Consider the following 115,343-nt stretch of genomic DNA (forward strand, 5'->3'; position numbering starts at 1 on the left):
GCGGCGGTATGCTTTTTTTTTGTCTAATTTGCTTGTTTCCATACTTTGTATGGTTACTATAAAAATCAGAATTTGGAAGGTGGAAAAATGTGATGAAATGTTATGGTTTTCGAAATGTAAATGAGATGACTCTAGATAGTGGATAAAGAAGCCTTCATCAAACGAGAACGAGAAGGGAGAGGTTACATTGTTTTCAGTATTACTAAAGTTAAGATGGTTTTTTAGGGAGCATTGGAAAAGGTATAGTATCGCAATTGGGGTACTTTTAATTGTAAACGTGATAGAGGTAATTCCTCCGAAAGTATTAGGAATTACAATTGATAACATTAAAACAGGAGCCTTAACGAACGAGGCGATTATGCAATATATTTTTATTTTACTTGGGGTAACGATTGGTGGGTATGTGCTTACTTTCATTTGGCAGCACCAACTATTTGGCGGTGCGTTCGTACTTGAGAAAACGATGCGTTCAAAATTTATGGGGCATTTACTTAAGATGACACCGACGTTTTATCAAAAAAATCGTACTGGCGATTTAATGGCGAGAGCGACAAATGATTTAAAAGCAATCTCCATGACAGCAGGTTTTGGTATATTAACGCTCGTTGATTCTAGTCTATATATGCTTACAATCGTTTGTATGATGGGCTTTTCAATTAGTTGGCAACTAACATTTGCTGCGCTTATACCGCTTCCGATTATGGCGTATGCGATGAATAGATACGGAAAGAAATTACATGAACGATTTACAGTCGCACAAGATGCGTTCGGAGATATGAACGATAAAGTGCTTGAATCAATTGCGGGTGTACGCGTTATTCGTGCGTACGTACAGGAGAACGCTGATCAAGAAAGGTTTCATCATTTAGGAGATGACGTATACGAGAAAAATATGAGAGTAGCAAGAATCGATGCATTATTCCAGCCAACTGTGAAAATGCTCGTCGGTCTTAGTTATTTAATTGGTTTAGTGTACGGTGCATATCTCGTATTCCAATCAAAAGTGACACTTGGCGAGCTCGTTTCGTTTAACGTCTATTTAGGGATGATGATTTGGCCGATGTTTGCAATTGGTGAATTGATTAATGTTATGCAAAGAGGAAATGCTTCGCTCGATCGTGTAAATGAAACGTTAGCTTATGAACCAGATGTAAAGAATCCGAAAAATCCAAAGGTTGTACAAGAGCCAGATTACATTCAGTTTGATAACGTTACTTTTTCATATCCTTCATCAATTGAAACAAATTTAAAAAATGTTTCGTTCTCATTAAAACAAGGAGACACACTTGGAGTTGTTGGGAAAACAGGAAGCGGGAAAACGACGCTCGTTCGTCAGCTTCTTCGTCAATATCCACTTGGGGAAGGGGATATTGCGGTTTCTGATGTGAAGCTAGATAAAATTACGAATGATAACGTACTTGGCTGGATTGGGTATGTACCTCAGGAGCACATTTTGTTTTCAAAAACAGCGAAGGAAAATATTTTATTTGGAAATAGAGAAGCGACTGAAGAAGAACTTGAAAAAGCGATTGAAATAGCTGCGTTTAAAAAGGATTTAGAGTTTTTACCAGAAGGTTTAGAAACGCTTGTTGGAGAGAAAGGTGTTTCTTTATCCGGTGGGCAAAAGCAAAGGATTTCTATTGCGAGGGCTGTTATTCAAAATCCAGAAATTTTAATTTTGGACGATTCTTTATCAGCTGTTGATGCTCGCACAGAAGCAGCAATTATTGAAAATATACGAACAGAAAGAAGCGGGAAGACGACGATTATAACGACGCATCGTTTATCAGCGGTGCAGCATGCTGATTGGATTCTCGTTATGGATAACGGTGAAGTTATTGAAGAAGGTTCGCATGAAGCGCTCGTTCGAAATGGGGGCTGGTATGCTGAGCAGTTCGACAGACAACAAGGTGAAAGTGAAAGTGAAAGTGAAAGTGAAAGTGAAAGTGAAAGTGCGGATAGTGGGGTGAAAATATGAGTGTTTCAAAACGGTTATTTCAATATGCGATGAAAGTTAAAGGGCCGATTTTTGCAGCGATGGCGATGCTATTTGTTTTCGTCATTGCAGAACTCGCGGGTCCTTTCGTAGCAAAAACGATGATTGATGAGCATATCGTTGGAATAGAGAGACCTTGGTATGAAACAGAGAAGAGTGAGGATGCTGTTTCATATAATGGAGCCTTTTATAAGCGAAGTGATCGCTTTGGGGAAGGTGAGCAAAAAGGGAAAGAGGTCCGAGTGATTCAAGTTGGTTTTCAGTACTATTTTGTACCGAATAAAATAACGCTTGAAGGAACGCGTTCTGTTAAGGGTGATATGCTTACAGTACAAAGTGGTAAGGCAGTGCAAGTGTATAAAGTGAAAGCCTTAACGAAAGAAGAAGTATTTGCGTTTTATAAACCAGAAATAAACCGACTATTACTACTCGGTGGTGGATATTTCGCTTTATTAGTAGTCGTATCATTATTTGCATACGGAAAGCAATTCTTCTTACAGAAGGCAGCAAACAAAATTATTCAAATTATGAGGGAAGACGTCTTTTCCCATATTCAAACGTTGCCAATTCGTTATTTTGACCATTTACCAGCAGGGAAAATTGTATCGCGTGTAACGAATGATACAGAAGCGATTCGTGATTTATATGTAACAGTGCTTGCGACATTCGTCTCTAGTATCATCTATATTATCGGGATTTTCGCTGCGCTATTTTTACTTGATGTAAAACTGGCGGTGCTATGTTTACTTATCATCCCAATTTTAATTGTTTGGGCGATTATGTATAGAAAGTATGCGTCTGTATACAATCATAAAATGCGTTCGCGTTTATCGGATATTAACGGAACAGTGAATGAATCGATTCAAGGGATGCCAATTATTCAAGCATTTCGTCAAGAGCGTGAAACGAAGAAGGAATTTGAGGAACTCAATGGCGATTATTTTAAATATCAAAATAAAATTTTAAATTTAAATGCAGCAACTTCGCATAATTTAGTGTCTGTATTAAGAAACATCGCTTTTACAGGTGTAATTTGGTATTTCGGTGGTGCTTCATTAAGCGCTTCGGGCATCGTTTCACTTGGGATACTTTATGCTTTCGTCGATTATTTAACGAGGTTATTCTCGCCAATTACGAACATGGTGAACCAACTTGCTAACTTAGAGCAATCGCGTGTTGCATCAGAGCGTGTCTTTGAATTGCTAGAGGAAAAGGGAGAGGCAGTAGAAGAAGAACGTATGCCTCGCTTAACCGGAAATGTGAAATTCGATAATGTTTCGTTTTCTTACAATGGAAAAGATGAAGTGTTAAAAAATATTTCTTTTGAAGCGAAACAAGGGGAGACAGTGGCACTTGTCGGCCATACTGGATCAGGAAAAAGTTCAATTATGAATGTGCTCTTTCAATTTTATGAATTTCAAAAAGGGAAGCTTACGATTGATGGTCACGATGTAACAAAGATGCCGAAACAAGCAACACGTGAACATATGGGAATTGTATTACAAGATCCGTTTTTATTTAGTGGGACAGTGGCATCCAATGTAAGCTTAGAAAATGAAGGGATTTCAAAAGATCGCATCGTAAAGGCGTTACGTGATGTTGGTGCTGAAAGGTTTGCAAACAACATAGATGAAAAAATTACGGAGAAAGGAAGTACACTTTCAACCGGAGAACGTCAGCTTATATCGTTTGCTAGGGCACTTGCTTTTGATCCTGCTATTTTAATTTTAGATGAAGCGACTTCTAGCATTGATACAGAAACAGAAGCGATGATTCAACAAGCGCTAGAAGTTGTGAAAAAAGGACGAACGACGTTTATTATCGCTCATCGTCTGTCAACAATTAAAAGTGCTGATCAAATTATTGTGCTTGATAGAGGAACGATTTTGGAAAAAGGTTCCCATGATGAATTAATGAAAAAGCGTGGGCGCTATTACGATATGTACAAAACGCAAATGGAAGGAAACCAGAGCGCTTAATTTTTAGAAGAACTTGCGATTTTCGCAAGTTCTTTTTTGATTGGATTGTCCGCTCAGAAGTTAATATATTTCACCGACAGAAAAACTTATAAATAAGTAAGTATTGTTTTACCTTTTTCTTTATAAATGCTATATTAAAAAATGTTACTTATTTTTTGTATGTAGCAGTATTTTTCCGTTTTGTTTGATTATGAAGAAAAAGGATAAACTAAATAAGAACATTTTTATTGAAAAATTGTTCGAAATTGCATACAATCAATATAGTTTTTAAATTCCTATCAGAATACTTGGAGGACTACCATCATGAAAAAATTATTTTCAGTGCTTGCAGTAACTACATTAGCGATTGGGATTGTAGCGGGCTGCGGCAAAGAAGAGAAAAAAGATACAGCTAGTCAAGATGCGTTACAGAAGATAAAACAAAGCGGTGAGCTTGTAATTGGTACAGAAGGTACATATCCACCATTTACGTTCCACGATTCAAAGGATAAATTAACTGGATTTGACGTTGAATTAGCAGAAGAAGTTGCAAAACGTTTAGGTGTAAAACCTGTATTTAAAGAAACACAATGGGATAGCTTACTTGCAGGAATAGATGCAAAACGTTTCGATATGGTTGCGAACGAAGTTGGTATTCGTGAAGATCGCCAAAAGAAATATGACTTCTCTAGTCCATATATTTCTTCTTCAGCAGCATTAGTTATTGCGAAAGATAAAGATAAACCTGCTACATTTGCTGATGTAAAAGGATTAAAAGGAGCACAATCTTTAACAAGTAACTACGCAGATATTGCTAAGAAAAATGGTGCGGAAATCACAGGTGTAGAAGGATTTAGCCAAGCAGCAGAATTATTAAGTTCTGGCCGCGTTGATTTCACAATCAATGATAAATTATCAGTGTTAAACTATTTAGAAACGAAAAAAGATGCAAAAATTAAAATTGTAGATACAGAAAAAGAAGCGTCACAAAGTGGATTCTTATTCCGTAAAGGTAGCGACAAACTTGTACAAGAAGTAAATAAAGCGTTAGAAGATATGAAAAAAGATGGTACGTACGATAAAATAACGAAAAAATGGTTCGGTGAAAATGTTTCTAAGTAGTGCATTGATGTCAGATCGATTGTCTACTTGGATAGATATTATGCAGACTTCCTTCGCGCCTATGCTGAAGGAAGCTGTCTTTACGACAATTCCGTTAACGCTTATTACATTTATTATCGGTATTATACTTGCGACGTTAACAGCGCTCGCGCGTATTTCAGGTAGTCGTATTTTACAATGGATTGCTCGTATCTATGTATCTATCATTCGCGGAACGCCACTTCTTGTACAGTTATTTATTATTTTCTATGGCCTTCCAACTCTTAATATTGAGGTTGAGCCATATACAGCAGCAATTGTTGGTTTTTCATTAAATGTCGGTGCATATGCATCTGAAATTATTCGTGCTTCTATTCTTTCTATTCCGAAAGGACAGTGGGAAGCAGCTTATACAATTGGGATGACATATCCGCAAGCATTAAAACGTGTTATTTTACCGCAAGCAACGCGTGTATCTATTCCGCCGCTTTCGAATACATTTATTAGCTTATTGAAGGATACGTCATTAGCGTCGTTAATTTTAGTAACAGAAATGTTCCGAAAAGCGCAGGAAATCGCGGCAATGAACTATGAGTTTTTAATTGTTTATTTCGAAGCAGGTCTAATTTATTGGGTAATTTGCTTCTTATTATCTATCGTGCAACAAATATTAGAAAAACGTTCAGAACGTTATACTCTAAAATAACCCTTTCATAAAAGGAGTTTTTGTTTTTATGATTTCAATTCAACATTTACAAAAAAGTTTCGGAGATAATACCGTACTAAAACATATAGACTTATCAGTTGAGAAGGGCGAAGTTGTTGTTATTATCGGGCCATCTGGATCTGGTAAAACGACATTCTTGCGTTGCCTCAATGTGCTAGAAACGCCGAACGCTGGTAGCATTCGCATCGGTAATAAAGAGCTCGATTTCTCTAAAAAAGTATCGAAGAAAGATATTGTAAATCTTCGTACGCAAACAGGTATGGTATTCCAGCACCATAATCTATTCCCGCATTTAACAGCAATTCACAATGTAATGGAAGGGCTCGTTACAGTGAAAAAGATGGGGAAAGAAGAAGCGAAGAAAAAAGCGAACTACTTCCTTGAAAAAGTTGGTCTTGCGGATAAAGTGGATTTATATCCGTTCCAATTATCAGGCGGACAACAACAGCGCGTCGGGATCGCTCGTGCGCTTGCGATGGAGCCGGAAGTATTACTATTTGATGAGCCAACGTCAGCTCTTGATCCTGAACTAGTTCAAGAAGTTTTAAAGGTTATGAAAGAACTTGCTAAAGAAGGAATGACGATGGTCATTGTAACGCATGAAATGCGCTTTGCTCATCAAATTGCGAACCGTGTTATTTTCATGGATGGCGGTGTCGTTGTCGAACAAGGTACACCGGAAGATGTATTTACAAACCCAAAAGAAGAACGAACGAAGAAGTTTTTACAAATGTTGCAATAAATTAAGGAAGGTCTCAGGGCATATGCCCTGAGACCTTTTTGCCATATATATTTATTTTTGGAATCCGCCAAGACTTTGCTCAGCCATTGCAACTAAACGTTTTGTAATTTCTCCACCAACAGAACCGTTAGCGCGAGCCGTAGAATCTGCTCCTAATTGTACACCAAATTCTTGAGCGATTTCGTACTTCATTTGATCGATTGCTGCTGTTGCACCTGGTACTACTAATTGATTGTAAGAACTTTGGTTTGCCATAGGAATATATCCTCCTTAGAGTTATAAAAGTTTTTTTGGTTGGACTAGCTGGATTTGAACCAGATATTATCGCCCCGTTTGGCGCTAATCCATCGGTAATTAAGTTTGTACTCATAGTATGGATGTTACCTAGAAAGATATACAAAATAATAATTTGTAAATTTTGTAAAAAATATTTCATCATTTCGTAAATTATGAAATAAGAGTAATCGTTGTATTTTTAAGAAAGAAGGCTAAACTAAGAGCGAAATCATATGCGTTTTTTCTTTGTATAACCAGCTTGGCTTACTTAACCTATGATTTGTTAAAGTGAGAAAAATTCCAGCTTAGTAAAATGAAAATTAAATCGGTAGCAACTGCATAGTTCTGTTTTAACTCGGGATGGGGTAGAAAAAGGAACTAACCGCGTCTACGCAAGGCTAGATGCTCTTTTCAATCTAAAAAAAGAGGTTTTTTTTACAGGCTTTTAAACGACAACGTATGGAGGAATAACGATGGGAATTTGCCCGCTTTGCAACGCGCTAGAATCACAAACATATTCTTGTCAAAATTGCCAAGGAATACTCCAAGATTATGGGAAAGCTGTAGATTACATAGATGATTACAGTGCATATATGGATCAGGACTTATTAAGTGCGGTAGATGGTTTAACACATAATAATTCAAATGAGTACTGCAATCATATTTTTTATTGTGGAGTATGTAATGTGGAAACGGAAGTTGTAGTGAAGTTTGTATAAAGTGAAACTTTAATCAGTGGGGGTTTTGTTCATCCCCCACTGATTATCAGCCCGACTCTCACCTAACTTCCTCGCATTCTCCAAATTTTGAGGTGGGAGTCTTACTGTCCGCAAATAGCGGGATAAATAGAAAACTTCCACCTTATGAGTGAGGTGGAAGTTTTTGTATTTGTATTTTCGAGTTAATCATAGGGGACGGGATATTTCCGTTTTCAGGTGCAGTATTCGATTGGATTTGAGATGTTTTTTCTTTCGGACCGCACAAAGAATGTTCAGTTAAATAGATGGCATATTCATAAAATAATTGGCGCGTAAGTTCACTCTGCTCTTTTAACTTTTCATCTTGGAATACAGTTCGCCCCGGTTTAGAATTTGCTTCAAATAGCCACGGATTTTCCGCGGTGTCTAAACCAATGTCAAAACCAATTTCTCCAATGTTCCCGGTTACTTGTTGGTCGAGTGCATAACTGATTTGTAAGGCTGTTTGTTTTAGTTTATTTTCAATTTGAACTTGCTTTGTTGAATCAGGAAACAGTTCCTGAAGTAATTTCGTATCACCACCGCTATTTACATGAGTTGTTAAGCTACCTTTGCCGGCGATTTTCGCGACGATTGCACTGACGACCCAATTACCAAAATGATTTTTATTTGTATGAATGCGAAAATCGACGTGTTGCCCTTCGAAGCGGAGCAGTGAGATACCTTGTTGTACGATAAACTTTTTTAAATCATGTCCTCTTAACACATGGTTAAGAAGTGCTTCTAATGATTGATACTTTCTTAGTTTATTTTGTTCATTTTCACGATAACGACAATAGTAGCGATTATCAGTTTGAGAATAGCGTATTTGATGAATATTTCTTCCGAAGCTACCGTGTATGGGTTTCATATAAATATACTTATACGTACCGAGAAGTCGTTCTACTTGTTCAAAATGCTGAAATGCCTCTGTTTTTGGTAAGAATGGTTTAATCGAATCTTCTTTCATTAAAAGTTGGTGCACTTCCCATTTGTTGAAAAACCCTGGATTAAACCACGGAATCGCATAGTCGCTTTCTAATCTTTTCTTTGCTCTTACGATAGGTTTGTAATTTTCTGCTTGCCGATTTGGTAAACGGTCGTAAATGACATTTGGTAAAGGGACTTTGTTTTTTACCCATTTGCTTTCTTGAAAGAAGTACCCTTCAATGGTTTCCTCTTCCCAGTTTATATGTTGAATGCCAAAGACAAATACAAATGGTTGCAATGTGAATGGTGGTGTTAGTAACTCACTGAGAGAAGCAGAACGATTTCCTAAAGGAGAATTAGAATCATCGTTAAAGCCAGTTGTGAAAATCCCGATTAATGGACCGAAAACAATTGTTTGATTTTGTATGAAGGCATGGATTGTTGCTGAATGCGGTAGTAAAAGTTTAGCTGCAATTTGTTCTCCAATAATGATTTCTCGAGTGAATGAATAATGAATTTTAATATTCTCACATGTAATATAACGTAAGCCAAAGGACAGGGATGTAATTGGTGGTGTAATAGAAAAAACGTAAGGTAAAGTAATACTATTTGGATTCTCATCTGAGATACTTAATGTATATATGTGCTCTTTCAACGGGGGGTTCCTCCTTTCGTTATGGTGTAAATCGGCTAAACTTTAATGGACCATGAAAAATTTGTTCAGCCAGTTCGTCGTTGTACCTAGTATAAACTTCGTAAGACGGCATCGTATTGACGTACATAAGCCAAATGGCACCTTTTTGATCCATAATGGTAGAAAGCTCTAATTCAAATAATGACGAATAGGACTGATCGAGTGTTTTAAACACTTCACTTACAACATCATGTAAAGCATCTTTCAATAATTGAACGCCAGTTGGAGAAAGTAAATATTTAATTTTAGAAAACGGATGTAACTTAGAACGTTCTGTTGCTGAAAGTAAAAATTGTGCTGGGAAGGAAGATTTTTGTATAAATTGACCGAGAACGTTCCAAGTCTGTTCTTTATTTTTTTGCATAATGGTTCGAATATGAATCGGATATGATAGTTGATTTGGAGGTTGTAACATTGGATGAATCATATAACGGGATGAGTGTACGTTGGATTTGCACCATGATATAAATTCATCTGTTCGTTTGAATTGAGTAGAAGTATGCTGCTGTTCATTTACTGTATCGATATGAAATGTTTTATTTTTGTAAGTGGCCCGATATAAATTTTCATTGGAATGTATATTGATTGGTCTTATAATAATATCTCTTGTTTCTAGTAGTAATTTAAAAATTCCTTGTACTGTTCCTTTTTTTATTTTTGGTACGTAAGGGGAAAGACGTTTATTAGTAAAAAAAAGATTGTGCAAATCGCTTGGATTAATAAGTGTGTTGTTTAAAAAAGTAGTGGAAGAACGTTTGTGTAATGAATGAATAATCGCATTTGCTTGTTGGAATTCCTCATCCTCTTTGAAATGACAACGATCATATATATATGAAGGAATGGGAAAGGTTTGATTTATCCAATTTCCTGTATCTGTATCGTAAATAAGACCGGAAACAAGATCTGTCTTTGAATCAATGCTAAACGGTGTGAATTGGGCGACGACGTTATGATAGAGACGAGCGCGCTTAGCGATTTCGGTGTAATACGTTTGCTCGTGATGGAGCCCGGAAGTTAAAAGACCAAGAACCAACGAAATCACTCCTTTATTAATAAGATGTTTGCATAATAGGCGAAGCTATATATTGCAAATACGTTTTTATACCATTATACTTTTGTCCGTATGATGATATGCTATAGTTTTAGAGAAGTGAAAGGTTGATTGTGATGAATATATGGTTGAATATGCTAACAACGACAGGACTTGGGGCGATTATTGGAGGGTACACAAATCATTTAGCAATAAAAATGTTATTTCGTCCTCATCGTCCTATTTATATTGGGAAGTTTCAAGTTCCATTTACGCCAGGGTTAATTCCGAAGCGCCGCGATGAGCTTGCTGTTCAATTAGGGAAAATGGTTGTAGACCATTTGTTAACACCAGAAGGAATCGGAAAGAAATTAACAAATGAAGAGTTTCAAGCCAGTTTAATTCGCTGGGCACAAGTGGAAGTTGATAAAGTAATTACAAATGAACAGTCGTTACGGGATATGTTAGAAAAATGGAATTTAGAACATGTAGAAGAAGAGGCGACTCAAAAAATCGAACATATTATTACAGAAAAAATTCATGCATTTTTAGCAGAGTACTATACATATACATGGGAACAGGCTTTACCTCATTCTGTTCATGAAAAAATAGAGAATACGATTCCGAATGTAGCATCTTTTATTTTGAAAAGAGGAATTAGCTTTTTTGAAAGTGAAGAAGGAAAGGCACGCCTTTCAAAAATGATTGATGACTTTTTCGCTTCTCGCGGGACATTGCTTAATTTAGTCGGTATGTTTTTAGGGAATGTAAGTTTAGTGGATCGTGTGCAGCCGGAAGTAATTAAGTTTTTAGGACAAGATGGAACAGAGCGGCTTTTAACTGATGTACTGCAAAAAGAGTGGGAAAAGTTAAAAGGAAGAGACGTACAAGAATTAGAAACGTTTGTAGAGAAAGAAATGATCGTAAGCTCCATATTGTCAGCGGCTCAAGTAGAGGAAACAGTAAGTAGATTTTTAAATCAATCTGTGCAGAAAGTATGTGAACCAGTTCGAGAAACGGTTATTGAAAAAGTAGTTCCAAGCGCAGTAACGAAAGGCTTGAAGTGGGGAACAGAAAATGTAGAGAGCATATTGAAAAATCTACAGCTTGCGGAAATTGTCCAGCAAGAAGTGTCTACATTTTCTACAGAAAGACTAGAAGATCTTGTACTATCTATTACAAAAAATGAGTTGAAGATGATTACATATTTAGGGGCATTATTAGGAGGAACGATTGGATTTATTCAAGGCTTGTTGCTCCTGTTCCTTAAGTAATAAAAGTGAAATTTCTTCACATCTCTTGCATAGTTTGATATGGTAAGAAGAGGTGCGGATAAAAAGCACTTAAAAGGCAGTGCGAGCGAAAAGCGCTAGCCTTCTAAAGGAGGAAAAATAAAATGACAAAAAACATTCATGATGTTGCATATGAATTACAAAAAGCAATCGCTGAAAACGAAGACTTCCAAACATTAAAAGCAAGCTACGCAGCAGTACAAGGAGATGCAGCTTCAAAGAACTTATTTGAAGAGTTCCGTACAATGCAACTTGGCCTACAACAAAAAATGATGCAAGGTCAAGAAATCACTGAAGAAGATAACCAAAAAGCGCAAGAAGTTGTAGCTCGCATTCAACAAGATGCAAAAATTACAAAGTTAATGGAAACTGAGCAACGTTTAAATATCGTTATCACTGACGTTAACAAAATCATTATGCAACCACTTGAAGAATTATATAGCGCGCAACAAGCGTAATGATAGAAGACGCTCCTAGAATATAGGGGCGTCTTTTTTGTTTAGGAAATGGATGAATTGCATTTTGATAGTTCATCCACAAAAAAAGCCCATTCAAAACAGTCTTTTTTAGTGACTATTTTGAATGGGCTTATGATAGATTCTACAATTTTTGAATATTTTATCATTTGTTGAAATACTCAGTTCTAATATTTTTTTCTTTCAAAAACTTTTCAATCTCTTTTTGCTTTCTACCATTAACTTTCTCAAAGCGCTTTGTAAAAGAAAAATCGGCCTTGAATAAGTTACCATCTTGAGCGATTTTTTCTATTTCTTGATCTAGTTCTACTGAAAGAGCTGTAGACGATGAAATAAATTCATAGATTTCTTTTGAAGGCTTTTTGTAATCATCAGGTATAGTGTTGTTACTAATAAAATCATGGAAATTTGCATCATTTTGTTTTGCTAAATCTATTAGTTTTTTTAATTTCTCTCGGTCGGATTCAGTGACATTCTCGTCAGACATGGCTGATGAAAGGGGAACGGTGTTTTCAAATAACTCTCCGCTATAATCTAAATAATTTTTTATATTTTGTTTCATTTCGTCTTCATTAATATTTTCGTTCTTTTTTTGAGAGTTAAATATATTTTCTGGAATTTTAATAGTAACATCTTTAATAGATTGTACATCGTCTAATTTATCGGATTGTGTATTGTTCGTATCATTAGATTGTGCACTGTGTGAACAAGCTGATATAAATAAAAGAGTAAGCAGTATGAGTGGATATAAAGTATATTTCTTCATTTTAATCTCCTTTTTCATTCATTAATATCTTTGTAAAATGGCAAAATTCCACTTTAAATACTTTACTAAAATTGAGTATACATGTTTTATCATTTGGTAAGATATCACAGAAATTAGTAAACCGATGCAAAAAGCTATGAACATACTATATACATCTGAATAACTGATTTGATGAAATCCTTTAAAAAATCCTAATCCTAGTAATAAAATAGGTGAAATGATTAACAATGGTGTGGCAATTATAAGTGCTAGAAGAATCGGTAATAGAAAGAGTAATAAGAAAAAGGCGATAATGATAAATATAAAGTTTAAAACACTTAAGCTCATAACAGAAAATATTGCTGTTATAATATTTTTGAGGCTTCGTTTCTTGTCAGCGTTGCTTATTGCATATGTAACATTAAGTTCTTTAGCGATAGTTTTAGGGTTTCCTAGCTTTTTAGAAATTTCTTCTTCAGATTTTCCGTCCTGTTTACCGCTAATAAAATGAGTTTCGTACTCCGAGATAATATCTTTCTTTTCTAAATTAGGCATATTTCGTAGGGAGGACCTAAGTTGTTCTAAAAATTCACTTTTGTTCATTACAATCACTTTCCTTTATAAAATGATTAATCACATCTGGGAATCTTATCTGTTTTTGAGTAAATAGCATAACCTTTCTGCACCTTTTGAAGTGTATATATTTACGGGATATATACTAATCTAAATTTGTATTCCAATTATTGGGTATTCAATTATTTACAAATATACCACTTACTAGTGTTTTTTACAAGGTACTATAATATTGTTAATACCATGAATAGGTGAAAGTCTTTTTATATATTTCTAGAGGAGGATATCAGAATGGTATTTTAAGATAAATAAAAGATTGTAAGCGCATTCCTTAATAATTGTCAAAACACTGTCAAATTCATATAGTTGGAAAAATAATGCATTTGTACTATAATGATAAACAAGATATATTACACTATATTAATTAATGTGGTGAAGTATATAAAAATCTTTATTACACACATTATGAAATAAAGGGATGATTAGTTTGAGTATAGGTGTAAAAGCAAACGACGTGAAAACAAAAACAAGAGGAGCAGATCTTGTTGTTGATTGTTTAATTAAACAAGGTGTTACACATGTTTTCGGTATTCCAGGAGCGAAGATTGACTCTGTATTTGATGTACTGCAAGAAAGAGGACCAGAGCTAATTGTTTGTCGTCATGAACAAAACGCAGCATTTATGGCAGCTGCTATTGGTAGATTAACAGGGAAACCAGGCGTGTGTCTTGTAACTTCAGGACCAGGGACATCAAATTTAGCGACAGGTCTTGTTACTGCGAATGCGGAGAGTGATCCCGTTGTTGCTTTAGCTGGTGCAGTTCCGCGTACTGATCGCTTAAAACGTACGCATCAATCTATGGATAATGCTGCACTATTCGAACCAATCACAAAATATAGCGTAGAAGTAGAGCATCCTGATAATGTGCCAGAAGCACTGATAAATGCATTTCGAAGTGCTACTTCCACAAATCCAGGAGCAACTTTAGTAAGTCTTCCTCAAGACGTTATGACTGCGGAAACGACTGTAGAGTCTATCGGTGTGCTTTCTAAGCCACAGCTTGGAATCGCTCCCACACAGGATATTACATATGTAGTAGAAAAAATAAAAGCAGCGAAATTACCAGTAATTTTACTCGGTATGAGAGCGAGCACGAATGAAGTAACGAAAGCGGTTCGTGAATTAATTGCGGATACAGAGCTTCCTGTCGTTGAAACATATCAAGCAGCTGGAGCAATTTCACGTGAGTTAGAAGATCATTTCTTTGGCCGCGTTGGATTATTCCGTAACCAACCAGGTGATATTTTACTAGAAGAAGCGGATCTTGTTATTTCTATCGGTTATGACCCAATTGAGTATGATCCGAAATTCTGGAATAAACTTGGGGACAGAACGATTATTCATCTTGATGATCATCAAGCAGATATCGATCATGATTACCAACCAGAGCGTGAATTAATTGGTGATATCGCTTTAACTGTAAATAGCATTGCGAAAGAATTACCAAAACTTGTACTATCTACGAAATCAGAAGAAATTTTAGAACGATTGCGCGCGAAATTATCAGAACAAGCGGAAGTTCCAAATCGTGCTTCAGAAGGTGTTACTCATCCACTTCAAGTCATCCGTACACTGCGTTCTTTAATTGGTGACGATACAACGGTTACGTGTGACATCGGTTCCCATTCTATTTGGATGGCGAGATGTTTCCGTTCTTATGAACCACGTAGACTATTATTTAGTAACGGTATGCAAACGTTAGGTGTTGCACTACCTTGGGCAATTGCCGCTACTTTAGTTGAACCGGGCAAAAAAGTTGTTTCCGTGTCAGGTGATGGCGGTTTCTTATTCTCTTCAATGGAGTTAGAAACAGCGGTACGTTTAAACGCACCGGTTGTACATCTCGTTTGGAGAGACGGTACATATGATATGGTTGCGTTCCAACAAATGATGAAATATGGTAGAACATCAGCTACAGAGTTTGGCGATGTTGATCTTGTGAAATATGCAGAAAGTTTCGGTGCAATAGGTCTTCGTGTTAATACACCAGACGAATTAGAAGGTGTATTGAGAGAAGCGTTAGAAGCAGAAGGCCCTGTCATTGTTGATATTCCAATCGATTACCGTGACAACGTTAAGTTAAGTGAAAAACTATTACCAAATCAATTAAATTAAGATGGGCGTGAGTGAGATGAGTGTTGCACAAGTAATTGATATTGATGCGAAAAGAACGAAAACGAATAATGAAGTATATCAAACTTCAACGATGCTTGCGTTATTAGATGGTATATACGATGGTGTTATTAACTTTGAAGAATTGAAAGAGCGCGGGGATTTCGGCATCGGTACATTTGATCAATTAGATGGTGAAATGATCGCATTTGATAATGAATTTTATCATTTACGTTCAGACGGCTCCGCAGAAAAAGTAGAACCGGAAGAAACAACACCGTTTGCGACTGTAACATTTTTTGAAAAAGAAATGAGTTATACGGTAGAGCGTCCGATGAATCGTGAAGAAGTGGAAGCATTATTACATGAATTAATGCCAAGTAAAAACTTATTTTATGCAATTCGAATGGACGGTACGTTCCGTGAAGTAAGAACGAGAACCGTTCCAAGACAAGAAAAACCGTATACGCCGCTCGTTGAAGTGACGAAATCACAACCAATCTTTTCATTTAAAAATACAGATGGTACGCTAGCTGGATTTTGGACACCAGATTACGCGCAAGGTATTGGTGTAGCTGGTTTCCACTTACATTACATTGATGATGAAAGAAATGGGGGCGGACATGTTTTCGATTATGTTGTAGAAAACTGTACGATCCAAATTTGTCAAAAAGCTCATATGCATTTAGCACTTCCGGAAACAGCTGATTTTATGACTGCGGAATTATCGAGAGAAAATTTAGAGAGTGATATCGCGACTGCGGAAGGTGCGGAGTAAAGGGACCTCTGTTAAGTAGATAGTATTTAAACAGCACAATTAAACAACCTGAGTTCTATATTTATATGGACTCAGGTTGTTTAATTTCTTTTGGAATCTTTGTTGATTATAAAAGTATATATATTTGCGCAGGGCAGGTTTAACCTCATCGGCTTTACAGAAGAGAAGAGTATAAATGAAAACACTTTGATTTAAAATGGCTGAAGCAGTTTTCTATACAAGCATTATCCCAATCGCTTCTCTTTCGAGACATACTTGCTTTCATCTGATATTTTTTTAATTTATTTTAATGAAATTTCATGTTCTGGTTCCAAATGGATTATTATATGAGCACGTTCAAATTGTTTTATAATATTTTCTTCAATTCGATCACATAATCTATGTGCTGTTTCAATGTTGTAGTGAGATGAAACGACAAGGTGAAAATCTACGTATTCAGTTGGACCTGAACGTCTTGTGCGAAAATCATGAAATTCAATATATTCATCTTTATAAGATTCAATAATTTTTATGATTTTTTCTTCTTCTGCGGGTAATAAGCGTGCATCAACTAGTGGAGGGAAGGATTCTTTCATTAATTTGTAAGCTTCAAACATAATATAAACAGCTAAAATTATCCCAATAATCGGGTCTAGAAAATACCATTCAGTTAAGCTAACTAGAAATAAGCTAATTGCAACACCCAATGAAGTATAAACATCTGTGAGTAAATGTAGTGCATTAGATTTCATTGCAATAGAATTTGTTTTTTTAGCAGTTTTGTTAACAATTCGTGATACTACAAAATTGATGGATGCTCCTATCAACATCACGAATATTCCTAAAAATGGAAGTTCAATTGGTTCAGGATGTATTAATTTAAGAATACATTCATAAATGATCCAAAAGCCAGCTACAAAAATTAGTAATGTTTCAATAGTTCCAGAAATATTTTCTATTTTTCCATGTCCATAGGGGTGTATTTTATCAGCTGGTTTATTCGAAATTCGGACAGAAAAGAAAGCGATGATTGAAGCTAATAAATCTAATGAGGAATGAATAGCCTCGGAAAGAATGGCTACTGAACCAGTAAATATACCAACAACAACTTTTAAAACAACAACAAAAGAATTACTTAATACTGATAAAAAGGCTACTTTGGATGAATTCATTTTTATATGTTCCTCCTAGCTCTTATAATTTACCTTTTTTATGTTATCAGTTCAAAATACAGTGGGTCTATAGCAACCTTTTTGTAAAGGACAATGAAATTTGAAATCATTTCAATATGTTTCCCTTGGGCATAGTTGATTATTAATCAAAAAAATATGATTATTCATTAGTGAACAGATTAATGTGCTTTCTTTGTATTGTTTACTATAGGGGAGCCTATCATTTAATCTCCCTTTTTATTTTGAAACAAACGGATGCCCCTCATAATAAAACCGCCACGGATAATGTACAGCTTCTTCTGCATAATTGATGTTAATACGAGGTCCTGCCGTTATTTTATATTGTGATGATATATGTTCTTCTTCTGGAACGAGTTCAATATGTAACGTATCACTTTGAAGTGATACGCCGCGCTCTTCTAAAGTGATTCCGAGTGCGCGGCATAGTTTTCCAGGGCCATTTGTTAAGTTTTTGTACTGTGCTTTCGTAATGTCGATTTTGTTGTAGCGCGCTAGTGTCATGTCTTCGATTCCGTCTACAGGTTCAAGAGCACGAATGAGAACTCCTTGCGGGGTGCCGATTGGTGCTGTAATTACGTTAAAGCAATGATACATACCGTAAATTAAATATACGTAAGCATGTCCTGGTGCGCCGAACATTACTTCCGTTCGATTAGTCCGTCTGCCTCCGTAACTATGAGCGGCCTTATCATCTGGACCTTTGTATGCTTCTACTTCTACAATAATTCCGCTTCGCTTTATGTCGTCTACAATATGAACGAGTTTATGTCCGAGTAACTTCTTTGCGACCTCTAACGTATCGCCTTCATAAAAAGAAGGTGGTGCCTGCATTGTACTATCTCCTTTGCCAGTCGTATATGTATATAGTAAACCAAATTTACAGCAGTAATTCTAACTCGTTCTATTTACTACATTTATTTCATAAATTATGGATAGAGTACAACAGCGAAGAGGGGGAGTGCGACATGATTTATCGCTTACTAGCTCTTAATATAGATGGGACACTACTATACAACAACGGAAAAATTGCCAAAGGATTACGAGAGACAATTGAATTTGTGAAAAGAAAAGATGTATACGTTACATTGTTTACGAGTCGCAATTTTCAATCTGCTCATAAAATAGCGAAGGCGTTAAAATTAGATTCTATATTAGTTACACACGGTGGAGCTTTCGTTTCAGCATCGTTAGATAAACCGTTCGCTCAAAGGAGATTGTCTGAAGAGAAAACCTTTAATATCGTGCAAGTGTTAGAGCATTTTGATTGTAATGTTCGCATTTCTCATGAACGATATTCAATTGGGAATCGTGAGAGAAATACACCAAACTTAATTGCGCGTACTGTATTATCAAGCGCAGATCCGTTATTTTATCCGGTTCAATTTGTAGATTCGCTAGGTGATGCACTGCGTGATCATCCAGTAGCTGCACCAAAAATTGATATTGTTTTCCATACGAAAGGTGAAAGAGAAAGAGGGATGAATACGTTAAGAAAGGCATTTCAAGATGTAGAGTACGTCGAGTGTGATGAGAGACGTATAGAAATTCTCCCTCAAAATATATCAAAACTACGTGGTTTACAATTACTTGGGGAGCATTTAAATATTAACCTTAGTGAAATGGTTGCGATTGGAGATAGCATAGAAGACTTAGAGGTAATTGAAAATGTTGGGCTCGGGGTAGCAATGGGGAACGCTCCTGTAGAATTAAAGCAAGCGGCGGACTGGATTACACGTTCTAATACTGAGAACGGCGTAGAGTATATGATTAAAGAGCATTTTCGTAAGCAATTCCCGCTTCCTTTTTTAAAGAATCATAAACATACACCGAAACGATAAAAGGAAAACGTAGCTTTTGGGCTACGTTTTTTGCCGGTTTTATTTTAAAAATGAAAGCGTTCCACAAGATGAATTGTGTCTGAAATTCATACAATTAACTTGAATCATTTAGAAAATTGCTGTAAAGTGGATGATGTTGCCAAAATAGTTACACCACATGAAATATTCTTCAGATTAATTTTATTGGGCTCCCGTACGTAAAAACATTTCCGCATGATAGTTTAGTTCACGTATTATTTCAAAAATGAATTGTAGTAATTTTATTAATTAGTTGTAGAGTTTCTTTGTTTTATTTAAATGGATTATTTTAAGATAAGGTGAGTAAGACTTGGTACATATGAAATGTGCTTCTTTTTCTGGTTTTAGGAAGTTTAAAAGGGGGAATGAATTTCTTGAGGAAATCATTTAATCAAAAAGTAAAAAAAATAAGTAGTAGTTTTATAGTTGTATTACTAATATGTATGAATTTTTTAATCCATTTACCATTTAAAGCAGAGGCAGCTACAACAGAATTAAAAGGTTTAGGTGATGTATCTTATTACAACGCCATCATTTTTGGAAATCATAGTGCAACGAGTGCGGATATTGAGGGTGCAATGGCTATTCAAAAGAATATGAATGCATCAAGTTATACAGTCGTAGCGGCTGCAACTGGAGCGAACAACTTAGCTGGAGCAACATGGGTAGATGAAGGATATCCATCATTATTACTAGGTGGTCAATTTACGAAAGCGGGAACAGGACAAGTAATTATCCAAGATGGAACAGTGGCAATGACAAAAGATGGTGACCCAGAAGGAGTAATGAAATCATCATATGACCGCATCTCTTATAAAGAGCAAGCAGAGATTGATGCTAAGTTTAAAGAATTTAGAAAAGACGTTGATGGTGTAATTGGAGATGCGAGTCAATTACATACTGATAAACCAAAAGCAAATATGACCTTTGGGATCGGTGAAGATGTAAATAACCCTAATATTTACGTTTCTTCAGGCCAAAATGGAAAGAAAACATTTGATGTAAAAGACGTTTTTCTTCCGAATGTAGATAATAAAGACTTTATTGTTATTTATTCAGATGCAGAAGAAGTGAATTTTGGTGGCGGTGCAATTTTGTATGATACAACAGATAAGGGAGGGTTCACATTAGTTAATACATCTCAACCATATGACCCTAATTCCTTTTTTACTGAGTTAGCTAGTAAAGTCATTTGGGTGTTCCCTAATGCTACAAAGATAACAACTAAAGGTTATGGTGTAGTAGGTAGTGTGTTTGCGCCTAATGCTGTTGTAGAGACAAAAGGTGGTTCTATTAACGGACAAGCCTATGTTGGAGGATTACACCAAAGAGATGGATTTGAGGTTCATAACTTTAAATTTAATTGGCCAAAGTGGAATAAGCCAGTAGCTGAAAAAGGAAATTTACAAATTAAAAAGGTCGATGAAAACGATGAAAACATTGTTTTAAAAGATGCAAAATTTGATGTTATAGACAAAGATAATAATGTTGTGGCTACTGTTACAACGAATGAAAAGGGTATTGCTGAAGTCAAGGATTTACCACTTGGTGACTATTTTGTAAAAGAAATAAGTGCACCAGAAGGATATATAAAAGTTGATACACCAGTAAAAGTAACAATTGATAGTACAAACGTAATTGAAATTGTTATGAAGAATACGAAAAAAATAGAGAATGGCCAATTTAAATTATTGAAAAAAGATAGTGAATCTGGTCAACTTCTACCAGGTGCAAAATTTGATGTTATAGATAAAGATGGGAAAGTTGTCGAAACCATTATTACAGATGGTAAAGGTGAAGCTTTATCGAAACAACTTCCAGTTGGAACATATACATTAAAAGAAGTTGAAGCACCAAAAGGTTATGAACTATCATCTAGCTCAGTTCGTGTTGATGTAGAGGTTAATAAAGTAGTTACTGTAGATGTGTTGAATAAAAAGATCGTTGAAAAAGTAACAGGTCAATTTGAAATCGTAAAAGTAGATGCGAATGATAAAACGAAGCTATTATCGGACGCAGAGTTTGAAGTGTATAAAGATGGTGAAAAAATAGATACATTACGAACAGATAAAACAGGTAAAGTAATCTCTAAGAAATTAGAACCAGGAAAATACACATTAAAAGAAACGAAAGCACCACAAGGATATAAATTACTAAAAGAAGAAATTGAAGTCGTTGTGGAAGCAAACAAAGTAGTACAAGTACAAGTAGAAAATGCGAAAGAACTAGGAAGCTTACAAGTAATCAAAAAGGATGCAGAGAGTGGAAAAGTTCTAGAAGGCGCGGAATTCAGACTGAAAAACGAAACTGGTCAAGTAGTTGGAGAAGCGAAAACAACGAATAAAGATGGTGTTGTGACATTCGAAAACTTAGTGCCAGGTAAGTACACGTTAGAAGAAACGAAAGCGCCGGAAGGCTACAAAGCGGTAGAATTAAAAGTGGAAGTAAATGTTGTAGCAAATGAAGTAGCAAAACAGGAAGTAATGAATGAAAAAGTTCTGGGTCAATTTGAAATCGTAAAAGTAGATGCGAATGATAAAACGAAAGTATTATCAAATGCAGAATTTACTGTGTATAAAGATGGTAAAAAGGTAGCAGAGTTGAAAACTGATGAGAGTGGAAAAGCGATGTCACCGCAATTACCATTAGGTGAATACACAGTGAAAGAGACGAAAGCACCAGCGGGCTATAAACTTTCTAATAAAGAATGGAAAGTAACAATTCAAAATGAGAACGAAATATTAAAAATAGAGGCAGAAAACGAAAAAGTCTTAGGTTCTCTACAAATTATTAAGACGGATGATAAAGATCAAGCGAAACGTTTAGCAGGCGCAGAATTTACATTGAAAGATGCTAAAGGATATGTTGTAAAAGAAGGAATTACAACAGATGAGTCTGGAACTGTTAAAGTAGACGGACTAGTGCCAGGTGAATATACGTTAGAAGAAACAAAAGCACCAGAAGGTTATGAGTTAACAAAACAAGTAATTCATGTAACAGTAGACGGTGAAAAAGTTGTTGATGTAGAAGTAACGAATAGTAAGAGCCTTGGTCAATTTGAAATCATAAAAGTAGATGCGAACGATAAAACGAAGCTTTTATCAGACGCAGAGTTTGAAGTGTATAAAGATGGTAAGAAAGTAGAGACGTTACAAACAGATAAAACAGGTAAAGTCATCTCTAGAAAATTAGAACCAGGAAAATACACATTAAAAGAAACGAAAGCACCACAAGGATATAAGTTGTTAAAAGAAGAACTTGAAGTCGTTGTGGAAGCAAACAAAGTAGTTGAAGTACCGGTTGAAAATGCGAAAGAACTAGGAAGCTTACAAGTAATCAAAAAGGATGCAGAGAGTGGAAAAGTTCTAGAAGGCGCGGAATTCAGACTAAAAAACGAAACTGGTCAAGTAGTTGGAGAAGCGAAAACAACGAATAAAGATGGTGTTGTGACATTCGAAAACGTAGTGCCAGGTAAGTACACGTTAGAAGAAACGAAAGCGCCGGAAGGCTACAAAGCGGTAGAATTAAAAGTGGAAGTAAATGTTGTAGCAAATGAAGTAGTAAAACAAGAAGTATTGAATGAAAAAGTGAAAGAAAACGTTACGGGTCAATTTGAAATCATAAAAGTAGATGCAAACGATAAAACGAAGCTTTTATCAGACGCAGAATTTGAAGTGTATAAAGATGGTAAGAAAGTAGAGACGTTACAAACAGATAAAACAGGTAAAGTAATCTCTAAGAAATTAGAACCAGGAAAATACAAATTAAAAGAAACGAAAGCACCACAAGGATATACATTATTAAAAGAAGAAATTGAAATTGTTGTGGAAGCAAACAAAGTAGTACAAGTACAAGTAGAAAATGCAAAAGAACTAGGAAGCTTACAAGTAATAAAAAGGGATGCAGAGAGTGGAAAAGTTCTAGAAGGCGCGGAATTTAGACTGAAAAACGAAACTGGTCAAGTGGTTGGAGAGGCGAAGACAACAAATAAAGATGGTGTTGTGACATTCGAAAACGTAGTGCCAGGAAAGTACACGTTAGAAGAAACAAAAGCGCCAGAAGGCTACAAAGCGATAGAAGTTATAGTAGAAGTAAATGTTGTAGCAAATGAAGTAGTGAAGCAAGAAGTATTGAATGAAAAAGTGAAAGAAAAAATCACAGGTCAAGTAGAAATTACAAAGATAGATGCTAATGATACAGATAAAAAATTAGAAGGTGCAGTGTTTGAAATTCTGAAAGATGGAATGAAGATAGACACATTAATATCAGATAAAAATGGTAAAGCAACTTCGAAGAAACTGGAACCAGGAGATTACGTTTTAAAAGAAGTCCAGGCTCCAGAAGGATATAATTTATCCGATAAGGGAATTGAATTTACGATTTCTAATGAGAAAGTAGAAGTTATAAAGCTTCAAATTACCAATGAAAAAGAAACAGGCAAAGGTCCGGAAAAACCAGGTGAAGGAACAGAAAAACCAGGTGGGGAAACAGGAACACCAGGTGGAGAGACAGAAACACCAGGTGGAGAGACAGAAACACCAGGCGAAGGAACAGAAAAACCAGGTGAAGGAACAGAAAAGCCTAACTTACCAGAAAAAGAACAAGGAGGTTCTAATAATCAAAAACTTCCAGCTACAGGGCATAATACGAATTACCTTCCATTTATAGGTGTAATTCTTGTGCTATTAGGAATACGTTTAAGATTTATGATTAAAAATAGTTAATAGATTTATAAAAGGCATAAGAGAAAAGGTTATCTCTTATGCCTTTTTATTTTATATAGAAGAAATAAGGTGAAAAAAGCTCTTGAAGAAAGATGAAAAAAACGTAGCTAAAACGCTACGTTTTTTTTCGTGTTTAAGCTTCAATCACGTTAAGCATTCTGTTTATAAATGCAGCTGCGTGAGCACGTTGTGATGGTCCTTTTGGTACGAATTGATTAAATTCATTACCTTTTACAATTCCATATCCATACACTCTTTGTACTTCTTCTTTAGCGTAAATTAAGTTTTGGTCTACGAATGGTAGTTCAACTGGTTTTGCGAAAATACCAGCGTGTTTTAGAGAACGGTCAATCATAATAACAGCTTCTTCGCGTGTAATTGTAGTATTTGGATCAAAGGTATTATCACCACGTCCGCGGATTATGCCTGCGCTTGCTGCACGATTAATACCGTCTCTTAAAGATGGATGTACTTGTTCTAAGTCTGTGAAATTAGCATTTCCACTTGGTAATTGTAAAGCACGAGTAATTAATGTAGCAAATTCAGCACGCGTTACAAGACGTTCTGGGAAGTACTTGCCGTTCCCTTCTCCTTGCATAATGCCTCTAGCTGCTAATTGACGAATGTCTTGTTCATACCATCCACCTGTAATGTCATCAGTTACTGGATCTTTTCGGTTTTCCTTATAGTATGTTTCAGTTCCTTTTAAGAAAGCATCCCATTGTCCGCGTTGAATCATATACGCAGGGCAATTTTTTCCTGACCAAAATTGGTGTTTTTGGACCTTATCTAGAGAAATATTTAATTCGTTCATTAAATAAGCTGCCAATTTACGGGCATTTTCTACCGCTTTTTCATAGTTTCCATCTTCATTAACGGCAATTTCAATTCCGATAGATTCATAGTTTCCAGTTTTATTTCCAGCATGCCATCCAACTTCATTTACTGGAAGATGTTGATAAATTTCTTTATCATCTACTGTGAAATGCCAAGATGCGGCGCGATCAGCTGTTCCGCGTGCTTGACTATCTAAGAATTTTGCGTGATTTAGAGCATTGGCACCTTTCGCTGGATTAGCCGTTTCGTGAATCGTAATATATTTAGGGACCATCGGGTAGCCAGGGCGAATATCGTCATTTCCTTTTGGGACAATCATTTCTTTAAATGTAACGCCATAAATATTGTTTGTTTGTAGAGCATCTGGAGCTCTCAATAAACTACTTTTAGCAGAACGACCGTTTTTTAATAATGAAGCTTTTGTACCTTCAAATGTAGCAGAAGGTGCATAAATCCATTTTGATGTTTCATTTATTTGGACTTTAAACCAATTTCCCGCTTGTTCAGTAGGAGTAATGACTTGTGGCTGTAGTTTCCCTTCTTCTTTAAACGTTTGGAACGGAAGTGCATGTATGGAAGCTTCTTCTTTTACGATTAATTTTTGGTTAGATAGTTTATGAATCTCTTGAACTTCTAAGCTATTATCATTGTTATCTATCCATCCAGCACCAGTTGGTGTCGTTATGTAGTAAGCATTTCCTTTTTTCCTTGTCGCCGTTACGACTTGTTCTGTAATCTCGATATTCGATTTGTTTTTTAAATCATTCGCGGTATATAATGAATGTTTTTTTGATGTGTATAGTAGGAATTGGCCAGTAACCTCGATATCTTCTTCATGAGTACTATGCTCTTTCACATGCTCTTTGATACTTTTAAAAACTTGATCCTCCGTATATACTTCGGCGGATTTTTCAGCACTCTCTGCAAATGAATAAGTAGGTGCAAGAACAGTTTGTAATGCAAGAGAGAGAGTTAAAACACTATAAAATTTCTTTTTCATATTTGTTTTTAACACATTAGATTATTGAATCTAGTGTTAACATTCCTCCTTTTTATATTGTATTTTCACTATGTATCAATCTAACACTAATAAATTTTAACAAGAGAAAATCATGATGTCTATACACATGAGGGATATTCATAAAAAGATTTATTTGAAAATGTAAGAGAAACAGGTAAAACCTTCTGTATTGACCTGTAAACGCCCTTCAAGTAAACTAAAGGGAGTTTGTAAATGAAAAGGTGATAATGTTGTTAATTTCAATTAAAACGTTACAAGATGATCGTTTTTTACGTCCGCTGCAAAATATTGGCGGCTTATTTTTTGAAGAGAGCAAGATAGGGTTTGAGCAAGAAGAAGCAAATCTTATCGTTGATATACAGATAGAAGGTAATGTGACAGCATCGGCTCGTTTAACAGATGTTGCGACTGGAAATGTATATGAAGAAACATTCTCTAAAGATTTATCTGCTTTCACAGAAGAAAAAGAACGTATGAAGCAAGTGAAACATGTTGTTTCTTATGTATATCTTTCTGTACTTCAACAGCTAACTGGACTTGAACAGAGCTGGGGAATATTAACTGGGGTACGCCCAACGAAACTTCTTCACAAACTGCTTCAAAATGGTATGTCAAAAGAAGAAGCACATAAAGAACTTCGTGAAAGTTATTTAATTCATGAAGAAAAAATTGAGCTTCTTCAGCGTATCGTTGATTGCCAATTAGCGGTTATTCCAGATTTATACCGTTTGAAAGAAGAAGTAAGTATTTACATCGGTATTCCGTTTTGTCCTACAAAATGTGCGTACTGTACGTTCCCGGCTTATGCAATTAACGGACGCCAAGGGTCAGTTGATTCGTTCTTAGGCGGGTTACATTATGAAGTTCGTGAAATTGGTAAGTTTTTAAAAGAAAAAGGTGTTACAGTTACGACGATTTATTACGGCGGCGGTACACCGACGAGTATTACAGCAGAAGAGATGGATATGCTGTATGAAGAAATGTACGAAGCGTTCCCTGATGTGAAAGATGTACGTGAAGTAACAGTTGAGGCAGGTCGCCCAGATACGATTACACCAGCGAAGCTAGAAGTGTTAAATAAATGGAATATTGACCGTATTAGTATTAATCCGCAGTCATACCATCAAGAGACACTAAAAGCAATTGGACGTCATCACACTGTAGAAGAAACAATTGAGAAGTATCATTTAGCACGTGAAATGGGAATGAACAATATTAATATGGATTTAATTATTGGTCTTCCTGGTGAAGGATTAGACATCTTTAAGCATACGTTAGATGAAACAGAAAAGTTAATGCCAGAATCGTTAACAGTTCATACGTTATCATTTAAACGTGCTTCTGAGATGACGCAAAATAAACGTAAATATAAAGTAGCAGGTCGCGAAGAAATTACTGCGATGATGCATGAGGCGGAAGAGTGGACGAAGAACCACAATTACGTACCATACTATTTATATCGTCAAAAAAATATTTTAGGTAACTTAGAAAACGTTGGGTATGCAATACCGACGCAAGAAAGTATCTATAATATTGTTATTATGGAAGAAGTACAATCGATTATCGGACTTGGTTGCGGGGCATCAAGTAAATTTGTTCACCCACAAACAGGAGCAATTACACACTTTGCAAATCCGAAAGATCCAAAATCATATAACGATGGCTTCGTGAAATATACAGAAGATAAACTGAAAATTTTAGAAGAGCTATTCGTTTAAGGAGAAGAAGGTTGTCCCAATTTTGGGATAGCCTTTTTTTAAGATAGGGGGCTATTGTTGTCCGCTTTTGTCGGTAAATCGATATATTTTAAAAATCGCTGATATAAATTGAGTTGCGGTTGATATATACGAAAAATCGCCAATATAATTTCATTTACCGTTAAGGGCCAAGGTTTGTAAAACTATGTCGATAATAATCAGAAAAATTAGTCGGATTATTAAAGGACAATGTCTACTTATAGACGAAATGATAGATTTATGAAAGAGAAAAGGGGGAAATTGTTGGCATGTACATGACGATAGGGAGAATTTTTGATTTGGCAGTTGGCAAGTATCCGAATAAAGAGGCGTTAGTAGAGCCAGAAAAAAATATTCGCTGGACATATAAACAGTGGGATGAGCAAATAAATAAAACGGCGCAAGCTCTATTGAAAGAAGGAGTAAGAAAGGGAGATTGTGTATCTGTTTACTTATATAACTGTCGTGAATTTGTAAACGTTTACTTAGCATGTGCCAAAATTGGGGCGATTTTTAATCCGATTAATTTCCGCTTAAAAGCAAAAGAATTATCGTATATCCTCCAAGATGCAGCCTCGAAAGTAGTTGTCTTTGAAAAAGCAGTCGAATCAACAGTTACTATGATTGAACGAGATTTTCCAAATTCGTCTTTTTGGTATGTAGAAGACGATGCACCTTCTTATGCTAGTTCCTACCATGAAAAAGTAAATGAAGCATCAGCTGAAAAAGTAGATATTGTAGTCGATGAAATGGATTATTGCTCTATGCTTTATACGAGTGGTACGACTGGTCATCCGAAAGGCGTACTACATCGCCATCGTGATATGGCTGAGCATAGTATGATTTGTACGTATTTCATAAAATATAACAGGGATAGCGCCGGACTTGTGGTAGCGCCTTTATATCACTGCGGCGAGTTAAACGCTGGAATCATACCACGCATTCAAGTGGGCGGAAAGAATGTTATTTTACATCATTTTGATACGGAAACAGTATTACATACGATTCAAGAAGAGAAGATTACGACGTTTTTTGCTGCACCGACGATGTGGAATATGTTATTGCAAAAAGATCTAGCCGAGTATGATTTAACTTCGATGAAGATCGGTGTATATGGCGGGGCTGCAATGGCTCCAGCGCTAGTGAAGGAATGTAAAGAACGTCTTTATATTGATCTTGTTCAAATTTACGGAATGACAGAAATGGGACCAGTTGTTGCGTTTCTTGTAGAAGAGGATCAGATTACGAAAGCTGGCTCAGCAGGAACACCGTGCTTTAGCCATGAAATTCGAATCGTCAAACCGAACGAAGATGCACCGGCAGAGCCAGATGATACGTTACCTCCTTATGAGGTAGGCGAAATTATTTTGCGCGGTCCAACTATGATGGCTGGTTATCATAATCGAGAAGAAGCAAATGCAAAATCGATGTATAAAGGCTGGTATCATTCTGGTGATTTAGGCTACTTCGATAAAGACGGTTATTTATTCGTTGCAGACCGCGTTGATGATATGGTAATTAGCGGTGGCGTAAATATTTATCCTCGCGAAATTGAAGATTTCCTTCATAGTCACCCTGGTGTATTAGATGTTGCGGTACTTGGTGAGCCAGATGAACTATGGGGAGAGCGCGTAGTTGCGGTCGTTGTAAAGAAAGATGAAAATATTTCAGAAGCAGATTTAGAAACGTATTGTAAAGAAAGTGATGAATTAGCAGACTATAAACGTCCGCGTCATTACTTATTTGTAGATGAACTTCCGCGTAATGCGAGTGGGAAATTACAAAAATTTGTGCTGAGAGAGTCGTTGAAAGGCGCGAAAAACTAGGCGGTAGAGCGGTTGTCTATACAAATAAGGCTATCTTTCTTAATAAGGAAAGGTAGCCTTGTTTTTTTGATAATGATTAAAAGAAGTATGTATCTTCTATTTATAAACAGTTTGTATTGTTATATAAAAATATTTTTTGCTATTGTATTTTGATTTTAAATGTATATTAATCTCTTTAAATAAGGGTATGTTGAAATTAGGAGATAGATTTGATAGATATTGAAATAACATTTTTAGTGTGAGTGGAATAAAGTTATTAGAGGAGAATGTGGTGGAGTATATTTGAAGAAGAAAGATAATCAATCATCAGATGACCATATGAATAAAACAGTCATTCGGTGCATTTTGGTTACTACTATAATAGTAACAAATCGACGAGTGGATGAACAGTCTTGTAATGCATTTTTATAAGGACTAATATTTATTGTTGGCTGCCCAAAAGAGAAATCGAGTTAAAGTATGAATGCTTTAAGTTGTTTATCTTTCATTGATAAGTAAAGATAGTTTGATGCTGCAAATAATCTTTATTTTAAAGTGTGGTTTAGGGTAGAAAAATGAAGTAATCAAAGATGGAGGGTTTATGAGTACATATTTAAAAAGAATATCTGTGATTTGTTTTATTTTTACTGTTATTATTGGACAAGTTTTTATGCCTATTATAAGTCATGCTCAAGAATTAAACACAACAGGATTTGTTGATAGTTTTGCATTTGAAAAAACAAAATTAAATTACGGGGACAAGACTAGCATACATGTAAACTTTAGTGAAAAACCCGGAAAGAAGATGAAGTCTGGGGATACATTAACGTTAGCACTTCCTCCAGAATTAAATGGATATAGTGGAACGATTCCCTTAAAGGATGAAAAAGGGCGCGTTTTTGGTACTTGCCAGATTAATAAAAATAATGTGGTCTGTACGTTTAATGATACAGTAGAGCAGCTTGAAGATATTAGAGGGAAGTTTAGTTTTACTGTTCAAGGTACTAATGTAGAAGTTGGAACAACGAAAGATGTACAAACGAATTTAGGAACAAGTTTAGAAAAACAAACGGTAAGCATTACTCACCCAAAAAGTGAGGGGCAAGAGCCTGGGTACTTTTTCTATAAATCTGGTGATATTCAGCCAGATAAAAGTAATGAAGTACGCTGGTTTCTAAATATAAATTTGAAGAAACAATATTTACATGACAATATCGTTTTGAAAGATACATTACAAGAAGGTCAAATGCTTAATAAAGACAGCTTTACTATTAATATTAGTAATAAAGAATCTTTGTCTCTTAAACAATTTCAAGAGCGAGGTTATGGATATATTACATTTGCTAGTGATAATTCATTTGAAGTCGTGATTTATAGACATATGGGGAATGCTAATTCATTTACTGTTGCCTATACATCAACGATTACTGATGCCGGGAAAAAGTTAAAACATTTACAGAATGACTATAAACTTAATTATCAAATCTTATATGAGAAGCCTACTTCTGAATCTAATAGTGTAAAGGTTGAAAATATAGCATTCGATGGCGAAGTTGAAGGGAAGTTACCTGCAAAAGGAACGCTGCAAATTGTTAAGCATATTGAAGGAAACGAAGGGAAAGTTATCCCAGGTGTTTCTTTTAAATTGTACACAGAGTCAGGTCAGCAAATCGGTGATTCCTATACAACAAATCAAGACGGAATAGTTGAAGCGCCAAACCTTTCTCCAGGTAATTACTATGTACAAGAAATTTCAGCACCGAACTATGTAGAGTTTGATCCGCAAACGAAAATCCCTTTTACAATTAAGAAGGATGATGTAACTGGAATAAAACTTATGGTTCCAAATAAGTTGAAAACTACATCTATTGCAGGAACGAAAACGTGGGAAGGCGACAAAGTAAAAGATCGTCCGGAAACAATTAAAGTAGATTTACTGCAAAATGGTAAAGTCATTGCAACGAAAGCAGTTACTGGAGCAAATGATTGGAAATATGAGTTTGAAAAGTTACCAGCAGTTGATAATGATGGAAAAGCTTATAAGTATGAAGTGAAAGAACAACCTGTATCGGGATATCAATCGAAAGTTAACGGATATAATATTACGAATATAAAGATGCATGAAGCAACAGAAGTAGAAGAGCAAGGGGAAGTAGAAACGACAGAAGAACTGGAACACTCAGCAAAACCGGAAGAACCAAAGGTGACAGAAGAATCGAATGTTCTTGAGAATCCAGAGGAGAAAGAAAAGCCGGAAATCTGGGTGAAACCAGAAGAAGAGAAAGTTGAAGAAGAAACAACAGAAGAGTTAAAAGAAGAAAAGCCGGAAGAGCCAAAGGTAACAGAGGGGCCGAACGAACTAGAGAAGCCAGAAGTTACAGATAAACCGGAAATCTGGGTGAAACCAGAAGAAGAAGAAGAAAAGATTGAAGAAGAAACAACAGAAGAAATAGAAGAGTCATTAAAACCGGAAACACCAAAGGTAACAGAAGAACCAAATGTGCTAGAAAAACCAGAGATAACAGAAAAACCGGAAATCTTAGTAACACCAGAACAAGAAGAAAAGATTGAAGAAGAAACAACAAAAGAAATAGAAGAGTCATTAAAACCGGAAACACTAAAGGTGACAGAGGGACCAAATGTGTTAGAGAAGCCAGAGGTAACAGAGAAACCGGAAATTTTAGTAACACCAGAACAAGAAGAAAATAAAGAAGAAACAACAAAAGAAATAGAAGAGTCATTAAAACCGGAAACACCAAAGGTGAAAGAAGAAGCAAATGTGTTAGAAAAACAAGAGGTAAAAGAGCAACTGGAAGTATCAAATAAACAAGAGGTACAAGATAAAGTAGAAGTACCATCTAGTAAAGAAAATAATAAGCAATCAAAATTACTTCCTCAAACAGGGGGAGCATCAACTGAATCTACTTCTATTTTTGCAGGTATGTTCGCATTAATTTTGGGAGCAAGATTGTTTAGACGCAAAAAAAATTAATGGTGAGAGTTAGTTCGGAAACAAAATGTATGTGAAAAAGCGGAGACTATGGGTCTCCGCTTTTTATTATTTTTGTGAACAGCTAAGTGGGAGCCTTACTGCCCGTAAATGCCCGATTGGTGAGGGCTAATAATCAGTGGAGGATGCACAAAACCCCTACTGATTAAAGTTTCACTTTATTATTTGTGTAATCAGCTAAGCTGGATAATACTTATGGATGAATGATTTTAATAACATGCTGCTCGTTTTAATTTAGATTTTTTATAAACACATGCTTTATTTTTTTGCGAAATCGGGTGATTAGCGTAATGATAATAATACCGAAGATAATTTTCCAAATGTGTTGTTCAAGTACCATGAATATATCTTCTAAGTTTTCCCCTAACCAGTAACCACCGATTAAGAAGAAGGATACCCAAAATAGGGCGCCTGAATAAATTGTCATCGCAAAGCGGCGAAACGGTAAGTTGATAATTCCTGCAAAGTATCCTGTAAAGTGGCGAACGCCTGGAATGAAAAAGGCGATAAAGATTAGAAAATATCCGTATTTATCAAACCACATTTTCGTTAAATTAATTTTCCGTTCTGTTAAAAATACATATTTCCCGTACTTTTGAATGAAAGGCATGCCGAGTTTATTTCCTAAAAAGTATTGGAATGTCATACCTACGCTTGTCCCAATAAAAGATAAAATAATTAAAATTGGTAAACTTAAATCACCTTGATGTGATAAAAATCCTGCATAGGCTAATGTCGGCTCTCCGGGAAACGGAAGAGCAATATATTCTAAAAGTAACCCAACAAGTACTACATAATACCCATATTGCTGAAATAATTCGTGAATCCATTCCATGTTGTGCGCTCCTTTTTACATTGAAGTTGTTACATATCTTCCTCTTTTTCGCACTAATCGAACTGAAACAATAGTAGTAGAAGAGTTTGGCTGGAGGATTTAAGCTAGTGTGATTTTTTGATAACCATTCGCGAGTGATATCATACTTAATATAGCTCTTTGCTAATTAGCAAAGAGCGTCGAAGTGTAAATGTTGCTATTAGTTAAAGTCATATCGGTATAAAAATATGTTGAAATCTTCTTCTTTTGGTCCGAAATTAACTGCTTTTTCTTGTATACGTTGGAAGTTTTGTTTGTCATAAAATCCATAGTTGCATTCATTATCTGTATATAAATATAAAGATGTAACATCTTCTTTTGTCATGTATTGGAATAAATGATTTAATAAAGATTTCCCAACTCCAAGAACTCTAGATTCTTCGGATACGATGAATAATTGTATACAGCCTTGAAAATGATCTTCTTTTCCTTGAATTAGTTCTTTATATGTTTTTTGAACTTTTATAAATGCTTTTAAAAACCCTCTATTCTCTTTATTAGTCATGAATAGTTTCAGCGTGTTAAAGGCAAAGCTAACAGTATTATGGAATCTCTTTAAACGGTTTTTATCTTTTTCGGAATCGCCTAAAATGACACCGATAATTTTATTATCTTTTTCAGCTACCGTACTAAAGGAACTTCCTAAAATGCAACTGTGTAGGTAGAAGTTTAATAGTGAATTTAAAAATTTTTTATCTGTAATGAATTCATTAAATCCAAATGCCTCACCAATTAAATGTTTTATAGGCTCATAGTCTTCCTTAACAAGACTTCTATATTTTACTGTGTTCATAATTGTATACTCCCTTTATCAATATAAATGACTTATTATAAATAGTAAGGTCTCCTCTAAGGGGAGAGTTAATGGTTGTGTGAGAAAAAATATGAGGGAAGAGATTCAAATGAAAAAAATATTTTCTATTGGAGAAGTTGCAAAAATAAAGGATATAACGATAAAAGCGTTAAGGTACTATCATAAGATGGGGATTCTTATTCCGAAACATATTGATGAATCAACAGGATATAGATATTATTCTATAGATCAATTCATTCACATTGATATTATAAAAAGCTGTAGAGAGTTGAACACCAGTATAGTAGAACTTCAAGAGATCTTTAAGGAATGTGATACGGATAAATTGCTGCAATTTTTACAATTAAAGAGGGCGGAAGCGGAAGAACATATAAAGAAAATGAAAGAGGTAATTGAAACGATTGATGACTTAAATGAAAAAGTAGGGAGTTCACAGGAAATATTAAAAAATGATGAAGTGTGTATTCAGTTCTTTGAACAGCGTTATGTCATTGTGGCGCCTTGTAAAGAAGTGGGGAGTTTACAAGAGTTACTGTATTATTCTGATTTAGAGAAACTTATTCAAGATTATGAAGAGAAAATGTCAATGGAAATGGGTATTCTATACAATGTCAATGAAAAGTGGGATGTAGAACCAAAGTATGTTTTTAATAAAGTACAAGATCATGTACATATGGAAGAGATGCAAAATATAAAAGTATTACCGGGCGGGAAATATGTAACATTAGCGTATAGTAAAGAAAATGAAGAAGAACGTAGAAATAATATAATTAAATATATAAAAGAAAACAATATAGAAGTGGAGAGTTTTATTGAAGTAGAGTTAGTTAATGATTTTTTTAATACGGAGTCTTATAGTTGTCAAATTCAAATTTTTATAGGGGATAGTGAGAATAAGAAGTTTTGATTCCATGAATTTAGGGATGGGACTGTCCGAAAGCTTAACTCTCATTATAGCGACTTAAATACAAAATACGACAATGATAGCCTACCTATTAATAAAAAGAAGGCCGTCCCAAAAAAATTGGGACGGCCTCATGAGTAGTAAGGAACGTATTATTTACGTGAGAAACCTTCTTCATCAAGGTATTCGGCAGCTTCTGGATAAGAGTTGAATGTACCGTCTAAGTTTACGCCAGCGTAAACATTCCACATGTCATCCTCTGAGATAAGAGTAAGAATATGACCATCTTCGTTACGCCATTCCTCTTCGACAGCAGGTTCCATTGGTGCTACAATTTCCTCTTGCTCCTGTGATAGACGTTCAATTACTTTTTCAATTAATGAACGCAGTTCTTCTTCTGAAAACTCACGGATGTTAATCATACCTTTATCATCTGTTTTATAACCTTTAATGAAGTTTGCATATACAAATCCGTTTCCATTTGGGTGTAAATGATATACAACGTTCTTTTTATCTAAACGACTTTCTTCAAAGTGAAAGTTTACGCGTTTTAATGATACGTTCTTTCTTTCTAATTCCGGGAAAGATTCAATAATTGATAATTTTTCTTCAAAAGTTAGCATAGTGCCTCCAAGTATATAGTAAAAGATTTAATTTGTTCATTATAGCATAGTCAAGTTTGTTTCCAAAGGTAGATTCGTCATATTGCTGTTTTTTAGTTTGACTTGGGAAGGCTATTTATCAATGTAGACGTTTACTTCACGAGACTGTAAAGAGTTTTTTATAAATACGCTAACTAATGATTTGTTTTAGATGTACAATGGAATGTGGACTTTATACAAAGGTGGTTATTTATATGTTTCAAAAAATAGCAAAGGAATGTTTAGCAGGGTTTACTGTTGCGATTGTTGCTTTGCCGCTAGCAATTGCATTTGGTATTGCCGCAACGGGAACGTCTGAGGGAGCGCTGGCCGGATTGTATGGTGCGATTTTTGCAGGTTTGTTTGCGGCGTTATTTGGCGGTACACCGGGGCAAGTAACGGGTCCTACTGGGCCGATTACAGTTATTGCAACAGGCGTTATTGCAACTCACGGATTAGAAGCAAGTTTTATTGCATTTATGATGGCAGGGTTATTTCAAATCTTATTTGGTGTATGTAAGCTCGGCTCTTACGTTCGTTATATTCCGTATCCTGTTGTTTCAGGATTTATGAACGGAATTGCACTGATTATTATTTTAGGTGAAATGAAGCACGTACAAAATAGCTTTCTACTTGTGTTATTAACGATCATTGTAATGATTGTTTCTGGAAAATGGATTAAGGCCATTCCATCAAGTTTAGTAGCATTAGTAGGTGTTACAGTAACGTTGCCGTTATTTTCTTCTATGCTACAAGGAATTACAGTAAACTTACCAGTTGTAGGAACTCTTTCTTTAAATAAGATGATTGAAAAGATTGGTGCAATTCCAGAGGCGATGCCATCTCTTCACGTACCGGCTTTAGACGCAAATGGCATGTTAGCACTTGTATTACCAGCACTTAGTATTGCTTTACTAGGATCAATTGACTCATTATTAACGTCTGTCGTAATGGATAATGTGACGGGGACACGTCATAAAAGTAATAAAGAGTTAATCGGACAAGGTATTGGTAATATTGCGAGCGGTTTGTTCGGCGGATTAGCAGGAGCAGGTGCAACTGTAAGGTCTATCGTGAATATAAGAAGTGGTGGTAAAACAGCACTTTCGGCATGTATGCATAGTGTTATATTATTTATTTTTATTATGGGGCTTGGTTCGGTCGTACAATACATTCCGCTTGCTGTATTATCAGGTATTTTAATTTTAACTGGTATTGGAATGTTCGACTGGGAAAGTATGAAAAAGATGCATGTCGCTCCTAAAGGTGATGTCGTTGTTATGTTCGTAACGATGATTGTCACAGTGAAGTTCGATTTAATGATTGCTGTTGCATTCGGTATTATTCTTTCTTTCATTATATATATGGTGAAATGTAAAGAACGTAAAACTTCTATCGTAAAAGAAAGAGAAGAAATGTACACGATTCAAGGGCCGCTCTCTTTTCTATCAGTAGATCGTATTTTCTCTACTTTACAAGATGTGAAGTCGCCGGTTGTTTTACGTATGAAAGATGTGCGTTATATGGATGTATCAGGAGCTATGGCATTATTAAATTTTGTTGAGCAATCAAATAAAGCAGGGGCAAGTGTAAAGCTTGAGCAAGTACATCCGAGTATTGAAAAAACAATTGTAGTAATGGCGAACGATGAACAGAAAGAACAATTGAAAATCTTAAGTGTTTAGATGGTAATTAGAATATCTCACAATCTTACATAAATTATAATGTAGAGTTGTGGGATATTCTTATAATGTTTTTAGTAATATGTATCGCAGTGATAGAGAAGAAGAGCTCTTTTGAGTAACAAAAAAGGTTATAATGTGTATATATATAATGGAAGGAATTAGAAATTGAATTATGAAGAGATAGGCGTAAACTGATTCTCTTTTCTATTTTGAAAAAAAAACCAAGTATTCAACCTATAATAAATTTGTTATGATAACCAATGGGGTAAAATGAATCCCTATCGTTTAAAACAATATGTTTGAGAGTATATGTATAAAAGAAAAGAGAAAAAATATGAATAAAAAGTTTGTAAAAGGAGCAGCAATTTTAACAATTACAACTTTTTTGTCGAAATTGCTTGGTAGTTTTTTTCAAATTCCATTACAAAATATTGCAGGGGATGAAGTGCTCGGTATTTTCCGACTCGTTTTTCCTGTATATATGATTGCTCTTACATTATCGGTAGCCGGAGTTCCACTTGCGATTTCGAAACTAATTGCAGAGTTGAACGAAAAAAATAAGCAAAAAGAAATTGCGAAATTATTTACATCAGCGTCAATTATAGGGATAGCATTTGGCGTTTTCGGATGTTTAGTCATTGCATTATTTTCTATTGAAATTGCAAATATGCTTGGTGGACAAGAAACTAGAATGCCGTTGCTTATTACTTCATTAGCATTACTCATTGCGCCATACATGGCGGTTTATAGAGGGTATTTTCAAGGTTTCGGTGATATGAAACCAACAGGAATATCGCAAGTCATTGAGCAATTTGTACGTGTGCTTTTTATGTTAATAATTGCTTACATACTAGTATCATGGGATAAGAGTAATACTGTTATTACTAGTGGTGCGATGGTTGGATCTTTTCTTGGAGCCATTAGTTCGCTTATATATTTGCGTATAAAATATAATAGAAGTCCATACTACAATAAAAGCAATTCCTATTCGCTCCGAGATTTAAGAGAAAACGGGAAAAAGATATTACGGGTATCGATTCCGATTGCTATCGGAGCTTTATCAATGCCACTTTTAAATTTAGTAGACTCGCTTACAATACCGCATGTATTACAAGGATCATCAACAGAAATTCAAGAACAATTTGGAATATACAGTCGAGGTTTTGCATTTACGCAAATAATTGTTATTTTTGCAAGTGCAATTGTATTTCCGTTAATACCACTCTTAACTTCCGCATTGGCCAAAAGAGATATAAATTTGGCGAAAATAACAATTCAAAATACAAATCGACTAGCGCATGTTTTGACAGCACCATTAACAATATGGTTGATGGCATTAACAGTACCTTTAAATGTCGGATTGTTCACAGACATAAAAGGCAGTAGTATGTTAACAGTTATGATTGGCAGTTCGTATTTTACTGCGGTTATGGTATTATCAATAGGTGTTTTACAGGGGATTAATCGTTCTGAACAAGCTGCATGGATTGTTATCGGCGCAAGTTGTGTGAAAGTGGTGTTAAACATTATGTTAGTACAGAAGTTTGGCATAGATGGAGCAGCGTATAGTACATTAATTACTTACGTATTGATTTGTATTGTAAATCATTTGTATATTCGAAGCTATATTGCCTATTCTATTCATGTAAAAAGCTTTTTTGGTGTGCTAGCAATAGCATGTGTTTTGGGACTAGGATTGTATGAACTATGTAATATGATAGATGTTACATCTTCAAGAATTATGACGTTATTATTCAGTGGTATAGCATTAAGTATTGCAACTATTTTGTATGGTGTATGTGCTTTGAAATTAAAATGGATAGCAATAAAAAAAATACCATTTTTGAAAAGATAAATATATAAATTTAATTTTTTATTAAAATTTATATGAGCTGATAAAGAGGAAACGATGTAGGGTATCGAGTGTTTAGGTAAGGAATGGTTACCAGTTTATGCGAGATGAAATAAACGGTTACCTAGTTTTGGAGGAGATTTAGGGTGCGTTTAGTTTTATCAGGATATTATGGTTTTTATAATGTTGGAGACGAAGCGATTTTACAATCAATTATTGAATCGTTAAGTAAAGAGAACCCGGATATAGAACTAGTAGTACTATCAAATGATTCTAAATATACAAAGGAAATGTATGGTGTAGAATCGGTAGATCGTTGGGATATAAAAGCTGTTTATCATGCGATAAAAAACAGTGATGGAGTTATTAGCGGTGGCGGGAGCCTTCTTCAAGATCAGACAAGTACGAAGAGTATTTTATATTATACGGGTATTATGGGACTCGCTCGATTATTAAAAAAGCCATATTATATTTATTCACAAGGAATAGGGCCAATTACAAAAGGATATAATCGTCTATTAGTAAAATGGAACTTGTCAAAAGCTTCCTATGTATCCGTTCGAGATGAGGATTCGTTTTTATATTTAAAAGGACTTGGCATAAAAAATGATATTGAAATTGTTCCAGATCCTGTTTTAACATGGAAACGGACAAAACAATCGGATTGGTTACAAAAGCATTCGATACATGGAAAAGTAATCGCGGTTAGTGTGCGTTATTGGAATGCAAAAGAAGATTATATAAAAAAATTAGCTATGGCATTAAAAAAATTAAAGCAAGAAGGATACCAAATTTTATTTGTTCCAATGCATGAGCCATTTGATCAAAAAGCTTCACGTGAAGTAGTAGATTTAATGGGAGAAGAGACCTATATGCTTCCATATAAAATGGATATTGACGAGAAAATATTCATTTTATCACAATGTTCACTATTAATTGGTATGCGTCTTCATGCACTTGTTTTTTCTGCTGTAGCCAAAACTCCAATGGTCGGGATTTCGTACGATCCAAAAATTGATTCGTTTTTAAGTCAAGTGAATCAGCCAGTTATAGGAAGTGTGGATGGCGAATGGAGTGCTGAGTATTTATATGAAATTGCGAAAAAGCAATTAATGCAACAAGGAACTGTGCAGCAAGAGTTACAATTGACAATAGATGAGCTTTGCTTGCAAGGCGAACAGGCAACAAAGAAACTCATTGATTATATGGAAAAAGACACTTTATTAAAAAAGTAAAGTGTCTTTTTTTGTGTGGAATTTAACGAAAATTCTAATTATAAAAACGTTTTATGTTAATTTCTATTTATTATGCTAATTTGATTGTGATTATTATATAATCAAATTTGTGATAATAAATTCGTAGATTACGAGGAGGACAACCGTGAAGACTTTTTCAAAAGGTATAACAGCAGTGGCGTTAACGGGATCATTACTTTTAACTCCTATTTCAAGTTATGCGGCAAACGATGATATTACAGGACATATGTTTGAGACTCATATGCGTTCACTTATTACTAAAGGAGTTTTAATGGGGTATGGTGAGAATGTATATGCGCCTGATAAATTAGTAACAAGAGCAGAGTTTGCTACATTCATAGCAAGGGCTTTAGATTTACCGAAAGCTGATTCGAATTTCGAGGATGTGCCGAAGACTTACGGTTTATATGATGGTGTAAGTAGAGCATATGGAGCGAAAATTATTAATGGTCGTACTAACGAGACGTTCTCACCAAATGATGTGATTACACGTGAAGAAATGTCGATAATGGTAAAGCGAGCGTTAGACTATAAAAATATTAAAATAGCTGTAAGTCCGCTTACCTTTACTGATAAAGATAGTATTAACTATAAAGAGCATGTACAAGTTATGGTGGCTACTCAAATTATTAAAGGGTATCCAGAAGATAATACATTTAGACCACATTTATCAGCTACAAGAGGTATGGCTTCAGCTATGTTGGATCGCATGCTTCAGACGATTGAAAAAAATGGAAATGACAATCCTGTAGAAACTAAGAAATATGTCGTGACAAATGTAAGAGAAAACGGAACAGAGCAAGAAGTAGAGCGCTATAGTACGTATAAAGAAGCGGTTACGGCTGCTCAAAATAAAGGTATTAATGCGGTAAAATACGAGAATGAATTTTTATGGATTAAAGATGGTTTTGCAAGTGCGAAGAGAATAACTGGGCAAAACATCATTAATATTTATGATGAGAAATTGTCAGCAGTATATACGTATATTCAGTATGGAACAGAATTGAAAGTGTTAGAAGTTGGCGAAGATCGTGTGAAAGTTCAACTTTCTGATTTAACGGGCTATGTGAAGAAGAATGAAATCAATTTAATTCCTACAAATGAAATGAAACAGTCGTCTTATTATGTGAAATCAGATGGATATTTATACCATAAATATTATACATATAATACAAGTTCACCTGGATATACAGAATTTAGATATGGTGTGGCACCTTCTTTCATGAAGCAAGGACAGCAAATGTATAGTGTAGATGGAAAGACATTTGGAGACGAAACTTTCTATCAATATTTCAATTATTTATCATTACGTTCGAAAACAGATTATACAGCTGAACAACTAGATAGTTATGTGAAATCGATTAAGCCAGACTCTCCATTAATTGGTTTAGGAAAGAAATTTAAAGAAGTAGAAAGTAAGTATAATGTAAATGCATTATTCTTATATTCATTAGCAATTCATGAGAGTTACTATGGAACAAGCGCTCTTGCAAAAGACAAAAATAATTTATTTGGTTTAAAAGCAACAGACGATAGTCCATATGGTAATGGAGAAGCATTTAATTCAAAAGAAGATTGTATTGAACATGCAGCAAAAGTATACATGAATGAAGGATATTTAAATCCAGGACATTGGCGTTACACAGCAACATATACAGGTGATAAAGCTGCTGGTTTAAATGCGAAATATGCATCTGATGCGAACTGGGGTAAAAAAGTAGCTGGGCATATGAATCGTTTTGATTCTTATTTAGGTAAAAAAGAATACAACAAGTATAAACTTGCACGTGTGATGAATAATGTGGAAGTGAAAAAGAATCCTAGTATATCAAATGAGCGACTGTATCGTTTAAATACAAATGCAGTTGTCACAGTTACTGGTGAAGAAATAATAAATGGAAAAGCATGGGTTAAAGTTATTTCAGATAATCCTACTGTAACTGAAGCGTATATCGCAAAAGAAAGTTTAGAATACGTAAAACATTAATTAAATAAAAAAGAAGGTGCTACTGACTTTTCGTAGCACCTTCTTTTTTATTTAATTTCAAAATCAACAATGATATAAGCGAGTATAACAACGAAGAAAATACTAACGGCTGGCGCTGTTAATACGTGGCCAGACATAAAGCCAATGCCAAGTGATAGAATGAGTGTGCTCGCTAATAGCATATACTTTACGGTTATGATTTTCTTAAAGTTTGTGATCATGTGGATGAATAATTTAATACCAAAGTATAGAAGTGGTATTAAGTAAATAAGGAAACCGACAATTCCAAAGGCGAAAAATAGGTCATGGAAGTCCATTTCAATTAACTTAATTTTATCAGTATAGTTACCAGCATAGCCCATTCCGAATAATTTTTGTGATAGTGGTGAGTCTTTATAGTATTGTTTATATACTTTTAAAAACTTATCGCGATCACTGTAAATTAAACTTTTGACCTCAGAGTCTGTTAGCTCACCTTTTGCGTGTTTTTTTGCTTCGCCCGGGTCTTCTTTAATTACTTTTCCTTCTTTTCTATCTTTTTCTTCTTGTACTGATTTTTTGTATTCGTATATTTGCATGTGGATGCCCATATTTTTTGCAATAGGAGTATGTGGTGTAAGTGCAATTAAACCCCCTAAAACAATAGCGGCAACAACTGTATTTACGAGATATGTGAATCCTTTACCTTCTTTTTTGCGATGAACCATATATTCAATGAATGAGAATAAAAGTGCCACGCCAAGCGTTAGAACAATTGCACCATATCCTACTTTCGTTCCGACCATAATACTTGCATATATCGCAAGTATTGTTGGAATCCAGTAATAGATTTTCGAGAAAGAAGTTGTTTTATGAATTGAATATAAGACAATGATTGGGAACATAATTGCAAAAATAGAACTTAAATCATTTCCAGCAAAGAACCAACCTCTTGAACCGATCTTTGAGTGAGGGTAACTTGGGAAATCTGTACCAGTTTGCATTGCAACAATCAGTGTGATGCTGAAAATTAAAGTTGCATATAAGAAATATGTAATGATTTTATGAAACGCATATTCTTTATTTTTCAACTCTTTAAATACGATAATATATCCAAACAGTAGCACAATTGGATATATACTTTTTAAAATAAATTTAACTTCCTCGCCAAATGAAACTGGGGATTTGACCATCAAATTATTTACAAGGCCAATTGTGAGTACAATCCCGAGTAGACATAAATAGAGAATGTACTTTTTCGCTCCAGGTTGTTTTCTATGAAGAAGTAGATAACCTAATGCAAGAAGCATAAAGGCGAAACGGACTACGATTCCAACTGTTGCGCTCATGTGTAATACATAGATTGAAAAAGATGTTAATAAATCTAAAATTGGTTGAAACACAATGAATAGCAATAGGAAATGCGGGAAGTAGTTATCCGTTTGTTTCAACTTAGTAACCATATGTTCCTCCATTTCTTCATTCCTTTATTTCAGCATCCAAGGGATGTGTATAAAAGCCTATTTACATAATAAGGCGAATGAATTTCAATATTTATTTTTTCGCATCAAAATTAAGAATACACCATTTCATTGTAATGGTAAATAGATGAAAAATATTGATAAACCGACTTTAATTTCTATATTTTTTAACGAAATTGGATGTTTTATACGGAGATATATACAAATTACGAGAATATTAGACAGAAAATTAAGAAAAAAGAAGGATTTTTAACATGCTTTCTATAATTATATAAGTATAATCTTCATGTGGAAAAGAGGGGTATATATAATGGAAGTAACAAGTAAAACAGAATCTGTTGTTGTGAAATATGAAGGGCGCGTAGCAACGGTTATGGTCAATCGCCCAGAGGTTTTAAATGCACTAGATGAACCAACGTTAAAAGAGTTATTACAAAAGCTGAAAGAAGTAGCGGAAAGTTCCGTTCACGTTGTTGTGTTATGCGGAAGTGGCCGTGGTTTTTCTGCGGGTGGAGATATTAAATCAATGCTTTCAAGTAATGATGAAAGTAAGTTTGAAGGCATCATGAATACAATTTCTGAAATCGTGGTGACGTTATATACGATGCCAAAGCTTGTTATTAGTGCAATTCATGGACCAACTGCTGGACTTGGATTAAGTATTGCATTAACAGCTGATTATGTCATGGCAGATATATCATCAGTTATTGCGATGAACTTTATTGGAATCGCTTTAATTCCAGACGGTGGTGGCCATTTCTTCCTTCAAAAGCGCGTCGGTGAAAATATGACGAAGAAGATCATTTGGGAAGGGAAGAAATTATCAGCGACAGAAGCGCTAGATATCGGTTTAATTGATGAAGTAATCGGTGAGAATTTCCAAACGGCTGTGAAGCAAAAAATTAATGAATGGTTACACAAACCAATCAAGGCGATGATTCAAACGAAACAAATTTTATGTGAAGTAAATCGTTCTAATTTAGAACAAACGCTTCAGCTTGAAAAGCGTGGTCAATATGCGATGAGACAAACAGCGGACCATAAAGAAGGTATTGCTGCTTTTCTAGAAAAACGTTTACCAGCATTTAAAGGGGAATAAAGTGAAACTTTAATCCGTGGGGATTTGTTTATCCCCCGCGGATTATTAGTCTTACTGCCCGTTAATTCGAGATAAAGGGAAGAAAGTGCTAACACATTTTAGTATAATTGTGTTAGCACTTTTTTTAGGAGTAATAAATGGAGAAAATTATCGGTGTTATCGTTATGATTTTACTTACATATTATGCTTTGCATAGTACACCATCTCTTACGGTACGGACTGCATTATTCTTTGAAGGACATCCAACTGTTGCTTTCTCTGGTGAAGTGAAGAAAGAACGGGATGTGAAAAAAGAGGCGATTCCTGATGAGTATCAAACCTTATACGGTAAGGAAGAAGACTCAGAGCACTATTTCTTTCCGCATGTAAGAGCACATGGATCAGGAATTGATATGATTAGTGCATGTGTGAAGAAGGAATGGTTTTTCTATAAAGCAGAGCTCGGGTGTTATTAAACATAGGAGGATGAATGATGTCAGCATATAACAAGTTAGTAAGAGATCGTGTTCCAGAGAAGATTTTAATGTCTGGAAAAACATATACAGCACAAAAATTAACAGGGCAAGCATACATACAAGCTTTAGCGAAAATTGGAACGGAAGAAATTCGTGAATTTGCTTCTATGAAAGAACGCGAACATGCAATAGATTCTCTTGCAGATGCGCTAGAAGTTATCATCTCATTAGCACGTGCAGAAGGTGCATCGATTGAAGATGTAGAACGCCTTCGTAAGAAAAAAGAAGTAGAGCGCGGTGGATTTGAAAGAGGGATTTATTTATTAGACGTTTCGGAAGAATAGTTTCATAGGAAAAGTATAGTGTTAACGAGTAATGCTATGCTTTTTTGTTGCAATGAAGCTAATAATGAAGAATATAGCTGTTAATATCCAGCCGATTGTAATAGAAGTAGTAGTATGAACGGCATAAGAGACTTGTAAACAAAGTAATGATGCTAAAAACCAAATGAGTGCAATGTGTATATATTTTTTTGATATATTCATATCTCACGACTCCTTTTGTATACTAAAAGAATTTTACTACAATTTAGAAAATTAAGCCATATAAGTAGAGGTTTTCTGGAGAATTTTGTATACTAAATAGTAGAAAAAAAGAGGAGGAAACGACAATGGCACATCATGTAAAAGAAACGATGGAATTAATTAAAGAGCTTGTCTCTATTCCAAGTCCATCTGGAAATACGGCGAAAATTATTAATTTTATTGAAAACTATGTAAGTGAGTGGAATGTAGAAACGAAGCGTAATAATAAGGGTGCTCTTATTTTAACGGTAAAAGGGAAGAATGATGCGCAGCATCGTTTATTAACTGCTCATGTTGATACGTTAGGTGCGATGGTAAAAGAAATTAAATCTGACGGTCGTCTTCGTTTATCTATGATTGGCGGATTTCGCTGGAACTCTGTAGAAGGAGAATATTGCGAAATTGAAACGTCAAGCGGTAAGACGTATACAGGAACAATTTTAATGCATCAAACATCTGTACATGTATACAAAAATGCAGGTGAAGCGAAACGTGATGAGAAAAACATTGAAGTGCGTATTGATGAGCGTGTCTCGTCTGCAAATGAAGTACGCGAATTAGGAATTGAAGTAGGAGACTTCGTTTCATTTGATCCGCGCGTTCAAATTACAGAGAGTGGATACATAAAATCACGTCATTTAGATGATAAAGTAAGTGTTGCGATTTTATTAAAATTAATTAAAAGATTACAAGATGAAAACGTAACATTACCATATACGACGCATTTCTTAATTTCTAATAATGAAGAGATTGGATACGGCGGTAACTCTAACATTCCAGAAGAAACTGTTGAATATTTAGCAGTTGATATGGGGGCGTTAGGTGATGGACAAACATCTGATGAATATACAGTATCTATTTGTGCAAAAGACTCTAGCGGCCCGTATCATTACGCTTTACGTAAACATTTAGTAGAGCTTGCGAAAACGAATAATATTGAATATAAAGTAGATATTTATCCGTACTACGGATCTGATGCATCAGCTGCGATTCGCGCGGGATTTGATGTGAAACATGCGTTAATTGGAGCGGGTATTGATTCTTCTCACGCATTTGAACGTACACATGAAAGTTCTATTGCTCATACAGAAGCATTAGTGTATGCATATGTAATGTCTAATTTAATTGAAGAATAATTTCATAGATAATAGAGAGCTGATTAAAGATACTATTTTTAATCAGCTTTTCATTTGGCGAAGCGATTAGGAGACATGTCCTAATCGCTTTTTTATCCCGCTATTTGCGGGCTGACTAATTTTTTACTTTATATACATTCATTACAAGTTATATATATGCGATTTTCGTTATACGGCGGGAAACGTATTTACTATAGATATATAATGTTATACACTATGAAAGGAATTAATTGATAGTTAATATTTTTTAGTTAGATTGATTGAAAAAGTTGCATGAATATGAAGTTTTGAGAGGAGATTTATTTTTCATGAAGTACAAAGCAATAGTCGCAGGCTTATTAGCAGCAAATTTACTAGCACATCCAATTAGTAGTTTAGCAGAAACGAAGAAATTTCCTGATGTTTCAGATAGTGCGTGGTCGAAAGACGCAATTTATTATTTAGTAGAGAGAAATGTAATTAACGGTATGCCAGATGGTAACTTTATGCCATACGGAAATTTAACACGTGCCCAGGCAGCAAAGATTATCGCAACAGCAATTGGTGCTAAAGTAGATCCAAACGCGAAGCCGTCTTATAATGATGCAAAAAATAATTGGGCAGCCCCATTTATTGCAGCCATGGAAAAAGAGAATATTATTAAAGGGCGAGAACCAGGAGTATTTGATCCTGAAGGGAAAGTAACTCGTGCTGAAATGGCAGCTATGCTTGTAAGAGCATATAATTTGAAAAGCAAAGTAACAGGACCAGTGCCTACAAAATTTGCTGATTTAGAAAATCATTGGGGTAAAGAAGAAGTTAATATTTTAGTAGAATTAAAACTTTCTTTAGGTACAGAGGATGGCTGGAAACCGAATGATTCTATTACGCGTGAACAAGCAGCTCAACTTACTGCGCAAACAGATAAATTTAGCAAAAATAGTGATCGTCCAGTAGAAACAAAGAAAATGTACATAGATAGAAAATTCATTACATATCACGCACCATCATTAGGTTCTGGGATTAGTGCAAATCAGCATAATCCACAAACGGTTGAAATTAAAGAAGAGCGAGATGGATGGATCAAAATTGCAACAAGTAACGGTGATAAATGGACACCTTTAGTAGAGAAAACAGAAGCTATTAATGAAGGATTCACTACATATGCAGAAGCTTTTTCTTCAAAAGTAATGGGAACACATAACGCACAACAAGTAACTGTTATTGAAGAGAAGGACAGCTGGATTCGCATCCGCATGGGCGCTGGTTTCCAATGGGTTAATAAAAACCAATTAAATCCAGTGAAGCAAGGTAACTTCTTAGAAGGAAAAGCGATTATCATTGATCCAGGTCATGGTGGAGCGGATTCAGGTAATCCAGGTTATTATGAGAAAGAAAGTCAAACCGTATTAGATGTATCATTACGATTACAGAAAATATTTGAGAAAAAGACACCATTTACTGTGTTATTCACTCGTACAGATGATACACGTCCAGGAACAAGTGCTTCTGATTCTTTAAAGAAACGTGTAGAATTTGCTCAAAAAAATAATGGGGATATCTTTGTAAGTATCCATGGTAATGGTACGGAAAGTAAAAATGGACAAGGTACAGAAACGTTCTACTATGAATCAGCGACAGCAAGAGGAACAAATCCTAACGTATCAGAAAGTCGTTTACTAGCAGAAAAAATTCAAGAGCGTCTTGTAGATGCACTGGGAACAAAAGATCGTGGTGTGAAAAAAGGCGATTTATACGTAATTAGAGAAAATACAATGCCAGCTGTATTAGCAGAATTAGCATTTGTAGATAATAAAAGTGATGCAGATAAACTAGCTACACCAGCACAGAGACAAAGTGCAGCGGAAGCTATTTATCAAGGTATTTTAGATTACTACGAAGAAACGGGTAACAACGTATCTTCTTTCCGTTAATTAATAGAGATAATAGTAAAAGAGATTGCCAATAGGCAGTCTCTTTTATTTGTGAAACGAATTATAAAGGTTTCTCTTTATTTCGGGCATGTGATATCATTTAATTTTATATAAATAGTATTCGAGTAATTGTAATCATAACAATTTAAAACGATAAAGGATGATCATAGATTGAATAATCATAGTAAAACACCTGCATGTATATATACATATGCGTTTCGCGAAGAGGAGCGTGCTTTATGTTACTTGGAAATGCGCTCGTTCTTTGGGATGGAGTCTCACGTTAATATTTTGAAAAGTGAAGTCAAGATTGCTCCGAGTAGAAGTCCGTTTATTAAAGAGCGCGTTGAGGTTATGTATGAAGGGGACGACTTAGAAAGCATTTTGGAACAAGTGGAACAAATTGACTTGGCGGGAGCGACGTTCAAAGTCATCTTCGTTAAGATTAATGACCTTGTTGGAGAGAATAAAATTGAATATGGAGACAGACGTCTTATTGAGCGAGACCTCGGCATGCATATTGAAGGAGAAGCAGACGTTCGTAATCCAGAGCGTGCATTCGGGATTGTTCCTCTTGGCGGACGTTGGTACTTCGGACACTATGTAGAAAGTGATCCGGTTTGGTATCATCACATAAAAAAACCGCATAGCTACTCGACATCACTGAGCACACGTGTTGCTAGAGCTGTCGCAAATATCGCTGTACCGAACCCAGAGGGAGTACGAGCTATTGACCCGTGCTGCGGTATTGGAACAGTAGTAGTAGAAGCACTTTCTATGGGGATTAACATCGTTGGTAGAGATATAAATCCACTTGTGGTTCTTGGAACGAGAAAAAACATCGCACATTTCGGGTTTGAAGGAACAGTAACAAATGGCCCGATTGAAGAACTTACTGAGAACTACGACGTCGCAATTATCGATATGCCGTACGACCTATTTACGCACGCAACACCAGAAGATCAACTCTCGATTCTGTCAAGTGCGCGCCGCATTGCAAAAAAAGTAGTCGTTGTAACGATGGAAACAATGGACGACATGATTCATGAAGCGGGATTTGAAATTACAGACCGCTGTATCACAAGAAAAGGATCATTTTCTAGACAAATTCTTGTTTGTGAATAGGAAAGAAAGGTCACCCGTTTGGGTGACCTTTTTTGGTTTGTATTATTGTAGCTTGATGTGTGATTGGTTGGTGGAATGGAAGGAGGGATTTGGCGATAAGTCGATATTCCATGTCGAATCGCCGATATATTCAGAGAATCAGCCGATATCAAATTATTCTTCTTTCGTTGTCTCTTGTTGTGCGATTAATAAATTGCGTAATACGTGTCCGCGGTAACTTTCTAGTTTTCGTCCTTCATGATAGCGAACACCTAATTTTTTAAGCTCAGCTACGTACCAGCCTTTCGTTCCGTAATACATTGGATCACTTCCTTTTTTCTTTTGAACAGTATATGTGCTGGGGCGAGAGAATTTTCTTTTTTTATTCATGAAATTTACGAAAATGAACATTGAATATTCAGTCTACTTGTATTATGATTAACTTATTATCGGATGACAGTGATTAGCCTCTCTGTAAGCCCGGATGCCTTTTTGAAAATGAATAGAGGAACAACTTCTTTCCACTTGAACTTCCTTAGCAGGAGGACGAGCCATAAGGATAGGGGCAGTAAAACTCAATGCAGTTGTATGCGTTGTTTTTCTGGCTCTTTTTATTTTTGCTAGAAAAGTAGGAGGGGTTGGTGAACTGTTTGGCTAAAGAGAAAAAGGAGTTACAGAAGGATTTAAAAACTCGGCACATAACGATGATTTCGATTGGCGGTGTTATCGGGGGCGGTTTGTTTGTAGGAAGTGGAACGATTATTCAATCGACGGGTCCAGCAGCGATTTTGTCCTACATTATCGGCGCTTTAATGGTTGTGCTCGTGATGCGGATGCTAGGAGAGATGGCAGCGGAAAATCCTGATAGCGGTTCTTTCGCAACGTACGCGAACAAAGCAATTGGGCCGTGGGCAGGGTATACGATTGGGTGGTTATATTGGTTTAACTGGGTCATTATTATCGCAATCGAAGCGGTGCTTTTAGGCGTGATGATTAACAATTGGTTCCCTTCGGTTCCAGCATGGTTAGCAAGTTTATGTATGGTCCTTTTAATGACGATGACGAATGTATATTCAGTAAAATTGTACGGTGAGTTTGAATATTGGTTAGCGTTTATTAAAGTTGTGGCGATTGTTGCGTTTTTAATTTTAGGAGTTTCGATGTTTTTTGGACTTGTTCCAGGAGTAGAGAGACCGAGTCTCGCTATTATTACGGAACACGGTGGTTTCTTCCCGAATGGAATTGTCCCTGTCTTACTGAGCGTTGTATTTATTTCTTTCTCTTTATCAGGAAGTGAAGTCGCCGCTATTGCAGCCGGGGAATCGGAAAATCCAGAGAAGAATGTTATACGAGCTATTAATAGTGTAGTATGGCGCCTTATGCTTTTTTTCGTAGGGTCGGTAACAGTTTTAGTTATGTTTATTCCGTGGACGGATAAGGAGTTATTAAAACTTCCGTATGCAAGTTTATTTAATATGGCAGGGGTACCTGCAGCCGCAGAAATTATGAATGGTGTTGTATTTTTATCACTACTTTCCGTTATGAACTCAGGTATATATACGAGTTCACGTATGTTATTTTCACTTGCTAAAAAAGGTGATGCTCCGGCTAGTTTCTCACGGTTAAATAGTAGAGGGACACCGGTTGTAGCGATATATGCAAGTATCGTATTTGCATTTATTTGCGCGATGTTGAAATTTATATCTCCTGATAAACTGTTCGCGTTTTTAGCGAATAGTTCAGGCGGGGTAACGATGCTTATGTATATGTTCGTTGCTGTTTCGCATGTCAAGTTAAGACGAGAAAGGGAACAAGAAGGGGCTGGGAAGCTAAAAGTGAAAATGTGGTTATTCCCTTATCTCACATATGCAACGCTTTTAATGATTATTACGATATTTATTTCACAAGCATTTATAGCAGATATGCGGATGCAGTTTTACATGACATTATTAGCTACGATTCTAGTAATAATAAGTTATTTTTTAAGAGTTAGAAAGTTCGATAAGCAAAAATTGAATGATTTTACGATGATAAAAGATGCGGAAGTTAGCTTAGAAGAAAAATAAGAAAAGGGGTATGTGCCATGTTGAAAGAGAAGAAAGATATTACAACTACAAAATCTAGCATATTACATGAAAGAAGAAAAAATGCGGTGCCAGAAGGGCCTTACAATATTACAGAGTTGTATGTGCAATCAGCAAAAGGCGCGATTATTACTGATGTAGATGGCAATGAATTAATCGATTTTGCGGGCGGAATTGGTATGCAAAATGTTGGGCATTGTCATCCTAAAGTAGTAAAGGCGATTCAAGATCAAGTGGAATCTTCTATTCATAGTTGTTTTCATGTAGCGCCTTATGAAAGTTATATTACACTCGCGGAAAGACTGAATGAGTTAACACCAGGTGATTTTAAGAAAAAAACGATGTTTGCGAATAGCGGTGCGGAAGCAGTAGAAAATGCGGTGAAGATTGCTAGAAAAGCTACTGGAAGAAGCGCGATTGTTTCGTTTGAGCGTGCATATCACGGGCGTACACTTTTGACGATGTCACTGACAAGTAAAGTGAAACCGTACAAGCATGGATTTGGTCCGTTTGCATCAGAAGTATATAAATTACCATATCCGTATTATTACCGTGCTGAAGAAGGACTGACACCAGAAGAAGTAGACGCGCAAATTTTAGCGTATTTCGAACGCTTTATGTTAGAGGAGGTAGCAAGTGATAATATCGCTGCGATTATTTTGGAACCGCTTCAAGGAGAAGGTGGATTTATCGTTCCGACGACTACGTTCATGCAAGGAGTACGAAATATTTGTGATAAATATGGAATTATTATGATTGCAGATGAAATTCAAACTGGTTTTGCTCGTACGGGAAGCTTATTTGCAATGGATCATTTCGGCGTAGCTCCTGATTTAATGACATTTTCAAAATCAATCGCTGCTGGAATGCCGCTGAGCGCAATAACAGGAAGAGCGGATTTGATGGATGCACCTGGACCAGGTCAATTAGGTGGTACTTTCTCAGGAAGTCCGGCTGCTTGCGCGGCTGCATTAGCTGTTTTAGATGTAATCGAAGAAGAGAATTTAGTGAAGCGCGCTGTAGAAATTGGCGAGCGCATGATGGAAGTCTTTAATAGCTGGAAAGATAAATACGAACTAATTGGTGATGTCAGGGGCCTTGGCGCTATGACTGCAATCGAGCTTGTAAAAAATAAAGAGACGAAAGAGCCAGCAGCTGAAGAGGTTAAAGCGATTATGAAGGAAACGCATAGTAAAGGGGTCATTACGATAAGCGCTGGTATTTATAGTAATGTACTTCGCTTCTTACCACCTCTCGTTATAACAGATGAACAGCTTGAAGAAGGGCTTACTATTTTAGAAGCTGCTATTGCGAAACTATCAAAATAAAAATGATGGGGGCAGGGGAATGAAGTTTTTCAATTATATAAACGGTGAGTGGAGAGAGCCTTCCACGAATGCATACGTGAAAAATTATAATCCGCATAACGGGGAAGTGTTAGGTGAATTTCCGTTTAGTTCAGTAGAGGATACACGAGTAGCAATTGCATCAGCGAAAGAAGCGTTTCATAAATGGCAAAAGTTATCGTTTCAAGAAAGAGCAAGTTATTTATGGAAAGCGGCAGCTATTTTGAAAGAAAAGGTAAATGAAATTGGTCTAGATGTAACAAGCGAAGAAGGAAAGACGATTGCGGAAGGGATAGGAGAAACGAAGCGAGCGATTAGCATTCTTGAATATTATGCAGGGGAAGCAAATCAGCCGATTGGAGAGCTCATCCCGTCTGCTAATGAGAGTACAATGCTTTACAGTAAACGTGTAGCAGTAGGGCCAGTTGGATTAATTACGCCGTGGAACTTTCCGATTGCAATTCCAGCGTGGAAAATGGCGCCGGCACTAATTTACGGAAATACGATTGTCATTAAGCCGGCTGAAGTTACGCCAAACTCGGTGTACCATCTTGTAAATGCCTTTCATGAGGCGGGCATTCCGGCAGGCGTTATAAATTGTGTATTCGGCAAAGGTTCTGAAGTTGGAGCAGAATTAACGGGAAATCCGGATATAAAAGCGGTATCCTTTACTGGCTCTAATCACGTTGGAAACATCATTCAAAAAGAAGCGGTTGAAACTCAGAAAAAGGTACAATTAGAAATGGGCGGAAAAAATCCGTTAGTTGTATTAAAAGATGCCGATATTGAAAAGGCGGTAAGTATTGCGATAAAAGGTGCGTTTATGTCAACAGGGCAAAAATGTACTGCAACAAGTAGAGTAATAGTCGAAGAGGACATTTATGAAGCGTTCAAGGGTCGACTGTTGCAGCGCACGGAAGCTCTTACAGTTGGAAACCCGTTAGAACCGGATACATTTATGGGCCCATGTGTTTCCAAGGGGCAGCAGCAATCTATTTTATCGATGATTGAAGTAGGAAAAGGAGAGGCTACCTTACTGTATGGAGGCAGCGTGCCGGAAGAAGCTGAACTGCAGCGAGGGTGCTATGTTTTACCGACTATTTTTGAAAATGTCGATAAAGATGCACGCATTGCGAGAGAAGAGATTTTCGGTCCAGTTATATGTTTATTTAAAGTGAATAGTTATGAAGAAGCAGTTTCTTTAGCGAATGATACAGAATATGGACTAAGTGCATCGATTTGTACGAATAATTTAAGTTTATCGCAAAGGTTTATTGATGATATGGAAGTTGGAATGGTACACGTGAATTCAGAAACTGCAGGAGCAGAACCACAAGTTCCGTTTGGCGGAATGAAAAACTCTAGTGCTGGACCGCGTGAACAAGGAAAAGCGGCGAAAGAATTTTATACAAGAATAAAGACAGTATACGTAGATCAAGTATAAGAGCCAAAAAACATAGTAACGGAGGATGAAATATGCGTAAAGGGACATTTTTTATGGCGGGACACTCGAGACTTCCGAAAGGGATGGCTGTTCGCAGTATGTACGAGACACTAACAATTACAATTGAGGCAGATCATAAATATCATGTCATTATTGAAGCGTCATGTACGCTTGCGACAGAACATGGTAGAGACTTCGTCGCTCAAATGTTGAGAGGACATAGTTTGCAAGATGGTATTGAAGAAATCGTTCAAGACATTATGGACCATTATCAAGGAAAAGCGCAAAATGCTATCGTTAGTGCGGTAAAGGATTTGCATCGCCAATACGTAAGTTATTTAAATGATGAACAGCCCAGAGGAGAGTACGAGGAAACAACACCATAAAAACTGTCTAGTTTATCACCGTAAACGAGAGCCAGTTGTATTTCTTTTTAAAGAGATACGACTGGCTTATTTTATTGAGGAGGCAAGAACTATGAAAAAGTTAAATGAAGTGTAAGTTGTAAAACAAGAGATGAAAAAAAGAGGGTGCGTAGAAAGTAAGGGGATTTTTAAAATGTATAAAGTATGTAGAGAAAATAATAAAAAATGAATTGACAGTTAGAATATTTTGAATTATTATTCAATTAATAAGGTCCATATGAGAAATTAGCCTTCTCTATATTCGATCTTGCTTTCCTGTTTCATAAATATTTTCATACAAACTGTCTATTATTATTGTACTTTAAGAGATTAAAGAACACTCGTAATTATGAGCCAGTCGTACGTTTCTACGATTTTATGTCGTGGTATGCGTATAACTGGCTTTTTCGATGTTAGGGCAGTAAGACCGAATCTCAGCATAAGAAGATACGGATAACTGTCTGTAAAAAACGTCCATAAGTTCTTCATATTTAAATTAGGGAGGAATTGAAATGTCGATTATTACAGAACAAAGTACGAAGGTGAAATTTGCTGAAAAATATGAGGGATATGAGATTGTTCCTCATCCAGAGCATAAGCGTTTATATCATATTGTGTTAAATCAGCAATTGCTTAAGCAGTTTTTTGAAGAGGTAAAAGAGCATTCAGAGCAATCATTACAATACATTCCTTATTCTCGGTTTAATCTTGCTGATGGAATGAGAAAGATTTTTGGGCAATCATTTATGGATAACATTCGCGGCATTGTTCATGACCGTGAAACGGGCGGATTTACAATTGGGGTACAAGGTGAAACGGCAGATCCAGCCGACTACGTGAAATTTGCAACAGCGTTAACACATTTAATCGGGGAACCAAACTTTGATGCAATGACAGGAACGTATTATGCTAGATTTAATGTGAAAGATACAGATAGTAGTGATTCTTACCTTCGTCAAGCGTACCGATTGTTTACACTTCATACAGACGGTACATTCGTTGATGAACCGACAGATTGGCTTCTTATGATGAAAATTGAAGAGCAAAATGCAGTAGGAGGGGAATCCCGTTTACTACATTTAGACGATTGGGAAGATCTTCAAAAATTTAGAAATCATTCGCTCGCATCTGTTAAGGTTACGTATAAAGCACCACCAAGTAAAAATGCGCAAGAAATCGTCTATCGTGAAACATTTTTTGATGTAAATAACGCACCATGTATTTGCTTTATTGATCAGTTCGCTTATCCAGATAATATTGAACAAGCAAACTATCTGAAAGACTTATCATATTCTGTTGAAAACTCACCAGCAACACATGCATTAAAATTGCCAATTGGTGACTTAGTTCTGTTAAACAATTTATTTTGGATGCACGGAAGAGCTGCATTTGAAAAAAATAAAGATTTATATAGAGAACTAATGCGTCAACGTGGTTGTTTTTCTAAATAATATGTACGGCGGGTCTCTCAAGGAGACCTGCCTTTTATACTATTAAGGGGGAAGTAGGATGTATGACTTTATAATTATTGGCGGAGGAATTGTTGGCCTTTCAACTGGAATGGCTTTAACGAAAAAATTCTCTCGTGCAAAAATCGCGATCATTGAAAAAGAAAAGGAACTTGCACATCATCAAACTGGGCATAATAGCGGAGTAATTCACTCTGGAATTTATTATAAACCAGGGAGTTATAAAGCGAAGTTTGCTAAAGAAGGAAACGTAGCTATGGTTCAATTTTGTAAAGAAAATGACATCGCTTATGACATGTGCGGAAAAGTAATTGTCGCTACAGAAAAGGACGAACTTCCTCTTTTACATAACTTATATGAAAGAGGCTTACAAAACGATTTACATATTTCAAAAATAGATAAAGAAGAATTAGCTGAAATTGAACCTCATGTAAAGGGACTTGGGGCAATCCGTGTTCCTTCTTGCGGGATTGCTGATTATAGAGGAGTAAGTTATGCATTTGCTCGCTTAATTCAAGAAAGTGGGGGAGAAATACATGTAGGAACAGTGGCGGAGCGTATTACTGAGAAGAAAGACGCTGTAACGATTGAGACAAATCAAGGTGTATTTAAAACGAAATTTCTCATTAACTGCGCCGGATTACATAGCGATCGCATTGCGAAAAAGACAGGTATATTAACGGATATGAAAATTGTTCCGTTCCGCGGTGAATATTATGAACTTGTCCCAGAAAAACGCCATCTTGTAAAAAATTTAATCTATCCCGTTCCAAATCCAGAATTCCCGTTTTTAGGAGTTCATTTCACAAGAATGATCAACGGAGACGTACATGCAGGACCGAACGCAGTATTAAGCTTCAAGCGCGAAGGCTATACGAAAACGGACTTTGATATTAAAGACTTCATGGAAACAATGACTTACACAGGCTTTTGGAAAATGGCGATGCCAAATATGAAAGAAGGCATAAAAGAGATGGTGCGCTCATTTAGTAAACAATCATTCCTAAAAAGCTTACAGCACCTAATACCAGAACTTACAGAGAAAGATATCGTGCCAACCCATGCAGGTGTAAGGGCACAGGCTATATTATCAAACGGAAATATGGTTGATGACTTCTGTATTATCCCTGGTATCAATTCTCTGCATATTTGCAACGCACCATCCCCGGCGGCAACGGCTAGTATAAAGATTGGTGAGGAGATTGCTAAGCAAGTGCCTGATGTGGTGGCGGTTAGGGTATGATGGGGTCCCCTGGTTTCGGGGGATTTTTTTAGTTTTGGATGCTCGGGTGGTCCGGGTGTGGGATTGGTTGTAGGCTAACGATCGCCGACTGTCTACTGTATAAAAAAATAGACAGTAGTGTATGTTTTTTTGAAAAATGTATACAAATCTCGCCCTTATACGTTGGCATGATACTTGCAATGAAAATAGTATCAACATATAGGGGAGAGATAGAAATGAAGATTAGTAAAATATACACAACAATTGATGCTCACGTAGCTGGGGAACCACTTCGAATTATTACGGGCGGAGTGCCAGTGATAAAGGGAGAAACACAACTAGAAAGACGCGCGTACTGCATGGAACATTTGGATCATCTTCGTGAGATTCTTATGTATGAACCGAGAGGACATCACGGAATGTACGGTTGTATCATTACTCCGCCCGCAAGTCCTCATGCTGATTTTGGCGTATTATTTATGCACAATGAAGGCTGGAGTACGATGTGTGGTCACGGGATTATCGCTGTTATTACAGTGGGGATTGAAACGGGTATGTTTGAAGTGACAGGTGAAAAACAAAAATTCATTATTGATAGCCCTGCCGGGGAAGTTATTGCGTACGCAAAATTTAACGGGAGCGAAGTTGAATCCGTATCATTTGAAAACGTTCCTTCATTTGTATACAAAAAAGACGTTCCTATCAAAATAGATGACTATGAATTTCAAGTAGATATCGCATTTGGCGGAGCATTCTACGCTATTGTAGATAGTAAAGAATTTGGTTTGAAAGTCGATTTCAAAGACTTAGCTGCTATTCAAACATGGGGCGGTAAAATTAAGCACTACATTGAGAGTCAAATGGAAGTAAAACATCCACTTGAAGAAGATCTAAAAGGAATATACGGCGTTATTTTCTCAGATGAACCGAAAGGAGAAGACGCTACTTTACGGAATGTAACGATCTTCGCTGACGGGCAAGTAGACCGTTCTCCTTGCGGCACAGGAACTTCCGCAAGAATCGCAACCCTTTTTGAAAAAGATGCCTTACAAAAGGGAGAAACTTTCATCCACGAATGTATCACTGACGGCCAATTTGAGGGAGAAGTATTATCTGTAACAGCGGTAGATAAATATGAAGCAGTCGTTCCGAAAGTGACGGGGAATGCATTTATTACAGGATTCCACCAGTTTGTTGTAGATCCGAGGGATGTGTTGAATCGGGGGTTTTTGTTAGGATAGAAGGAGGAGGTGGAAAGATATGCTAGTCATAAGCGCGAACGAACAAAGAAACTTAATAAATATGAACGAAGTCATTGAATACGCGGCGCTTGCTTTACAAGAATTTTCCGCAGAAAGAACGATTACACCAATTCGCGGCTCATTACCATTTGCGAACGAACAAAATACCGCGTTAATTATGCCTTCAGTAGCGGAAGGACTTGAGGCACTCGGTTTAAAAGTAGTAACAGTAGTCCCGCAGAACAAAAAGATAGGAAAGAAAACGATAAACGGGATTGTTATGCTATCAGACTTTCAAACGGGAGAACCACTCGCACTTTTAGAAGGCTCCTATTTAACAATGATCCGAACAGGTGCCTTATCAGGAGTAGCGACAAAACATTTAGCTCGTCATAACGCCAAAACTTTATGCATCATCGGCACCGGTGAACAGGCGAAAGGAATCGCTGAAGCTGTACTCGCTGTTAGGGACATCGAAAAAATCAATTTATACAACCGAACAGAAGAAAAAGCGTATGCATTTGCGCAATATATACAAGAAAAATTCAGCAAACCGGCTTACGTTTACACAAATCCAAATGAAGCAATAAGTGAAGCAGACATCATCGTCACAACAACGAACGCATCCACACCAGTCTTCTCAGAAAAACTACAACAAGGCGTCCACGTAAACGCCGTCGGTTCATTTAGACCGAGCATGCAAGAACTACCATCACACGCCATCGCTAACGCAAACAAAGTAATAGTCGAATCAAAAGAAGCAGCACTAGAAGAAACAGGCGACCTCCAAGTTCCGATAAAGGAAGGTCTATTTAAAGCAAACGATCTCCACGCCGAACTTGGTCAAATTATAAGTGGAGAAAGACCTGGCCGAGAAAATGATGAAGAGATTACTATTTTTAAATCAGTTGGTTTGGCGGTAGTAGATATTATCGTTGCGAAGTATTTATATGAAAAAGCGGTGGAGCGTGGTTTGGGGAATAGGATTGAGTTTTGAGAGACTGCCTTTTGGTGGTCTTTTTTTGTGGGGATATAGTATTTGTTTCTGTTAATAGATTTCAAACTTTCCACATTTACAAAAAAGTTTGACTTTATATACGGGTAGTGGTAATTTAAAACTTATAAGAAAACTCGGGATTAAATCCGAGTTTTCTTATGGGTATAAATAGTTCGAGGGGGCCGAAAGATGAAACGGAAGTTATTTGCATTACCATTTGTCCTACTATTACTTATTGCATTAGCGGCTTGCTCAGGGGAGAAAGATTCTTCGAAGCAAGCGAACACTAGTAAATCAGGGACTCCGAAAGATGGAGGAACGTTAACAGTTGGTGTTAGTGATAATCCAGATACGATGAACCCGCTTTATGCGAATGATCGTGTGTCATTGACGATACAGCAAGCTTTATATGCACCGCTGTATCATATGGAAGACGGTAAGAAAAAGTTTGTTCTTGCTGAGAGCTTTACGCCTTCAGAAGATCAATTAACATGGACTTTAAAACTAAAAGATAATTTGAAATGGCATGATGGTAAGAAAATTACATCAGACGATATTGTATTTACATTCCAATCTATTTTAGATGAGAAGCAAAATAGTTCAAGCCGTGAAAACTTTATTTTTAAAGGGAAGCCGCTTGAGGTGAAAAAAGTGGATGAGCTAACGACTCAATTCGTTTTACCACAAGTAAGTGCATCTTTCGAAGGGGTTATGAATGATTTCTTCCCAATTCCGAAACATGTATTTGAAGGTGAAGCGGATTTAGTGAAGAGTAAGAAAAACCTACAACCTGTAGGCTCAGGTCCATTTAAATTAAAAGAGTTTAAATCAGATGAATATGTTGCGCTAGAGCGATTCGATGATTATTTTGCTGGTAAAGCGAAATTAGATTCTGTCGTGTACCGCGTTGTAAAAGATCGTAATACAGCAAATGTTTCACTTCAAAATGGTCAAATCAATATGAAGATGATTGAGCCGCAAGACTTTAAGAAATTAGATAGCACTGGGAACTTCTCGATGGTGACATTCCCTGAAGGTAGATTATTCTACTTAGCTTATAACTTTAATACAGACCTTATGAAGAAAAAAGAAGTGCGCCAAGCGATTGCGCATGCATTAGATAAGAAAGAAATGATTAACTCAGCATTCGTTTCTAGTCAATTTGCAGAACCGGCAAATTCAATCTTAACGCCAGACGCTATGTATTATGCAAAAGACATAAAAGAGTATAAGTATGATCAAAAAGAAGCGAAAGATTTATTAGCAAAAGCTGGTGTGAAAGATAAAGAAAAAGTACGCGTTATGTATGTAACGAATAATAAAATTATGGAAAGCTTAGCGCTATATACACAACAAAAATTACAAGAAGTTGGCTTACAAGTTGAACTAAATGCATTAGATGCTAGTGCGGCAAGTGAAAAAGGCTTAGATAAAGAGAATAAAGAATATGACATTACATTCGGTGGTTACATAATGGGACCAGAGCCAGATTCATATAAGAGCTTATTCTTAAGTAATGCAGAATACAATTATGCACGTTATAAAAATGCTGACTTTGATAAGTTATGGGAAGAAGCTGCAGTTGAAACAGATAAAACGAAACGCGCAGAGCTATACCATAAAATTCAAGATACAGCGAGAGAAGACTTACCTTATCTTCCAATCGCATATCCAAAAGCAGTTATTGCAGTAGATAAAAAGTTTGATGGATTAAAAGAAGCAAAAGCAATTCCAGTTACAATGTTTGAAGATCTATCGAAGATTTATGAAGTGAAATAAGCAACTATGAAGAAGCTGGTGGAAATCAGCTTCTTTATCCCGCTTTAACGGACTGATTAAAGTTTCACTTTATCTTGAGGGGGGAAGTTTGTGTATAAAGTAATTGCAAAGAGGCTTTTAAATGCAATTCCGCTTTTATTTGTTATTTCTATTATTTCTTTTCTATTAATAAAACTAGCGCCGGGCGATCCCGTTCGAAACTTTGTAACGCCGAATATGAGCCCGATTGACGTTGAGCGTATTCGCAAAAGTTTAGGACTAGATCAACCGATTTACATGCAATATATTTTATGGTTAAAAAATATTTTAACAGGGAACTTTGGATACTCACTTCAAAATCACCGCCCTGTTTTAGAACTTATCACAGAAAGATTACCCGCAACAATTGGGTTAATGGGATCCTCTTTACTCGTCTCATTTGTAATCGCAATACCACTTGGGCTATTTACAGGTGTGAAAAAGAATTCTATCTTTGACCGCATCGTGAACTTCATCTCCTATGTGGGAATCTCAATGCCAGTCTTTTGGTTCGCGTTACTATTAATCTACTTATTCTCTTTAAAATTGAACATGCTTCCGAGTATGGGTATGCGTACAGTCGGTCAAGATTCATTCTGGGATATTGTCCAGCACGGCATTTTACCTTGTATGGTGCTAGCGTTCCAAAACGTCTCTGTTTATATGAGATATATTCGATCAAGTACCATCCAGCAATTAGAAGAAGATTACGTACAAATTCAATATGCGTACGGCGCTTCAAAGAAAACAGTTTTATTTAATCACGTACTTCGAAACGTATTAATACCGATCATTACAATCTTCGGCTTATCCATTCCAAGTTTAGTAGGCGGAGCGTTCATTACGGAAACAGTATTCTCATGGCCGGGACTTGGTTCACTCGGGGTGAATGCTATTTTTAGATTTGATTATCCAATTATTATGGCAATTACATTACTATCATCATTCATGTTAATTCTCGGTAATTTAATTGCTGATATTTTATATGGCGTAGTAGATCCGCGCATTCGAATGAGGGGGTGATTTGGAATGAATAATAGGAGATTTCAAACGATAAAAAGTAGTTTTACAAAAAATAAGTTTGTAGTAATGGGAGTTATTATACTTGGTGTTTTAACAATTGCGTCTCTTTTCGCATTCATATCACCGTACGATCCTAGTAAAATGTCAATTCCAGATCGTTTACAAGAACCGAGTTTAAGTCATCCTTTCGGCACAGACGATTACGGAAGGGATTACTTAACGAGAGCGTTATATGGCGGACGAGTTTCGCTTGCGGTTGGTTTTCTAGCGATGGTTGTTTCCATTACAATCGGAACCGCAGTAGGAACAATTAGCGGATATTTTGGCGGAAAGTTAGACAACTTCTTAATGCGAATTGTTGAAGTTCTTATGTCAATTCCATCATTCTTTTTAATGCTACTATTAAATGCTTATTTAAAACCAGGAATTACAACGCTTGTTCTTATTATTGGATTACTGACGTGGATGGATACCGCGCGTATCGTAAGGGCAGAAACGTTATCTGTAAAAGAGCGTGAGTACGTTTTATATGCAAAAGTATCTGGGCAAAAATCACTCATGATTATTGTAAGACACATCATTCCAAACATTTTATCGACCATTATAATCGCTGCGACATTAACAATTGCGACATCTATTTTAATGGAATCATCACTTAGCTTCTTAGGTTTAGGTATTAGAGAACCAGATTCTTCTTGGGGCAGCATGCTAAATAATGCGCAAGGATACATAGGTGAAGCTTGGTATTTAATACTCTTCCCAGGGTTCCTTATCCTTCTAACAGTACTAAGTTTTAACGTAATCGGTGAAGCGCTCAAGAAAGCTTTCGCACCAAAAGGAGCTGGGAATGAGAACTAAAGTGTTAAGTGAAAGGAGTGAGAAGCGTGTCTGAAAAACTATTAGAAGTGAAAAATTTAAAGACTTCTTTTTTCATAGAAAGTGGTGAAGTAGAAGCTGTTCGCGGCGTTTCATTTCATTTAAATAAAGGAGAAGTCGTTGGGATTGTTGGCGAATCGGGAAGCGGAAAGAGTGTTATGGCGAAATCTGTTATGGCTCTCGTTACGTCACCAGGGAAAGTGAAAGAAGGAGAGATTCTTTTTCAAAATGAAAACGTGCTTTCTAAATCGGAGAAAGAATTACGCTCTATTAGAGGAAATCAAATTTCACTTATATCCCAGGATCCAATGTCGGCATTAAACCCAGTTGTGAAAATTGGGAAGCAAATGACGGAAGTAATTATTCGGCATCAAAAAGTGAAAAAGAAAGAAGCGCAAAATATCGCGGTCAACTTGCTAAAACAAGTTGGTCTTTCTTCACCAGAAGAAAGGGTAAAACAATATCCGCATGAACTAAGTGGCGGTATGAAGCAGCGGGTTATGATCGCAATGGCGATGTCTTGTAACCCAGACCTTCTCATTGCGGATGAACCGACGACAGCGCTTGATGTAACGATACAAGCGCAAATACTAGACTTAATGAAAAACTTAAAAAATGAAACGAATATGTCGTTATTGCTCATCACGCATGATCTTGGAATTGTCGCGCAAAACTGTACACGCGTCATCGTTATGTACGGCGGACTTATTATGGAAGAAGGACATGTACTTGATATTTTCCAAACGCCGAATCATCCATACACGAAAGGGTTATTAAACTCTCTGCCAAAAATATCGAACGGAGTAAAAGAAAGACTAGCGCCAATTCAAGGTGTAACGCCAAACTTACTACACCCGCCGAAAGGATGCCCATTCGCAGAGCGTTGCCCACATAAAATGGACATTTGTGAAAAAGAACGTCCACCATATTTTGAAATCGGAAACGGAAGACGCTCTATGTGCTGGTTAAACGATAGGGCGGTAGGTGATTCCCATGCATGAAGAAAACTTAATTGAAGTTCGGAACTTAAAAAAGTATTTTCCTATTAAAAAAGGACTATTTGGCAGAAAAACAGAGCAATTAAAAGCAGTCGATGACTTAAGCTTCACAATTAAAAAGGGTGAAACATTCGGACTAGTAGGAGAATCCGGCTGCGGAAAATCAACGACAGGAAGAAGCATCATTCGTTTACACGATGTCACTTCAGGTAACATCCTATTCGACGGAAAAGATATCGCAGATCTAAAAGAAAGTGAACTAAAAGAATATCGAAAAAGAATGCAAATCATTTTCCAAGACCCATATGCATCATTAAATCCGACGATGAACGTGTTCCAAATTATTAGCGAACCGATGAACATTCACGGCTCTTACAAAGAAGAGGAAAGAAAAGAAATCATTTTAGACCTTCTCAAAAAAGTAGGCCTAAAAGAAGAACACCTATATCGCTACCCGCATGAATTTAGCGGAGGCCAAAGACAGCGCATCAGCATCGCGCGCGCACTATCTGTAAAACCAGACTTCATCCTATGTGACGAACCAATCTCAGCACTAGATGTCTCAGTCCAAGCACAAGTCGTAAACATGCTGCAGGATATTCAAGAAGAAACAGGCGTCACATACTTATTCATCGCACATGACCTATCCATGGTAAGACACATATCAGACCGAATCGGAGTCATGTACTTAGGAAACATAGTAGAAATTGCCGACAGCGAAGACCTATACACAAAACCGGCACATCCATACACACAAGCACTACTCTCATCCATGCCAGAACCAGATCCAACAAACACAGGCAAAGAACGGATCATCCTAGAGGGAGAAGTACCAAGCCCACTAAACTCACCATCCGGCTGCAAATTCAGAACACGCTGCAAATTCGCCACTGAAAAATGCGCACAGGAAGTACCGAAGATGGTGGAGATTGCGAAGGGGCATGAGGTGGCTTGTCATTTGTTTTAGAGAGAGAGCACCCGGGGGACCTGGTGGTATTTCAGTTGGTAATATGATAGCTGGTATGGCTTGTAGCGTTAAATAATTTATATAATAAACAATATCCTTTCAAAAAAATATTTAAGTCTATATTTATCCCGCTATTTGCCGGGCAGTAAAACTCCCACCTCAAAATTCAGGTGGAGCAAAGAAGTTAGGTGGGAGATCGACTGCCCGTAAACGCCCGATTGGTGAAGGCTAATAATCAGTGGGGGATGAACAAAACCCCCACTGATTAAAGTTTCACTTTATAATTTTTTCTATCTTAATGCATAAAGGCAGGGAAGGATTATATTTAATTCCCTTCCATACTTCTGATGGGGTGGACATCAATGAGATGTGGTTTTTTGTTCACGGATTTTTAACATCTTTATTTACAGTGTTTTGAATGTAAACTAATAATAAAAAGTTTGCTTTCAAATTAGAAAAGGTTAGTCCCTCACTCCACTCCAGCTAAAAACCTCACACCCAAAAACAAAGGGGAACTCAATTGTTCAAACTCATATAAAGTTTCAATCTTGTCTAAGCATCCATTAGGATATACAATTGATCATCTATTTTTCTTTACATAATCTCCAGATACAGTCCATATCAACTATAGATTCTTGTCTTATGCTAAATGTAATCAAAAAGCAAGTAGATAAAGATAATGACTAAAACATTAACTCTAGATACTTTTTTGATGAATATTACAAATAAACAGGAGGTAATGAAAAATGATTAAAACATTATTAGCAGGAGCACTTTTAAGTACAGGATTGGTAGCGGGAGGTGCAGTAGGTGCAGATGATGCGAAAATGGACAATTTAAAATCAAATGAAGATAGTTCAAATCAAGTAATTACACAGAGTGCAGATGGAACAACGTCTTTCTCACAAAACTTTGATTTACCTAAAGATGCAGTGCCAGCAACTCCTAAAGGAGACGCAAAAACTGTTGAAAGAACAGAAGGTACAGACTCTCAAGAAGGAAAAATGGTACCAACAAAAGAAGGTACAGATTCTCAACCTGGATTTGAAATGGGAGCCCCTGAAAAACCAGAGCATGCAAAAACTGTTGAAAGAACAGAGGGCACAGACTCTCAAGAAGGAAAAATGGTACCAACAAAAGAAGGAAATTAAATAATATATAGTTATAACGAAGAGCATCCAAAAAGTGGTGCTCTTTTTATATTATAGGAATCAACCGGTTTTACTCAATATAGAACTGTAGCGGGAATTCAAGCTAGAATATGGGTTACTGTCTCTTCAAATCATGGTGTTTGAAGCACTAGTTTTGGTGGTAACGTTACAACATAAACATTTTATTAGAGATTTTTTAAATTTACATACACTCTAGATAAACTACATATCAACTTCAGATACTTGTTTTATGATACAAGTAATCAAAAAAGGAGGGCAATACAAAATGATTAAAACAGTATTAACAGGGCACTCTTTTAAGTACAGGAGATTATTAACAGGTGGAGAAAATGTTGAAGATGTACAGACAGATCAACATATTCCATATGAACAAAATGAATTGCAGCAAACTCTAGAAAAGTACGATTCGAAGAAATTTGAGTTATAAAAAGAAAATAGATAAATATAGTGAAAATAGATAAATTGACAAGAGAAAAGCACTTTGTGTATATCACAGGTGCTTTTTATTTTCATTTTCATATAGGGCTTGAATTAAATTTTTACACTAAAATATATACGGCAAAAAGGGGGAGAGTTCATTGCACAAAGTTATTTATGGAATATTAATTTTAATTTATACTTTGTATTCATTTTTTGTAAGTGATGGAAGTGAAGTAAGGTTTATTATGGTGTTAACTATAGTACTTATCTTTTCTGTGGTTTTAGAAAAAGGAAATGCAAACAAAACGACTGATTAAAGGTCTTTTTGTTTGCATTTTTTAGTTGACTATTACAGTCCAGATGTTTTAGGGATAGCACCAAATCGCCATCAAGCTTAAAGAACGATTTATCCCCAAACAATAAAAATGAGCTTTTTATTACAAGTTAGCACCAATTTTCGTTTTTGGGACACTATTAAATTTTTAGTTGATGAAAATGCGGTGCAACTCCCACTAGAGAAAACACCCGCCTAAAATAGAAAACTTTTAACCTATTATCATTTATTCCGTAGCTTTTAAGGTATTTAACACGACTTTGGTTGCGTCTGCAATAAGTTTATCATCGTATTTAGCATCTTCTTTATCATGATTAGAAAGTATAGCAAGAACAATCGGCTTTTTATTTGGTGGCCAAATAATTGCGATATCATTTCTTGTTCCGTAAGATCCCGCGCCTGTTTTATCAGCTACTTCCCAGCCTTTTGGTACGCCCGCACGAATCAATTTATCTCCAGTTGTATTTCTCTTCATCCAATCTACTAATAGTTCACGTTTTTCTATTGGAAGTGCAGTTCCTAATGTAAATGATTGAAGTGTCTTAGCTATCGCTTCTGGTGTACTGGTATCGTGTGTTTCTCCTGGATGCACTTCATTTAATTCAGGTTCAAATCGTTCTGAAGTAGTAACAGTATCTCCCATTTCTCTCAAGATTTTTTCAAATTCAGAGGGTCCCCCTAACTGTTTAAGAATTAAATTATGTGCTGTGCTGTCACTATATCGAACAGAAGCATCTGCAAGTTCTTTTAACGTCATTCCTGTATCAACATGCTTTTCAGTAATTGGATTATAATTAGAAAGATCTTCATGAGTATACGTAATCCTTTGATCAAGAGCTTCTAATGAGTTCTTGCGTAAAAGAGCGCCCACAGCTAATGATTTAGATGTGGATGCAAATGCAAAACGATCATCTGAATGATAAGCAACAGTTTGATTCGTACCTGTGTCCAGTGCATAAATACCAAGCTTAGCATCATATTCTTTTTCAAGTTTAGCGAAAGATTGATTACCTGTATTTTCTTGTTTAATTTGATTAGCTTGATTCGTTTGTTTAGGTGGTTCAGATTGAGTGTTACTATTGGAACAGCCTATAAGTGATACACATGAAAGTAATACTACAGGTACAATCTTTTTGTAATGTAAAATGTTAAAGAACTTGTTTAAAACGAACATAAATTTTCAACCTCTTTCAAGAATATATGGATTTTGTCTAGGTATTCTAAATACCAATGCAATTAAGGATGGCATAGGGTAACAATACTACTGCAGCTAAAATTTCACAGGTTAAATGACATCCAAAACGTTTATCCCGCATTAACGGGCAGTAAAACCCCCACCTCAAAATTCAGCGGAAGCAAAGAAGTTAGGCAGGGGATCAACAGCCCGTAAAAGCCCGATTGGTGAAGGCTAATAATCAGTGGGGGATGAACAAAACCCCCACTGATTAAAGTTTCACTTTATATGATTGATAAGTCACGGGTTGGGTTGTTTCTTTTTTGTTTTCACTTGTAATGGTTCACCTGTGAAAGTATTACAATACATATTTTTTACTTTTGGGATAATAAGTCCTTTCATTTTTTTGTAATTCATAAAAATAGATGTCAAACGGGATATGTTGTATCCAATCTGGACAACTAATATTAGAAATACACTTATTAGACAATCTAAGGGATAAATTTGTTCCACTTTAAGATGAGGAAGAATTTGGGGTTTGTAAAATAACAATGGAACTACGTGTTTTTTCGTCATACAAAAACCTCTACATATAAATAGAAGAAATGGGAGAACAAATGGGAGCCTCCAGAACAACCGCAAGAAGATATTTAGAATACCTAGTAGCGACAAATGAATGTACAGTAGAGTACACATACGGCATTATCGGACGACCAGAACGAAAATATCGAATAGGACGAGGACTATGAAAAAACGATTATTACTATGTATATGGATTATGACAGGAGTAATAGCTGGTTGTTCCTCGGAAAAATCTCAAACGAATACAGTAAACATAGACAAAGTAGAAATCGTTGCGCCAAATGTTCAAGGAGCGGGATGGGACTTAACAGCGCGAGCGATGCAAAAAACGCTAACAGAAGAAAAAATCTTCACAAAACCAATCACTGTCACAAACAAAGTAGGCGGGAGCGGTGATGTCGGATGGAAATATACGAAACAAAAAGGCGGTCACGTACTGGCGATTAACTCAAGCTTACTCATAACGAACAACCTACTAGGCCACAGTAAACTAACATATAAAGACTTCACACCACTCGCGCTACTTGCATCAGACTGGGAAGTCGTTGTCGTATCAAAAGACTCAAACATAGAAAACGCAAACCAACTAATAGAACAACTAAAACAAGACAAGAAAAACTTCAAAATCGGAGTTGCCCAGGCCTAGGAAACGACGATCACCTATCCTTCGTACAAGTAAGCAAAGAGTTCGGCATAAACCCTGCCGAACTACAATTCTTCGTCTACGAAAACAAAGAAAAAATCATAAATGCCCTAACGAACAAACAAATTAACGCCGCAACAATGACCCTATCCGAAGCCGAAAAACAATACAAAGCCGGCAAAATAAAAATACTAGCCGTATCCTCCGAAAAACGGCTAGACCGATTACCTGAAATTCCAACATGGAAAGAACAAGGAATCGACGTTGTTTTCCAGCATTGGAAAGGGATTATGGGACCGAAAGATATGACGGAGGAAGAGGTTGCTTATTGGGATGATGTTATTAAGAGGATGGCCCAGAGTGATACTTGGAAGGGGATTTTGGGGGAGAGGGGTTGGAATTCTTTTTATAAGAATAGTGGAGAGAGTAGGGTGTTTTTCGAGGAATGTGATTTTAGGTATGAGGAGATGGTGAAAAAAGAGGCTTAAGAGGGAAGTATTCGATCATGCTTTATTTTTGTAGTTACTTCTATATAATATAAAAGAGATGAGAGTGTTAGGCTAATTACATTAAAGGTGCTAGATAGGAATAGATAAATTCTGTCTTACTGTTTAAAAATATATTAGTCGTTAAAAGATATAAAAGGCATTTTTCAGTCTATAAGGTGTGGGAACGTAAATTATAGAGTTTCTGTGAGATTTAAGGAGGATATAATGAAGAAAAATATTTATGTTGTTGGAGCAGTAATTGTCCAAGATGAGAAAATTTTATGTGCACAAAGAGGGCCATCTAAATCGCTACCTCTTATGTGGGAATTTCCAGGTGGGAAAATAGAAGAGGGAGAAACACCTCAAGAGGCGTTAAAGCGTGAAATCGATGAAGAAATGCATTGTAGCGTGCAGATTGGTGAACAAATTGATTATACAGCCTATGAGTATGATTTTGGTATTGTTCATTTGAAAACTTTTTATTGTAAACTTGTTGAAGGAAGTCCGGTTTTAACTGAGCACGTAGCAATTAAATGGTTATATCCGAATGAACTGGCAGATTTAGAGTGGGCACCTGCGGATATCCCAACTATTGAGAAATTATCAAAAGAATCGCTTGTAAAGTGATTTGATTAAAAACTATTCGTTTTATGCGGATAGTTTTTTTATTGTAATAAATTTGCACTTTAAATCAGTGAGTAATACAATTAGTATAAAAATTTGTCATAAATGGTGATCATATGGAGAATTTCATTCAAAAGTTAGAAGGGTCTTTATATAAAGGATTTATTGATCAAGAACATAATCATCCTGGAATATATAAGCCTAAATTATTAGTAAACAATACGAAGAAAAATGAAAATGTTTTAAGCTCATTGTTGGAAGAGCTTGAAAATAGTACAGCCTTTATTTTCTCAGTGGCTTTTATTACGGAAAGTGGGCTAGCGACTTTAAAATCACATTTCCTTGATCTTAAACAAAAAGGGGTTAAAGGACGTATATTAACATCTACATTCTTAAATTTTAATACACCAAAAGTGTTTAGAGAGTTAATGAAACTTGAAAATGTAGAAGTAAGATTAACAAATTTATCTGGTTTTCATTCAAAGGGATACATATTTGATAACAAAACACATTGTTCATTAATTGTCGGTAGTTCAAATCTGACTGCACATGCTTTGAAGGTAAACTATGAATGGAACGTTAAGTTAACATCGCATGAAGATGGAGAGATTGTACAGCATTTTAAGAATCAATTTGAAGAAGTTTGGGAGCATTCTCAAGTATTAACTGAAGAGTTAATTGGAAATTACGAAACAATATATGAACAAGTTGCAGAAAATAAGTTACTAGATCGAGTTATAGAATTACCTGGTCAATATCATAATTCAATTGAAGAAGCTTTGAAAATTACTCCAAATAAAATGCAACAAGCTGCGTTAAAAGAAATACAAGCTATTCGAGACGCTGGAAAAGAAAAAGGATTAGTTATCTCTGCAACAGGAACGGGGAAGACATATCTTTCAGCATTTGATGTCAGAAATTTTGCACCTAAACGGATGCTATTTATTGTTCATCGAGAGCAAATATTAAATAAAGCAAAATCAGATTTTCAAAAAGTTCTTGGTGGAGCCGATGAGGATTTTGGGATTTTATCAGGATCAAATAAGCAAATGAATGCTAAATATTTATTTGCGACGATCCAAACTATTTCAAAAGAGGACACTTTACATCAATTTGATCCTGAGCTATTCGATTATATTTTAATAGATGAAGTTCATAAAGCTGGTGCTAGTTCTTATCATAGGGTTATTGATTATTTTAAACCTAAATTTTTAATGGGAATGACTGCTACACCTGAACGTACAGATAATTTTAATATTTATGAGCTCTTTGATTACAACATTGCTTATGAGATTCGTTTGCAAGAAGCACTTGAAGAAGATATGCTTTGTCCTTTCCATTATTTTGGAGTAACTGATTTTGAATATAATGGTGAAAAGATAGATGACACTACGGTTTTATCTAAACTTGTTACGGAAGAACGGGTGGATCATATAGTTGAAAAAGTAAAATACTATGGTTTTTCTGGTGAAAAGGTAACAGGATTAATGTTTTGCAGCCGAAAAGATGAGGCTGAACAATTATCACATGCTTTAAATAACAAAGGTTTTCGCACATTTGCATTAACCGGCGATCATTCACAACAGGAAAGAGAACTGCGTGTGAACCAATTAGAAAATGGCATACTTGATTATATTTTAACAGTAGATATTTTTAATGAAGGAATTGATATTCCAAGTGTGAACCAAGTTGTTATGTTAAGACAAACTCAATCAAGTATTATCTTTATACAGCAGCTGGGGCGTGGGCTTCGAAAACACAATTCGAAAGATTTTGTTACGATTATTGATTTTATTGGAAACTATAAAAACAACTATTTAATTCCGATTGCTCTTTCAGGGGATAGATCACAAAATAAAGATAATATACGTAGATATACAAATGACACGAGTTATATTAAAGGCATTTCAACAGTTAACTTTGAAGAGATAGCGAAAAAGCAAATCTTTAAAGCGATTAACGATAGTAATTTAACAGCAATGAAAATATTAAAAGAAGCTTTTGGTGAGTTGAAAAATAGAATAGGAAGAATTCCATATCTATATGACTTTATAGTAAACCATTCTATTGATCCAGTTGTACTTGTGGAAGGATATTCGAATTATTATCAGTTTCTATTGAAAATGAAAGAGGATGTCCCTGCATTAACAGAGTACGAAAATAAAGTTTTAACAATGTTTTCATTAGAAGTATTAAATGGAAAACGTAAAAATGAAATTGTTTTATTAGAATTGTTACTAAAGCAAGGAAAAGTTGATAAAGATGAGTATTTAAAACAACTTAAAAAATCTAATTGCTTAACAGATGATGATACGATTACGTCTGTGCAGCGGGTTTTTGAGTTATCATTTTTCACACAGAATAACCAGAAAAAATATGGTGAAAAGCCAATTCTCGTATTGCAAGAAGATAATACGTACATGTTTAATGATCTAATCCGAGAAAGTTTAGAAAAGAATGAATACTTCAAGTGTATGGTAATGGACATCATTAAAAGTGCGAAAGAAAAGAACAAAAACTATGAGTGTGATAGTAACCTTACTATATATAAAAAATACTCAAGAAAAGATGCATGTAAACTTTTAAATTGGCACATTGATGAGACTTCAACTATGTATGGCTATAAAACCAAATACTCTACTTGCCCAATATTTGTCACATATCATAAAAACGATGAGGTAGAATCCAGTGTGAACTACGGTGATGAATTCCTTAATCAAGATGTTCTTAAATGGTATACAAGAAGTAATAGAACATTAAAGTCAAAGGAAGTTCAAACAATTATTGATGCTAAAGAAAATAATATTGATGTCCATATTTTTGTGAAAAAAGATGATGACGAGGGAAGCGACTTTTACTATTTAGGAAAAGCGAGACCTGATAAAGCAAGTGTAGAACAAACTGAAATGCAAGATAAAAGTGGAAAAGAACTACCGGTTGTTACGATGAATATGATTATGGAGAAATCGGTGGATAATAAGCTGTATGATTATTTAAAGGATAGTAATATTTTTTAGGTAGATTAAATTTTTAATGCTTGTCTAGCTTAAAAATGATTAACGGGATAGTAGTATTAGTGGATAGGATAAGGCTGTATCAAAATGGCATTGGAGTATGCTTTTGATATGGCCTTATTTATTGGATTAAAATGTATTGTTTAAGCAGCTATCGCATGCAAACAGAAAGAAAAGCACTAAATCTTATATGGTATAATTAGAGAATTAAAACCCTAATCCTGGAGGAATTCAAATGCCAATCTACAACAAATTAGTAAGAGATCGCATACCAGAAATTATCGAGAATAACGGGAAAACATTTACAACTAGAATACTAGATGAAAAAGAATATATAGAAGAAGTGAGCAAAAAAACACAAGAGGAGCTAACTGAGTATTTAGAAGCCGAAAGTAAAGAGCATAAAGTAGAAGAGTTAGCTGATTTATTAGAGTTAGTGAATACGTTAGCTCAATATGAAGGTGTAACGTTAGAGGATGTTGAGAAAGTTCGTAAACAGAAGGCGGAAAAACGTGGTGGTTTTCAGGAGAGAATCTTTTTAGTTGAGGTACATGATGACTAATGTTCAGCTTGTTACGAATAATTTGATCCATAAGTTAGAGCGATATATGGATGATGCAAAATCGATTTACATTTTAACTTCGTTTGTTATGAAATCGGGGGTAGATGTGTTAGCCCCTCTCTTGAGGGTAGCAGCGGAAAAAAATGTGGATATTAAGATTTGTACAGGAGATTATTTGTATATTACACAGCCAGATGCTTTAGAGAAATTGTATCAAATTCATCCTGACATTGAGATTCGATTATGGAAGAGTGCGGGGAAATCATTTCATCCGAAGGCTTATTTATTTGAGCGTGAGAGCGATGGGGTTATGATTGTTGGTTCTTCTAATATGTCTCGTTCTGCATTAACAAGTGGTGTGGAATGGAGTTTACTTGTAAAAGAGAGTGTTGGAGAGGAAGCTTTTTCAGAGGCGATTGATCAATTTTTACATATTCATATGAATGAAGCAACTCAGTCTATTAATGTAGAAACAATTAAACAATATCGTAAAGAGTACGAAGGATTTCATACAACTCATTCGAATTTAATCCGAACTTGGACAAAACAAGAAGAGATTGAAATGATGATGCCGTCTGGACAAGAGGATTATACTGCGAGCTCAGGAGTAGAAGTTGAATTAGAGGCATCGGCTGTATATGAAACTAAGATTATGCCACGCTTTGCACAAATCCCTGCGTTAGAACAGTTAGAGAACGTACTAGAAGAAGGATACAACAAAGCGATGGTTGTTATGGCGACAGGGCTTGGTAAAACGTATTTAGCGGCTTTCTTTGCGAAACGTTTTAAACGAGTTCTATTTATTGCACATTTAGAAGAAATATTAAATCAGGCAGAAAGGTCTTTTCTGTGTGTAATCGATAATAAGACTACGGGAATTTATAATGGAAAGAAAAAAGAGGACGAGAAGGATGTTGTTTTTGCATCTATTCAAACGTTGAGTAGAAAGCTCCATTTAGAAAACTTCTCGCCTAATGATTTTGATCTTATTATTGTAGACGAGTTCCATCATGCGGCAGCAAATAGTTATCAAAGAGTGCTAGATTATTTTAAACCTAATTTTTTATTGGGAATAACGGCAACACCAGATCGTAATGACTTCCGAGATATTTATTCAATTTGTGATGGGAATGTTGCATACCGTATTGATTTTATGGAGGCGATTCAACGTGGGTGGTTATCTCCGTTTCATTATTATGGAGTACATGATGAGACTGATTATTCGCAAATACGTTGGATAGGTAATAAGTATGATCGTGAGGAACTTGCACAAGTTCAGTTAAGAGAGGAACTAGCCTTAAATATTCTAGAGGCTTGGAAGAAATATAAGAAAACGAGAACGATTGTCTTCTGTTCAAGTATTAGGCAAGCGGTCTTTTTGTCTACATATTTTAATGAGAATAGATATAACACAATCTCGCTTCATTCGGAAACAAAACATATTTCGAGAGAAGATGCAATTAAACAGTTGGATAGTAACGAATTAGATGCTATTTTCACAGTAGATTTATTTAATGAAGGTGTTGATATTCCATCTGTCGATACACTTTTATTTGTGCGTCCGACAGAATCATTAACGATTTTTACACAGCAAATTGGTCGTGGATTACGATTACATGAACAAAAAGAGTCTTGCATTGTAATCGATTTAATTGCAAATTACCGAAATGCAGACATAAAATTGCAAATGCTTCGAGTTGATGATGGAAAGGCGAAAGGGAACGGCAGACAAAACATATTGCCAGCTGGATGTACAGTAGAGTTTGAATTGGAAGCAAAGCAGTTATTAGATGAATTGATGAAAAAGAAAATGCCGAGAAAAGAAAAATTGCAGCATAGCTATCAAACTGTAAAAATGGATCTTGGACGTAGACCGACATATTTAGAATTACATAAGCTTGGTACAGAAGAAAGTAAAGAATATCGCCAAGAGTTTAAATCATATGTTGGCTTTTTGGCATGGAATGATGAACTAACAGAACAGGAAAAAGCAGTGTTTTTACATTATGAAGCGTGGTTACAAGAAGTTGAAAAGACAGGAATGGCAAAAAGTTATAAAATGCTGTTACTGTTAGCGATGTTACAACGCGGGAAAGAGAGATGGTACCATCCTATTTCACCAGGAGAAGTTGCACCATTCTTCCATCAGTTCTTAATGGAAAAAGAATACCGTAAGCGAATTGATTTTAGTGATAAGCAAGCGCAACGTATGTGGGAATATGATGAAGAAAAAGTTAGTAAACTAATCGCTACAATGCCAATGACAAAATGGAGTGGTAGTTCGAAAGGCTTACTATCATTTGATGAAAACTTATTTTCTCTAAATATGGATGTTAGAAAAGAAGATGAAGAAATTTTATTTGAATGGACGAAGGAGATATGTGAGTATCGTCTTCATACATATTTTGAAAGAAGGACAGCAACGCTGAAATAAGTGTTGCTGTTTTTTGAAGTTAAAATATGAGAATCCCCTTGCACCTCCCCCAACGTCACCCCCTAACCTAAAGAAGACAAAACAAAAAAGGGAGGACAAAACCAACCATGAAAAAACCCACAAACTCGAAGAAATCAATACAATCCGTAAAAAGAAAGCAACAGAACGAGGTGGCTTCCAAAACAGAACCTTCTTAATCGAAGTAACCGCCAACTAGCCCCTCCCATACCCCTTACAAGCCCCTACCAAGTAATAAATCACTAAGAAAAAACACAACAAAACAAAAACAACAACAAACACCGTAGTAGTAGTAGTCAAAAAAATTTTGAAATAACACGCCAAAAACCCGCCCCTCCTTCCTATATATAGTACAAAGAGGAATTTTTCATTTTTGAATGAGGACGGGAGGAACTTTGATGGCGGTGTATCGTAATGTGCAGGTGAATTTTTGGCAGGATGATTTTGTTTTGGATTTGACGCCGGAGGAGCGGTATTTTTATGTTTACTTATTAACTTGTTCGAAGACGACGCAGTGTGGGATTTTTCCTTTTCCGAAGCGGTTAGCTGAGATGGAGACTGGTTATAATCGGGAGACGGTTGATAAGCTCTTGCAGCGCTTTATTGATTATGGAAAGATTCTTTATGATGCGGAGACGAGGGAGTTATTTATTTTAAATTGGATTCGTTATAATCCTGTGACGAATACGAATGTGGAGAAGTGTGTGCTTCGTGAGCTTAAGGGTGTGAAGAATAAGGAGTTTGTACATATGTTTCTTCAGAAGTGCGCGGAGGAGGAGCTGAATGTTCCGATGCTTTTAGCACATTTCGGTATGCCTGGTGATCTGGCTGTGGATGATGTTGATCCAGTTTGCGAGGAAACAGTGGAAGAAGAGGTTATAGAGGAGGAAACGGGAAGTAAGGTGTTCACGTTTTATGAACAACATTTTGGTAGTTTGTCTCCTCATACGGTAGAGGAACTGAGTGCGTGGATGGTTGATTTGTCAGAGGAGCTTGTGCTGAAGGCTCTTCAAATTGCGTTTGAGAATAATAAGCGGACGGTTGCTTATGTGAAGGGGATTTTGAGGGGGTGGCACGGGAAAGGATTTACGAAAGTGTCTGAGGTTGAGGCGGATACGGTTCAGTTTAGGAAGAAAGAGTCGTCTGTTAGTACTGGGGAGACAGAGGATTTTTTGGCGAGGTGTGAGGAGTGGGAGAAGAATGCGCCGTCAGAGGAAGAGCTGCAGCGCTTTTTAGCGGAACGCGGGTGGCGTCCATGAGTATTCAAAATGTGGAGGCGGAAAAGACGGTGTTAGGTTCTCTTTTAATTGAAGGAGAGCTTATTAAGGAGTGCCGTTTGACGGAGCATTATTTTTCTATGCCAGTTCATAAGTCTATATTTCGGTTAATGCGGAAAATTGAAGATGAAGGGCAACCAATTGATCTTGTGACGCTTGTTTCTAAGATGAATCCAAATTTTTTGGAGAATATCGGGGGAATGGAGTATTTTATAGGGTTAATAGAGGGTGTGCCTACAACTAGCAACTTTTCATATTATGAGGGGCTTGTTCGAGGTGCTTGGAAAATGTATCAGGCTGGCGTTCTCGGGCACAAGATGGGAGAGCGTCTTATTGCGGAGAAGAATGAGAAAATTATCGGTGAGACGATTACGGAACTTTGTGAGTTAGAGGAAAAGGACTGTGTATGTGAGTTTGATTTGAAGGATGCGTTAGTTGATTTGTATGAAGAGCTTCATCAAGATACGAAAGAGAATACTGGTATTGAGACTGGTTATATATCGTTAAATAAAATGACGTGCGGATTGCAGGAAGGGGATTTTGTCGTTCTTGGTGCACGTCCTTCTATGGGAAAAACGGCGTTTGCGTTAAATATCGCATTGCATGCGGCGAAATCTGGAGCGGCAGTTGGATTGTTTTCATTAGAGATGAGTAGTAAGCAATTGTTAAAAAGGATGGCGTCATGCGTAGGTGAAGTATCAGGAGGTAGGCTGAAAAATCCGAAGCACCGTTTTGCGATGGAAGACTGGGAAAAGGTGAGTAAGGCGTTTGCGGAGATCGGGGAGTTACCACTTGAGATTTACGATAATGCAGGCGTTACGGTGCAAGATATTTGGATGCAAACTCGTAAGTTAAAGAGGAAGCACGGTGATAAAAAGCTTTTAGTCATTGTAGATTATTTGCAGCTTATTACGGGCGATCCGAAGCATAAGGGCAATCGATTTCAAGAGATTAGTGAGATTTCACGTAAGCTTAAGTTATTAGCGCGTGATTTAAAAGTATGTGTAGTAGCGTTGTCACAATTATCTCGTTCCGTAGAGTCACGTCAAGATAAGCGTCCGCTTTTATCTGATTTAAGAGAGACAGGACAAATTGAGCAAGATGCGGATGTCATTATGCTTATGTATCGTGAAGATTATTACGATAAGGAAACGAAGCAGAAAGAGATGACGGAGATTCATGTGGCGAAGCATCGGAATGGACCTGTGGGCAGTTTTAACCTAAGATTCTTGAAGGAGTTTGGGCGGTTTGTGGAGATTGGATGATAAAATAGAAGAAGGCATATAAAAAAGTAAAGGAGTGGTTACGGATGACAAAAGTGGGTCGTTTATATGAGCAAGAGAAGCAAGAAGAAATTGATAAAGCTCTTTCTGCAGCTGGAATGCTCTTTAAGGGAATGAGTATAGAGGAAGTGGCTAAGAAATTAGATGTAACAATTGAGAAGGTGAAAGAGTGGGAGAAGCGTTTATCTCATTAATCGCTGGGTTAATCGGAATATTCCGCAAAGGGAAAATGGCAGCGTCTGTATAAATTTATATAAAAATAGCCGACTATTTACTATATAATAGTCGGCTATTTTTGTACGGAGAAGTTGTTAGGTTTAATACGCAAATTTTTTGGGTTGCTCTTGAATATGCTTCTTATTTTTCCATAAAGAAGGATTTTCGCTCTGTAGTAATCCATTGATCCAAATCATCTTGGCTACGTCGGACAAGTCGATTCACTAACACATCATGCCACACATAATCCTCTAATAGGTATATATGAACAGGGTCATCTGTATAAAAAGCAACATTACGCTCCTCAAGTGATGGGCCGTAAATCATTTCTTTAGAATCTATCGATAAAATAAACCAATGTTCTGTAGACCGGGTTTCTGTATAAGGTGTTATACGGTGGGCTTCTAGATTTTTAATGGGATTTTCAACATGTAGGGTAATACCTTGTATTATGACTTTATCGGCTACCTCAGATAGGTCCTCTTTTAATACTTCGTACATCTCATCCCACATCGAAATGACAATACGTTTTTCTGCTTTTTTTATTAATGCCTGACAATAGCTAATTATTGTTTTATTGTCTTTTAAAGTAATCACTCGATTGTCCGTTTTTTCCTCGAAAGTTTCTAGTTTTTTTAATGAATCACTGATTACTTCATAAGTAGACTGCCATTCTGATTGCGCCTTTTGTAAAAAGATTTCAACAGGTAGAGGTGAATAGCGAGTGGTGTCATTTATTTCTTCCTTCATGACAATTCCTTTTTCTACAAGGTTACCCAAAATCTCGTAAATTCGTGCTCTTGGGATACCCGAATCCTTACTCACTTGGTAGGCTGTGACAGGCCCCTGTTTAACAAGAGATACATAAGATTTAGCTTCATATTCATTAAAACCAATTTTTTTAAGCTGTTGCACTATGTAGTCCACTTTTTTCGTCCTCCGATGTTTGCTTTTATATTTCAACGTTACAATAACTGTTTACATTTAGCAAATTATTAGTTACTATTCGGATAGTGACTAAAGGGGAGGTTGATAAAATGGATTTTTATTTAGACCCATCAGTATTAATTATTTTGATTGCTTTTGGATTTTTAGCCGCATTTATTGATTCAGTTGTAGGTGGTGGAGGACTCATTGCCTTACCCGCTTTATTATTTACAGGATTGAATCCAGCAAGTGCAGTAGCCACGAATAAACTAGCGTCGACAATGGGGTGTGCAACTAGTAATATTGTGTTTTATCGTTCTGGTAATCTTGATTTGAAATCGGCGTTTAAATTATTTCCACTCACTTTCATAGGTTCCATAATAGGGGCATGGATCGTTCATTTAATGAACCCAGAAGTACTGAAGCCATTGATGTTGATCATGCTTGGTGTGGTTGCTATTTATACGATTTTCAAAAAGGATTGGGGTAGTGTTTCCACTCATAAGAAATTGTCTGGTCGACACGTCATTATCTTTACTTTTTTTGTTTTTGCTATTGGTTTTTATGATGGATTTCTAGGTCCTGGCACAGGTTCGTTTTTAATGTTTTCTCTTTTATTTATTGGGTATGATTTTTTAAAAGCAGCAGGTAATGCGAAGCTTCTTAATTTAGGAAGTAATGTTGGTGCATTGTTGATGTTTATGTATGTAGGGCAAGTAAACTATGTGTATGGTTTTATAATGGGGATTGCTCAAATTGCTGGAGGGATTGTTGGCTCCAAATTTGCTATAAAAAAAGGAAGCGGGTATGTTCGTGCTCTTTTCATTACAGTAACTTGTTTATTGTTGGCGAAAAATCTGTATGACTATATTCAGTAAGTAATTTTGAACATTTTTTAGATGCTACCTTATTCGAAGATAGCATCTAAAAAAGTCTCATTTAAAAGAAAGTCTAAGTGAAGAGAATGAAAAAAATATAAACTCATATTTTTCTGGGGTATGTTTATTGATCATAGTGAAATGTTTACTCTATATTCCTCTTAAAACTAACCCGCAACAAACTCTTAAAATCCAACTCAGCAATCAACACACTTAACAGTATAAGCGTCGCCCCTAAGTATCCTTTCCCTGTGAGTGTTTCGCCTGTGAAGAAGAAGGCAAATCCTGCTGAAAAGACAGGTTCTAATGAAAAGATAAGACCTGTATGTGTGGGCGTAGTGTATTGCTGGGCGATAACTTGAACAATGAATGCGACTGCGGTGCAAAATATGCTTAAGGCTAAGATGATTAGCCATGAGTCGATAGTGCCAGGAAGTTTTGGGGTTTCCATCACTAATGAAAAAATAAGACTAAATAGGCCGACAAAACCGAGTTGTACTACCCCAAGTGCAATTGAATTCACATGTTTTGTTACGCTTCCAGTAATGATGACGTGAATCGCATAGAATAAGGCAGACAGTATGCAAAATATATCGCCGTTACCAATCTTGAATTCACTAGTTAATGTTAGTAATCCGATTCCTATTATCGTTAACACAATTCCTAATATAACTTTTTTCTCAGGAATGTGTTTTAAAAATATAGCTGATAATATCGGAATGAAAATGACTGTGAGACATAGTAAGAAACCGGCATTAGATACACTTGTATACTTTGTACCGAAAGTCGCGAAAATGTAGACGATAAATAAAACGGAAGCTAGTATAAAAGAATATTTTACAGTTTTAAGATCAATTTTGAATAAGTGTTTGTAAAATATTAAACCTGATAAAAGAAAGGCAATAATAAATCGTAATGCGATTAAATTATATTCTTCTATGCCATCAAGTCCAAGCTTTGTAAGTAGGATGGATGCACCCCAAAAAAATGTAACTAGTAGTAGCATTAAATCAGCTTTTAATTGAATTTTCATTTCTATTCCCTCGTTATGTATAATTTATGATCACATACCCCTATCCCCATTATTCATTTTAATATTAATTCTGAATATTTGGAACGAAAATTTATCGACTCTTTTTTCTCCATTCAATTATTGAAAGTTTGGATTTGAAGAAAATTGGTATGTGAGTTTCGAAAGTAAATAGAAATAATGAAAAAAGAACCCAATTTCTCTATTTGATATGGAGAAGTTGTTTTTTTCGTTTTGGAATAATTATGAGAAAATTTTTAGATATTTCTCATATATTCATCATGTTTCTTTCATGCTCTTCTCACGTCCAAGTTTTACACTCATATGTATCAAAGGTAAAGGGAGGTAATACATTTTTTACTTATCTCAAAACGAATGATAGATGGTGGTGAACAGATGAAAAAGAATAAACGTAAAAAATTGCGTTGGTTAAAATGGATTTTGATCCTTCCGTTACTTCTGACATTACTATTGTTTGGATTACATAGTATGAAGTTTGACAGGTGGAATCATGAGAAACATAAGCAAGCGGCGTATACTGTTTCTCACGATAAAGAAAGAGAAGCTTTCGTTACACAAAAAGAAAAGTTTAATAACTTTGAGCGAAATCAGCATCATGAAAAACACCATGAAAAAGAGTTTGAAGGCTTATTCTTTATACCATTCCTGTTAGCGTTTGGATTTGTTCTTTTCGGCTGGTTCATGATTCGTAAGTCTGAAGGGAATACGGTTAAAAAATGGACAGGCATATTGCTCCTAGTTATTGGTTTATTACCAGTCCTTCCGATGATTGCATTTGTTACAATGATTATTTGGGTATATAAAAAATTAAAAGAAAAAAGAATGGCAACGGATATAGATTTATACAGCGACTTTCAAGTACAAAAACAAGTAGATATTTTAGATCAATGGGAACGCAATATTCGTAAGGAGGAGAAGTAATAATGGGTATTTTAAAACGTATTAAAAATATTGTGGTAGCGGATGTGCATCAAACGTTAGATAAGGTAGAAAATCCTGTTAGCATGTTAAAGCAATATCTTCGTGAAACAGAACAGCAAATTACGAAGGCTGAAAAAGCACTTTCTCATCAATATTATTTAGAAAAGAAATATGAATCATTAATTTTAGAAACGGATGCTCTTATTGCGAAGAGAACTCGTCAAGCTGAGCTTGCAGTATCACGCGAAGAAGATCAAATGGCGCAGTTAGCCCTGCAAGAAAAGATTGTAAATGAGAAAAAAGCGGAGCTATATCGCCAGCAGTACGAAATAACAAAAGAGCAAACAGCGACGATTTATGAACAAATTGACAAATTGCAAAAGAAATATGGAGAGTTGCAATATAAAGAACTAGTTCTTGTTTCGCGATTAAATGCGGCGCAAGCGATAAAAGAAAGTAACAGAGCGATTGATTCGTTCCATACAGAAAGTACAGCGAAAGGCTTTGCACGCATTGAATCGTATGTGCAAAAACTAGAAGCAGAAACGGCTGCTAGTAACTATTTTTACAATTTGAAGTCCCCTAATCAACAAGAAGTGTTAGATCAAAATTTGCAAGAAGAAGTACAGCGGGAGTTAGAGCAGTTGAAAGAGAATAAATAGTATATAAAAGCCCATTTTAGAAGGGCTTTTTTCTATGTAAAATTCCATTTGTTTTGTTTACATAATATCTTTACAATCATTTGATAAAATATATTTAACTGCATATTGTGAGGGTGGGTAGTTATCCCTTCTTTCTATTCGGAAGGAAAGGAGGTGATAATATGGAGTTTTTGTTTGACCTTGTAAAAGAGTTTGTAAAAGCGACTGTACGCGAAGTTTCAGCGTATTTTTTGCGGAAGCAGTTCCTGGATAAGGACAACAAAAAACCCACTCCGCGCCGTCACAAGCAAAAGGGTGGGTTCCGCAAAAAGAAATAACTTATAATAACCACCACCCTAGGCGGTAGCAGTTAGGGAAGAGATGTTAGCGCATCTCTTCTTTTATTATACGCAATTTCATTCGATGTCACACTTATATAGTATTCTACGGAAAATATATCATATTCCTATTTTGTGGTCAATTTGATTACATGAGCGAAAATTGTAATACTATTCCTTTTCAAACTGAAAAATATCCCGATTAATGAGTTGATGGAAATGCCTATCCATTTCTGCTACAGAAACTGTTCTTCCGTTTTGAAACCACCACGCACTTAATGATGTGATTACTCCTGAATAAAATTCAATGATTAAATCATTTGGCATCGTATGATTTTTACAAAGTTGATTTAATGCTTCAGTTTCCTGTTTTCTTGTTTCATGACTTAAATAATGTATACGGCTAATAAATTGCTCATCAGACATTTGCGCCTCTAATATTTTACCGATTTCTTCATGGTGAAGGAATTGTTCCATCACTTGAAATGGTTTACTTAATCGATCTAAAAGCGGTATTTCAGCAATCATCTCCCCATAGCGTTTAAAACCAAACGCTAATAAAGCATCTTTATCTTCAAAATGTTTATAAAAGGTTGTTCGATGTACCATCGCGCGATCACATATTTGGTTAATCGTGATGGAACTATATTTCTGTTTTGATTGCGTCATTAATTCAAATAAGGAATCCCATAGTAATTTATGTGTACGTCTAATACGTAAATCAAGTTGTTTTTCATTATCGTTCATCTACAATTCTCCTTTTTTGTAGATTAAATATACAATGGCTGAAAATTGATTCTCCCTTTTTAATCTACATATGTATATTATATTACATGTGTTCAGGCTTCTATAAAGCTTTTGGAGAAAAAACAGGAGGAGAATCAATACATGAATATAACAACTAAGAGCCCTGCAAGTGGCAAAGTTGATACTTCTAATATGAAACATACCCCCATTTTGATTGCATTACTTTTAGGGGCAATGGTTGCGTTATTAAATGAAACGTTACTTGGTAATGCGTTAACAGTATTAATGAAAGAATTTGACGTAACAGCTTCAACAATCCAATGGCTTTCTACAGCATACATGTTAGTAGTGGGTGTTTTAGTACCGATTACAGCGTTACTTCAGCAATGGCTCACAACGAGACAAATGTTCTTAATCGCTATGGTAACGTTTTTAGTCGGTACATTAATTGCGGGATTTGCACCGACATTTTCCGTTTTGTTAGTCGGCCGTATCGTCCAAGCTGTAGCGACGGGGTTAATTTCACCGTTATTAATGAATACGATTTTAATTATTTGTCCACCTGAAAAACGTGGTGCCACAATGGGATTAATCGCACTTGTGATGATGTCAGCTCCAGCAATTGGTCCTACATTATCTGGAGTAATCGTTGATTCACTAAATTGGCGCTGGTTATTTTACATTGTCGTTCCTATCGTGATCATTTCCATTGTAATTGGGATGAAGTACATTCAAAATGTTACAGAGTTAACAAGGCCAAAAGTAGATTATCCATCAATTCTTTTATCGACATTAGGATTTGGCGGGATTGTGTATAGCTTTAGTGCATCAGGTGATTTAGGGTGGCCCGATCCGAAAGTGTATGGTGCTTTAATTGTTGGGCTTATATCACTATGTATTTTTGTCGTTCGACAATTAAAAATTGAGAATCCAATTTTAGAATTACGTGCATTTAAGGTTCCGATGTTTACAATATCAGTTGGATTAATCGTCATTGTTATGATGTCGTTATTTTCAACGATGACTTTATTACCGATGTTCTTGCAAACAGTTTTACTCGTTACAGCCTTTAAATCAGGACTAATAATGCTTCCAGGAAGTATTATTAGCGCTATAATGGGACCAATCGCAGGTAAACTATTTGATAAATTTAGCCCGAAAGTTGTTATCGTTCCCGGTATTGTGTTAGTAGGTATTGCAATGTTCTTATTTAAAGGCATTACTCCTGATACATCAATGCTACAAATTATTATTATGCATAGCGTATTAATGGTCGGACTCATGTTTGTAATAACAGCACAAACATACGGTTTAAATCAATTAACACCAGATCTATATCCGCACGGTACAGCACTGTTTAATACGTTACAGCAAGTAGCTGGCGCAATTGGTACGGCTATATTTATTTCGAAAATGTCTTCAGGAACAACTAAGTATATGGAAAGCTCCGCAAATCCAATGGATCCAGTAGAGAAGTTAAACGGTTTAACATCCGGCTTCCAAGGTGCATTTACACTAGGGTTAATCTTTATCGTTATTGCTTTTATCGTATCGTTGTTCTTAAAAGAAGAGAAAAAGGGAGTAAAGGCAACGCAGGTTTTACAGAACGAGAATTAAGGTTCATATAAAAAAGACATCTTGATCTCGTAAAGATGTCTTTTTACATTTCTTTCGTAATATCATACTGCAACAACTGCCGCTGATCATAAAATTTCTCAAAAACGATGCCCATTACGTAGAAGAACAACAGACCGAAGCAAATGTGAACGAGTGTAAAGGTAGCCCCAAATGAAGAAAATTCATACACCATAATTGGTAATTTCGCAGTTGTCCAAACACCTAAGAAAAATACGATGTACCTAATACTTGCGCCTTTTTTTAATAGTAGTGCTACAATTGGAAAGGCAACATAGAGGGGACCAGCTGCAATTCCGCCTAATAATAGGGAGAATAATATTCCATATATGCCGGACTTTTCTCCCATATATTTCATTAGTGTTTCTTTCTTCACCCACTGATCAAGTAACCCTACAAAAATTAGGACAGGGGGGAGTAGAAACAACATATCCAAAATGCTATTCCCCGTTAATTGTAATGCGCTCCATCCTAAAGATTGGTTTATAAAAGTTAGTATGATAAGTCCAATCAGCAAAATGAAAAAGAAGCGATATCTTTTTAGTTCATTCATACCATCACCACCCAAATGATATATGAGAATAGGAGTGACATGAGTAATGCAGATGCATTACGAGCGTAAGCAAAGCTTCGTCCGAATATCTTTTGTTCCATCGGTAAGGTTGTAATTCCTACTGACATGAGTGTAGACATAAGTGCCGCAACTTGAGGAAGGCCTGCGCCGTGCTGGACTAACGTATTACCAAGTGGGAACACGACAAAGCTTGGAATGAGTGCCACAGAGCCGAGTATTGCTGAATAAATAATACCCATGAATCCAGACTGTTCTCCAATGATGGAAGAGATGAAGGACGGTGTTAAGATAGAAAGTGATAGTCCAACGAAAAGCATAATGGAGAGCATGGCAGGGAGGAGGTTTCGAAATATTTTCCATGATTTTAATAGGGCAGCTTTCGTTTTATTCCGATCCTTCATAAAAGAAATCCCCGTAAGAACAATGGCCAAAGTGTAAAGGATAGCGCCATTAATCATGATAAGATTCCTTTAAGTCTTTATATTTGCCCAGGAAAAATGATAAGTTTTTCATTTTTTCCTCAATATCCATTTGAAAATCTGCTAATTGTTCTTTTCCGGCAGGGGTAATTTTGTACATTTTTCTCGGTTTGTCTTGATGAGCTGTACTTACATAAGATTCAATAGCACCTTCGTTTTCTAATTTCTTCAGCGTGCGGTACAGGATGGCACTATCGATTGGATTGACCGGAAGTTCTTCCACGCATTTCTGAAGTAGCTGTCCGCCATAGTTATCACCTTCTGCTAAAAATAACAAAAGAAATGCACCTGTATGTCTTCCTGTATGTTTCATGAATATACCTCCTAGAGTGAATTGGAATATATACTGTTAATGACAGTATACTGTTGTTAACAGTATATGGTGCATGAAGTGCTATGTCAATTTTAAAATGTTGATTAGTGCAAAGAATAATCCCTGTTCTAATCTTTCTAAATAAAAAAATAAAAGCCTACTGTTTTCTTGTGACAGTGGCTTTCATAGTTGGTAAACTACTATATTACGCTTAGGGAATCTCGCACTTTGATAGTAACACATATAGGTTAGCCCTATATTGAGAAATAAAAAAAGACACTCTCAAGAGTGCCTCTTATTAGCAGCCTAATCCGCCGCCCCAACAGCTAGCTCCAACGATGATTAATAAAATAAAGAGCACAACAAGTAAGGCGAATCCACCGCCAAAACCACAGCCTCCGCCACAACTACCACCATAGCCTCCACCACAACTACCACCATAGCCCATATTAACTCCTCCTTCCATAAAGTCCATATATTAATGGATTTATTTCACTTTATGTTTTTACGGATAAACTTGAGCAGGTCCTTTTGAAAAAATAAAAGCACTCGGTATTTTAAGAGAGGTGACGAACTTATTTTTGTCACGAGTATTACGCTTATTACATATGGTATTTTATTCTGTGCATTTGGGGAAAGGAGATCGTTATGGCTAATTCTGAGATGATATTACGTTTACTTACGGATTTAAAGATTGAACAGCAAGCTTTAAGAGAACAGCTGGAGAAAATGCAAACAGCATTGACTATTCTTGAAGAAAAACCAACTACTCTTGAAGAAAAACCAGTTGCTCTTGAAGAAAAACCAGCTGCTCCAAAGAAAAGAGCTACTTCTGGACGCCCAACATCTTTTCGTGATTGGAGAGCATCAACTCAAAGGGATTAAGGAATCCTGTTATAGTAAGTTATACAAAATCACAAATGAAAAAGTACAGTTTACTGTAGTTAATACAGAGGCTGTACTTTTTGTTATGTTAGTATAAGTTGTGATAGGCGGTTTATATATTTTGTAGAAAAACAACTTTTATATTTTCTTTGACTATTCCACTTTTAACTCGATACCTTTATCCAACATATCGCCACTCACTTTTAAAGTTAATCCTTGCGTATTTTTCGGTACATCGAATACAATGTTCCCTTCCGAATTTTCATGAGGATTAAGAACACCAAATTTTAATGTAGCGGTATTGGCAGCTTTAAGTGTTAATTGAAATTCATTAGAAATGTGATATTCTCTTCCGATTCCGTCAATTAATTTAAAGTTGTTGCTATTTAGTGTAATGGGTTCCTCTTTATCATTATGCACTCTGACGTCTAATACTTTAAATACACCTTGTGCTTTAACTTCTCCATTACCTATAACATCTAATGAATCGACAGGGCCTATAGATATGTATACATCAGAAAAATCTCCATGGGTGGGAAGTTCTTTTTGAGGATCCTTGTTGCTAAGTTCATCATTCTTTGTTTCTTTAGAAGTCTCCTGTTCGTTTTTCGTGTTACTGCTAGATGTATCATGTGAACTGCAAGCTGATAATCCAAATAAGAATGTGCTACATAATAATGATGTTAATAACTTTTTGTTCATAGTTTGTTCCTCCAAAATAGAAGTACTTTCATGGGCGCCATGATGATTTAGTAAATCTATATTTTTCTTTATGTGTATTAAATGTTACATCTTATTATATTGACTTTGGGATAAAAAGGAAACTTGATGCAAATAAAAAAGACACTTTGAAGTGTCTTTTTTATTTGAGTTATGCGCATTGCTTAACAAGACGTTAGTTCCTCAGTCTGACGATGAGTAACTATGTAGGTTGATTTCATTATAGCATTTTAACCAATAATGGGTCTATATGGAATTTGTTTGATGATTATGTTTTTTACGCAATAATTGAGCAGGTCCTTTTGAAAATAAAGAAAAGACACCCTAAGGTGCCTTCCTCCGACTTGAACCATCTTAATTTTAATAATATTGGACTCCCGTCCGAATATTATTTTACCATGTTAAGTTGTTTTTGGAAATATGCCATATCGATAATTACAATACACGTTTTAGTTTTTGAATTATTTATCTTTCTAAAAGTTGAAATTAATAAGAACCCCATAAATGATAAACCATTCCACTAACAAAAAACACTAATCCTAAAAACAAAACAATTAAAGCAAGTACTCCATTTTGATTATGTTCCATAAAACTAGCTCCTTTTAGATTTATTTTTATCCCGCTATTTGCGGGCAGTAAGACTCCCACCTCAAAATTTGGCTGGAGCAAAGAAGTTAGGTGGGAGCCCTGCTGCCCGTAAACGCCCGATTGGTGAGGGCTAATAATCAGTGGGGGATGAACAAAACCCCCACTGATTAAAGTTTCACTTTATATACAAAAAAGCCTTTAGTCGTAATTATGGCTAAAGGCTTTGAGCATTATACTTTTTAGTTTATAAAATCTTATAAGAAGAATAACCTGTATTTTATATAGAGAAAAATTTATGATTTTTTATGGATAGAATTCAAATTTGGAACTGAAAATGTACTAGCTTGATAATGAAGCCTGGCTATTAGAATTGAAAAATTTTAGTTTTACTATAATTAATAGAAATGAAAGTAGTGTGAATATAAATCCGCTCCAAATAAGCTGGTGAATACCTAGGTTTGAAATGAACCAGCCTCCAATAGTTGTTCCTAGAGTAATTCCGAGATTTGAGAACGAAACGAATAGACTATTACCAAATTCAGGTGCTTCTTTTGCTTCGCTTATTAACCATGTTTGACCAACAATTAATCCACCAGCATGTACGATTCCCCAAATGAATACTATAAAAATCATTGGAACAAGGTAGGAACCTAAATAATAAACTAATATGTAAACAACAGAATATAGAATAGGGAATGATATTACGGTGTTTATTATGCTTTTTTGCAGGAGACTACCAAATAAATGATTACCTAAAATCATAACTATACCAAATATGAATAGCATGATACTGATGAGAGATCCATTCATGGAAGTTACTTTTGCAAGGTACTCGGCGAAGTAGCTGTATACGGAAAACATGGCTGCAAAAAGGAATGTGACGGTTAAAATATTTAACCATAATCCTGGTTTGCCGAGTATACGAATTTGTTTGCCGAAAGACATTTTTTCTTTAACAGGCATAGAAGGAAGTAGGATTAGTATTCCAATGAATGCAAGAGTGTTAACAAGCGCTCCAAATAAGAAAGCAATTTCGAGTGAAAATTGGTCTGCAAGGTAAGAGGTTAGTGGTACACCTAAAGCAAAGCCAACAGTAATTCCCATAAAAACTTTTGTAACTGCTTGACCGCTCTTTTCTGGAGGGACAAGTTTAGCAGCTGTTACAAGAGCGATTGAAAAGAAGAGTGGATGAAGCGCTGCCGGTAAAATACGAAAAATAAGCATGATTTCAAATTGTGTTGTATAAGCGTAGATTATGTTTGAAATAACAAATATGAAAATTGCTGTTAATAAAATTATTTTGCGATTAATACTAGAGACGAGCAGAATTAAAAACGGACCAGAAATAGCAACAACTAGTGCAAATATACTCACTAAAAATCCAGCTTGTGTAGTTGGAATTCCGAATTTTTGAGTGATTTGTGGTAATACGCCGACAATACCCATCTCGGTAGTAATAATTCCGAACACACCTATTGCGAGTGTCAGAATAAGTAAAGGATTTACTTTTTTCATTTATAAAACTCTCCATTCATATCAGTATTTTGAAAGTTAATTCATTAACAAAGAAGCATTATTACAAGCATGATTGGATGCCAATATTATCAGGATTATGTAATTCGAAACACAATAACAGATATCTAAATAACTAGATATGATATATTAAAAAATTTTCTCCTTTCTATGTTTCTTGCTTTTATAGGTAGTGCAATTTATAAAAAAGTAATTGGATACCTGTAAAAAAGCAGAATGTGTGAAAGCTAATAATTAATTGATATGCAGATTGATTATTAGCTTTCATTTTATAATTCGTTTTGGACGTATTCAGAAAACTCTCGTATTGTTTTTTCATTTCGACGATAGTATGTCCATTTTCCAATTCGGTCAGATTCTAGTAAGCCTGCTTTTTTCATAGTTAATAAATAACTAGAAATAACCGATTGGGCTAAGCCAGTTTTAAGCTGGATATCTCCTACACATACTCCAACTTGAAAGTTAAGGCCTTGTTCTAGATAAGGCTTTTCATCGAAATGGTTTTCTGGATTTTTCAACCATGATAAAATTTGACATCTTGTTTCATTTGACAATGCTTTATAAATTAATAAAGGTTCCATAAGGATATTATATCTACTTTTATAGATTTGTAAATGGGTTTTGGTGATTTTGAGGGGAGAAGGTATACGTGATCTCGGTGAATAGGAAGGAGGTGCTCTGGATCTGTACTCTTTGTAAAGGACATTCTAAAAAAGTTAGGCAACATAAAGAAGATGATTTCTGTATGCAAACAGGAGTCATCTTCTTTAAATTCCATTGATAGCAAGAATGATTATAGTACGTCATATATGGGGTAGCGTCAGGAAAATGCGCATTTACAACGATAAGCATTTTGATACAAGTCTTATGAAACATTATGAAGTCTAATTTAAAGGTGATTTGATTATGTACCAATAGGCTTTACTCTATTTAGATTGTGAAGTTACCTACTTAAACTAACGGGGCAGGTTAGTTTAAGTAGGTAATATTTGGATTGGGATAGATATAAGTAGAAAAATTAATAACAAGGGGTGATTTTTTGGAGAAAAATATGGGGGATGTAGATTTTTTTAAACAAGTAGTAAAAAGACTTTGCAACTAATAAAATAATAAGGTTTACTTCAGTAAAATAAGGTATAGTATATTTGTTGAATAGATTCTCTTTAAAGACAAGAAAAGTAGGTGAACAAAGTGGGAAAATATCAATTGGATTACAAAGGTCAGGCAGCTGTGGCAAAGTTTCATGAAAAACAGACGCCTGCCAAATTTGATAAAAAGCAGCAACTTGAAAAATTGCGTGCGGAGTATTTGAAAAAGAAGCAAAAACAAACAGATAAATAATATGTTACGTTTTTCCCGATTTTCTGTATATGGTGCAAACACAAGAAAATAGGTAAGTTATTCATCGTTCAAATATATACAGGCTATTTTTTCAAACCTCTTACTTATGCAACTAACGCATGCGTTAGTTCATTAAGAATAACTAAAGAAGTCGATTCCTTGAGATGGAAATCGGCTTTTTTAATAAGTGACATTTCCTTAGCGTCAGGAAAATACGGATTTACAACGTTAAGGAGTTTACGATATTAAAAAGCCCAATTTCTCGGTATTAAGAAATTGGACTTTTTTCGTTTTATCCTATCTATTTAAATCACCCTATTATGATGGGTGTTTTACTTATATAAGTTTTGAATCTAAGGAATTAAAGTTAGTTGAGCAACTTTGTGTAGCGGAAGGGTTATTTGTATTTCACACTAAAGACCGAAAGTGATAAAGTGTTGTGTAAATAACTGATTTGGATGACTTGAATGTATAAACCCAAAAACTTTCCTTTATGGAGAGCTTTTTATTATAAGAAAAGACACTCATATAAGAGTGTCTTTTCCAATAGTTTTTTAGCAGAAGCAAGAAGCTCCAACAATGATCAATAAAATAAACAATACAACTAGTAAAGCAAAGCCGCCGCCACAACTACTACAACTACCACCAAATCCCATAATAGTTCCTCCTTTAATAAGAGGGGAAAACAAGGGTACACTCATGTATTTTAACGGATTCAACTTACTTTATGCTTTTTACGCAATAATGGAGCAGGTCCTTTTGAAAATAAAGAAAAGACACCCTAAGGTGCCTTCCTCCGACTGGATAACCACATTTCATGTATTGGATTGTGGGAACTGGTGGATAAATTGCAAATTTGTTACCAACTACTCACTCCAACATCCGCCTTCAACCACTTCACCCAATCAGAATCCTCTACCTTAAGCAAACTGAGCGAAACACCTTTCATATCTAAAGAAGTGAGAAGGGTACCAACTTTTACGAACTTCGCATGTAAGCCTTCCAGCTCAAATAAACGGCGAATGTCGTTTGCGAAAATGTATTGTTCCATTAATGGTGTCGCACCGAGTCCGTTAATGAGGATGGCGAAGTTGTCTCCTTTTCTCCAGCGATAAATGCTTTTTAGTTTGTTCATGAGTTCGATCGCTAATATTTCAGAAGAGGATAGCGCTTCTTTACGGTAACCTTTTTCGCCGTGGATGCCGACTCCGTAAAAGACTTCATCGTCGTTTAATGAAAATGAAGCTTTTCCCTGTACTGGATCATTTGCAGGTGAAAGGGCGACTCCTAATGTATGTAAGTTTTCGGTGACAGAACGGCCGAGTGTTGTTAGTGCTTCTAAAGAATAGCCTTCAAGAGCGGCCGCACCTAATATTTTTTGAACGAAAACAGTGCCAGCTACGCCGCGTCTTCTTTTATTAAAAGAAGCATCATCTTCAATTGAAACGTCGTCATTTACGATGATGTGGTCAATTTGTCTTCCTTCTTCTCTTGCGACTTGTTCTGCAGCTAGAAAGTTTTCTACGTCATCTTTAAAGTTTTTAATGATGAATAAAATACTTTTATCTTTTGGCATTAAGCGAGTTACCGCCACAATTTGCTCCACTGTAGGCGGGGTGAAAATACTTCCGTTTACTGCTGCCGTAAGCATTCCTTTTCCTACATAACCAATATCGGCAGGTTCATGTCCGCTACCACCGCCGCTTATAATGACAACGTTTTGCTTCATTTTTTCGATATCTTTTACATAAATGATGTTATGTGTTTCGTCGTAATTTACTTTGTCGTTATGTTCAAAATAAAAGCCATGCAGCATATCTTGAACAATATTTTCTACATCATTCATAATCTTTTTCATTGCTTTGGCCACCTTATGATTTGTTTGCTGATTGTTCGAGTAAAAGTAGTAATTGATTATTTATCATATTTTTCATGAGAGAAGACATGATGGACGGATTTACTTCGCACTTGCTTTCAATCCAATCTTTTATCGTTCCAACGAAGCCGTGACTATAAAAGGAGGCAATCGTATTTTTTGTTTCAATAGAAAGAGTTAATCTACAGCTCATAGATAGTTCATCAATAATCTTCATATATAAGTTTTTCGTATGCTCAAATAAATAGTGATTAAACGAGTTTTGCTCAATGACTTTAAAAGCATTTCGGTAAAATTTTTGATTTTCATAAAAGTAATCGAATAATAAATCAAAAATATTTTCCCATGTTTCATAGTCGAGAAAGTCGATAATGTTTTCCTTCGTTTCTTCTCTATAAATCCAGCTCAATAGTTCGAATTTATCTTTAAAATGATAATAAAAAGTTTGCCTACGCATTTGACAGTTTATCATAATATCGCTCACTGATATTTTATGAAACGACTCTGTTTCCATTAAATGTTTCAACGAGTTCGCGATTATCTTTTTAGAAATTATAGAAGAGGTCATCAGAATCATCCCTAGAATATTAGTAATATACAAATCCTATCTACAAATGAAAGAAGTGTCTTTAGACAGATTGTCCATTTTGTCCGTTTACTATAAAACGCTTTCATTTTAACATGAGTAGTAAGAAGAAGATTTCAAATATATCACAATATATTAAAGGAATTGAGGGAGAATCACAATGAAAAAGATTATAAACAAACCAGAAACATTAGTAATGGAAATGTGTAACGGAATGGTTATGGCTCATCCAGAGCTTGAGCTTTTGAAAAAATATAAAGTTATTAAGAAGAAAGAAATGAACGAAAATAAAGTAACGTTAATTAGTGGCGGAGGTAGTGGTCATGAGCCAGCGCATGCAGGACTAGTCGGAAAAGGAATGTTAGATGCGGCAGTGTGCGGAGATGTGTTTGCTTCTCCCACGCAAATTCAGGTATATCAAGCGATTAAAGAGACAGCTAGTAAAAAGGGTACGTTATTAATTATTAAAAATTACAGCGGCGATATTATGAATTTCAAAAACGGTGCGCATTTAGCGACTGAAGATGGCATTGAAGTAGACTACGTAAAAGTGGACGATGATATTGCGGTAGAAGATAGTTTGTACACAGTAGGGCGCCGCGGTGTTGCGGGAGTTATTTTAGTTCATAAAATTGCCGGCGCAGCAGCGGAAGCAGGTATGGATTTAGGAGCGGTGAAAGCTATCGCTGAAAAAGCAGCGGCTAACGTGCGCACAATTGGTTTAGCGTTAACTTCTTGTACAGTACCAGCGAGTGGTTCACCTACTTTTACACTTGCGGAAGATGAAATGGAATACGGCGTTGGTATTCACGGTGAACCAGGAATTAAGCGTGAAAAAACGATGTCAGCTGATGAATTAGCTAACCGTATGACAAATGATTTAATAAAAGATTTAGGAGTAAAAGATGGCGAAGAAATTGCGGTTCTAGTAAACGGTTTTGGCGGAACACCACTGCAAGAACTTTACCTATTTAACAACGCAGTTACGAGAGAATTAGCTGCTAGAAACATTAAAATTAATAGAGTATTCGTCGGTAATTATATGACGAGTATCGATATGGCTGGGATGTCTTTAACAGTGATGAAGTTAGATGACGAGCTAAAAACGTTATTATCGAAAGAGTGTAATACACCTGCGTTTAAAGTAGACGGACCAGTTGAAAGTGTAGAGTACGTGAATGTGCTTGAAGATGTAGAAGAGAAGGAAGTTTCATTTGAACTAGAAACAGCGGAAGAGCACGCTGTTATGAAAGATAATGTCATTACATTAAATAACATGATCTATCTCGTTGATAAAATGAGCGACATTATTATTAAAAATGAAGTACCGTTCTGTGAGTTAGATACACATGCAGGTGACGGCGACTTCGGAATGAGTGTAGCAAAAGGATTTAAGCAATTAAAACGTGAATGGCATTCTATTGTAGAACAAGAAAATGTAACGATCGGATCGTTCCTTGATAGTTGTTCTATGATTATTATGGAACATTGCGGCGGCGCTTCAGGTCCAATTTGGGGCGGTGCGTTCCGTGCAGCTAGTAAAGTAGCAGACGAAAAACGTGAGTTAACAGCCAACGAGTTCGCTGAAATGTTACAAGCAGCACTTCACGGCATACAATCTATCGGTGAAAGATCGTTCGGTAGAGGAGCGGTAGTTGGTGATAAAACGCTTGTTGATGCACTTGCTCCATGTGTAGACTCATGGATTGATAGTGCTTCAAATGGTACAGACATGAAAACTGCCTTTGAAAAAGGAGCAGAAGCAGCGGTTAAAGGGGCAGAGTATACGAAAGAAATCGTAGCTCGCATGGGCCGCGCTGGTACAGTTGGCGAAAGAAGCTTAGGATATCCAGATGCAGGTGCGCATGCACTTGGGGTTATCTTTACGGAGATTGCGGGTAGTTTGAAATAAAGTGATACTAGTTTCATAGAATCCTCTCCGTAGTAAGTTTCTTACTGTGGGGAGGATTTTTTCTATATAGTTGACGGTATAGAAAACTTCTTCAGGTACCTTTATGGGAGCGTTGTTATGTATGCTCTTTATACAAATATATGTATCTTTATAGCCACTAAGGATTTTAAAAGAAGATAAACAAAGTGAGTTCAAATAATATAGTAAAGGTGTAATATTGTCTGTTGGAAGCAGCTTTTAATGAGTAGTCTATAAATAGGTATAAAGTTCCCTCTTATGACAGACCTTGTTATCGGTGTTTGTAGAGGTAGATAAATTAAAGCTGAAGTGTGAACAAATTACGAATTTTTTATTTTGGAATCCGGTCACTCGAATTTTCTGTAAATTGTTGAGAAAGTTTAAATTTCTAATGGTCTCGAACGAAAAGATGGAATTTTCTGTTATTATGATATTAGAAGATAGTAAGAGGAAGACTAGGAGGGATTTCATGATTGCGGCTAATGCACAAGAGAAAATAATACAGCTGTTAAATGAGTGGTATTTAGAGATAAGGTCCAGACGTATAAAGGAAGCCGAACGTTTGAAAGAAAAAATAGACGTAGAGATACATAAACTTAAAAGAGAAGCAGAAGAAAACTTTCAAAAGGAGAATATATCATTATATTATTCGCTTTTAAAGTTTAGATATAACTACTTGATAGATAACCTGGGTTTAGATAAAGATAGTTTTAATGAAATAGATTCATTCGAAAAACCGACAGATAACTTTTTAGCGTACTATTATAATTTTTTTAAAGGTATGCATGCAAATGAGCTAGGGAACTATCACTTAGCAAAGGAACATTATGATCGAGCAGAGGTGTTTTTGAAATATGCTCCTGATTCACTAGAACAGGCTGAGTTTTATTATAAGTCAGCAACTTTCTACTATGATATACAGGAAGGTTTAAAATCCATTAACTATGCAAAAAAAGCGAAAGAAATGTTTGCTGAACAACCAGGATATGAAATTAATATTGCTTTCTGTGAAAATATTTTAGGACTAGCATGTATTTATTTAAGAGAATGGGAATTAGCTGAAGAACACTTCATGGCAGCGTTAGATCAATTTCAAAAAAATGGAGAAGAAAAATTTATTCTAATGGTCCGACATAATCTGGGATGGATGTATTCAAGTCAGAACATGTCGACTTTGGCTATTCGTTATCTTTCTGAAGTCGTGGAAAAGAATCCAAATCACTATAAAGCTATTTTTGCTAAGGCACTAGAACACTATAAGTTAGAAGAAGTTGAGATAGCTGGTGAACTTATTGAGAAAGGTTTAAGTATTAGTAATGAGATTAATCAACTAGAGTTCCAACACCGGTTCAAGGTTTTAAAGGAACAGAACGACAATTCTTCCGCTCAAAAACTTGAAATAGTAATTTTAGAAGGGGTTCAATACTTTGAGAGAGAAGAGTTATATGAGTATATGCAGGAACATTATGAAACGCTGGGAATTAAGTTTTTTGAAGAAGAAAAGCACACGGAAGCTAGTAAGTATTTCTATTTAAGTGCACAAGCACGTAAAAAAGCGATAGATAAGGGGGCGTTAAAATGAAAAAATTATTACTAACGATTATGGGGATTGCTACGGTATTTACGTTTTCATTAGGTTTATTAAGTAAAGATAGTTCAGAAAAAGGTAAACAGCATCCAAATGTTATTCAAAGTATGTCAGTAGGGGATTACGGTGGTTAATAATTAATGAAAAGAGCGCTATTCTCATTAGGATAGCGCTCTTTTCATTAATTGGAGGATTGTTTATGTGAATAACTTCAGAGCGTTTTGAAAATGAAGATTATGAATATTATGAATGTGGAAAAGCTATTGAAAGTGAAGAAGTTAATAGAGAAACTTGGAAATGTAATATTTTTAATAGGAAAGTAGTAATTGATATAGGTGAAAAAAGTGGGAAGGTATGATTATGTCTTTAATCAATATGATAAAGTGTCTTGTGAGGTGAAAGGAATTCCTTACTATAACGGAAAGCTCTATTGCATCAATGTTGCTGATCATGGGGGAGTAATGGTCGAAACGGAGGAACTTGTGAATTGCATGCTGAGGAATTTAAAAATTGTAGTGAAAAAATATAACAAGAAGAGGTTATAGTATTAGTTTGCTGTAACCTCTTTTTATTTTTCTAACCTACGTATTTCACCCTAAAAATATTTCTCAACATTTTATTTGTTGAAAAAGATTGAATATTCTCTATAAAGAGAATATTATGTTTCTATCGGCAAAAAAAACGATAATTCGCAGACACTGGGGAGGAAATGCATTGAAAAAGAATAAGAAGTTAAAACCATTATCAGTTTTAGCAACAGCGGCAGTACTAAGTAGTAGTTTTGCTTTTGGAAGTCATGCAGCTTATGCTGATGCGCCATCATCTCTACCAATAGATGAGCATTTAATACCGGAGGAGCGTTTAGCGGAAGCGCTAAAACAACGAGGCGTAATTGATCAATCTGCATCACAAGCTGAGACGTCAAAGGCTGTCGAAAAATATGTTGAGAAAAAGAAAGGGGAAAACCCTGGGAAAGAAATCTTGACAGGAGATAGTCTCACGCAAGAAGCTTCTGATTTTATGAAAAAAGTAAAAGATGCAAAAATGAAGGAAAATGAACAGGCGCAGCAGCCCGCAGTAGGACCAGTAGCTGGACAAGGTGCTGGATTGAATTCTAGTAAATTAAATGGAAAAGTACCTACTGCACCAGCGAAGCAAGAAGAGTACAACGGAGCTGTTCGAAAAGATAAAGTGCTTGTTTTACTCGTAGAATTTAGTGATTTTAAGCATAACAATATTGATCAAGAGCCAGGATACATGTATTCTAAGGACTTTAATCGTGAACATTATCAAAAAATGTTATTTGGTGATGAACCATTTACGTTATTTGATGGATCGAAGATTAATACATTTAAACAATATTATGAAGAACAATCTGGCGGGAGCTACACAGTTGATGGAACTGTAACGGAATGGCTTACTGTTCCAGGGAAAGCTTCAGATTATGGTGCGGATGCGGGCACTGGTCATGATAACAAAGGTCCTTTAGGGCCACGTGATCTTGTGAAAGAAGCATTAAAAGCAGCGGTAGCAAAAGGAATTAACTTAGCTGATTATGACCAATTTGATCAATACGATCAAAATGGTGATGGAAATAAAAACGAGCCAGATGGCATTATTGATCATTTAATGGTTGTACATGCTGGCGTGGGTCAAGAAGCTGGCGGCGGTAAATTGAAAGATGATGCGATTTGGTCTCATCGTTCAAAACTTGGATCAAAACCATATGCGATTGATGGCACAAAATCTTCTGTTTCAAATTGGGGCGGAAAGATGGCTGCATACGATTATACAATCGAGCCTGAGGACGGAGCAGTTGGTGTGTTTGCGCATGAGTATGGTCATGATTTAGGATTACCAGATGAGTACGATACGAAGTACTCAGGACAAGGTGAACCTGTTGAGTCATGGTCTATTATGAGCGGCGGAAGCTGGGCTGGAAAAATTGCAGGAACAGAGCCAACAAGTTTCTCACCACAAAATAAAGAATTTTTCCAAAAGAATATGAATGGCAACTGGGCGAATATCGTTGAGGTAGATTATGATAAACTTCGCACAGGAGTCGGTGTTGCAACATATTTAGATCAAAGTGTTACAAAATCAAAACGACCAGGAATCGTTCGTGTTAACTTGCCGGACAAAGATATAAAAAATATCGAAGCGGCATTTGGTAAGAAGTTTTATTACAGTACAAAAGGAAATGACATTCATACAACACTTGAAACACCAGTATTTGACTTAACAAATGCAAAGGATGCTAAGTTCGATTATAAGACATTCTACGAACTTGAAGCGAAGTATGATTTCCTTGACGTAAATGCGATTACAGAAGATGGAACGAAGACACGTATTGATAGAATTGGCGAAAAAGATGTAAAAGGCGGTATGGATACAACTGATGGTAAGTGGGTTGATAAATCATACGATTTAAGCAAATTCAAAGGGAAAAAAGTAAAACTGCAATTTGAATATTTAACAGATATTGCAGTAGCTTATAAAGGATTTGCGTTAGATAATGCAGCATTAACTGTAGATGGCAAAGTTGTTTTCTCAGATGATGCAGAAGGCCAGCCAGCAATGACATTAAAAGGATTTACTGTATCTAACGGATTGGAACAGAAAAAAAATAACTACTATGTAGAGTGGAGAAATTACGCTGGTTCTGACACGGCGTTACAACATGCGCGTGGTCCAGTATTTAATACAGGAATGGTTGTATGGTATGCGGATCAAAGCTTTACAGATAACTGGGTAGGCGTTCATCCAGGTGAAGGATTCTTAGGAGTAGTAGATTCTCATCCAGAGGCAATCGTAGGTACATTAAACGGGCAACCGACTGTGAAGAGCAGTACGCGTTATCAAATTGCCGATGCGGCATTCTCATTTGATCAAACGCCAGCATGGAGAGTAGATTCGCCAACTCGCGGTATCTTTGACTATAAAGGATTACCAGGAGTTGCAAAATTTGATGATTCTAAGCAGTACATCAACAGCGCTATTCCAGATGCAGGACGTAAGTTGCCGAAACTAGGATTGAAGTTTGAAGTAGTAGGTCAAGCTGAAGACAAGTCTGCAGGTGCAGTTTGGATTCATCGATAGAATAAGGTGAAACTATGAGGGAGCTGCCCCATAAGTTGGTGAAACCGACTTATGGGCAGCTCTCTTCTTATTGTAGAAACGGGCAGTTTAGTTTAGGAACCAGTTTGTTGGAAAGAAAGATATAAAATTCATTTTCAATAAAAACGAAAAAGTTATGTTACAAAAAGGAATGGGCCTATTAATTATATGAAGAAAGGCATGTATTGTGTTATTAGACAAAAATACTTGATACACGAATGTTACCGTCACTCGCTTTCCTCATTATTATAAGCTAATAGTGGTTCGTACATCATTATAGCGTGATTCTCCGTTACATATTGGTCTTCTATAAACTGTTTCTGTTGATTATATACTCTACGTTGAATAACATTATGTCGTATATAACCACCCCAGTATGCAGATTGGATTGAGTGTTCTTTTTCATAAACTTCATATTGATAAAGCTGCGGATAGGCAACTCTCCATTCACCGACTAAATGCTTATCTGTAATATAAAGGTGAAGTTGATACGATTGGTCCGTTTCATTTTTGATTTGTAAATCCAAATAGTTATAAGAACAAGTTGCGCCGCTTCCAAATGGTTGGGTCCGCTTGGAATCAGGAAAGACATCAAAACTATGACGATATCGCTCTGTTACTGTCAATGGTGTATGTAAGGTCATCCAATATATTAAATTTGAAAGCTGACAAAGTCCTCCCCCAATGCCTGCTTGAAAAGATCCATAGTGTAGTATCATGCCCTCTACATACCCTTTTCTCCTCGTAGGCTTACCTATTAAACGCCAGTAAGAGAATGTTTCTCCCGGTCTAATGACGATACCATTTAGTTGTTTAATAGCAATCTTCAAATTAACAACTTTATTTTGTTGATACCACATATCTACATCTTTGAGCTTACGAAGTAGTATCGTTCGGTGCTGAATCGCTGTATAGGGTAACTTTTCTTGTTGAAACGTTTTTGCATATGTTTTTCCGTCTGCTAACCACTGAATGTACCTCTTTGTAGAGTAATACCATGTCCCTAGTAGAATGCGATACTTAGACCGCTGTTTAGGACGTAAGTTCACTAAATTCATTTTATTTCCTCTCTCCATCAATAAGTTGTACTTTTTTTAGCTGCATAATAATTAACATAAATAGATAAAAGACGCAAAAGAACAGGATAATTAATCTAATGGGGACTTTATTTTTTCCATTTTCAAATTGCTTATAGTGATGTGAAAATCCGCTTCAATACGATAAATTCAAATAACACATTATAAATATAAAGGACAATCTTAAATAAAAAATAATGAAAATTAAAGAAATTCTAAAGTATTAATATGTTTTTACTAAATATTGATTGATAATAAGTTGTTTTTTGAGACTTTACTAGGTTCTGTTGCAATGCTTCTTAGCAAATAAAAAGTTAAGTTAATTACAATGAAAGATTATGCAACTCTTAGTAATTACTGTAATTCATTGTACGTCGAAAAACCGCAGTCTAGTCCCTGACTGCGGTTTCGTTTATATAGAGATAGAATCAAAATTCTATACTTTCGGAATTTTTTACACAAGCAAACCATTGACCTATTATCTCGTTATGATGCTCAATAATTTGAGACGCCGATAATAATGTAGAGTTATATGTACTATGTCCATTCTTTACAAGAGTAACGTCATATCCTAAGCTGTATGCACGCCGGCATGTTGCATCTATGCAAATTTCAGATTGAATTCCTGCTATAACAACTCGTTTTATATTTCTCATTTCCAGCTCTTGTTGAAGACTCGTTTTATGAAAAGAATCCGGATGATTCTTTTCAAGAACGACATCTCCTGTTGCTGGAGTAATTGATTTATGAATTTCCCATCCAGGTGTCCCTTGTCTAAGTGAAGAACCAGACTTCCCATTAAACTTCATATAAAAAATAGGGGCTGAAGCAGAACGGGCTTTAGAAATCAATAATTGAATGACTCTTAATAATTCCGTTCTATTATATAGGACTTTTCTCTCCTCAAATGAACCTACCTGTACATCAATAATAAGGAATGCTGTACAGCTTTTCATCATAAATACCCTCCTAATACTTGGTTCAAAAATACAAAAGTGAAATATATGCAAACTACAATGCTATGCATATTTAATGTATCCAAAAGTTCCAAAGAATATTGCATGGAGGTATGAAGTGGATTCCAATAATTGTATCTATTCTTTTTCTAGAATCTGTTATTAAACCTGAAATCAAATATATAATTATTGGTGCAGCTATAATTGCTATTCTAGCCAATGTTGTTGCCGGAACGAAGCGTCTCTTTAAATAAATCGACTTCAAATTAATATCCAAGACACTCAAAAGTATAAATAATTTAAGTGTCTTGGATACATTTTATCCTTTAAATATTTCTGGTTTTTCCACTCTGAATGATTTCACCTCACCGCACTCTAAACAGAATGTTGTTAATAGTTTAGAACGGTCTCCTGCTTTAAAGAGCGAACTAGACGTATCTTCACAAACATATGCATGATAAGCAAATCCAACTTTCCCCTCTTTAAATTTAGTAGAACCGCAATTATCACATCTCTTATTTTTCATAGTACTAACACCTCTTTAGGTTGATATTTATTTTGGTGTGTTTTTCTATTGTAAAATACATTTCTCCATCTCCTTTACAAATAGAAGTAAATTAACTTGGTTATAAATAGTGTTTTCGACATGATACACCATGTCCCTTTGTAAAACTTTGTGAAATATGCTGCGGAGGGCTTTCTGTATGTTATATTTCCTTTTTATTTATATATTCGCAAATAAAATAGCATAATATCAGTATGAATCCCTATAGTAATATGGATTTTTGCATATTTTGAAATTCAGTATATCCTCCGAAAAGTTTTAATTGTATAATGTGTTTTGTCATATTCTTTTAGATTTTTCGACAAAAAAAACAAAAAATAGAAGACGTATTGGGAGAAGGCATTATGTACACAAAACTATTAAAATCAATTACATCATTATCACTAATAGGTGGTGCTTTATTATATACAAATGGCAGTGATGTGAAAGCTGCTGAAGCAGGCGTTTTTTCTGATGTACCTACATCGCATTGGTCGTATCCGGCGATTAAAGATTTAGCGGGCAAAAATATTATTTCAGGTTATGGAAATGGGATATTTGGTTTTGGAGATGTTGCGACGAGGGAGCAAGTCGCAGCTTTAATTTATCGAGTGCTAGTGCCGAATAAGCAAGGCGGTTCGTTTAGTAATGATGGAACTCGTTACGTATTAAAAGATGGCTCTACGTTTAAAAATCCTTACGGTGATATTAATCGAGATTCTACAATGTTTCCAGAAGAGGTATTAACTTTAACGAATTTAGGGGTTTTTAAAGGTGATGAAAATGGCCGATTTAGACCTAAAGCTTCTGTGAGTCGTGCGGAAATGGCACAAATTCTTACAAATGCTTTTCATCTTGCTGCTAAACAAAAACATACATTTAATGATGTTCCAAATCCATTTTGGGCAGAAAATGCGATTAGTGCAGTACAATCAAACGGAATCGCAGATGGTACAGGCAACGGGAAATTTGAACCATATGGCACAGTAACACGTGAACAGTATGCACAGTTTTTATATAAAACTTTGAAATATAAAAATACTGATGTAAAGGATACAGGAGATGCGGCATTATTAACAGCGTTTAAAGATGAAGTGCAAAAGCGTATTAATACGTACGAGACGAATATTACACTTCCATATAAGACGAAAAATAGTAATACAAAAGAAGTGATGAATACACTTTTCACCGCATATAAAGAAGTCGCAAGTAAAAATGAGTATACAAATTATAATAGATCGAATGTTTCATATGGACTTTCTGGATCACCTGGAGATTATACGTTTACGCTAAATATTACATATCGCGAAACGAAAGAACAAACCGAGTATGTGATGAAAGAAGCGAAAGCGATTGTTTCTTCTATTATTCAAGTCGGTATGGATGATCATGAAAAAGTGAAGGCGATTCATGATTACGTAGTAGAACATGTTTCTTACGATACGTCTTATAAAGCGTATACAGCATATGAGGCACTCGCGAATCGTTCTGCCGTTTGCCAAGGTTACACCCTATTAACCTATCAATTATTAAAAGAAGCTGGAATTGAGAATCATTTTGTAGTAGGAACTGGAGACGGTCAGCCCCATGCGTGGAATTTAGTTAAAATCAATAACAAATGGTACCATCTTGATACAACATTCGATGATCCAGTGCCAGATGAACAAGGCCGCGTAACATATTCTTATTTCAACTTATCAGATGAACAAATTGCAAGAAATCACGAGTGGAACCGCGGAGACTATCCGCAGGCTACAACAAATTATTATGATACATTGACGAGTAAAATTGCAGGGGGTAGCTCGAAATCAGCTGCATACGGACAAATATTAAAAGATACAAAGTTAAATTATTTAGGAAATGAATACATCGCAAATAGCTATAACGAATTAAAAAGTAAAATGCAGCAGCGCTATAGTGCAAAGCCTGAAAAGATTGAAATTCTGTATAAGCAATCAATGGACGGCGCACTGCAAGATGTGAAGAAGGCAATTGGAGAAATTCGTTTCCCGCAAGGAGCGAACCGTGTTTCTTATAAAGCGGAGCCGTATAATGCAAAAGAAGGATATTCTTTAGTGACGATTACGTTTACGTATTGATAATAAAAAGCATCTATTTCAGGTGCTTTTTTATTATTCCGGTTCGACATAATGTGACGAAGGAACGTAACTGCATCTGTTATGATAACTTTGGGAATTTTACATTTTGGATGATCAGTAATGAACAAAAAGAAGATTTTTGCTGCGTTAATAGGGATCGCAGTTTTAATTGTAATTATTAATGTAGTTGTTACGAAAGGGAAAACGACATCAACTAGTGAAAAAATGTACACTGAGAAAGAATACAATAAATTAGTAGATGATCATTTTGAAGAAACACAAAAGTTAAAAGGTGATAAGACGCTATTAGAAACTGAAAATAAATCTCTTGATGCACAAGTTAAGAAGTTAAAAGATGAATTAGCGAAAAAAGAGCAACAAGTAGCGCAACAGCCAGTTCAACAAGAACAACCTAAGCAACAACCACAACAACCAGCACCAGCACCAGCACAAGTTCCACAGCCAGAAACGAAAGAAGAGCCTAAACCGGAACAGCCTACGGGTGCATTCGCAAATCCTGTGAAAAGTATAAATAAAACAGAGGCAATGAATAAAGTGAAAGAAAAGGCGAAGCAAGACTTCCAAGATGACTATATGACGCAAAACTTTGTTGCTGAGGAGCAATCAAAAGCATTTGACTTCTTAAATGGAGTAGAAATCAAATCACAAGAAGAATTAAATGTGATGAAGAATGCATTGAAAGATTTTTCAAATGACTTTATGACAGTGAAGTTTGTTTATGAAGAGCAAATGAAAGCGAAGAATAAGCAAGGGTAATACAAAAAACGCTATCTTTTAAAAAGGTAGCGTTTTTTGTTATGGATAATAAAGTTCTTACTACATTTGACATGTACAGTTCAACTGTATAAAATAAAACTATATAGTTCAACTATATAGTTTGACTATATACTTATCGTTACATTGGAGGTCTTTATGAATAGAGATAAAAATTTACCATTAACGGAAACAACGTATTACGTTCTTTTAGCTTTACTGGAGCCAGCTCATGGTTATTTAATTATGCAAAAGGTGGAGGAACTTAGTGATCATCAAGTGAAAATCGCAGCGGGTACATTGTATGGTGCGGTTGAAAATTTATTAAAGCAACAATTAATAGAATCGGTAAAAAGTGAAGATAAACGAAGAAAAGTGTATGTAATTACTGAGCGTGGGAAAGAAGTATTACACTTAGACTTTATGAGGATGCAGCACATTGTTGGGGTTACAAAAAGCTTATTAAATGTATAGTTAGGGGGAAGCGAAGATGTGGAGATTGAAATTCTTTTTAGACTTTGAGAAAGAGGAAAAATGGTTAGAAGAGATGGCTTGGAAAGGCTATCAACTAAAAAGTAATACATTCGGTTATAAATTTAGAATCGCAGAACCGGAAGATGCGACAATTAAAATAGATCATAGAATATTTAATAGAAGAAAAGATTTTATTAATTACTGCACATTATTTGAAGATAGTGGCTGGAAGCATATAGCCGGTAATTGGTGGTCAGGCACGCAATATTTTAAAAAGGTAGATGAGGAAAGCGAAGATGACATTTTTTCAGATCAAATGTCACGAGCAGGGAAGTACAAGCGTCTATCTAAGACATTTTTAGAATTGGCGATATGTTATTTGCCACTGTTAATCCTATTTATGTTTAATAATACAATCGATCTAGGAGCGATTGTGAATCCGAAAGACTTATACTATACACCTGGATTATGGGATATGCACGGTGCAGCATTTGTAGGATCATTATTATTTGAAACACCATTTGCATTAATGAGGGGCATTTCATGGGTATTTACCCCAGTTGCGATTGGTATGTTTTTCGTTTGCTCGTATAAAGCAAATAGGTTGTATGAAGAGAAAAAAATGATATGAGAGATCCCCTTAAAGCTGATGCTTTGAGGGGATTATTTTGGATTCGTAAATGCATCTTCTTAAAATAGATTAATGAAAAGGATGCGGATTGGAAACAAATTATCATGATTTTACTTTTTATAAATCAAAAAAGGCATTTAATTAAGTAGGGGTCTCGACACATTTCCTATAATGATTGATATGTTACGTTACGTCTTTCAAAAGAATCTACTTTATAGAGCATGCCTACAATTTATATTTTACTATTTGTATTTTCATGAACATGTATAATTACATAAAATTTAAGGGGAAAAGAGAGTATACTTTGGTATTGTGTAATAAAGATAAGGCCCGCCTACGGAAATAGGTGGGCCTTTTTAACGTACAAAGAAAAGACACTCACATGAGTGTCTTTTCCGATAGTTTTTTAGCAGAAGCAGCTAGCTCCAACTATGATTAATAAAATAAATAATACAACTAATAAAGCAAATCCTCCAGCGAAGCCACCGCCGCCACAACTACCACAACTACCACCAAATCCCATAATAGTTCCTCCTTTAGATAAGAGGATAAAACAAGGGGTCACTCATGTATTTTAACGGGTTCACTTTACTTTATGTTTTTAAGCATGAATTGAGCAGGTCCTTTTGAAAATAAAGAAAAGACACCCTAAGGTGCCTTCCTCCGACTTGAAACACTTTCTCTGAATTAGAATGGTATTCTCCTAGTAAATTGATATGTTCCCAACCTAAAGGTGACATATGATGCAATAAGTTCTCATTAAAACTACCTATCCGTTTTTGATATTTAACTGCTTTTGTTAGATGTAAAGTATTCCAGATACTGATGGCATTGATAATTATGTTTAAGGCACTGGCCCTTTGCAATTGATGCTGTATGGTTCGTTCCCTAAGCTCACCTTGTTTACCGAAGAAAATAGCTCTTGCAAGTCCATTCATGGATTCTCCTTTAATTCGAATGGTGGCAGCACCTTTTATTAGAATTGTCCCCTTGGTTTAACAACTGCTTTTTTGTAAATAATATGTTTGTTAAAAAATTAATTAAGGGGGACTTGTATGCCACAGGATCGAAAAGCAAAAGTTCAAAACGATGCATACGAAGGAAAAGAGATCATGCCAGATAATCCACAATATCTACCGCGTCACGTGCAAATGGAGCTGCCTCACGAATTTTCTATAAATCCCCTGTTTGCCCGCGAAGGAGAATCAGTCGTTCCGCGCTTTCACATGCCTGATGAAGGCATGTTACCAGAAACAGCGTATCAAATCGTCCATGATGAAATTGCTCTTGATGGCAATGCCCGCTTGAATCTTGCAACATTCGTTAGCACATGGATGGAGCCTGCCGCAGAGCACTTATATGCCAAATCATTCGACAAGAACATGATTGACAAGGATGAATATCCACAGACAGCCGAAATTGAGGAGCGGTGTGTCCGCATTTTAGCAAACCTCTGGCATTCGCCCACCCCCCTTACGACTATGGGCGTTTCAACAACTGGATCGTCGGAAGCATGTATGCTCGGGGGGCTTGCGTTAAAGAGACGCTGGCAAAATGCACGCAAAAGCGAAGGGAAGCCGGTGGATCGGCCCAATATTGTGTTTAGTTCTGCTGTTCAAGTTGTTTGGGAAAAATTCGCGAACTATTGGGAGGTTGAACCACGCTATGTGAAGGTTAGCCCTGAGCATCCCCGATTGGATCCTCAGGGGGTCCTCGCTGTCGTGGATGAAAATACGATTGGTGTAGTACCGATTCTCGGTGAGACTTATACCGGGCTTTACGAACCGGTGTCCGCCATTGCGAAAGCGTTGGACGATTTACAGGAGAGGACGGGCCTCGACATTCCCATGCATGTGGATGCGGCTTCGGGGGGATTTATAGCACCGTTTCTTCAACCAGATTTAGTCTGGGATTTTCAATTACCGAGGGTGAAGTCCATCAATGTATCCGGACATAAATATGGATTAGTCTATCCTGGGTTGGGTTGGATAATTTGGCGGGAAGCTGAAGATCTCCCTGAGGATCTAATCTTCCGCGTCTCCTATTTGGGCGGGAACATGCCGACTTTTGCTCTGAATTTCTCTCGTCCTGGCGCACAAGTGCTCCTGCAATATTACAATTACCTGCGTTTGGGGAAAAGTGGGTACTATGATGTCCAAAGGGCTTCTCAGAAAGTCGCTCTTTTTCTTAGCAAGGAGATTCAGAAGATGGAACCGTTCGAACTTTTGTCCGATGGTTCGGATATTCCGGTTTTCGCTTGGCGATTGAAAGATGGTTACACATTAAACTGGAATCTTTATGATTTATCTCGACAATTGCGTGTGTTCGGCTGGCAAGTACCCGCCTATCCATTGCCTCCAGATATGGAAGCGGTGACGATTATGCGCGTTGTGGTTCGAAATGGATTTTCCATGGATCTCGCGCATTTATTTTTGAGGAACCTCAAACAGACCGTTGCCTTTCTGGATTCCCTGGACGGGCCTATGCCACATGATACGAAATGTGATAATGGGTTTCATCACTAAATGAAAAAAGCCTAATTTCTTCATATTTAATTGAGAAATTAGGCTTTTTAATATTGAAATTTCCTTAACGTTGTAAATCAGCATTTTTCTGTTGTTGTCCTTTATTAAGACTTTGTCTTATAAATAATTCTGCAATGATTAAATTTGGCACCCACGCTAACCAAGCAATAACAGCATAACTAAGTTCGAAATGCTTCAGTCCAAATAGCAATACAAATAAAGGTAGCCAAATTCTTAATGTAACTGCCGCAAAGGTTAAGGAATAATTTCTGATCATCCAATTCCGATGGTCTTGAATTTTTTTATTCTTAACTCTGTTTAATGCTTGATATGCCGATGTTAGCCAAAATACGGATAACAAACCGAAACCAAGCTTTCCTACTAATCCTCCCGTAGCGTAAAAGGATAAATAAAGTCCTGAAACGCCGCCAAATAATACACCAATCATATAGATTTTTCCAATCATTCGATGGCGACTGATATTCTTTTCTCTAAATTTTGTGGATAATGTAAAAGGACCAATTACTAATGCTACTACACTAGTTGCAATATGTATAAATAACATAATGTACCAAAATGCACTCATTTTAGATAGAAACATAAGCTTCATTTGAATAAACCCTGCTTGAAATCCATCCATAATAAAATATTGGAAAACAGCATAACCAGCTACTAAAATAGCTAAAAAAGTAAATATAAACCAAGTTTTTTTATTCATAATTTCACCACTTCCTTGCAACATTTAAGGGGATTAGAACATATATTGCTGTTTATCTAGGGTTAAAAGAGAACTTAATTAACTTCTTTTACTTCTTTCGGCAGGGCATCATGTTCAATCCAGTTTTCGACTAAGCTATTAAACAGTTCAGGATTTGCTAAAGAAATTCCGTGATTAATTTTAGAAATAATACCACCTAATTAATCATACAACAAAAAAGGAAATTCTGGTGAATTTATCCATATACGCCATATTTGTTATTAGTAATTATTTTCTCAATAATCAATTTAGGAGTAGGTGTCACGGTTCCAGTAATGACCGAAATAGTTATGAAAGCAGCAGGCCCATCTTATGCAAATATGGATGGGGCAACCTTAAATGTAAATTGACACCAGATAATTGCTCGTTTAGTATGGGTACTACCCCAAATAACAATAAAATCCTTCGGAAATTAATATAGTTTTTTAAAAATAGAGATGATATGATGGATAATAATACCATTTTTTCACTTCATGTATGAATTTATAGTAGAATACCTCTATATTAAGATAATGTGAATAAAGTGGTATATTAGTAACAGGGGGAGAATAATGAAAAAGTTATTACAAGAAATTATAAATTGGATCAGTATGACCGATGAACAGATTGTTATTGGTATTTCAGGACACGGTGCTGCCGGAAAAACAACGTTCGCCAATAAGCTCATAAACCAATTAAATCAAAATAAAGTGAGTTATATTAATACAGATCCATACATTGTTAGTTCAAATGTACGAAAGTATACAAATATCCACTATACATATCAGAATGAAAATCATTATGATAAAATGACAGCTTGTCATCCATCAGCCCATCATTTGTCTGCGTTAGAAAGAGATGTTCAAATGGTAAGAGCTGGTTTAGATTTTTATACAATGGATACACATTATATAAAAAGTGAGTTAATTTCTTCGAAAAATAAGGTGACGATTGTAGAAGGAATGAGTGTCGCATTTATTAATCCAAATTTATTTGATTTGAAAATTTACTTCTATACAGATGGAGAAACAGAATTAATGAGAAGGTCTAGCCGTGATATTATTGAAAGAGGAGCCGATATTAATTACTTAAGGAAGTCTCATGAAGAACGTCGGATTCAGTATGAAGTGTTTATGCATCCATATAGTCAACGTTTTGATATTATTATCAAAAATTCCAATGAAACAATATGTTTAGAAAAAAATACATTTGAGTTTTATAAAGTTTAAATGCAAATACTTTATTTACTAAAATAGCAAGTTAGTGAATAAATTGTTCATATTTTTTCGGAAGGAGGTTAAGCAATGAGAGCACCGTATCAAGTATTGATATTTCCTTATATAAAAACTGACGATTCCATTCAATATGCCATTTTTAATCGAAGTGATTATGGTTATTGGCAAGGAATAGCTGGTGGTGGAGAAGATGGTGAGACTCCTATTGAATCAGCAAAACGAGAAGCGTTTGAAGAGGCTGGTATTACAAGAGAAAGTCCATATATAAAACTAGATTCTGTGTCTTCACTACCAGTAGAGGATGTAGTTGGTGAATTTCTTTGGGGCGAAGATGTTTATGTAATAAAAGAATTTTCTTTTGGAGTTAAAGTTCCTACAAAAAATATTAAATTATCTAAAGAACACTTCAATTATAAATGGTTGTGCTTTGAGGAAGCCGTAACGCTTTTAAAATGGGATAGTAACAAAACGGCTTTGTGGGAATTAAACAAAAGGCTGTTAAAATAATTAAAGTGTTAGTCAACAAAGCCGATAGTGGAGTGAGAATTAAACAACTTAAAAAAGCTTTGCTACATTACTTATGTAGCAAGGCTTTTTTCTTAGCGTACGAAATCGAGTTTTGTTGGCGGTACCCCGCTAAGAGCATGCAAGATTTTATACAGTTTTTCGGCTAATCCAATAACAAACGAGAACCCTAAAACCGCGTCAGGATAGGAATGTATAAAAAAATGCATAGATCCATAGAACAAAAAAAGGAGATTTACTTGTGAGATTAGGGTTCCTCCTTATTCTTGCTACCAATAATGAGACGTTATGTCAACCAATCATGAATGCGGTATACATATTATATTTTATCTATCTTGCATAAGAAAATTGTCATATAATAGAAATAACATTATGAATTATACAGGAGATACAAATGAAAAAATTTTTAATTAGTTATGCTGCAAGTCTGCTTACTTTTATTATCATATGGTTCTTAATACCATATATTTCTGATCCTAGTTATTCTTCTCAGAATGATTTGCCTAACATAGTTGGATTCATTATAATTCTCATCATATTTGGTAGTATACTAGATCTTGTAGCTTGCCTAATTGGAGAAGTATTATACAGGAACATAAAACAATGTAAAAAGTTTCGATTTGGAATTCCTCTATTTATAGGAATAGCTGTTATCTATATACTTATACTCTCTCTTTTTACTATTACTAGCGCATATTCTTCTAGTTTAGTTACACCTATTATTATGGGTTCCTTAGCTTTTTATTTAGTCCGTAGAAAAATATAATTAACTTCCAATAACGATAATTATATAAATAAGCTGTCCATATGGGCAGCTTATTTTATTTTTTGTTTAGCA

The 115,343-nt window shown here is 35.9% G+C and carries 103 protein-coding genes and 5 pseudogenes; 72 read left to right on the forward strand and 36 right to left on the reverse strand.

Annotated elements, in window-relative coordinates; genetic code table 11:
• Positions 1 to 187 precede the first annotated feature (187 nt).
• The 5 genes from ACFVQC_RS09255 to ACFVQC_RS09275 all read left to right on the forward strand — a co-directional run bounded on the left by ACFVQC_RS09255 (position 188) and on the right by ACFVQC_RS09275 (position 6,524).
• Positions 188 to 1,978, forward strand: coding sequence for an ABC transporter ATP-binding protein (locus ACFVQC_RS09255; protein ID WP_377898198.1), 1,791 nt, complete (start codon positions 188 to 190; stop codon positions 1,976 to 1,978).
• A complete protein-coding gene (locus ACFVQC_RS09260) occupies positions 1,975 to 3,975 on the forward strand; it encodes an ABC transporter ATP-binding protein (protein ID WP_377898199.1) in 2,001 nt (666 codons plus the stop codon). Before ACFVQC_RS09255 ends, ACFVQC_RS09260 begins: the two co-directional genes overlap by 4 nt.
• Before the next feature lie 303 nt (positions 3,976 to 4,278).
• A complete protein-coding gene (locus ACFVQC_RS09265) occupies positions 4,279 to 5,076 on the forward strand; it encodes an amino acid ABC transporter substrate-binding protein (protein WP_377891348.1) in 798 nt (265 codons plus the stop codon).
• The gene (locus ACFVQC_RS09270; RefSeq protein WP_377891350.1) at positions 5,063 to 5,761 is read left to right on the forward strand and encodes an amino acid ABC transporter permease; all 699 of its coding nucleotides are present in this window, start codon (positions 5,063 to 5,065) and stop codon (positions 5,759 to 5,761) included. The genes ACFVQC_RS09265 and ACFVQC_RS09270 overlap by 14 nt, the downstream gene beginning before the upstream one ends.
• Before the next feature lie 28 nt (positions 5,762 to 5,789).
• A complete protein-coding gene (locus tag ACFVQC_RS09275; protein WP_002159133.1) occupies positions 5,790 to 6,524 on the forward strand; it encodes an amino acid ABC transporter ATP-binding protein in 735 nt (244 codons plus the stop codon).
• A gap of 51 nt (positions 6,525 to 6,575) precedes the next feature.
• Here ACFVQC_RS09275 and sasP read toward each other — a convergent pair whose 3' ends face one another.
• Positions 6,576 to 6,779: a small acid-soluble spore protein, SasP family gene (gene sasP / locus ACFVQC_RS09280; RefSeq protein ID WP_000013349.1), complete on the reverse strand. Its 204-nt coding sequence runs from the start codon at positions 6,777 to 6,779 to the stop codon at positions 6,576 to 6,578.
• Between the two features lie 494 nt (positions 6,780 to 7,273).
• Here sasP and ACFVQC_RS09285 point away from each other — a divergent pair, with 494 nt between their 5' ends.
• Positions 7,274 to 7,519: a hypothetical protein gene (locus tag ACFVQC_RS09285; protein WP_002150309.1), complete on the forward strand. Its 246-nt coding sequence runs from the start codon at positions 7,274 to 7,276 to the stop codon at positions 7,517 to 7,519.
• A 142-nt stretch (positions 7,520 to 7,661) separates the two neighbouring features.
• Here the strand turns inward: ACFVQC_RS09285 and ACFVQC_RS09290 are convergent, their stop codons facing one another.
• Together ACFVQC_RS09290 and ACFVQC_RS09295 are read right to left on the reverse strand one after the other, a co-directional pair.
• Complete coding sequence (locus ACFVQC_RS09290; protein ID WP_377891353.1) at positions 7,662 to 9,122, reverse strand: YheC/YheD family endospore coat-associated protein; 1,461 nt, start codon at positions 9,120 to 9,122, stop codon at positions 7,662 to 7,664.
• Positions 9,123 to 9,141: 19 nt separating this feature from the next.
• On the reverse strand, positions 9,142 to 10,194 hold the full coding sequence (locus ACFVQC_RS09295; RefSeq protein WP_002150304.1) for a YheC/YheD family protein: 1,053 nt from the start codon (positions 10,192 to 10,194) through the stop codon (positions 9,142 to 9,144).
• 125 nt (positions 10,195 to 10,319) lie between these two features.
• Between ACFVQC_RS09295 and ACFVQC_RS09300 the strand changes: the two genes are divergently transcribed.
• Both ACFVQC_RS09300 and ACFVQC_RS09305 read left to right on the forward strand, forming a co-directional pair.
• A complete protein-coding gene (locus ACFVQC_RS09300; protein WP_377891358.1) occupies positions 10,320 to 11,465 on the forward strand; it encodes a DUF445 domain-containing protein in 1,146 nt (381 codons plus the stop codon).
• 122 nt (positions 11,466 to 11,587) lie between these two features.
• Complete coding sequence (locus ACFVQC_RS09305; RefSeq protein WP_002150299.1) at positions 11,588 to 11,941, forward strand: YlbF/YmcA family competence regulator; 354 nt, start codon at positions 11,588 to 11,590, stop codon at positions 11,939 to 11,941.
• A gap of 163 nt (positions 11,942 to 12,104) precedes the next feature.
• On the opposite strand, the gene ACFVQC_RS09310 is transcribed toward ACFVQC_RS09305, so the two are convergent.
• Positions 12,105 to 12,725: an NDxxF motif lipoprotein gene (locus ACFVQC_RS09310; RefSeq protein ID WP_377891360.1), complete on the reverse strand. Its 621-nt coding sequence runs from the start codon at positions 12,723 to 12,725 to the stop codon at positions 12,105 to 12,107.
• A 21-nt stretch (positions 12,726 to 12,746) separates the two neighbouring features.
• Positions 12,747 to 13,307 carry an HAAS signaling domain-containing protein gene (locus ACFVQC_RS09315; protein ID WP_377891362.1) on the reverse strand — a complete coding sequence of 187 codons (561 nt, stop codon included), beginning with the start codon at positions 13,305 to 13,307 and terminating at the stop codon, positions 12,747 to 12,749.
• A gap of 457 nt (positions 13,308 to 13,764) precedes the next feature.
• On the opposite strand from ACFVQC_RS09315, the gene alsS reads away from it, so the two are divergent.
• A complete protein-coding gene (alsS, locus tag ACFVQC_RS09320) occupies positions 13,765 to 15,453 on the forward strand; it encodes an acetolactate synthase AlsS (protein WP_377898200.1) in 1,689 nt (562 codons plus the stop codon).
• A 16-nt stretch (positions 15,454 to 15,469) separates the two neighbouring features.
• Positions 15,470 to 16,228 (forward strand): alpha-acetolactate decarboxylase, encoded by a 759-nt coding sequence (gene alsD, locus ACFVQC_RS09325; protein ID WP_377891366.1) that lies wholly within the window; start codon positions 15,470 to 15,472, stop codon positions 16,226 to 16,228.
• Positions 16,229 to 16,267: 39 nt separating this feature from the next.
• On the opposite strand, the gene ACFVQC_RS09330 is transcribed toward alsD, so the two are convergent.
• The 3 genes from ACFVQC_RS09330 to ACFVQC_RS09340 all read right to left on the reverse strand — a co-directional run bounded on the left by ACFVQC_RS09330 (position 16,268) and on the right by ACFVQC_RS09340 (position 18,231).
• The gene (locus ACFVQC_RS09330; protein ID WP_377898656.1) at positions 16,268 to 16,426 is read right to left on the reverse strand and encodes an IS3 family transposase; all 159 of its coding nucleotides are present in this window, start codon (positions 16,424 to 16,426) and stop codon (positions 16,268 to 16,270) included.
• An 83-nt stretch (positions 16,427 to 16,509) separates the two neighbouring features.
• Positions 16,510 to 17,379 (reverse strand): cation diffusion facilitator family transporter, encoded by an 870-nt coding sequence (locus tag ACFVQC_RS09335; protein ID WP_377898201.1) that lies wholly within the window; start codon positions 17,377 to 17,379, stop codon positions 16,510 to 16,512.
• Positions 17,380 to 17,616: 237 nt separating this feature from the next.
• Complete coding sequence (locus ACFVQC_RS09340; protein WP_377898202.1) at positions 17,617 to 18,231, reverse strand: DNA-3-methyladenine glycosylase; 615 nt, start codon at positions 18,229 to 18,231, stop codon at positions 17,617 to 17,619.
• 134 nt (positions 18,232 to 18,365) lie between these two features.
• On the opposite strand from ACFVQC_RS09340, the gene ACFVQC_RS09345 reads away from it, so the two are divergent.
• Positions 18,366 to 19,238 (forward strand): Cof-type HAD-IIB family hydrolase, encoded by an 873-nt coding sequence (locus tag ACFVQC_RS09345; protein ID WP_377898203.1) that lies wholly within the window; start codon positions 18,366 to 18,368, stop codon positions 19,236 to 19,238.
• A 392-nt stretch (positions 19,239 to 19,630) separates the two neighbouring features.
• Entirely contained in the window at positions 19,631 to 23,980 is a 4,350-nt protein-coding gene (locus ACFVQC_RS09350; protein ID WP_377898204.1) for a SpaA isopeptide-forming pilin-related protein, read from the forward strand.
• Between the two features lie 133 nt (positions 23,981 to 24,113).
• Here ACFVQC_RS09350 and ACFVQC_RS09355 read toward each other — a convergent pair whose 3' ends face one another.
• Positions 24,114 to 25,817: an S-layer homology domain-containing protein gene (locus ACFVQC_RS09355; RefSeq protein ID WP_377898205.1), complete on the reverse strand. Its 1,704-nt coding sequence runs from the start codon at positions 25,815 to 25,817 to the stop codon at positions 24,114 to 24,116.
• Positions 25,818 to 26,065: 248 nt separating this feature from the next.
• Between ACFVQC_RS09355 and ACFVQC_RS09360 the strand changes: the two genes are divergently transcribed.
• From ACFVQC_RS09360 to ACFVQC_RS09370, 3 genes are all read left to right on the forward strand, one after another.
• The gene (locus ACFVQC_RS09360) at positions 26,066 to 27,556 is read left to right on the forward strand and encodes a coproporphyrinogen III oxidase (protein WP_002150280.1); all 1,491 of its coding nucleotides are present in this window, start codon (positions 26,066 to 26,068) and stop codon (positions 27,554 to 27,556) included.
• A gap of 287 nt (positions 27,557 to 27,843) precedes the next feature.
• Positions 27,844 to 29,400: a fatty acid--CoA ligase gene (locus ACFVQC_RS09365; RefSeq protein WP_377891379.1), complete on the forward strand. Its 1,557-nt coding sequence runs from the start codon at positions 27,844 to 27,846 to the stop codon at positions 29,398 to 29,400.
• A 580-nt stretch (positions 29,401 to 29,980) separates the two neighbouring features.
• Positions 29,981 to 32,371: a Cna B-type domain-containing protein gene (locus ACFVQC_RS09370; RefSeq protein ID WP_377898206.1), complete on the forward strand. Its 2,391-nt coding sequence runs from the start codon at positions 29,981 to 29,983 to the stop codon at positions 32,369 to 32,371.
• A 247-nt stretch (positions 32,372 to 32,618) separates the two neighbouring features.
• Here the strand turns inward: ACFVQC_RS09370 and ACFVQC_RS09375 are convergent, their stop codons facing one another.
• On the reverse strand, positions 32,619 to 33,224 hold the full coding sequence (locus tag ACFVQC_RS09375; protein ID WP_377891383.1) for a DedA family protein: 606 nt from the start codon (positions 33,222 to 33,224) through the stop codon (positions 32,619 to 32,621).
• Positions 33,225 to 33,423: 199 nt separating this feature from the next.
• On the reverse strand, positions 33,424 to 34,056 hold the full coding sequence (locus ACFVQC_RS09380; RefSeq protein WP_377898207.1) for a GNAT family N-acetyltransferase: 633 nt from the start codon (positions 34,054 to 34,056) through the stop codon (positions 33,424 to 33,426).
• 79 nt (positions 34,057 to 34,135) lie between these two features.
• Between ACFVQC_RS09380 and ACFVQC_RS09385 the strand changes: the two genes are divergently transcribed.
• The gene (locus ACFVQC_RS09385; RefSeq protein ID WP_377898208.1) at positions 34,136 to 34,984 is read left to right on the forward strand and encodes a MerR family transcriptional regulator; all 849 of its coding nucleotides are present in this window, start codon (positions 34,136 to 34,138) and stop codon (positions 34,982 to 34,984) included.
• Between the two features lie 149 nt (positions 34,985 to 35,133).
• Here the strand turns inward: ACFVQC_RS09385 and ACFVQC_RS09390 are convergent, their stop codons facing one another.
• Complete coding sequence (locus ACFVQC_RS09390) at positions 35,134 to 35,604, reverse strand: hypothetical protein (protein ID WP_377898209.1); 471 nt, start codon at positions 35,602 to 35,604, stop codon at positions 35,134 to 35,136.
• A 233-nt stretch (positions 35,605 to 35,837) separates the two neighbouring features.
• Here ACFVQC_RS09390 and ACFVQC_RS09395 point away from each other — a divergent pair, with 233 nt between their 5' ends.
• From ACFVQC_RS09395 to ACFVQC_RS09410, 4 genes are all read left to right on the forward strand, one after another.
• Complete coding sequence (locus tag ACFVQC_RS09395) at positions 35,838 to 37,307, forward strand: SulP family inorganic anion transporter (RefSeq protein ID WP_377891389.1); 1,470 nt, start codon at positions 35,838 to 35,840, stop codon at positions 37,305 to 37,307.
• A 334-nt stretch (positions 37,308 to 37,641) separates the two neighbouring features.
• Positions 37,642 to 39,162: a putative polysaccharide biosynthesis protein gene (locus tag ACFVQC_RS09400; protein ID WP_377891391.1), complete on the forward strand. Its 1,521-nt coding sequence runs from the start codon at positions 37,642 to 37,644 to the stop codon at positions 39,160 to 39,162.
• Between the two features lie 143 nt (positions 39,163 to 39,305).
• A complete protein-coding gene (csaB, locus tag ACFVQC_RS09405; RefSeq protein WP_002150264.1) occupies positions 39,306 to 40,394 on the forward strand; it encodes a polysaccharide pyruvyl transferase CsaB in 1,089 nt (362 codons plus the stop codon).
• A gap of 145 nt (positions 40,395 to 40,539) precedes the next feature.
• Positions 40,540 to 42,402 (forward strand): S-layer homology domain-containing protein, encoded by a 1,863-nt coding sequence (locus tag ACFVQC_RS09410; protein ID WP_377893482.1) that lies wholly within the window; start codon positions 40,540 to 40,542, stop codon positions 42,400 to 42,402.
• 47 nt (positions 42,403 to 42,449) lie between these two features.
• On the opposite strand, the gene ACFVQC_RS09415 is transcribed toward ACFVQC_RS09410, so the two are convergent.
• On the reverse strand, positions 42,450 to 43,844 hold the full coding sequence (locus ACFVQC_RS09415) for an O-antigen ligase family protein (protein ID WP_377898210.1): 1,395 nt from the start codon (positions 43,842 to 43,844) through the stop codon (positions 42,450 to 42,452).
• A 328-nt stretch (positions 43,845 to 44,172) separates the two neighbouring features.
• Here ACFVQC_RS09415 and ACFVQC_RS09420 point away from each other — a divergent pair, with 328 nt between their 5' ends.
• The 3 genes from ACFVQC_RS09420 to ACFVQC_RS09430 all read left to right on the forward strand — a co-directional run bounded on the left by ACFVQC_RS09420 (position 44,173) and on the right by ACFVQC_RS09430 (position 45,760).
• Positions 44,173 to 44,961 (forward strand): enoyl-CoA hydratase, encoded by a 789-nt coding sequence (locus ACFVQC_RS09420; protein ID WP_377893485.1) that lies wholly within the window; start codon positions 44,173 to 44,175, stop codon positions 44,959 to 44,961.
• Between the two features lie 137 nt (positions 44,962 to 45,098).
• Positions 45,099 to 45,416 carry a hypothetical protein gene (locus ACFVQC_RS09425; protein ID WP_377898211.1) on the forward strand — a complete coding sequence of 106 codons (318 nt, stop codon included), beginning with the start codon at positions 45,099 to 45,101 and terminating at the stop codon, positions 45,414 to 45,416.
• Positions 45,417 to 45,433: 17 nt separating this feature from the next.
• Positions 45,434 to 45,760 carry a phosphoribosyl-ATP pyrophosphohydrolase gene (locus tag ACFVQC_RS09430; RefSeq protein WP_377898212.1) on the forward strand — a complete coding sequence of 109 codons (327 nt, stop codon included), beginning with the start codon at positions 45,434 to 45,436 and terminating at the stop codon, positions 45,758 to 45,760.
• A gap of 21 nt (positions 45,761 to 45,781) precedes the next feature.
• On the opposite strand, the gene ACFVQC_RS09435 is transcribed toward ACFVQC_RS09430, so the two are convergent.
• Positions 45,782 to 45,961, reverse strand: a complete 180-nt coding sequence (locus tag ACFVQC_RS09435; protein WP_377898213.1) for a hypothetical protein — start codon at positions 45,959 to 45,961, stop codon at positions 45,782 to 45,784.
• 125 nt (positions 45,962 to 46,086) lie between these two features.
• On the opposite strand from ACFVQC_RS09435, the gene ACFVQC_RS09440 reads away from it, so the two are divergent.
• The 3 genes from ACFVQC_RS09440 to ACFVQC_RS09450 all read left to right on the forward strand — a co-directional run bounded on the left by ACFVQC_RS09440 (position 46,087) and on the right by ACFVQC_RS09450 (position 50,174).
• Positions 46,087 to 47,136, forward strand: a complete 1,050-nt coding sequence (locus tag ACFVQC_RS09440) for a M42 family metallopeptidase (RefSeq protein WP_377898214.1) — start codon at positions 46,087 to 46,089, stop codon at positions 47,134 to 47,136.
• Between the two features lie 308 nt (positions 47,137 to 47,444).
• Positions 47,445 to 49,049 (forward strand): N-acetylmuramoyl-L-alanine amidase, encoded by a 1,605-nt coding sequence (locus ACFVQC_RS09445; protein ID WP_377898215.1) that lies wholly within the window; start codon positions 47,445 to 47,447, stop codon positions 49,047 to 49,049.
• 171 nt (positions 49,050 to 49,220) lie between these two features.
• On the forward strand, positions 49,221 to 50,174 hold the full coding sequence (locus tag ACFVQC_RS09450; RefSeq protein WP_002087319.1) for a TRM11 family SAM-dependent methyltransferase: 954 nt from the start codon (positions 49,221 to 49,223) through the stop codon (positions 50,172 to 50,174).
• A gap of 153 nt (positions 50,175 to 50,327) precedes the next feature.
• Here ACFVQC_RS09450 and ACFVQC_RS09455 read toward each other — a convergent pair whose 3' ends face one another.
• The gene (locus ACFVQC_RS09455; RefSeq protein ID WP_377893538.1) at positions 50,328 to 50,543 is read right to left on the reverse strand and encodes a YflJ family protein; all 216 of its coding nucleotides are present in this window, start codon (positions 50,541 to 50,543) and stop codon (positions 50,328 to 50,330) included.
• A gap of 251 nt (positions 50,544 to 50,794) precedes the next feature.
• On the opposite strand from ACFVQC_RS09455, the gene ACFVQC_RS09460 reads away from it, so the two are divergent.
• The 16 genes from ACFVQC_RS09460 (at position 50,795) to ACFVQC_RS09535 (ending at position 67,930) form a co-directional block, all read left to right on the forward strand.
• Positions 50,795 to 52,219: an amino acid permease gene (locus tag ACFVQC_RS09460; protein WP_377893493.1), complete on the forward strand. Its 1,425-nt coding sequence runs from the start codon at positions 50,795 to 50,797 to the stop codon at positions 52,217 to 52,219.
• 17 nt (positions 52,220 to 52,236) lie between these two features.
• Positions 52,237 to 53,565: a 4-aminobutyrate--2-oxoglutarate transaminase gene (gene gabT, locus ACFVQC_RS09465; protein ID WP_377893495.1), complete on the forward strand. Its 1,329-nt coding sequence runs from the start codon at positions 52,237 to 52,239 to the stop codon at positions 53,563 to 53,565.
• Between the two features lie 19 nt (positions 53,566 to 53,584).
• The gene (locus ACFVQC_RS09470; protein WP_377893497.1) at positions 53,585 to 55,027 is read left to right on the forward strand and encodes an aldehyde dehydrogenase family protein; all 1,443 of its coding nucleotides are present in this window, start codon (positions 53,585 to 53,587) and stop codon (positions 55,025 to 55,027) included.
• A 32-nt stretch (positions 55,028 to 55,059) separates the two neighbouring features.
• Complete coding sequence (locus tag ACFVQC_RS09475; protein WP_002134650.1) at positions 55,060 to 55,413, forward strand: DUF3870 domain-containing protein; 354 nt, start codon at positions 55,060 to 55,062, stop codon at positions 55,411 to 55,413.
• Between the two features lie 530 nt (positions 55,414 to 55,943).
• Positions 55,944 to 56,882 carry a glutarate dioxygenase GlaH gene (glaH, locus tag ACFVQC_RS09480; RefSeq protein WP_377898216.1) on the forward strand — a complete coding sequence of 313 codons (939 nt, stop codon included), beginning with the start codon at positions 55,944 to 55,946 and terminating at the stop codon, positions 56,880 to 56,882.
• A gap of 58 nt (positions 56,883 to 56,940) precedes the next feature.
• Positions 56,941 to 58,143 (forward strand): L-2-hydroxyglutarate oxidase, encoded by a 1,203-nt coding sequence (gene lhgO, locus ACFVQC_RS09485; RefSeq protein WP_377898217.1) that lies wholly within the window; start codon positions 56,941 to 56,943, stop codon positions 58,141 to 58,143.
• Between the two features lie 167 nt (positions 58,144 to 58,310).
• Positions 58,311 to 59,363 carry a proline racemase family protein gene (locus ACFVQC_RS09490; RefSeq protein WP_377898218.1) on the forward strand — a complete coding sequence of 351 codons (1,053 nt, stop codon included), beginning with the start codon at positions 58,311 to 58,313 and terminating at the stop codon, positions 59,361 to 59,363.
• A gap of 19 nt (positions 59,364 to 59,382) precedes the next feature.
• Complete coding sequence (locus ACFVQC_RS09495) at positions 59,383 to 60,360, forward strand: ornithine cyclodeaminase family protein (RefSeq protein ID WP_377898219.1); 978 nt, start codon at positions 59,383 to 59,385, stop codon at positions 60,358 to 60,360.
• 189 nt (positions 60,361 to 60,549) lie between these two features.
• On the forward strand, positions 60,550 to 62,139 hold the full coding sequence (locus ACFVQC_RS09500) for an ABC transporter substrate-binding protein (RefSeq protein ID WP_377893506.1): 1,590 nt from the start codon (positions 60,550 to 60,552) through the stop codon (positions 62,137 to 62,139).
• A gap of 90 nt (positions 62,140 to 62,229) precedes the next feature.
• A complete protein-coding gene (locus ACFVQC_RS09505) occupies positions 62,230 to 63,180 on the forward strand; it encodes an ABC transporter permease (protein ID WP_016094679.1) in 951 nt (316 codons plus the stop codon).
• Between the two features lie 6 nt (positions 63,181 to 63,186).
• Positions 63,187 to 64,038 carry an ABC transporter permease gene (locus ACFVQC_RS09510; protein WP_377898220.1) on the forward strand — a complete coding sequence of 284 codons (852 nt, stop codon included), beginning with the start codon at positions 63,187 to 63,189 and terminating at the stop codon, positions 64,036 to 64,038.
• A gap of 26 nt (positions 64,039 to 64,064) precedes the next feature.
• Positions 64,065 to 65,057 (forward strand): ABC transporter ATP-binding protein, encoded by a 993-nt coding sequence (locus ACFVQC_RS09515; RefSeq protein ID WP_377898221.1) that lies wholly within the window; start codon positions 64,065 to 64,067, stop codon positions 65,055 to 65,057.
• Positions 65,050 to 66,021, forward strand: a complete 972-nt coding sequence (locus ACFVQC_RS09520; RefSeq protein WP_002166287.1) for an ABC transporter ATP-binding protein — start codon at positions 65,050 to 65,052, stop codon at positions 66,019 to 66,021. The genes ACFVQC_RS09515 and ACFVQC_RS09520 overlap by 8 nt, the downstream gene beginning before the upstream one ends.
• Positions 66,022 to 66,767: 746 nt before the next feature.
• Positions 66,768 to 67,172, forward strand: coding sequence for a hypothetical protein (locus ACFVQC_RS09525; RefSeq protein WP_002125610.1), 405 nt, complete (start codon positions 66,768 to 66,770; stop codon positions 67,170 to 67,172).
• A 286-nt stretch (positions 67,173 to 67,458) separates the two neighbouring features.
• Positions 67,459 to 67,620, forward strand: coding sequence for a hypothetical protein (locus tag ACFVQC_RS09530; RefSeq protein WP_377898222.1), 162 nt, complete (start codon positions 67,459 to 67,461; stop codon positions 67,618 to 67,620).
• Between the two features lie 151 nt (positions 67,621 to 67,771).
• Positions 67,772 to 67,930 (forward strand): hypothetical protein, encoded by a 159-nt coding sequence (locus ACFVQC_RS09535; protein ID WP_002087303.1) that lies wholly within the window; start codon positions 67,772 to 67,774, stop codon positions 67,928 to 67,930.
• Between the two features lie 243 nt (positions 67,931 to 68,173).
• Here the strand turns inward: ACFVQC_RS09535 and blaIII are convergent, their stop codons facing one another.
• Positions 68,174 to 69,121 carry a class A beta-lactamase BlaIII gene (blaIII, locus tag ACFVQC_RS09540; protein ID WP_002016516.1) on the reverse strand — a complete coding sequence of 316 codons (948 nt, stop codon included), beginning with the start codon at positions 69,119 to 69,121 and terminating at the stop codon, positions 68,174 to 68,176.
• A 596-nt stretch (positions 69,122 to 69,717) separates the two neighbouring features.
• Here blaIII and ACFVQC_RS09545 point away from each other — a divergent pair.
• The 10 genes and pseudogenes from ACFVQC_RS09545 to ACFVQC_RS09590 form a co-directional block, all read left to right on the forward strand.
• Positions 69,718 to 69,870: pseudogene (locus ACFVQC_RS09545) on the forward strand (DNA-binding response regulator); the annotation flags it as partial.
• A pseudogene (locus ACFVQC_RS09550) lies at positions 69,867 to 70,834 on the forward strand (tripartite tricarboxylate transporter substrate binding protein). The pseudogenes ACFVQC_RS09545 and ACFVQC_RS09550, both read left to right, overlap by 4 nt.
• A gap of 225 nt (positions 70,835 to 71,059) precedes the next feature.
• Complete coding sequence (locus ACFVQC_RS09555; protein ID WP_002134691.1) at positions 71,060 to 71,461, forward strand: (deoxy)nucleoside triphosphate pyrophosphohydrolase; 402 nt, start codon at positions 71,060 to 71,062, stop codon at positions 71,459 to 71,461.
• Between the two features lie 113 nt (positions 71,462 to 71,574).
• Positions 71,575 to 74,475, forward strand: a complete 2,901-nt coding sequence (locus ACFVQC_RS09560) for a DEAD/DEAH box helicase (RefSeq protein ID WP_377898223.1) — start codon at positions 71,575 to 71,577, stop codon at positions 74,473 to 74,475.
• A 232-nt stretch (positions 74,476 to 74,707) separates the two neighbouring features.
• Complete coding sequence (locus ACFVQC_RS09565) at positions 74,708 to 75,034, forward strand: nucleoside triphosphate pyrophosphohydrolase (protein ID WP_002134693.1); 327 nt, start codon at positions 74,708 to 74,710, stop codon at positions 75,032 to 75,034.
• Positions 75,027 to 77,468 (forward strand): DEAD/DEAH box helicase family protein, encoded by a 2,442-nt coding sequence (locus tag ACFVQC_RS09570; protein ID WP_377898224.1) that lies wholly within the window; start codon positions 75,027 to 75,029, stop codon positions 77,466 to 77,468. The genes ACFVQC_RS09565 and ACFVQC_RS09570 overlap by 8 nt, the downstream gene beginning before the upstream one ends.
• A gap of 124 nt (positions 77,469 to 77,592) precedes the next feature.
• Positions 77,593 to 77,685: pseudogene (locus ACFVQC_RS09575) on the forward strand (nucleoside triphosphate pyrophosphohydrolase); the annotation flags it as partial.
• Positions 77,686 to 77,884: 199 nt separating this feature from the next.
• Positions 77,885 to 78,745, forward strand: a complete 861-nt coding sequence (locus ACFVQC_RS09580; protein WP_377898225.1) for a DnaD domain-containing protein — start codon at positions 77,885 to 77,887, stop codon at positions 78,743 to 78,745.
• The gene (gene dnaB / locus ACFVQC_RS09585) at positions 78,742 to 80,028 is read left to right on the forward strand and encodes a replicative DNA helicase (protein WP_377898226.1); all 1,287 of its coding nucleotides are present in this window, start codon (positions 78,742 to 78,744) and stop codon (positions 80,026 to 80,028) included. Before ACFVQC_RS09580 ends, dnaB begins: the two co-directional genes overlap by 4 nt.
• A gap of 44 nt (positions 80,029 to 80,072) precedes the next feature.
• Positions 80,073 to 80,240, forward strand: coding sequence for a hypothetical protein (locus ACFVQC_RS09590; RefSeq protein ID WP_000169779.1), 168 nt, complete (start codon positions 80,073 to 80,075; stop codon positions 80,238 to 80,240).
• 163 nt (positions 80,241 to 80,403) lie between these two features.
• On the opposite strand, the gene ACFVQC_RS09595 is transcribed toward ACFVQC_RS09590, so the two are convergent.
• A complete protein-coding gene (locus ACFVQC_RS09595; RefSeq protein ID WP_377898227.1) occupies positions 80,404 to 81,189 on the reverse strand; it encodes a TrmB family transcriptional regulator in 786 nt (261 codons plus the stop codon).
• 110 nt (positions 81,190 to 81,299) lie between these two features.
• Between ACFVQC_RS09595 and ACFVQC_RS09600 the strand changes: the two genes are divergently transcribed.
• On the forward strand, positions 81,300 to 82,067 hold the full coding sequence (locus ACFVQC_RS09600) for a TSUP family transporter (protein ID WP_016094649.1): 768 nt from the start codon (positions 81,300 to 81,302) through the stop codon (positions 82,065 to 82,067).
• Between the two features lie 145 nt (positions 82,068 to 82,212).
• Here the strand turns inward: ACFVQC_RS09600 and ACFVQC_RS09605 are convergent, their stop codons facing one another.
• Positions 82,213 to 83,100, reverse strand: coding sequence for a DMT family transporter (locus ACFVQC_RS09605; protein WP_377898228.1), 888 nt, complete (start codon positions 83,098 to 83,100; stop codon positions 82,213 to 82,215).
• Between the two features lie 393 nt (positions 83,101 to 83,493).
• Here ACFVQC_RS09605 and ACFVQC_RS09610 point away from each other — a divergent pair, with 393 nt between their 5' ends.
• The 3 genes from ACFVQC_RS09610 to ACFVQC_RS09620 all read left to right on the forward strand — a co-directional run bounded on the left by ACFVQC_RS09610 (position 83,494) and on the right by ACFVQC_RS09620 (position 85,018).
• Complete coding sequence (locus tag ACFVQC_RS09610) at positions 83,494 to 84,039, forward strand: hypothetical protein (protein WP_377898229.1); 546 nt, start codon at positions 83,494 to 83,496, stop codon at positions 84,037 to 84,039.
• Positions 84,040 to 84,041: 2 nt separating this feature from the next.
• A complete protein-coding gene (locus ACFVQC_RS09615; protein WP_377898230.1) occupies positions 84,042 to 84,701 on the forward strand; it encodes a PspA/IM30 family protein in 660 nt (219 codons plus the stop codon).
• A 161-nt stretch (positions 84,702 to 84,862) separates the two neighbouring features.
• Positions 84,863 to 85,018 (forward strand): hypothetical protein, encoded by a 156-nt coding sequence (locus tag ACFVQC_RS09620; protein ID WP_219917334.1) that lies wholly within the window; start codon positions 84,863 to 84,865, stop codon positions 85,016 to 85,018.
• A gap of 171 nt (positions 85,019 to 85,189) precedes the next feature.
• On the opposite strand, the gene ACFVQC_RS09625 is transcribed toward ACFVQC_RS09620, so the two are convergent.
• Positions 85,190 to 85,765: a TetR/AcrR family transcriptional regulator gene (locus ACFVQC_RS09625; RefSeq protein ID WP_377898231.1), complete on the reverse strand. Its 576-nt coding sequence runs from the start codon at positions 85,763 to 85,765 to the stop codon at positions 85,190 to 85,192.
• A gap of 141 nt (positions 85,766 to 85,906) precedes the next feature.
• Here ACFVQC_RS09625 and ACFVQC_RS09630 point away from each other — a divergent pair, with 141 nt between their 5' ends.
• Positions 85,907 to 87,382, forward strand: a complete 1,476-nt coding sequence (locus ACFVQC_RS09630; RefSeq protein WP_377898232.1) for an MDR family MFS transporter — start codon at positions 85,907 to 85,909, stop codon at positions 87,380 to 87,382.
• A gap of 43 nt (positions 87,383 to 87,425) precedes the next feature.
• On the opposite strand, the gene ACFVQC_RS09635 is transcribed toward ACFVQC_RS09630, so the two are convergent.
• The 4 genes from ACFVQC_RS09635 to ACFVQC_RS09650 all read right to left on the reverse strand — a co-directional run bounded on the left by ACFVQC_RS09635 (position 87,426) and on the right by ACFVQC_RS09650 (position 89,214).
• Complete coding sequence (locus tag ACFVQC_RS09635; protein ID WP_377898233.1) at positions 87,426 to 87,953, reverse strand: permease; 528 nt, start codon at positions 87,951 to 87,953, stop codon at positions 87,426 to 87,428.
• Positions 87,950 to 88,432, reverse strand: coding sequence for a hypothetical protein (locus ACFVQC_RS09640; protein WP_377898234.1), 483 nt, complete (start codon positions 88,430 to 88,432; stop codon positions 87,950 to 87,952). Before ACFVQC_RS09640 ends, ACFVQC_RS09635 begins: the two co-directional genes overlap by 4 nt.
• On the reverse strand, positions 88,425 to 88,766 hold the full coding sequence (locus ACFVQC_RS09645; protein WP_377894068.1) for a PadR family transcriptional regulator: 342 nt from the start codon (positions 88,764 to 88,766) through the stop codon (positions 88,425 to 88,427). The genes ACFVQC_RS09640 and ACFVQC_RS09645 overlap by 8 nt, the downstream gene beginning before the upstream one ends.
• Before the next feature lie 298 nt (positions 88,767 to 89,064).
• A complete protein-coding gene (locus ACFVQC_RS09650; RefSeq protein ID WP_002150194.1) occupies positions 89,065 to 89,214 on the reverse strand; it encodes a YjcZ family sporulation protein in 150 nt (49 codons plus the stop codon).
• Positions 89,215 to 89,414: 200 nt separating this feature from the next.
• Between ACFVQC_RS09650 and ACFVQC_RS09655 the strand changes: the two genes are divergently transcribed.
• Positions 89,415 to 89,651 (forward strand): hypothetical protein, encoded by a 237-nt coding sequence (locus ACFVQC_RS09655; RefSeq protein WP_002150192.1) that lies wholly within the window; start codon positions 89,415 to 89,417, stop codon positions 89,649 to 89,651.
• 153 nt (positions 89,652 to 89,804) lie between these two features.
• Here the strand turns inward: ACFVQC_RS09655 and ACFVQC_RS09660 are convergent, their stop codons facing one another.
• From ACFVQC_RS09660 to ACFVQC_RS09670, 3 genes are all read right to left on the reverse strand, one after another.
• The gene (locus tag ACFVQC_RS09660) at positions 89,805 to 90,353 is read right to left on the reverse strand and encodes a DUF4352 domain-containing protein (RefSeq protein WP_377894066.1); all 549 of its coding nucleotides are present in this window, start codon (positions 90,351 to 90,353) and stop codon (positions 89,805 to 89,807) included.
• A gap of 945 nt (positions 90,354 to 91,298) precedes the next feature.
• Complete coding sequence (locus ACFVQC_RS09665; RefSeq protein ID WP_377898235.1) at positions 91,299 to 92,474, reverse strand: MFS transporter; 1,176 nt, start codon at positions 92,472 to 92,474, stop codon at positions 91,299 to 91,301.
• A gap of 287 nt (positions 92,475 to 92,761) precedes the next feature.
• Complete coding sequence (locus tag ACFVQC_RS09670) at positions 92,762 to 93,073, reverse strand: ArsR/SmtB family transcription factor (protein WP_002159054.1); 312 nt, start codon at positions 93,071 to 93,073, stop codon at positions 92,762 to 92,764.
• Between the two features lie 610 nt (positions 93,074 to 93,683).
• On the opposite strand from ACFVQC_RS09670, the gene ACFVQC_RS09680 reads away from it, so the two are divergent.
• Positions 93,684 to 93,833, forward strand: coding sequence for a hypothetical protein (locus tag ACFVQC_RS09680; protein ID WP_002069316.1), 150 nt, complete (start codon positions 93,684 to 93,686; stop codon positions 93,831 to 93,833).
• A 554-nt stretch (positions 93,834 to 94,387) separates the two neighbouring features.
• Here ACFVQC_RS09680 and ACFVQC_RS09685 read toward each other — a convergent pair.
• From ACFVQC_RS09685 to dhaS, 3 genes are all read right to left on the reverse strand, one after another.
• Positions 94,388 to 94,489, reverse strand: a complete 102-nt coding sequence (locus ACFVQC_RS09685; protein WP_000505688.1) for a YjcZ family sporulation protein — start codon at positions 94,487 to 94,489, stop codon at positions 94,388 to 94,390.
• Positions 94,490 to 94,692: 203 nt separating this feature from the next.
• Positions 94,693 to 95,691: a DhaKLM operon coactivator DhaQ gene (dhaQ, locus tag ACFVQC_RS09690; RefSeq protein WP_377898236.1), complete on the reverse strand. Its 999-nt coding sequence runs from the start codon at positions 95,689 to 95,691 to the stop codon at positions 94,693 to 94,695.
• A gap of 13 nt (positions 95,692 to 95,704) precedes the next feature.
• Positions 95,705 to 96,277 (reverse strand): dihydroxyacetone kinase transcriptional activator DhaS, encoded by a 573-nt coding sequence (gene dhaS / locus ACFVQC_RS09695; protein ID WP_219917350.1) that lies wholly within the window; start codon positions 96,275 to 96,277, stop codon positions 95,705 to 95,707.
• Positions 96,278 to 96,455: 178 nt separating this feature from the next.
• Between dhaS and dhaK the strand changes: the two genes are divergently transcribed.
• The 4 genes from dhaK to ACFVQC_RS09715 all read left to right on the forward strand — a co-directional run bounded on the left by dhaK (position 96,456) and on the right by ACFVQC_RS09715 (position 102,912).
• Entirely contained in the window at positions 96,456 to 98,207 is a 1,752-nt protein-coding gene (gene dhaK / locus ACFVQC_RS09700) for a dihydroxyacetone kinase subunit DhaK (protein ID WP_377898237.1), read from the forward strand.
• Positions 98,208 to 98,694: 487 nt separating this feature from the next.
• Positions 98,695 to 99,807: a response regulator aspartate phosphatase gene (locus ACFVQC_RS09705; protein WP_377898238.1), complete on the forward strand. Its 1,113-nt coding sequence runs from the start codon at positions 98,695 to 98,697 to the stop codon at positions 99,805 to 99,807.
• The gene (locus ACFVQC_RS09710; protein WP_377898239.1) at positions 99,804 to 99,947 is read left to right on the forward strand and encodes a hypothetical protein; all 144 of its coding nucleotides are present in this window, start codon (positions 99,804 to 99,806) and stop codon (positions 99,945 to 99,947) included. The genes ACFVQC_RS09705 and ACFVQC_RS09710 overlap by 4 nt, the downstream gene beginning before the upstream one ends.
• Positions 99,948 to 100,527: 580 nt before the next feature.
• On the forward strand, positions 100,528 to 102,912 hold the full coding sequence (locus tag ACFVQC_RS09715; protein WP_377898240.1) for an immune inhibitor A domain-containing protein: 2,385 nt from the start codon (positions 100,528 to 100,530) through the stop codon (positions 102,910 to 102,912).
• A gap of 245 nt (positions 102,913 to 103,157) precedes the next feature.
• On the opposite strand, the gene ACFVQC_RS09720 is transcribed toward ACFVQC_RS09715, so the two are convergent.
• Positions 103,158 to 103,988, reverse strand: coding sequence for a VanW family protein (locus tag ACFVQC_RS09720; RefSeq protein WP_377898241.1), 831 nt, complete (start codon positions 103,986 to 103,988; stop codon positions 103,158 to 103,160).
• Between the two features lie 446 nt (positions 103,989 to 104,434).
• Positions 104,435 to 104,965 (reverse strand): cysteine hydrolase family protein, encoded by a 531-nt coding sequence (locus ACFVQC_RS09725; protein WP_377894050.1) that lies wholly within the window; start codon positions 104,963 to 104,965, stop codon positions 104,435 to 104,437.
• Between the two features lie 110 nt (positions 104,966 to 105,075).
• Here ACFVQC_RS09725 and ACFVQC_RS09730 point away from each other — a divergent pair, with 110 nt between their 5' ends.
• Positions 105,076 to 105,216, forward strand: a complete 141-nt coding sequence (locus tag ACFVQC_RS09730; RefSeq protein ID WP_002011050.1) for a hypothetical protein — start codon at positions 105,076 to 105,078, stop codon at positions 105,214 to 105,216.
• 65 nt (positions 105,217 to 105,281) lie between these two features.
• Here the strand turns inward: ACFVQC_RS09730 and ACFVQC_RS09735 are convergent, their stop codons facing one another.
• Positions 105,282 to 105,488, reverse strand: a complete 207-nt coding sequence (locus ACFVQC_RS09735) for a hypothetical protein (protein WP_002011051.1) — start codon at positions 105,486 to 105,488, stop codon at positions 105,282 to 105,284.
• A gap of 383 nt (positions 105,489 to 105,871) precedes the next feature.
• Between ACFVQC_RS09735 and ACFVQC_RS09740 the strand changes: the two genes are divergently transcribed.
• From ACFVQC_RS09740 to ACFVQC_RS09755, 4 genes are all read left to right on the forward strand, one after another.
• Complete coding sequence (locus ACFVQC_RS09740) at positions 105,872 to 107,605, forward strand: S-layer homology domain-containing protein (protein WP_377898242.1); 1,734 nt, start codon at positions 105,872 to 105,874, stop codon at positions 107,603 to 107,605.
• Positions 107,606 to 107,725: 120 nt separating this feature from the next.
• Positions 107,726 to 108,382 (forward strand): hypothetical protein, encoded by a 657-nt coding sequence (locus tag ACFVQC_RS09745; protein WP_377898243.1) that lies wholly within the window; start codon positions 107,726 to 107,728, stop codon positions 108,380 to 108,382.
• Between the two features lie 156 nt (positions 108,383 to 108,538).
• Positions 108,539 to 108,853 (forward strand): PadR family transcriptional regulator, encoded by a 315-nt coding sequence (locus ACFVQC_RS09750; RefSeq protein ID WP_002150150.1) that lies wholly within the window; start codon positions 108,539 to 108,541, stop codon positions 108,851 to 108,853.
• Positions 108,854 to 108,869: 16 nt separating this feature from the next.
• Complete coding sequence (locus tag ACFVQC_RS09755; RefSeq protein WP_377898244.1) at positions 108,870 to 109,484, forward strand: DUF2812 domain-containing protein; 615 nt, start codon at positions 108,870 to 108,872, stop codon at positions 109,482 to 109,484.
• Positions 109,485 to 109,890: 406 nt separating this feature from the next.
• On the opposite strand, the gene ACFVQC_RS09760 is transcribed toward ACFVQC_RS09755, so the two are convergent.
• The gene (locus ACFVQC_RS09760; RefSeq protein WP_002069235.1) at positions 109,891 to 110,007 is read right to left on the reverse strand and encodes a YjcZ family sporulation protein; all 117 of its coding nucleotides are present in this window, start codon (positions 110,005 to 110,007) and stop codon (positions 109,891 to 109,893) included.
• A 70-nt stretch (positions 110,008 to 110,077) separates the two neighbouring features.
• A pseudogene (locus ACFVQC_RS09765) lies at positions 110,078 to 110,434 on the reverse strand (Tn3 family transposase); the annotation flags it as partial.
• A gap of 105 nt (positions 110,435 to 110,539) precedes the next feature.
• On the opposite strand from ACFVQC_RS09765, the gene gad reads away from it, so the two are divergent.
• Entirely contained in the window at positions 110,540 to 112,009 is a 1,470-nt protein-coding gene (gene gad, locus ACFVQC_RS09770) for a glutamate decarboxylase (protein ID WP_377896382.1), read from the forward strand.
• Between the two features lie 64 nt (positions 112,010 to 112,073).
• Here gad and ACFVQC_RS09775 read toward each other — a convergent pair whose 3' ends face one another.
• Positions 112,074 to 112,727 (reverse strand): DUF2306 domain-containing protein, encoded by a 654-nt coding sequence (locus tag ACFVQC_RS09775; protein WP_377898245.1) that lies wholly within the window; start codon positions 112,725 to 112,727, stop codon positions 112,074 to 112,076.
• 74 nt (positions 112,728 to 112,801) lie between these two features.
• A pseudogene (locus tag ACFVQC_RS09780) lies at positions 112,802 to 112,924 on the reverse strand (alpha/beta hydrolase); the annotation flags it as partial.
• A gap of 393 nt (positions 112,925 to 113,317) precedes the next feature.
• On the opposite strand from ACFVQC_RS09780, the gene ACFVQC_RS09785 reads away from it, so the two are divergent.
• From ACFVQC_RS09785 to ACFVQC_RS09795, 3 genes are all read left to right on the forward strand, one after another.
• The gene (locus tag ACFVQC_RS09785) at positions 113,318 to 113,974 is read left to right on the forward strand and encodes a uridine kinase family protein (protein WP_002202909.1); all 657 of its coding nucleotides are present in this window, start codon (positions 113,318 to 113,320) and stop codon (positions 113,972 to 113,974) included.
• Positions 113,975 to 114,049: 75 nt separating this feature from the next.
• Entirely contained in the window at positions 114,050 to 114,487 is a 438-nt protein-coding gene (locus ACFVQC_RS09790) for an NUDIX hydrolase (protein WP_001202613.1), read from the forward strand.
• Positions 114,488 to 114,899: 412 nt separating this feature from the next.
• On the forward strand, positions 114,900 to 115,271 hold the full coding sequence (locus ACFVQC_RS09795) for a hypothetical protein (RefSeq protein ID WP_002150140.1): 372 nt from the start codon (positions 114,900 to 114,902) through the stop codon (positions 115,269 to 115,271).
• Positions 115,272 to 115,343: the final 72 nt, after the last annotated feature.

The organism is Bacillus sp. NPDC057893 (assembly GCF_042796455.1).
Classification (GTDB): Bacteria; Bacillota; Bacilli; order Bacillales; family Bacillaceae_G; genus Bacillus_A.

What these genes read in the sequence shown, in the direction of transcription:
- ACFVQC_RS09260 (WP_377898199.1), top strand. Translation starts at nt 1,975, where the DNA reads ATGAGTGTTTCAAAACGGTTATTTCAATATGCGATGAAAGTTAAAGGG.
- ACFVQC_RS09265 (WP_377891348.1), top strand. Translation starts at nt 4,279, where the DNA reads ATGAAAAAATTATTTTCAGTGCTTGCAGTAACTACATTAGCGATTGGG.
- ACFVQC_RS09270 (WP_377891350.1), top strand. Translation starts at nt 5,063, where the DNA reads ATGTTTCTAAGTAGTGCATTGATGTCAGATCGATTGTCTACTTGGATA.
- ACFVQC_RS09275 (WP_002159133.1), top strand. Translation starts at nt 5,790, where the DNA reads ATGATTTCAATTCAACATTTACAAAAAAGTTTCGGAGATAATACCGTA.
- sasP (WP_000013349.1), bottom strand. Translation starts at nt 6,779, where the DNA reads ATGGCAAACCAAAGTTCTTACAATCAATTAGTAGTACCAGGTGCAACA.
- ACFVQC_RS09285 (WP_002150309.1), top strand. Translation starts at nt 7,274, where the DNA reads ATGGGAATTTGCCCGCTTTGCAACGCGCTAGAATCACAAACATATTCT.
- ACFVQC_RS09305 (WP_002150299.1), top strand. Translation starts at nt 11,588, where the DNA reads ATGACAAAAAACATTCATGATGTTGCATATGAATTACAAAAAGCAATC.
- ACFVQC_RS09310 (WP_377891360.1), bottom strand. Translation starts at nt 12,725, where the DNA reads ATGAAGAAATATACTTTATATCCACTCATACTGCTTACTCTTTTATTT.
- ACFVQC_RS09315 (WP_377891362.1), bottom strand. Translation starts at nt 13,307, where the DNA reads ATGAACAAAAGTGAATTTTTAGAACAACTTAGGTCCTCCCTACGAAAT.
- alsD (WP_377891366.1), top strand. Translation starts at nt 15,470, where the DNA reads ATGAGTGTTGCACAAGTAATTGATATTGATGCGAAAAGAACGAAAACG.
- ACFVQC_RS09335 (WP_377898201.1), bottom strand. Translation starts at nt 17,379, where the DNA reads ATGAATTCATCCAAAGTAGCCTTTTTATCAGTATTAAGTAATTCTTTT.
- ACFVQC_RS09340 (WP_377898202.1), bottom strand. Translation starts at nt 18,231, where the DNA reads ATGCAGGCACCACCTTCTTTTTATGAAGGCGATACGTTAGAGGTCGCA.
- ACFVQC_RS09345 (WP_377898203.1), top strand. Translation starts at nt 18,366, where the DNA reads ATGATTTATCGCTTACTAGCTCTTAATATAGATGGGACACTACTATAC.
- ACFVQC_RS09355 (WP_377898205.1), bottom strand. Translation starts at nt 25,817, where the DNA reads ATGAAAAAGAAATTTTATAGTGTTTTAACTCTCTCTCTTGCATTACAA.
- ACFVQC_RS09360 (WP_002150280.1), top strand. Translation starts at nt 26,066, where the DNA reads ATGTTGTTAATTTCAATTAAAACGTTACAAGATGATCGTTTTTTACGT.
- ACFVQC_RS09365 (WP_377891379.1), top strand. Translation starts at nt 27,844, where the DNA reads ATGTACATGACGATAGGGAGAATTTTTGATTTGGCAGTTGGCAAGTAT.
- ACFVQC_RS09370 (WP_377898206.1), top strand. Translation starts at nt 29,981, where the DNA reads ATGAGTACATATTTAAAAAGAATATCTGTGATTTGTTTTATTTTTACT.
- ACFVQC_RS09375 (WP_377891383.1), bottom strand. Translation starts at nt 33,224, where the DNA reads ATGGAATGGATTCACGAATTATTTCAGCAATATGGGTATTATGTAGTA.
- ACFVQC_RS09380 (WP_377898207.1), bottom strand. Translation starts at nt 34,056, where the DNA reads ATGAACACAGTAAAATATAGAAGTCTTGTTAAGGAAGACTATGAGCCT.
- ACFVQC_RS09390 (WP_377898209.1), bottom strand. Translation starts at nt 35,604, where the DNA reads ATGCTAACTTTTGAAGAAAAATTATCAATTATTGAATCTTTCCCGGAA.
- ACFVQC_RS09395 (WP_377891389.1), top strand. Translation starts at nt 35,838, where the DNA reads ATGTTTCAAAAAATAGCAAAGGAATGTTTAGCAGGGTTTACTGTTGCG.
- ACFVQC_RS09400 (WP_377891391.1), top strand. Translation starts at nt 37,642, where the DNA reads ATGAATAAAAAGTTTGTAAAAGGAGCAGCAATTTTAACAATTACAACT.
- ACFVQC_RS09415 (WP_377898210.1), bottom strand. Translation starts at nt 43,844, where the DNA reads ATGGTTACTAAGTTGAAACAAACGGATAACTACTTCCCGCATTTCCTA.
- ACFVQC_RS09420 (WP_377893485.1), top strand. Translation starts at nt 44,173, where the DNA reads ATGGAAGTAACAAGTAAAACAGAATCTGTTGTTGTGAAATATGAAGGG.
- ACFVQC_RS09425 (WP_377898211.1), top strand. Translation starts at nt 45,099, where the DNA reads ATGGAGAAAATTATCGGTGTTATCGTTATGATTTTACTTACATATTAT.
- ACFVQC_RS09430 (WP_377898212.1), top strand. Translation starts at nt 45,434, where the DNA reads ATGTCAGCATATAACAAGTTAGTAAGAGATCGTGTTCCAGAGAAGATT.
- ACFVQC_RS09435 (WP_377898213.1), bottom strand. Translation starts at nt 45,961, where the DNA reads ATGAATATATCAAAAAAATATATACACATTGCACTCATTTGGTTTTTA.
- ACFVQC_RS09440 (WP_377898214.1), top strand. Translation starts at nt 46,087, where the DNA reads ATGGCACATCATGTAAAAGAAACGATGGAATTAATTAAAGAGCTTGTC.
- ACFVQC_RS09445 (WP_377898215.1), top strand. Translation starts at nt 47,445, where the DNA reads ATGAAGTACAAAGCAATAGTCGCAGGCTTATTAGCAGCAAATTTACTA.
- ACFVQC_RS09455 (WP_377893538.1), bottom strand. Translation starts at nt 50,543, where the DNA reads ATGAATAAAAAAAGAAAATTCTCTCGCCCCAGCACATATACTGTTCAA.
- gabT (WP_377893495.1), top strand. Translation starts at nt 52,237, where the DNA reads ATGTTGAAAGAGAAGAAAGATATTACAACTACAAAATCTAGCATATTA.
- ACFVQC_RS09470 (WP_377893497.1), top strand. Translation starts at nt 53,585, where the DNA reads ATGAAGTTTTTCAATTATATAAACGGTGAGTGGAGAGAGCCTTCCACG.
- ACFVQC_RS09475 (WP_002134650.1), top strand. Translation starts at nt 55,060, where the DNA reads ATGCGTAAAGGGACATTTTTTATGGCGGGACACTCGAGACTTCCGAAA.
- glaH (WP_377898216.1), top strand. Translation starts at nt 55,944, where the DNA reads ATGTCGATTATTACAGAACAAAGTACGAAGGTGAAATTTGCTGAAAAA.
- lhgO (WP_377898217.1), top strand. Translation starts at nt 56,941, where the DNA reads ATGTATGACTTTATAATTATTGGCGGAGGAATTGTTGGCCTTTCAACT.
- ACFVQC_RS09490 (WP_377898218.1), top strand. Translation starts at nt 58,311, where the DNA reads ATGATACTTGCAATGAAAATAGTATCAACATATAGGGGAGAGATAGAA.
- ACFVQC_RS09495 (WP_377898219.1), top strand. Translation starts at nt 59,383, where the DNA reads ATGCTAGTCATAAGCGCGAACGAACAAAGAAACTTAATAAATATGAAC.
- ACFVQC_RS09500 (WP_377893506.1), top strand. Translation starts at nt 60,550, where the DNA reads ATGAAACGGAAGTTATTTGCATTACCATTTGTCCTACTATTACTTATT.
- ACFVQC_RS09510 (WP_377898220.1), top strand. Translation starts at nt 63,187, where the DNA reads ATGAATAATAGGAGATTTCAAACGATAAAAAGTAGTTTTACAAAAAAT.
- ACFVQC_RS09520 (WP_002166287.1), top strand. Translation starts at nt 65,050, where the DNA reads ATGCATGAAGAAAACTTAATTGAAGTTCGGAACTTAAAAAAGTATTTT.
- ACFVQC_RS09525 (WP_002125610.1), top strand. Translation starts at nt 66,768, where the DNA reads ATGATTAAAACATTATTAGCAGGAGCACTTTTAAGTACAGGATTGGTA.
- ACFVQC_RS09530 (WP_377898222.1), top strand. Translation starts at nt 67,459, where the DNA reads ATGATTAAAACAGTATTAACAGGGCACTCTTTTAAGTACAGGAGATTA.
- blaIII (WP_002016516.1), bottom strand. Translation starts at nt 69,121, where the DNA reads ATGTTCGTTTTAAACAAGTTCTTTAACATTTTACATTACAAAAAGATT.
- ACFVQC_RS09555 (WP_002134691.1), top strand. Translation starts at nt 71,060, where the DNA reads ATGAAGAAAAATATTTATGTTGTTGGAGCAGTAATTGTCCAAGATGAG.
- ACFVQC_RS09560 (WP_377898223.1), top strand. Translation starts at nt 71,575, where the DNA reads ATGGAGAATTTCATTCAAAAGTTAGAAGGGTCTTTATATAAAGGATTT.
- ACFVQC_RS09565 (WP_002134693.1), top strand. Translation starts at nt 74,708, where the DNA reads ATGCCAATCTACAACAAATTAGTAAGAGATCGCATACCAGAAATTATC.
- ACFVQC_RS09570 (WP_377898224.1), top strand. Translation starts at nt 75,027, where the DNA reads ATGACTAATGTTCAGCTTGTTACGAATAATTTGATCCATAAGTTAGAG.
- ACFVQC_RS09580 (WP_377898225.1), top strand. Translation starts at nt 77,885, where the DNA reads ATGGCGGTGTATCGTAATGTGCAGGTGAATTTTTGGCAGGATGATTTT.
- dnaB (WP_377898226.1), top strand. Translation starts at nt 78,742, where the DNA reads ATGAGTATTCAAAATGTGGAGGCGGAAAAGACGGTGTTAGGTTCTCTT.
- ACFVQC_RS09590 (WP_000169779.1), top strand. Translation starts at nt 80,073, where the DNA reads ATGACAAAAGTGGGTCGTTTATATGAGCAAGAGAAGCAAGAAGAAATT.
- ACFVQC_RS09600 (WP_016094649.1), top strand. Translation starts at nt 81,300, where the DNA reads ATGGATTTTTATTTAGACCCATCAGTATTAATTATTTTGATTGCTTTT.
- ACFVQC_RS09605 (WP_377898228.1), bottom strand. Translation starts at nt 83,100, where the DNA reads ATGAAAATTCAATTAAAAGCTGATTTAATGCTACTACTAGTTACATTT.
- ACFVQC_RS09610 (WP_377898229.1), top strand. Translation starts at nt 83,494, where the DNA reads ATGAAAAAGAATAAACGTAAAAAATTGCGTTGGTTAAAATGGATTTTG.
- ACFVQC_RS09615 (WP_377898230.1), top strand. Translation starts at nt 84,042, where the DNA reads ATGGGTATTTTAAAACGTATTAAAAATATTGTGGTAGCGGATGTGCAT.
- ACFVQC_RS09620 (WP_219917334.1), top strand. Translation starts at nt 84,863, where the DNA reads ATGGAGTTTTTGTTTGACCTTGTAAAAGAGTTTGTAAAAGCGACTGTA.
- ACFVQC_RS09625 (WP_377898231.1), bottom strand. Translation starts at nt 85,765, where the DNA reads ATGAACGATAATGAAAAACAACTTGATTTACGTATTAGACGTACACAT.
- ACFVQC_RS09630 (WP_377898232.1), top strand. Translation starts at nt 85,907, where the DNA reads ATGAATATAACAACTAAGAGCCCTGCAAGTGGCAAAGTTGATACTTCT.
- ACFVQC_RS09635 (WP_377898233.1), bottom strand. Translation starts at nt 87,953, where the DNA reads ATGAATGAACTAAAAAGATATCGCTTCTTTTTCATTTTGCTGATTGGA.
- ACFVQC_RS09640 (WP_377898234.1), bottom strand. Translation starts at nt 88,432, where the DNA reads ATGATTAATGGCGCTATCCTTTACACTTTGGCCATTGTTCTTACGGGG.
- ACFVQC_RS09645 (WP_377894068.1), bottom strand. Translation starts at nt 88,766, where the DNA reads ATGAAACATACAGGAAGACATACAGGTGCATTTCTTTTGTTATTTTTA.
- ACFVQC_RS09650 (WP_002150194.1), bottom strand. Translation starts at nt 89,214, where the DNA reads ATGGGCTATGGTGGTAGTTGTGGTGGAGGCTATGGTGGTAGTTGTGGC.
- ACFVQC_RS09655 (WP_002150192.1), top strand. Translation starts at nt 89,415, where the DNA reads ATGGCTAATTCTGAGATGATATTACGTTTACTTACGGATTTAAAGATT.
- ACFVQC_RS09660 (WP_377894066.1), bottom strand. Translation starts at nt 90,353, where the DNA reads ATGAACAAAAAGTTATTAACATCATTATTATGTAGCACATTCTTATTT.
- ACFVQC_RS09665 (WP_377898235.1), bottom strand. Translation starts at nt 92,474, where the DNA reads ATGAAAAAAGTAAATCCTTTACTTATTCTGACACTCGCAATAGGTGTG.
- ACFVQC_RS09670 (WP_002159054.1), bottom strand. Translation starts at nt 93,073, where the DNA reads ATGGAACCTTTATTAATTTATAAAGCATTGTCAAATGAAACAAGATGT.
- ACFVQC_RS09685 (WP_000505688.1), bottom strand. Translation starts at nt 94,489, where the DNA reads ATGGGATTTGGTGGTAGTTGTAGTAGTTGTGGCGGCGGCTTTGCTTTA.
- dhaQ (WP_377898236.1), bottom strand. Translation starts at nt 95,691, where the DNA reads ATGAAAAAGATTATGAATGATGTAGAAAATATTGTTCAAGATATGCTG.
- dhaS (WP_219917350.1), bottom strand. Translation starts at nt 96,277, where the DNA reads ATGACCTCTTCTATAATTTCTAAAAAGATAATCGCGAACTCGTTGAAA.
- dhaK (WP_377898237.1), top strand. Translation starts at nt 96,456, where the DNA reads ATGAAAAAGATTATAAACAAACCAGAAACATTAGTAATGGAAATGTGT.
- ACFVQC_RS09705 (WP_377898238.1), top strand. Translation starts at nt 98,695, where the DNA reads ATGATTGCGGCTAATGCACAAGAGAAAATAATACAGCTGTTAAATGAG.
- ACFVQC_RS09710 (WP_377898239.1), top strand. Translation starts at nt 99,804, where the DNA reads ATGAAAAAATTATTACTAACGATTATGGGGATTGCTACGGTATTTACG.
- ACFVQC_RS09720 (WP_377898241.1), bottom strand. Translation starts at nt 103,988, where the DNA reads ATGAATTTAGTGAACTTACGTCCTAAACAGCGGTCTAAGTATCGCATT.
- ACFVQC_RS09725 (WP_377894050.1), bottom strand. Translation starts at nt 104,965, where the DNA reads ATGATGAAAAGCTGTACAGCATTCCTTATTATTGATGTACAGGTAGGT.
- ACFVQC_RS09730 (WP_002011050.1), top strand. Translation starts at nt 105,076, where the DNA reads ATGAAGTGGATTCCAATAATTGTATCTATTCTTTTTCTAGAATCTGTT.
- ACFVQC_RS09735 (WP_002011051.1), bottom strand. Translation starts at nt 105,488, where the DNA reads ATGAAAAATAAGAGATGTGATAATTGCGGTTCTACTAAATTTAAAGAG.
- ACFVQC_RS09740 (WP_377898242.1), top strand. Translation starts at nt 105,872, where the DNA reads ATGTACACAAAACTATTAAAATCAATTACATCATTATCACTAATAGGT.
- ACFVQC_RS09745 (WP_377898243.1), top strand. Translation starts at nt 107,726, where the DNA reads ATGAACAAAAAGAAGATTTTTGCTGCGTTAATAGGGATCGCAGTTTTA.
- ACFVQC_RS09750 (WP_002150150.1), top strand. Translation starts at nt 108,539, where the DNA reads ATGAATAGAGATAAAAATTTACCATTAACGGAAACAACGTATTACGTT.
- ACFVQC_RS09755 (WP_377898244.1), top strand. Translation starts at nt 108,870, where the DNA reads ATGTGGAGATTGAAATTCTTTTTAGACTTTGAGAAAGAGGAAAAATGG.
- ACFVQC_RS09760 (WP_002069235.1), bottom strand. Translation starts at nt 110,007, where the DNA reads ATGGGATTTGGTGGTAGTTGTGGTAGTTGTGGCGGCGGTGGCTTCGCT.
- gad (WP_377896382.1), top strand. Translation starts at nt 110,540, where the DNA reads ATGCCACAGGATCGAAAAGCAAAAGTTCAAAACGATGCATACGAAGGA.
- ACFVQC_RS09775 (WP_377898245.1), bottom strand. Translation starts at nt 112,727, where the DNA reads ATGAATAAAAAAACTTGGTTTATATTTACTTTTTTAGCTATTTTAGTA.
- ACFVQC_RS09785 (WP_002202909.1), top strand. Translation starts at nt 113,318, where the DNA reads ATGAAAAAGTTATTACAAGAAATTATAAATTGGATCAGTATGACCGAT.
- ACFVQC_RS09790 (WP_001202613.1), top strand. Translation starts at nt 114,050, where the DNA reads ATGAGAGCACCGTATCAAGTATTGATATTTCCTTATATAAAAACTGAC.
- ACFVQC_RS09795 (WP_002150140.1), top strand. Translation starts at nt 114,900, where the DNA reads ATGAAAAAATTTTTAATTAGTTATGCTGCAAGTCTGCTTACTTTTATT.